100 protein-coding genes, 4 pseudogenes and 1 riboswitch (1 of these 105 only partly in view) are annotated in these 109,623 nt (G+C 71.1%); of the genes and pseudogenes, 70 read left to right on the top strand and 34 right to left on the bottom strand.

What is annotated here, in order from left to right; genetic code table 11:
• Positions 1-144, top strand: a pseudogene (locus tag FL583_RS18885) (IS256 family transposase); the annotation flags it as partial.
• 226 nt (positions 145-370) lie between these two features.
• Here FL583_RS18885 and FL583_RS18880 read toward each other — a convergent pair.
• The 4 genes from FL583_RS18880 to FL583_RS18870 all read right to left on the bottom strand — a co-directional run bounded on the left by FL583_RS18880 (position 371) and on the right by FL583_RS18870 (position 4,141).
• Positions 371-964: a hypothetical protein gene (locus tag FL583_RS18880; protein ID WP_142705995.1), complete on the bottom strand. Its 594-nt coding sequence runs from the start codon at positions 962-964 to the stop codon at positions 371-373.
• 381 nt (positions 965-1,345) lie between these two features.
• Positions 1,346-2,287 carry an IS110 family transposase gene (locus FL583_RS18875; RefSeq protein WP_142705994.1) on the bottom strand — a complete coding sequence of 314 codons (942 nt, stop codon included), beginning with the start codon at positions 2,285-2,287 and terminating at the stop codon, positions 1,346-1,348.
• 179 nt (positions 2,288-2,466) lie between these two features.
• Positions 2,467-2,601, bottom strand: coding sequence for a hypothetical protein (locus FL583_RS42460; RefSeq protein ID WP_276611559.1), 135 nt, complete (start codon positions 2,599-2,601; stop codon positions 2,467-2,469).
• A gap of 1,081 nt (positions 2,602-3,682) precedes the next feature.
• On the bottom strand, positions 3,683-4,141 hold the full coding sequence (locus FL583_RS18870) for a MarR family winged helix-turn-helix transcriptional regulator (protein ID WP_142705993.1): 459 nt from the start codon (positions 4,139-4,141) through the stop codon (positions 3,683-3,685).
• Positions 4,142-4,201: 60 nt separating this feature from the next.
• Here FL583_RS18870 and FL583_RS18865 point away from each other — a divergent pair, with 60 nt between their 5' ends.
• On the top strand, positions 4,202-6,334 hold the full coding sequence (locus FL583_RS18865) for an MMPL family transporter (RefSeq protein WP_142705992.1): 2,133 nt from the start codon (positions 4,202-4,204) through the stop codon (positions 6,332-6,334).
• A gap of 290 nt (positions 6,335-6,624) precedes the next feature.
• On the opposite strand, the gene FL583_RS18860 is transcribed toward FL583_RS18865, so the two are convergent.
• The gene (locus FL583_RS18860; RefSeq protein ID WP_142705991.1) at positions 6,625-7,074 is read right to left on the bottom strand and encodes a nitroreductase/quinone reductase family protein; all 450 of its coding nucleotides are present in this window, start codon (positions 7,072-7,074) and stop codon (positions 6,625-6,627) included.
• Between the two features lie 59 nt (positions 7,075-7,133).
• Entirely contained in the window at positions 7,134-8,012 is an 879-nt protein-coding gene (locus tag FL583_RS18855; RefSeq protein ID WP_142705990.1) for a pyridoxamine 5'-phosphate oxidase family protein, read from the bottom strand.
• A 67-nt stretch (positions 8,013-8,079) separates the two neighbouring features.
• Between FL583_RS18855 and FL583_RS18850 the strand changes: the two genes are divergently transcribed.
• Positions 8,080-8,595: a CGNR zinc finger domain-containing protein gene (locus FL583_RS18850; protein ID WP_142705989.1), complete on the top strand. Its 516-nt coding sequence runs from the start codon at positions 8,080-8,082 to the stop codon at positions 8,593-8,595.
• Here the strand turns inward: FL583_RS18850 and FL583_RS18845 are convergent.
• From FL583_RS18845 to FL583_RS18835, 3 genes are all read right to left on the bottom strand, one after another.
• A complete protein-coding gene (locus FL583_RS18845) occupies positions 8,589-10,037 on the bottom strand; it encodes a flavin-containing monooxygenase (protein WP_142705988.1) in 1,449 nt (482 codons plus the stop codon). The two genes, FL583_RS18850 and FL583_RS18845, sit on opposite strands and share 7 nt — an antisense overlap.
• Complete coding sequence (locus FL583_RS18840) at positions 10,034-10,492, bottom strand: cupin domain-containing protein (RefSeq protein WP_205752256.1); 459 nt, start codon at positions 10,490-10,492, stop codon at positions 10,034-10,036. Before FL583_RS18840 ends, FL583_RS18845 begins: the two co-directional genes overlap by 4 nt.
• A gap of 76 nt (positions 10,493-10,568) precedes the next feature.
• Positions 10,569-11,333 carry an IclR family transcriptional regulator gene (locus tag FL583_RS18835; protein WP_170323735.1) on the bottom strand — a complete coding sequence of 255 codons (765 nt, stop codon included), beginning with the start codon at positions 11,331-11,333 and terminating at the stop codon, positions 10,569-10,571.
• Positions 11,334-11,373: 40 nt separating this feature from the next.
• On the opposite strand from FL583_RS18835, the gene FL583_RS18830 reads away from it, so the two are divergent.
• The 4 genes from FL583_RS18830 to FL583_RS18815 are packed head-to-tail and all read left to right on the top strand — an operon-like array spanning position 11,374 to position 14,370.
• On the top strand, positions 11,374-12,114 hold the full coding sequence (locus tag FL583_RS18830; RefSeq protein WP_142705986.1) for an SDR family oxidoreductase: 741 nt from the start codon (positions 11,374-11,376) through the stop codon (positions 12,112-12,114).
• Positions 12,111-12,602: a cupin domain-containing protein gene (locus FL583_RS18825; RefSeq protein WP_205752255.1), complete on the top strand. Its 492-nt coding sequence runs from the start codon at positions 12,111-12,113 to the stop codon at positions 12,600-12,602. Before FL583_RS18830 ends, FL583_RS18825 begins: the two co-directional genes overlap by 4 nt.
• Entirely contained in the window at positions 12,599-13,438 is an 840-nt protein-coding gene (locus FL583_RS18820) for an alpha/beta fold hydrolase (protein ID WP_142705985.1), read from the top strand. Before FL583_RS18825 ends, FL583_RS18820 begins: the two co-directional genes overlap by 4 nt.
• A complete protein-coding gene (locus tag FL583_RS18815) occupies positions 13,435-14,370 on the top strand; it encodes a DODA-type extradiol aromatic ring-opening family dioxygenase (protein WP_142705984.1) in 936 nt (311 codons plus the stop codon). The genes FL583_RS18820 and FL583_RS18815 overlap by 4 nt, the downstream gene beginning before the upstream one ends.
• Here FL583_RS18815 and FL583_RS18810 read toward each other — a convergent pair.
• Positions 14,367-16,265 (bottom strand): DNA/RNA helicase domain-containing protein, encoded by a 1,899-nt coding sequence (locus FL583_RS18810; RefSeq protein ID WP_142705983.1) that lies wholly within the window; start codon positions 16,263-16,265, stop codon positions 14,367-14,369. The two genes, FL583_RS18815 and FL583_RS18810, sit on opposite strands and share 4 nt — an antisense overlap.
• A 150-nt stretch (positions 16,266-16,415) precedes the next feature.
• Between FL583_RS18810 and FL583_RS18805 the strand changes: the two genes are divergently transcribed.
• The 4 genes from FL583_RS18805 to FL583_RS40205 all read left to right on the top strand — a co-directional run bounded on the left by FL583_RS18805 (position 16,416) and on the right by FL583_RS40205 (position 18,578).
• Entirely contained in the window at positions 16,416-16,970 is a 555-nt protein-coding gene (locus FL583_RS18805; protein ID WP_142705982.1) for a VldE C-terminal domain-containing protein, read from the top strand.
• A gap of 26 nt (positions 16,971-16,996) precedes the next feature.
• On the top strand, positions 16,997-17,332 hold the full coding sequence (locus FL583_RS18800; protein ID WP_142705981.1) for a winged helix-turn-helix transcriptional regulator: 336 nt from the start codon (positions 16,997-16,999) through the stop codon (positions 17,330-17,332).
• Between the two features lie 48 nt (positions 17,333-17,380).
• On the top strand, positions 17,381-18,025 hold the full coding sequence (locus tag FL583_RS18795) for an NADPH-dependent F420 reductase (RefSeq protein ID WP_142705980.1): 645 nt from the start codon (positions 17,381-17,383) through the stop codon (positions 18,023-18,025).
• Positions 18,026-18,242: 217 nt separating this feature from the next.
• The gene (locus FL583_RS40205; protein ID WP_170323734.1) at positions 18,243-18,578 is read left to right on the top strand and encodes a hypothetical protein; all 336 of its coding nucleotides are present in this window, start codon (positions 18,243-18,245) and stop codon (positions 18,576-18,578) included.
• Positions 18,579-18,612: 34 nt separating this feature from the next.
• Here FL583_RS40205 and FL583_RS18785 read toward each other — a convergent pair whose 3' ends face one another.
• From FL583_RS18785 to FL583_RS18770, 4 genes are all read right to left on the bottom strand, one after another.
• Positions 18,613-19,977 (bottom strand): amidohydrolase family protein, encoded by a 1,365-nt coding sequence (locus FL583_RS18785; protein WP_142705979.1) that lies wholly within the window; start codon positions 19,975-19,977, stop codon positions 18,613-18,615.
• Between the two features lie 19 nt (positions 19,978-19,996).
• Positions 19,997-20,617, bottom strand: a complete 621-nt coding sequence (locus FL583_RS18780) for a maleylpyruvate isomerase family mycothiol-dependent enzyme (RefSeq protein WP_142705978.1) — start codon at positions 20,615-20,617, stop codon at positions 19,997-19,999.
• Positions 20,614-21,168, bottom strand: coding sequence for a TetR/AcrR family transcriptional regulator (locus tag FL583_RS18775; RefSeq protein WP_142705977.1), 555 nt, complete (start codon positions 21,166-21,168; stop codon positions 20,614-20,616). Before FL583_RS18775 ends, FL583_RS18780 begins: the two co-directional genes overlap by 4 nt.
• 73 nt (positions 21,169-21,241) lie before the next feature.
• On the bottom strand, positions 21,242-22,312 hold the full coding sequence (locus FL583_RS18770) for an FAD-dependent monooxygenase (protein WP_142705976.1): 1,071 nt from the start codon (positions 22,310-22,312) through the stop codon (positions 21,242-21,244).
• A 72-nt stretch (positions 22,313-22,384) separates the two neighbouring features.
• Here FL583_RS18770 and FL583_RS18765 point away from each other — a divergent pair, with 72 nt between their 5' ends.
• The 10 genes from FL583_RS18765 (at position 22,385) to FL583_RS18720 (ending at position 32,526) form a co-directional block, all read left to right on the top strand.
• Entirely contained in the window at positions 22,385-22,993 is a 609-nt protein-coding gene (locus FL583_RS18765) for a TetR/AcrR family transcriptional regulator (RefSeq protein WP_142705975.1), read from the top strand.
• Positions 22,994-23,072: 79 nt separating this feature from the next.
• Entirely contained in the window at positions 23,073-24,743 is a 1,671-nt protein-coding gene (locus tag FL583_RS18760) for an L-lactate permease (protein WP_142705974.1), read from the top strand.
• A gap of 36 nt (positions 24,744-24,779) precedes the next feature.
• On the top strand, positions 24,780-25,100 hold the full coding sequence (locus FL583_RS18755; protein ID WP_142705973.1) for a PadR family transcriptional regulator: 321 nt from the start codon (positions 24,780-24,782) through the stop codon (positions 25,098-25,100).
• A gap of 20 nt (positions 25,101-25,120) precedes the next feature.
• Positions 25,121-26,092, top strand: coding sequence for a hypothetical protein (locus tag FL583_RS18750; protein ID WP_142705972.1), 972 nt, complete (start codon positions 25,121-25,123; stop codon positions 26,090-26,092).
• 93 nt (positions 26,093-26,185) lie between these two features.
• Entirely contained in the window at positions 26,186-27,427 is a 1,242-nt protein-coding gene (locus tag FL583_RS18745; protein WP_170323733.1) for an ROK family transcriptional regulator, read from the top strand.
• A 142-nt stretch (positions 27,428-27,569) separates the two neighbouring features.
• The gene (locus tag FL583_RS18740) at positions 27,570-28,850 is read left to right on the top strand and encodes an extracellular solute-binding protein (RefSeq protein WP_142705970.1); all 1,281 of its coding nucleotides are present in this window, start codon (positions 27,570-27,572) and stop codon (positions 28,848-28,850) included.
• Positions 28,851-29,014: 164 nt separating this feature from the next.
• A complete protein-coding gene (locus FL583_RS18735; protein WP_205752254.1) occupies positions 29,015-29,848 on the top strand; it encodes a carbohydrate ABC transporter permease in 834 nt (277 codons plus the stop codon).
• Complete coding sequence (locus FL583_RS18730) at positions 29,845-30,702, top strand: carbohydrate ABC transporter permease (RefSeq protein WP_142705968.1); 858 nt, start codon at positions 29,845-29,847, stop codon at positions 30,700-30,702. Before FL583_RS18735 ends, FL583_RS18730 begins: the two co-directional genes overlap by 4 nt.
• Positions 30,699-31,631 carry an ROK family protein gene (locus FL583_RS18725; protein WP_142705967.1) on the top strand — a complete coding sequence of 311 codons (933 nt, stop codon included), beginning with the start codon at positions 30,699-30,701 and terminating at the stop codon, positions 31,629-31,631. Before FL583_RS18730 ends, FL583_RS18725 begins: the two co-directional genes overlap by 4 nt.
• Positions 31,632-31,647: 16 nt before the next feature.
• Positions 31,648-32,526, top strand: a complete 879-nt coding sequence (locus FL583_RS18720; protein ID WP_240746737.1) for an amidohydrolase family protein — start codon at positions 31,648-31,650, stop codon at positions 32,524-32,526.
• On the opposite strand, the gene FL583_RS18715 is transcribed toward FL583_RS18720, so the two are convergent.
• The gene (locus FL583_RS18715) at positions 32,498-33,037 is read right to left on the bottom strand and encodes a DUF1697 domain-containing protein (RefSeq protein WP_170323732.1); all 540 of its coding nucleotides are present in this window, start codon (positions 33,035-33,037) and stop codon (positions 32,498-32,500) included. The two genes, FL583_RS18720 and FL583_RS18715, sit on opposite strands and share 29 nt — an antisense overlap.
• Positions 33,038-33,717: 680 nt before the next feature.
• Between FL583_RS18715 and FL583_RS18710 the strand changes: the two genes are divergently transcribed.
• The 4 genes from FL583_RS18710 to FL583_RS42990 all read left to right on the top strand — a co-directional run bounded on the left by FL583_RS18710 (position 33,718) and on the right by FL583_RS42990 (position 36,664).
• Entirely contained in the window at positions 33,718-34,149 is a 432-nt protein-coding gene (locus tag FL583_RS18710) for a hypothetical protein (protein ID WP_142705965.1), read from the top strand.
• On the top strand, positions 34,146-35,489 hold the full coding sequence (locus FL583_RS18705) for a DUF4388 domain-containing protein (protein ID WP_142705964.1): 1,344 nt from the start codon (positions 34,146-34,148) through the stop codon (positions 35,487-35,489). The genes FL583_RS18710 and FL583_RS18705 overlap by 4 nt, the downstream gene beginning before the upstream one ends.
• Before the next feature lie 45 nt (positions 35,490-35,534).
• Positions 35,535-35,933, top strand: a complete 399-nt coding sequence (locus tag FL583_RS18700) for a roadblock/LC7 domain-containing protein (RefSeq protein ID WP_142705963.1) — start codon at positions 35,535-35,537, stop codon at positions 35,931-35,933.
• A 362-nt stretch (positions 35,934-36,295) separates the two neighbouring features.
• Positions 36,296-36,664: a hypothetical protein gene (locus tag FL583_RS42990; protein ID WP_142706007.1), complete on the top strand. Its 369-nt coding sequence runs from the start codon at positions 36,296-36,298 to the stop codon at positions 36,662-36,664.
• A 131-nt stretch (positions 36,665-36,795) separates the two neighbouring features.
• Here FL583_RS42990 and FL583_RS18690 read toward each other — a convergent pair whose 3' ends face one another.
• Genes FL583_RS18690 through FL583_RS18680 form a run of 3 tightly spaced genes read right to left on the bottom strand, consistent with a single transcriptional unit; the run spans position 36,796 to position 38,636 of the window.
• On the bottom strand, positions 36,796-37,290 hold the full coding sequence (locus FL583_RS18690; protein ID WP_142705962.1) for a VOC family protein: 495 nt from the start codon (positions 37,288-37,290) through the stop codon (positions 36,796-36,798).
• Positions 37,291-37,300: 10 nt separating this feature from the next.
• Positions 37,301-38,041 (bottom strand): pirin family protein, encoded by a 741-nt coding sequence (locus FL583_RS18685; RefSeq protein ID WP_142705961.1) that lies wholly within the window; start codon positions 38,039-38,041, stop codon positions 37,301-37,303.
• Between the two features lie 34 nt (positions 38,042-38,075).
• Entirely contained in the window at positions 38,076-38,636 is a 561-nt protein-coding gene (locus FL583_RS18680) for a YceI family protein (protein WP_142705960.1), read from the bottom strand.
• 91 nt (positions 38,637-38,727) lie between these two features.
• Here FL583_RS18680 and FL583_RS18675 point away from each other — a divergent pair, with 91 nt between their 5' ends.
• The 7 genes from FL583_RS18675 (at position 38,728) to FL583_RS41740 (ending at position 53,901) form a co-directional block, all read left to right on the top strand.
• Complete coding sequence (locus FL583_RS18675; RefSeq protein WP_142705959.1) at positions 38,728-39,198, top strand: MarR family winged helix-turn-helix transcriptional regulator; 471 nt, start codon at positions 38,728-38,730, stop codon at positions 39,196-39,198.
• A gap of 33 nt (positions 39,199-39,231) precedes the next feature.
• The gene (fgd, locus tag FL583_RS18670) at positions 39,232-40,230 is read left to right on the top strand and encodes a glucose-6-phosphate dehydrogenase (coenzyme-F420) (RefSeq protein ID WP_142705958.1); all 999 of its coding nucleotides are present in this window, start codon (positions 39,232-39,234) and stop codon (positions 40,228-40,230) included.
• 161 nt (positions 40,231-40,391) lie between these two features.
• Positions 40,392-42,629: an FxSxx-COOH system tetratricopeptide repeat protein gene (gene fxsT / locus FL583_RS18665; protein WP_170323731.1), complete on the top strand. Its 2,238-nt coding sequence runs from the start codon at positions 40,392-40,394 to the stop codon at positions 42,627-42,629.
• 611 nt (positions 42,630-43,240) lie between these two features.
• Positions 43,241-44,926, top strand: coding sequence for a fatty acyl-AMP ligase (locus FL583_RS18660; RefSeq protein ID WP_142705956.1), 1,686 nt, complete (start codon positions 43,241-43,243; stop codon positions 44,924-44,926).
• Positions 44,913-51,371, top strand: a complete 6,459-nt coding sequence (locus tag FL583_RS18655) for a type I polyketide synthase (protein WP_142705955.1) — start codon at positions 44,913-44,915, stop codon at positions 51,369-51,371. The genes FL583_RS18660 and FL583_RS18655 overlap by 14 nt, the downstream gene beginning before the upstream one ends.
• The gene (locus FL583_RS18650) at positions 51,368-52,939 is read left to right on the top strand and encodes an acyl-CoA carboxylase subunit beta (protein WP_142705954.1); all 1,572 of its coding nucleotides are present in this window, start codon (positions 51,368-51,370) and stop codon (positions 52,937-52,939) included. The genes FL583_RS18655 and FL583_RS18650 overlap by 4 nt, the downstream gene beginning before the upstream one ends.
• Complete coding sequence (locus FL583_RS41740) at positions 52,936-53,901, top strand: alpha/beta hydrolase (protein WP_142705953.1); 966 nt, start codon at positions 52,936-52,938, stop codon at positions 53,899-53,901. The genes FL583_RS18650 and FL583_RS41740 overlap by 4 nt, the downstream gene beginning before the upstream one ends.
• A gap of 157 nt (positions 53,902-54,058) precedes the next feature.
• Here FL583_RS41740 and FL583_RS18640 read toward each other — a convergent pair.
• Positions 54,059-55,273 (bottom strand): annotated as a pseudogene (locus FL583_RS18640) (MFS transporter); the annotation flags it as partial.
• 270 nt (positions 55,274-55,543) lie between these two features.
• On the opposite strand from FL583_RS18640, the gene FL583_RS18635 reads away from it, so the two are divergent.
• Positions 55,544-56,770, top strand: coding sequence for a PucR family transcriptional regulator (locus tag FL583_RS18635; RefSeq protein ID WP_142705952.1), 1,227 nt, complete (start codon positions 55,544-55,546; stop codon positions 56,768-56,770).
• Here FL583_RS18635 and FL583_RS18630 read toward each other — a convergent pair.
• The 4 genes from FL583_RS18630 to FL583_RS18615 form a co-directional block, all read right to left on the bottom strand.
• Positions 56,740-57,237: a DUF779 domain-containing protein gene (locus FL583_RS18630; RefSeq protein ID WP_142705951.1), complete on the bottom strand. Its 498-nt coding sequence runs from the start codon at positions 57,235-57,237 to the stop codon at positions 56,740-56,742. The genes FL583_RS18635 and FL583_RS18630 overlap by 31 nt on opposite strands.
• 4 nt (positions 57,238-57,241) lie before the next feature.
• Positions 57,242-58,765, bottom strand: a complete 1,524-nt coding sequence (gene adh / locus FL583_RS18625; protein WP_142705950.1) for an aldehyde dehydrogenase — start codon at positions 58,763-58,765, stop codon at positions 57,242-57,244.
• Between the two features lie 88 nt (positions 58,766-58,853).
• Positions 58,854-60,122, bottom strand: a complete 1,269-nt coding sequence (locus FL583_RS42455) for a GAF domain-containing protein (protein ID WP_142705949.1) — start codon at positions 60,120-60,122, stop codon at positions 58,854-58,856.
• 32 nt (positions 60,123-60,154) lie between these two features.
• The gene (locus tag FL583_RS18615) at positions 60,155-62,395 is read right to left on the bottom strand and encodes a PAS domain-containing hybrid sensor histidine kinase/response regulator (protein WP_205752252.1); all 2,241 of its coding nucleotides are present in this window, start codon (positions 62,393-62,395) and stop codon (positions 60,155-60,157) included.
• Between the two features lie 77 nt (positions 62,396-62,472).
• Here FL583_RS18615 and FL583_RS18610 point away from each other — a divergent pair, with 77 nt between their 5' ends.
• The 3 genes from FL583_RS18610 to serB all read left to right on the top strand — a co-directional run bounded on the left by FL583_RS18610 (position 62,473) and on the right by serB (position 67,419).
• The gene (locus FL583_RS18610) at positions 62,473-64,116 is read left to right on the top strand and encodes a bis-aminopropyl spermidine synthase family protein (protein ID WP_142705947.1); all 1,644 of its coding nucleotides are present in this window, start codon (positions 62,473-62,475) and stop codon (positions 64,114-64,116) included.
• Between the two features lie 132 nt (positions 64,117-64,248).
• Positions 64,249-65,949, top strand: coding sequence for an aa3-type cytochrome oxidase subunit I (gene ctaD / locus FL583_RS18605; protein WP_476728726.1), 1,701 nt, complete (start codon positions 64,249-64,251; stop codon positions 65,947-65,949).
• Between the two features lie 285 nt (positions 65,950-66,234).
• Complete coding sequence (gene serB, locus FL583_RS18600; RefSeq protein ID WP_142705946.1) at positions 66,235-67,419, top strand: phosphoserine phosphatase SerB; 1,185 nt, start codon at positions 66,235-66,237, stop codon at positions 67,417-67,419.
• On the opposite strand, the gene FL583_RS18595 is transcribed toward serB, so the two are convergent.
• The gene (locus tag FL583_RS18595; protein WP_142705945.1) at positions 67,416-68,048 is read right to left on the bottom strand and encodes a response regulator; all 633 of its coding nucleotides are present in this window, start codon (positions 68,046-68,048) and stop codon (positions 67,416-67,418) included. The genes serB and FL583_RS18595 overlap by 4 nt on opposite strands.
• On the bottom strand, positions 68,045-69,172 hold the full coding sequence (locus FL583_RS18590; protein WP_142705944.1) for a sensor histidine kinase: 1,128 nt from the start codon (positions 69,170-69,172) through the stop codon (positions 68,045-68,047). Before FL583_RS18590 ends, FL583_RS18595 begins: the two co-directional genes overlap by 4 nt.
• 177 nt (positions 69,173-69,349) lie before the next feature.
• Between FL583_RS18590 and FL583_RS18585 the strand changes: the two genes are divergently transcribed.
• A complete protein-coding gene (locus FL583_RS18585; RefSeq protein WP_142705943.1) occupies positions 69,350-69,895 on the top strand; it encodes a hypothetical protein in 546 nt (181 codons plus the stop codon).
• Here FL583_RS18585 and FL583_RS18580 read toward each other — a convergent pair.
• Positions 69,864-70,439, bottom strand: coding sequence for an isochorismatase family protein (locus tag FL583_RS18580; RefSeq protein ID WP_142705942.1), 576 nt, complete (start codon positions 70,437-70,439; stop codon positions 69,864-69,866). The two genes, FL583_RS18585 and FL583_RS18580, sit on opposite strands and share 32 nt — an antisense overlap.
• Positions 70,440-70,448: 9 nt before the next feature.
• The gene (locus FL583_RS18575) at positions 70,449-71,720 is read right to left on the bottom strand and encodes a nicotinate phosphoribosyltransferase (protein WP_142705941.1); all 1,272 of its coding nucleotides are present in this window, start codon (positions 71,718-71,720) and stop codon (positions 70,449-70,451) included.
• Positions 71,721-71,837: 117 nt separating this feature from the next.
• Between FL583_RS18575 and clpS the strand changes: the two genes are divergently transcribed.
• The 5 genes from clpS to FL583_RS18550 all read left to right on the top strand — a co-directional run bounded on the left by clpS (position 71,838) and on the right by FL583_RS18550 (position 74,663).
• Positions 71,838-72,128 (top strand): ATP-dependent Clp protease adapter ClpS, encoded by a 291-nt coding sequence (gene clpS, locus FL583_RS18570; protein WP_142705940.1) that lies wholly within the window; start codon positions 71,838-71,840, stop codon positions 72,126-72,128.
• A gap of 1 nt (position 72,129) precedes the next feature.
• Positions 72,130-72,780, top strand: a complete 651-nt coding sequence (locus FL583_RS18565) for a DUF2017 family protein (protein ID WP_142705939.1) — start codon at positions 72,130-72,132, stop codon at positions 72,778-72,780.
• Between the two features lie 45 nt (positions 72,781-72,825).
• On the top strand, positions 72,826-73,230 hold the full coding sequence (locus FL583_RS18560; RefSeq protein WP_142705938.1) for a M67 family metallopeptidase: 405 nt from the start codon (positions 72,826-72,828) through the stop codon (positions 73,228-73,230).
• 187 nt (positions 73,231-73,417) lie between these two features.
• Positions 73,418-73,693: a MoaD family protein gene (locus FL583_RS18555; RefSeq protein WP_142705937.1), complete on the top strand. Its 276-nt coding sequence runs from the start codon at positions 73,418-73,420 to the stop codon at positions 73,691-73,693.
• Between the two features lie 19 nt (positions 73,694-73,712).
• A complete protein-coding gene (locus FL583_RS18550) occupies positions 73,713-74,663 on the top strand; it encodes a PLP-dependent cysteine synthase family protein (protein ID WP_142705936.1) in 951 nt (316 codons plus the stop codon).
• 572 nt (positions 74,664-75,235) lie between these two features.
• Here FL583_RS18550 and FL583_RS18545 read toward each other — a convergent pair.
• Entirely contained in the window at positions 75,236-75,991 is a 756-nt protein-coding gene (locus FL583_RS18545; protein WP_142705935.1) for a YqjF family protein, read from the bottom strand.
• Between the two features lie 45 nt (positions 75,992-76,036).
• On the opposite strand from FL583_RS18545, the gene FL583_RS18540 reads away from it, so the two are divergent.
• The 7 genes from FL583_RS18540 to thiE all read left to right on the top strand — a co-directional run bounded on the left by FL583_RS18540 (position 76,037) and on the right by thiE (position 82,540).
• Positions 76,037-77,227 (top strand): MFS transporter, encoded by a 1,191-nt coding sequence (locus FL583_RS18540; protein ID WP_205752251.1) that lies wholly within the window; start codon positions 76,037-76,039, stop codon positions 77,225-77,227.
• A gap of 49 nt (positions 77,228-77,276) precedes the next feature.
• Positions 77,277-77,401, top strand: a riboswitch (TPP riboswitch).
• Positions 77,393-78,985: a phosphomethylpyrimidine synthase ThiC gene (gene thiC, locus FL583_RS18535; RefSeq protein WP_142705933.1), complete on the top strand. Its 1,593-nt coding sequence runs from the start codon at positions 77,393-77,395 to the stop codon at positions 78,983-78,985. (Overlaps the previous riboswitch by 9 nt.)
• Positions 78,982-79,797, top strand: coding sequence for a bifunctional hydroxymethylpyrimidine kinase/phosphomethylpyrimidine kinase (gene thiD, locus FL583_RS18530; protein WP_142705932.1), 816 nt, complete (start codon positions 78,982-78,984; stop codon positions 79,795-79,797). Before thiC ends, thiD begins: the two co-directional genes overlap by 4 nt.
• On the top strand, positions 79,794-80,858 hold the full coding sequence (thiO, locus tag FL583_RS18525; protein WP_142705931.1) for a glycine oxidase ThiO: 1,065 nt from the start codon (positions 79,794-79,796) through the stop codon (positions 80,856-80,858). The genes thiD and thiO overlap by 4 nt, the downstream gene beginning before the upstream one ends.
• Before the next feature lie 29 nt (positions 80,859-80,887).
• Complete coding sequence (gene thiS, locus FL583_RS18520) at positions 80,888-81,100, top strand: sulfur carrier protein ThiS (RefSeq protein WP_170323730.1); 213 nt, start codon at positions 80,888-80,890, stop codon at positions 81,098-81,100.
• Between the two features lie 55 nt (positions 81,101-81,155).
• Complete coding sequence (gene thiG, locus FL583_RS18515; protein ID WP_142706005.1) at positions 81,156-81,866, top strand: thiazole synthase; 711 nt, start codon at positions 81,156-81,158, stop codon at positions 81,864-81,866.
• Positions 81,866-82,540 carry a thiamine phosphate synthase gene (gene thiE / locus FL583_RS18510; protein ID WP_142705929.1) on the top strand — a complete coding sequence of 225 codons (675 nt, stop codon included), beginning with the start codon at positions 81,866-81,868 and terminating at the stop codon, positions 82,538-82,540. Before thiG ends, thiE begins: the two co-directional genes overlap by 1 nt.
• Positions 82,541-82,577: 37 nt before the next feature.
• Here thiE and FL583_RS18505 read toward each other — a convergent pair whose 3' ends face one another.
• Positions 82,578-83,225 (bottom strand): response regulator, encoded by a 648-nt coding sequence (locus FL583_RS18505; RefSeq protein WP_142705928.1) that lies wholly within the window; start codon positions 83,223-83,225, stop codon positions 82,578-82,580.
• Complete coding sequence (locus tag FL583_RS18500) at positions 83,222-84,463, bottom strand: sensor histidine kinase (RefSeq protein WP_142705927.1); 1,242 nt, start codon at positions 84,461-84,463, stop codon at positions 83,222-83,224. The genes FL583_RS18505 and FL583_RS18500 overlap by 4 nt, the downstream gene beginning before the upstream one ends.
• A 127-nt stretch (positions 84,464-84,590) precedes the next feature.
• On the opposite strand from FL583_RS18500, the gene FL583_RS18495 reads away from it, so the two are divergent.
• The 3 genes and pseudogenes from FL583_RS18495 to FL583_RS42985 form a co-directional block, all read left to right on the top strand.
• Positions 84,591-85,484, top strand: coding sequence for an ABC transporter ATP-binding protein (locus FL583_RS18495; protein ID WP_142705926.1), 894 nt, complete (start codon positions 84,591-84,593; stop codon positions 85,482-85,484).
• Entirely contained in the window at positions 85,481-86,233 is a 753-nt protein-coding gene (locus FL583_RS18490) for an ABC transporter permease subunit (protein ID WP_142705925.1), read from the top strand. Before FL583_RS18495 ends, FL583_RS18490 begins: the two co-directional genes overlap by 4 nt.
• 224 nt (positions 86,234-86,457) lie before the next feature.
• Positions 86,458-86,631: pseudogene (locus FL583_RS42985) on the top strand (DUF397 domain-containing protein); the annotation flags it as partial.
• A gap of 54 nt (positions 86,632-86,685) precedes the next feature.
• Here FL583_RS42985 and FL583_RS41730 read toward each other — a convergent pair.
• Together FL583_RS41730 and FL583_RS18475 are read right to left on the bottom strand one after the other, a co-directional pair.
• Complete coding sequence (locus FL583_RS41730) at positions 86,686-87,555, bottom strand: helix-turn-helix domain-containing protein (RefSeq protein ID WP_142705924.1); 870 nt, start codon at positions 87,553-87,555, stop codon at positions 86,686-86,688.
• 681 nt (positions 87,556-88,236) lie between these two features.
• Positions 88,237-89,871 carry a substrate-binding and VWA domain-containing protein gene (locus tag FL583_RS18475; RefSeq protein ID WP_170323729.1) on the bottom strand — a complete coding sequence of 545 codons (1,635 nt, stop codon included), beginning with the start codon at positions 89,869-89,871 and terminating at the stop codon, positions 88,237-88,239.
• A 472-nt stretch (positions 89,872-90,343) separates the two neighbouring features.
• Here FL583_RS18475 and egtA point away from each other — a divergent pair, with 472 nt between their 5' ends.
• From egtA to FL583_RS18445, 6 genes are all read left to right on the top strand, one after another.
• Complete coding sequence (gene egtA / locus FL583_RS18470) at positions 90,344-91,729, top strand: ergothioneine biosynthesis glutamate--cysteine ligase EgtA (RefSeq protein ID WP_142705922.1); 1,386 nt, start codon at positions 90,344-90,346, stop codon at positions 91,727-91,729.
• Positions 91,726-93,030, top strand: coding sequence for an ergothioneine biosynthesis protein EgtB (gene egtB / locus FL583_RS18465; protein ID WP_142705921.1), 1,305 nt, complete (start codon positions 91,726-91,728; stop codon positions 93,028-93,030). Before egtA ends, egtB begins: the two co-directional genes overlap by 4 nt.
• Positions 93,023-93,784 (top strand): ergothioneine biosynthesis protein EgtC, encoded by a 762-nt coding sequence (gene egtC, locus FL583_RS18460; RefSeq protein WP_142705920.1) that lies wholly within the window; start codon positions 93,023-93,025, stop codon positions 93,782-93,784. The genes egtB and egtC overlap by 8 nt, the downstream gene beginning before the upstream one ends.
• Positions 93,784-94,761, top strand: a complete 978-nt coding sequence (egtD, locus tag FL583_RS18455) for an L-histidine N(alpha)-methyltransferase (RefSeq protein ID WP_142705919.1) — start codon at positions 93,784-93,786, stop codon at positions 94,759-94,761. The genes egtC and egtD overlap by 1 nt, the downstream gene beginning before the upstream one ends.
• Positions 94,762-94,873: 112 nt before the next feature.
• A complete protein-coding gene (gene murI / locus FL583_RS18450) occupies positions 94,874-95,698 on the top strand; it encodes a glutamate racemase (RefSeq protein WP_142705918.1) in 825 nt (274 codons plus the stop codon).
• Positions 95,695-96,450: an MBL fold metallo-hydrolase gene (locus FL583_RS18445; protein WP_142705917.1), complete on the top strand. Its 756-nt coding sequence runs from the start codon at positions 95,695-95,697 to the stop codon at positions 96,448-96,450. Before murI ends, FL583_RS18445 begins: the two co-directional genes overlap by 4 nt.
• A gap of 20 nt (positions 96,451-96,470) precedes the next feature.
• Here FL583_RS18445 and FL583_RS18440 read toward each other — a convergent pair whose 3' ends face one another.
• Positions 96,471-97,265, bottom strand: a complete 795-nt coding sequence (locus FL583_RS18440) for an MBL fold metallo-hydrolase (protein ID WP_170323728.1) — start codon at positions 97,263-97,265, stop codon at positions 96,471-96,473.
• A 220-nt stretch (positions 97,266-97,485) separates the two neighbouring features.
• Here FL583_RS18440 and FL583_RS18435 point away from each other — a divergent pair, with 220 nt between their 5' ends.
• The 7 genes from FL583_RS18435 (at position 97,486) to FL583_RS18405 (ending at position 103,693) form a co-directional block, all read left to right on the top strand.
• Positions 97,486-98,607, top strand: a complete 1,122-nt coding sequence (locus FL583_RS18435; RefSeq protein WP_142705915.1) for a glycosyltransferase family 4 protein — start codon at positions 97,486-97,488, stop codon at positions 98,605-98,607.
• A 35-nt stretch (positions 98,608-98,642) separates the two neighbouring features.
• Positions 98,643-99,806, top strand: a complete 1,164-nt coding sequence (locus tag FL583_RS18430; RefSeq protein ID WP_240746733.1) for a glycosyltransferase — start codon at positions 98,643-98,645, stop codon at positions 99,804-99,806.
• Entirely contained in the window at positions 99,764-100,681 is a 918-nt protein-coding gene (locus FL583_RS18425) for an SGNH/GDSL hydrolase family protein (protein ID WP_170323727.1), read from the top strand. Before FL583_RS18430 ends, FL583_RS18425 begins: the two co-directional genes overlap by 43 nt.
• A gap of 10 nt (positions 100,682-100,691) precedes the next feature.
• Complete coding sequence (gene rph, locus FL583_RS18420) at positions 100,692-101,447, top strand: ribonuclease PH (protein WP_142705912.1); 756 nt, start codon at positions 100,692-100,694, stop codon at positions 101,445-101,447.
• Positions 101,444-102,058, top strand: coding sequence for an RdgB/HAM1 family non-canonical purine NTP pyrophosphatase (gene rdgB / locus FL583_RS18415; protein ID WP_142705911.1), 615 nt, complete (start codon positions 101,444-101,446; stop codon positions 102,056-102,058). Before rph ends, rdgB begins: the two co-directional genes overlap by 4 nt.
• Before the next feature lie 63 nt (positions 102,059-102,121).
• Complete coding sequence (locus tag FL583_RS18410; protein WP_205752250.1) at positions 102,122-103,453, top strand: mechanosensitive ion channel family protein; 1,332 nt, start codon at positions 102,122-102,124, stop codon at positions 103,451-103,453.
• A 24-nt stretch (positions 103,454-103,477) separates the two neighbouring features.
• On the top strand, positions 103,478-103,693 hold the full coding sequence (locus tag FL583_RS18405; protein WP_142705910.1) for a hypothetical protein: 216 nt from the start codon (positions 103,478-103,480) through the stop codon (positions 103,691-103,693).
• Positions 103,694-103,700: 7 nt separating this feature from the next.
• Here the strand turns inward: FL583_RS18405 and dnaN are convergent, their stop codons facing one another.
• A complete protein-coding gene (gene dnaN / locus FL583_RS18400) occupies positions 103,701-104,996 on the bottom strand; it encodes a DNA polymerase III subunit beta (protein WP_142705909.1) in 1,296 nt (431 codons plus the stop codon).
• A 725-nt stretch (positions 104,997-105,721) separates the two neighbouring features.
• On the opposite strand from dnaN, the gene FL583_RS18395 reads away from it, so the two are divergent.
• From FL583_RS18395 to FL583_RS42980, 5 genes and pseudogenes are all read left to right on the top strand, one after another.
• Positions 105,722-106,939 (top strand): MFS transporter, encoded by a 1,218-nt coding sequence (locus FL583_RS18395; protein ID WP_142705908.1) that lies wholly within the window; start codon positions 105,722-105,724, stop codon positions 106,937-106,939.
• 62 nt (positions 106,940-107,001) lie between these two features.
• The gene (locus tag FL583_RS18390; protein WP_142705907.1) at positions 107,002-107,295 is read left to right on the top strand and encodes a WXG100 family type VII secretion target; all 294 of its coding nucleotides are present in this window, start codon (positions 107,002-107,004) and stop codon (positions 107,293-107,295) included.
• A gap of 3 nt (positions 107,296-107,298) precedes the next feature.
• A complete protein-coding gene (locus FL583_RS18385; protein WP_142705906.1) occupies positions 107,299-109,017 on the top strand; it encodes an alpha/beta hydrolase in 1,719 nt (572 codons plus the stop codon).
• Entirely contained in the window at positions 109,014-109,505 is a 492-nt protein-coding gene (locus FL583_RS18380; RefSeq protein WP_142705905.1) for a hypothetical protein, read from the top strand. Before FL583_RS18385 ends, FL583_RS18380 begins: the two co-directional genes overlap by 4 nt.
• A gap of 73 nt (positions 109,506-109,578) precedes the next feature.
• Positions 109,579-109,623 (top strand): annotated as a pseudogene (locus FL583_RS42980) (transposase family protein) (it continues 726 nt past the right edge of the window).

Here is a 109,623-nt window from a genome sequence, read left to right as displayed (position 1 = left end):
GCGTTAAAGTGCCTCTACCTGGTCACCCGATCCCTGGACCCGACCGGGACCGGCAGGACCAGGTGGGCGATGCGCTGGAAACCGGTGTTGAACGCCTTCGCTATCACCTTCGGTGACCGATTCCCGGCCGCCGAGACCTACTGACCAACCCGCCGGAAACACCGTTGTCGAGACAGTCCCCCTACATGGCCTCCGGAACTTAGCGCCCGGGCACGCCCGGGCCGACGAGCGAAAGTTCTGCCCAGAGCGGAGTGCGATCCGCCGAACTACGAGGTGGAATCAGGCTCACCGCGCTGGCCCGGCCGTATGCGCTGACCAAGCGAATCACCGATGACACCCGTCCTCCGCTGAAGCCCATTCTCGCCGAGTACTAGACCGTCCATTCCGACAGATAAAGGGGAACGCCGTTGGCCCCTGCTTCGTGAATACCGACCTTGTCTGCCGTGTACTGAAAGGTGCGACCGAAGCAAACCGAGTACGAGTTGGCCCCTACGCCGGAATCTGGGCACACCCATCGGATATCGAAGGTGCCGGAGTGCAGGGTGTCCATCATGAAAGCGACCTGTACGCCGACGAGCGTCGGCCTCGAATTACGGATGACGATGGCCCCTTGGACGGACTGGCCGTTCGCCGACCTGATTCCGCATTTCCTTGCCTGCACAGAGGCGCCGATGTCGCTCCATCCTGCATCACATTTATGCGTTCCCCCCCAGGAATTCGCCGGATCCTGGCTACCCACAGCACGCCACGTGCCGTTTTCGACGGTCAGCGCGGCAGCAGGGTCAGCGACGACCATCGTCAACCCGGCTGCCAGAGTGACGACGGCCGCCGAGCCCGCGACGACCCGTGCGATCTGCCTGCCGAGTCCTCGCGGGGCGAGCGCGGCGGCGGACCTGGCAAACTTCCGGCGGACCGGCCCGGTAGCTGCTGCTGCCGGTGATTGTGCGCGCGGGAGTTTCAGCATGAATCAGTCCTCGGGTCCGTAGGGCGGTAGATCGGTACCTTGCCCAGGTCGATCGCTCGCGTCGCGAATCCCATACGAACCCGGACGCCGCGATGTCGTGCAGCCGTCTACGAAGTCGGCGGTTTGCTGGGAACGGCGACCTTGGGAGCGAGGCGACGCTCCGTCGTATACCTGTCTGCGGCGGTATTCGACGCGTACCGGCGTCGAGACACTTCAGCACACGCACCGCCCGAATCGGTTACCGCTCACTCGAAGACGGCTGCGGTGCCTGATTCAGCAGGCAGCGGCGCGGTCGATTTCCTCACACCAGTGAGCAAGTAATGGTGGCTCACTGCTCTCGAAATTTGCTGGTCACCCCGGCATTCGTGTTGCGTGGATCCTTTACGATCCCGGACGGTTGCGGGAGGTGGGGAGGCATGGAGTGCCCGATCCGGGCGAGGCCGGCACGTTGGCGGAGGTGATCGCGTGCTTTCGGGAGTTGGGATCAGCCCGACCCGCTCGATTGCCCCGGGCCGGTGGGCGAGGACCCCGGACGTGTCGACCAGCGCGGCGAACAAACAGCCGGGCGATCCGCAGACAGGGCCGGGTGCGGCCGCGGCGGACGACTTCCCGGCGGATCGCGGTCTCCCACCGCACCAGACCGAGGCGGCGTGTCCGGGCTAGGTCGGCATGGTCGCGGTCGAGCAGGACGGTGAGCGCCGCGGTCCAGGTCGCCGACTTGAACGGCTGCCGTGCGGTCTGCAGCGCCGCGGGCCAGACGCACTCGAGCAGCGCGCGGATCTGCTGGATCTGCCGTCCGGACTCGGTCAGCAGTTCGGTCCGCCGCGCTCCGAGATGGCGCAGCCGGCCCCACTCCTCGTCGACCGATTCGGGGACATAGCAGCGCAGTTGCGCGGTGAGCCGGGCGATGAGGACCGCGTCTTTCTCGTCGGTCTTGTCCCAGGTCAGATCCTCGCTGCGCCGCGTCCACGAGGTCACGACCGGCTGGACACAGACGAACGGCATACCCCGGTCGGCGGCCAGCTGACCCACTACCCGCCAGCGGTGACCCGTCGGCTCGCAGGACACCGTCGCCCCCGCGAAGCCGGCCGCGGTGGCCTGCTTGGCCGCCCAGTCCAAAGCAGCGCCGAGTTTCCACGCCGCGCAGCGGAACGTTCTTCGCGCCAGCACCCGCGAATCGTGGTCGCAGACCACCACCATCTGTTTCGCGTTGGCCAGATCGATCCCGACGATCGCGTTCGAGACAGGGACCAGGGCTCTTAACCGCGCCAGCCGACCGTTCCGGTTCCGATCCCCGCGAGAAATGCCGCTACCGTTGCCCACTGAACGTCCTCCTCCTGCGATGGGACACCAAGTCCAACAAGCGCATTAGGAGGACGTTCCCAACGCCCTAAACGACACGCACAACGTCTTTGTATGCCGCGGATCGCTGGTTTCCTCGGTCCAGACGTGGAGCGGCCCGGAGCGCGGTGTCGCGTTCCGGGCCGGTGGTGCTGGGTTGTTCAGTTGCAGTAGCTGTAGTCCCAGCAGTCGTTGTGGTGGCGGCGCTTGTGGTGGCGGCGACGGGGGCGGCAGTCGTAGTCGTACGAGTAGTTGTCGTTGCAGTAGTCGTACGAGTTATCGTAGCAGCCGCTCATGTCGTCCAGCCTCCGGAGAGTTTTGCGGGGAAGGTGTTTCCCCGTCGTGGAATCAGCTTCGCGTGGAACGGCGCACCGTTCGGTCGGCGGCGTGACGCCGGGAATGTTCGGCTCACAACAGTCGACCTGCTTGTCTCGGGCGGCCGCACGACGTGCCGACGTCCGCTCTTGCCGCCGAGCCGTTCTTCATCCCGCTCGTGCCGCGCAGCGGGCATCGATGCTCAGTCGTGAGTCGCCTCGTCGTCGGTGTCGTCAGCGGCGAAATCGACGGTCGACACCGCCATCGAGGACCGGTGGTAGCGAGGGTTCTGAGTGTTCTTCGGTTCGCACGTGCGGTTCCGGATCGCCCTCAACTCGTCGGCGATCTGCCGCGGGGGGCAGTGTCGGGGTCGGTTGTGCGGCGAGCCTGGCGAAGGGCCTCGAGCTGCGGCGACGCCCTCGAGTAGCCGCGATCTGTGCAGGCGGCGCGGGGCGCTTAGCGCGCTCTCGTGGTCGGTGTGGTCTACGGCTGTGGGGTGGGCCTTGTCCCTGGCGGGGCGGTGTGGTTGGGGTGTTGGGCGTACGGTCGGTGGTTTCTGTCGGTTGGGGGTGCGGGGGAGGTGTTGGCGATGGTGGAGAGGTGTCGGAGAGCGGAGCCGTCGCGGGTGGTGGTGCCGCGGTTGACTGCGCCGAAGGTGGTGCCGATGACGGAGAAGGAGTAGCGGCAGGCGGTGGACTTACTGGCGTCGATCATTCTGGATGCGGCTGTGTCTGCCCGGCTGGCTGATCGATCTGGGGATGTTGCAAGCGAGGACAGCGGGAAGCCCGGGCGGTCGTAGGGGAAGCGTCGGTCTTTAAGCTCCAGTGCGCCGGTCAGGATGTACGGCGTTCTCTGGTGGCAGGAAGACGGAGGTTAGGGCCGGTAACGAGGGTTATTGGGGTGTTCTTATGCCGTAACCTCAGCTCCACCCGAGGTTGACGCTCGCGAACACCGCGCGAGCTCGCGCAATTCGCCCCGGCCAGGGTTACTGGCCGGGGCTTCATTGCTTTCTGTGACCATTCCCGTGGCTCGGACGCGCAAATTATCTCGTCGAAGGGCGGCCTAGTTCTGGCGCGCCAGTGCGCGCAGCATCGTGTGGAGTTCCGCGTTGATCCGGTCGTTGGACTCCTGATCCAGGCCGAGAGCCTGCGGGCTGAAGGCGGCGAGTACGTGCGGGGTCACCTCGTCCAGCAGCGCCCTGCCCGCCGGGGTGACGTAGACCGCGGATGGACGCCCCCGCCCGGTCGGCGGTTTGCGCTCGACCCGGCCCTGCTTCTCCATCTGACGCAGCAGCTCGCCCACCGACTGCGGGGTCGCCAGCACGACCCGCGCCAGGTCGGCCTGACTGCAGCCGGGGTTCTCGACCAGGTTCATGAGCACGCTGAATTGGGGCGCGGGCAGGTCGAAAGGCGCTAGCGCGGCGACGAAGGTCCTGCGCATCGCGAGGGCGGTGCGGGTCAGGGTCATCGCCATGAAGGCGTCGGGGTCTCCACCGCTCCAGCCGAATGGCGAGGTCTCCATGCCTCAAGTATAAGTTAGCTGATACCTATCAGGTTCCTTATACCTCGACGGAAGAGCACCGTGAAACGACTCACCGACCTGGTACTGCGGCACCGGCTGCTCGTCGCCCTCGTCTGGCTGGTGGTAGCGGTCGCGGGCGCCTCCACGGCGGCCACCACCGTCGACCGCCTCTCCCTGGAATTCCGACTGCCGGGCCAGCCGGCCTACGAGGCCAACCAGCAGATCCTCGACCGGTTCGGCAACGGCGGGCTCAACGATCCGCTGCTGCTCGTCGTGAAGGGTGACGGGGCGACGGCCGCGGCGAACGAGGTGGCCGTCGCCGCCCGGAAAGCAGTGCCCGGAACCCGGACGGTCGCGCCCGCCGACCCGGGCGCGGAGGTCCTGGCCGCCGGTCCGGACAGCGCGGTGGCCGTCGTGTACCCGCCGATCACGCCGGGTCCCGATTCGTACGCCGCTGCGACACCGGCCCTGGAGCAGGTCGCCGAACGCGCGTCCGGTGACGGCGTCGAGGTGACCGTCACCGGCTTCAGCCTTCTCGAGGAAGGCGGTGGGAACGACCGCGGTCTGATCGTCGAGGTGCTGCTGGGCGGGGTCGGTGCGCTGGTCGTGCTGGCTCTGGTGTTCGGCTCCCTGCTGGCCGGGCTACCGCTGGTAGTGGCCGCCGTCTCCATCCTCGGAACGTTCGTGGCCCTGCTCGGCCTGACCTACCTGACCGATGTCTCGGCCGTCGTGGAATACCTGATCGCGCTCATCGGGCTCGGTGTTGCCATCGACTACTCGCTGCTGGTGGTGACCCGCTGGCGCGAGGAAACCGCCAGGGGTGCCAGCAACGACGACGCGGTCCGGACGGCCATGGCCACGGCTGGTCGGTCGGTGGTGTTCAGCGGCGTGACCGTCGCGGTGTCCTTGGCGGCGCTCGTCCTGGTGCCGCTGCCGTTTCTGCGCAGCATCGGGCTCGGCGGGCTGCTGATTCCCCTGTTCAGCGTCGCCGTGTCGCTGACCTTGGTGCCGGCCTTGCTCAGCGCGGTCGGCCCGAGACTGAACTGGCCGCGTCGTAAGCCGGCCGTGACCCGCAGCCGGATGTGGGCCGCCATCGCCGCCGGGGTGCTGCGCCGACGCTGGCTGACCGCAGTGGGTTCGGTCGTCGTGCTGCTGGCGCTGGCCGCGCCGGTGCTGACGCTGACCCTGGGCACGGCCCAATTGAGTGGGATCGCGTCCGAATCACCCGCGTCGCAGGCGCTGACCAGCGCGGTCGCCGCCGGCCTGCCACCGGGCGTGGCCCGCCCCACCGAGGTCCTGATCGGCGAGAAGTACACCGATCGGGCTCTCGACCGCCTCCGCACGATGGACGGCGTCGCGGCCGCCGTCGCTCCCGATACCGACGGCTGGCGCGCCGACGGCCGGACTCTCCTCCAGGTCTGGACCGACGACGATCCCGCCGGCGACGCCGGCCGCGCCACCGTGAAAGACATCCGGACGACGCTGGACGGCGCTGAGTTCGGTGACGCGATGGTGGGCGGCACCCCGGCCGAAGACGCCGACTTCATTTCGGCTGTCTACGGCAACGCCGGATGGGTCGTACTGGCCGTGGCCGTCGTCACGTTCCTGCTGCTGGCCCGGGCACTGCGATCGCCGTGGTTGCCGATCAAGGCGCTGGCCCTGAACACGCTCTCGATCGGTGCGGCCTACGGCGTCACCGTTCTGATCTGGCAGAAGGGCTATGGCTCGGACCTGCTGTTCAACCAGTCCGCCTCCGGCGCGGTGACCATCTGGGTGCCGATCGCGGCCTTCGCGTTCCTGTTCGGCCTCTCGATGGACTACGAGGTCTTCATCCTCTCCCGGATGCGGGAGGAGTACGACTCCCTCACCACGCCGGGTGCGGACGAGCGCACGGCGACCGACAAGGCCGTCGTGGAAGGCATCGCCAACACTGGCCGGCTGGTCACCTCGGCCGCCCTGATCCTGTTCTTCGCCTTCATCGCGTTGTCCACCGTTCCTGCGCTGGAGGTCAAGGTCCTCGCGACAGCGCTGGCACTCGGCATCGCGATCGACGCGGTGATCGTGCGTGGGCTACTGGCCCCGGCGTTGGTCGGAGTACTCGGGCGAGCCAACTGGACGACGCCCCGGTGGCTGCAACGGGGCCTGCGCCTCCCGTCCACACCGAACTCCGCGACACGACCCGGGGAACGCTGAAACGGTGGCCCGCTGATCGGCCGGCGCGCGGTCGCCGCGTCGGCCGCGACCACGAACATCTTCGAGGGGGATACACCCCCGGTTGAGGCAGGCTCCGCCGAAGCGGGACGTCGGCGAGGTGATGGCTCGCGCACTGACCGATCCGGACTTCCCGTCGATCCTCCGAACGTTTGCCGGACCGGCCTCGATCAGCGGTCAGCAGGCCGCCGACCTCTGGGCCCGCGCGCTCGGCCGGCCGGTGGAGTACCAAGGAAACGAGGACCAGTGGCTACCCGCGCTGAGCCGCGGCCTCAGCGGCCAGAGCGCACGGCCGCCGAATCGACTTCGGGAACGAGCCGGAAGATGCCGAACACCCGGTGGGGCGCCCGCTCCACATAGAGCGCGTAGCCCGGCCACTGGTCCAGCAGCAGGTGCCACAGCCGCTCGTGCTCGGCCCCCGAGACTTCCTGCGCCAGCACCGGAAGCGTGCGACCGCCGAGCGCGATGGCTGCCCGGTGATCGGCGCGCAGGTTGTGCACCCAGCCCGGCGTCGCATCGCGACCCCAGTTGGAGCCGACGACGACATAGGCGTCGCCGTCCCGGGCGTACTGCAGCGGGTTGCGCCGGTGCTCGCCGCTGCGACGGCCGGTCGTGGTCAGCAGGAGTGACGGCGCCATCCCGACCGCGACCACGCGGCCCTTACTGACCCGGCTCAGCCATCGGTCCACCACGATCAGCCGACTGGCGATCGGAGCGAACATCCGCGTTCGTCCGACCGCTCGCCACAACCCGTGCCACACGGCGGGAACCGTAGCAGCCGTCAGCGAGGGTTGAAGCGGGAGAACTCGGGGCCGCTCCAGCGCAGTGGTGAGCCTCCCTCGACCCGCACCACCCGCTCCACCGTGAACTCGACCAGACGCTGCGCGCCGGGCACGGCCGCCGCGTGGCCGGGATCCCAGTCGACGACCGCGGTGCCGGTCAGGTGGATCAGCGTGCCGGTCGTCCAGTCCGGTAACAGCAGGCCGGCTCTCGGGTTGACCTCCAGGTTGCCGAGCGTGTTGAACATCGAGTTGCCGACGTAATCGGGCCACCTCAGCCGTCGAGGGCTCACCGCCCGGAGGAACCCGGGGTTGCCGCCGCGGTGCGAGGCGTCGGCGTTGCCGTCCAGGTCGGTCGTCGCGACGAAGAAAGTGTCGGTCGTGCCGGCGAACTCCATCTGCTCGCCGGTGAGCGCGACGCCTGAGACCGGGGCTCCGGCCAGGGTCGACGACCGCGTCGGCACCCGCTTCTGGATGTACTTCGGGCAGTTCGCGTAGACCTGCTCGAGCTCGACCCGCAACCCACCGGCCACCGGGTGGGCCGTGCCGTTCATGCGGATCCGGCGCCGCGTACCGGGCTCGATAGCGATCAAGCCCACCTTCGTCGGTTCCTCGAGAACCAACGGTTCTCCGGGCGAAGCGCCGATCACGATCGTCGACGGACCCACGACCGAGAGAAACCCCGGCTCGCCGGTCAGCAGGGTGGCCCAGACGTCGCCCCGAGCGTCGGCCGCGCCGAGCACGATCATCGGCTGCTCGGCCAGGAACGGACGCGCCCCGCGGGGGATCACCGGGCTGATCATCGCGGAGACGTGTGCAGCCTCGCGCAGCAGACCGGCCCGCTTCTGTGCCGCCAACTCGCCGTGGTGGAACGGTGTCATGCCCAGAGTCTAACCACTAAAATCTGGATTAGCGGTTAGAGGCCGACCCGGTTAGGCTTCACGACAAATGACCACCGACCCCCGCCCCCTCATCGGCGAGCCCCTGCCGCTCGACCTGATGAACACCCGCTGGACCGACGACGACGGCCCGCACGACCTGCTCGAACTCCCGGGCGGCCTCGGAGCCTGGCTGACCTCGGCCGGCCTCACCGGCACCGTCCCGGATTCCCCGGAGACCCTCGACGCCCTGCGGCAAACCCGAGCAGCCCTGACCAGCGCCGATCCCGAAGCGCTCAACGAGACCCTGCGCCACGGCCGCCTCCGGCGTCAGCTCGGCGCGAACGGACCCGAGACCGTCGTCGAGACCGACACGCCGGCCTGGTTGGCCGCCTGGCGAGCGGCCGAGCACTACCTGCGGCTCCTCGAGGAGAACCCGTCCCGGATCCGCACGTGCGCCAACCCCGACTGCTCGCTGCGCTTCTACGACGTGTCCAAATCCGGCGCCCGCCGCTGGTGCTCGATGTCAGCCTGCGGCAACCGCGCCAAGTCGCGCACCCACTACACCCGCCACCGCGGTCACTGACGGAATCGCTCTTCGAAGCGCGCCGTCACCCGTCGGTACGACCGCGGATCCACCGGCCCCAGCCACTGCTGGAACCGCACCCGCCGGGGCACGTCCAGACCCACGTCGCCGAGGATCTCGTCGATGTTGTGCATCGAGAACGGGATGACCTTGGTCCCGTGGCAATGGTGCCCGGACGTCGCCGAATCCATGAACTCGATCCGTCCGTCGACCTGCGCCCGCATTTCCTCCGCCGGCGGCAACGCCACCTCACCCGCCAATAGAGCGGCGATCCACAGCGCCCCCATCTCGGCCGACAACGGGCTGAAGAACGACGAGTTGTACCCCGCGAACGACAGCCGGGGCACGTCCACCGGATGGATCTGCCGGTACAGCCGGTAGTTGCCCCGCCCGTCCACCAGTAGGGACCGCACCGACGAGGGTAAGAACGGGATCTCCTGTCGGTACCCGGTGGCGCACACGACCGTGTCGGCCCGCAGCACGGTCCCGTCGCTGAGTTCGGCGTGCGGAGCGCCGTCCTTCTCCAGCAGCCGCTTGATCACGCGGTCGCGCCGCACCGTGATGCGCCCGTCCGCGACCTGCTCGTAGAACCCGTCGGTGACCAGCCCGATCGCCCCGCGCACGATGTTCTCGATGCCGCCGTCCGGCACGAGGTCCAGCTCACGCAGCCGGTACTGCTTGACCGTGACGTTCTCGACCGACCCGAGCATCCGGCGACGGATCGGCGCCCCCCGTCCGTGCAGGAACCTCTCGACGCCACGCAGGTGCTGCCACTCGAACAACGCCTCGCCCAGCCTCGTCAGCAGGAGGTACTTGAAGTTGACGACGCCGCCGATCCGGCGGGGGACCTTCCACAGGACCTGCCGGGCGACGACGTCGGTCGACACCGCGAAGCGGCTGACCTCCACGGCAACGTCGCACGAGGACTTCCCGTAGCCGACGACGAGCACGTGCTGGCCGGCGACCGACCGGGCGTCGTGGAAGTCGGACGCCGCACACAGCCGTCCGCCGGCCGCGGAGAAGTCGGCGAACCCCTCGTAGACCGGCAGCGCGGGCGCCGAGAACACGCCGTTCGCCACCACCAGGTGGTCGAACTCCGAACCGTCCACCGACCAGCCGTCGGCCGTCGGCTCGGCCCGCGTGACCGGTGTGTTCAGCCGCAGCAGCGGCGCCAGCCCGAAGTGCGACACGTACCCGGCCAGGTACTCCTGCACCTGCGCGCCGGTCGGCCACTCCGGTAACGACGGCGGCATCGGGAAGTCCGAGAATGCGTACGTGTCCCGCGGGCTCTGCGTGGTCACTCCCGGGTAGCGCCGGGTCTCGCTCCACACCCCGCCGACGTCCGGCGTCCGGTCGAAGACGACCACCGAATGCCCGACGCGGCTCAGCACCTTCGCGGTGACCAGCCCGGCGACGCCGGCTCCGACGATCGCGACTCTCATGACGGCGGGAGCTGCAGCTCGAGGCCGAAGTCGGCCATGATCGCCTTCATCTTGCCGATGTCCCGCGGACCGGGCGGCAGCGCGGCCAGCGCCGCGTAGTACTCCTCGAGCCCGGCCGGCGACACCACCGAGATCACCCGGGCCTCGTCCTCGAACGGGTTGTTGAACGTGTGCGGCACGTCCCGGGGCAGCAGCAGGTAGTCGCCGTGCACCAACTCGAACTTCCGGTCGCCGAGCGTCACCTCCAGACGTCCGGAGAGACAGACGAACGACTCGTCCTCCCGGGTGTGGACGTGTAGCGGCGGCCCGCTGACCCCGGCCGGGACCGCGTACTCGAACAGCGAGTACGCGCCGCGGGTCGAGTCGCCGTCGGTCTTCATCGTGATGCCGACGCCGATCGCGCCGAGCGACTTGCCTTCGCCGGATGGGAGCAGGTACCCGCCGCCGAGCGTCATGGACGCCTCCTTCACCGATGTGCCGGGGGTCACAGCGTCAGCGCGCGCCCTCGAAACCGAAAGACCGGTGTCCCACTCAGCGGGACTGCTTGGAGAATGCCCGTGAGGCCGCCGCCGCCACCAGCCGCACCGCCGGGCCGGCCCGGTCCGGTCGCACCAGCCCGGTCGGCCCGGTGATCGACACCGCTGCGGCCACCGTCCCGTCGGGCCCGAAGATCGGGGCGGCGACGCAGGTCACGCCGATGTTGCCCTCTTCGCGCTCGACCGCCCAGCCGCGGTCGGGCATCGCCGCCAGCTCGCGCCGGATGGCCGCCGGGTTGGTCAGCGTCCGCGGGGTGCGCGCGGGCAGGTCGCCGGCCAGCACCGCATCGACGACCGACCGCGGCGAGTACGCCAGCAGCGCCCTCCCCAGCGCCGAGCAGAACGTCGGCACCGTGCCGCCGACCTGGCTGAGCATCGGCATCGGCCGGTGCCCGGCGATCTTCTCGACGATCAGCACCTGCGATCCGTCCAGCACGCCGAGCTGCACGGTCGTCCGCACGGTGTTGTAGAGGTCCTGCATGAACGGCAGCACGGACTCGCGTAACTCGGTGCGGATCGGCGCCAGGCCCGACAGCTCGAACAGCCGGTTGCCGATCCGGTAGCGGTCGTGCGGCTTGTCCAGCCAGCCCAGCGCGAGCATGCGATCGGCCAGCCGATGCGTGGTGGACCGGGGTAATCCGGACCGCCGGACCAGCGCGGCGAGCGTCAGTTCGCGGTGCGCGGGGTCGAACGCGTCGAGGATCGCGGCCGCCCGCTCCAGCCCGCCGCTCGCGGTGGTGTCCCGCTCACTGAGACTCACGTCTGGTGACCGTACTCCCCTCGGAGGCACCCTCGGGGTCATGAGAACCGCATTGGTCGGTGGGGGCGCGTCCGGCATCGGCCGGGCCACCGCCGAAGAACTGCTCCGGGCGGGCCTCCGCGTGACGCTCTTCGGCCGCGACGAGCTCCGTCTCAAGACGGCGGCCGACGAGCTGGGAGCCGCGTACGTCGCCGGCGACCTCGCCGACCCGGTGTGCACGCCCCTTGCGGACGCCGCCCGGCGCGCCGACGTCGTCGTTCTGAACGCGGGCGGTCCGAAACCCGGGCGGGTGCTGGACGTCCAGGACCCCGACTGGGCCCGGGGAACCGAGCTACTGCTGCTCGGGCCGCTGAGGCTGGCGCGGGCCGCACTGCCGGCGATGGCGGACCGGGGCTTCGGGCGGCTGGTCGTCGTGACGTCCACCGCGGTGCGTCGCCCGGAGCCCGACCTGGCCGTGTCGGTCGTGCTGCGCTCGGCGATGACCGCGGCGGCGAAGCTGCTGGCCGCGGAGTACGCCGAGTACGGCGTCACGGTGAACTGCGTGGCGCCGGGCGCGACCGACACCGCGCGACGTCGGGAAGTGCTGATCGCGCGGGCGCGCTCGTCGCGCTCGTCGGAGGCCGACCTGATCGCGGCCGAGGTCGACACGATCCCGGCGGGACGCGCAGCGGACCCGGCGGAGATCGCGGCCGCGATCGGGTTCCTCGCGTCGGAGGCGGCCGGTTACATCAACGGCACGGTGCTCACCGTGGACGGCGGACGGACGGAGGCGATCTGGTGACGGGTTTCGATCTCAGCGGGTTTCTGGCGGGCATCTCGGACACCGTGCGGCCGGTGGCGGCGAGCCCGCTGGTGGTGCACGCGGCCGACCTCGTGCCGCTGCCGGCCGATCAGGTGCACAACCCGTCGAAGCTCGCGATCGCCGGTGGGCTGCCGACCACCACGTTCGAGCTGTTCCGGCAGCTCATCCCGGCCGGGCTGAGCACCGACATGCAGCGCCACCACCACGAGACCGTCCACTTCGTCATCGCCGGCGACGGCCACAGCGAGATCGAGGACGAGACCGTGAGCTGGGCGACCGGCGACTACGTCTACACACCGCCGTGGACCTGGCACCGGCACTACAACGACTCGCCGTCCGAGCCGGTGGAGTTCCTGACGATCGAGAGCTCGCGGCTGCTCGGGTTGCTGGGCGTGGGGCGTCGGCAGAGTGCCGGGCTGGTGACGGTCGCGGAGGCGCGGGCCCGGTTCAAGGAGGAGTCAGAGTGAGCATCTGGGAAGACCTGGGCACGGTTCCGCACGCGCTCTCCTACGTCAACGTAGGTGGCGTACGGACGCGGGTGTTGCAGGCGGGAAGCGGTCCGGACCTGGTCTTGCTCCATGGGACCGGCGGTCACCTGGAGGCGTACGCGCGGAACGTCGGCGGGCTGGCCGAGTCGTTCCGGGTGACCGCGTACGACATGGTCGGGCACGGGTGGTCGTCGCTGCCGGACCACCCTTACACGATCGACGTGTTGTCGGCGCACCTGGTCGGCCTGATGGATGCCCTGGGCATCGCGCGGGCCCACCTCTCGGGGGAGTCGCTCGGCGGGTGGGTCGCGGCCTGGACCGCGGCGCACTCCCCGGCCCGGGTGGACCGGCTGGTCCTGAACACGCCGGGCAACATCGCGAACAAGCCCGAGGTGATGGAACGGCTCACCGCCAGCACGCTGGCCGCGGTGACCGACCCCAGCGACGAGACCGTGCGCCGCCGGGTGGAGTGGCTGTTCCACGACAAGTCCCTGGTCACCGACGAGCTGGTGCGGCTGCGCCAGGCCGTCTACACGCGGCCGGGGTACCTCGAGGCCGTCCGCAACGTCCTCGTGCTGCAGAACCCGGAGACGCGGGCGCGGTTCAGCTGGGACCCGTCGTGGGTGGGGCGCGTGAGCGCGCCGACCCTCCTGCTGTGGACCGACCACGACCCGACCGGAGGCCTCGACGAGGCGAAGATGCTCCTCGGGTGGCTGCCGAATGCCGAGCTGACCGTCATCAGCGGGGCCGGGCACTGGCCGCAGTGGGAGAAGCCGGCCGAGTTCCTGGCCGAGCACCGGCGGTTCCTGCGATGAGTTCGCTGCTGGGCCTGGTGGCGCTGTCGCACTCGCCGTTCGCGGCGCTGTTGCCGCCGTCGTCGCCGTCGGATCCGGGCGCGGAGTTCCTCGGCTTCGTTGCGCGGTTGCGCGCCGCGGTGGCGAGGCTGGCGCCGGACGCGGTGGTCGTTCTCGGCCCGGATCACTTCCACGCCAACTTCTACGACGTGATGCCTCCGTTCCTGCTCGGCGTCGAGAACGTCGTCGGGTTCGGTGACTACGGGAGCACCCCCGGGCCTCTGCCGGTCGAGCGGTCGCTGGCCTGGGCCCTGCACGGCGCGCTGGCCGACGCGGGTTTCGACCTGTCGCTCTCGTACTCGCTGACCGTCGACCACGGCACCGTGCAGAGCTACGAGATGGTGACCGGGTCACTCGGCGTTCCGCTCGTGCCGCTGGTCGTCAATACCGCGGCTCCGCCGCTGCCGTCCCTGGCCCGCTGCGTCGCGCTGGGCCAGGCGTTGGGGGACGCCATCCGAGCCGCGGATTTCGACGGGCGGGTGCTGCTGGTGGCCAGTGGGGGCCTGTCGCACTGGCTGCCGTCCAACGATCCGCGCGATCCGGCCGTGGTCGGCGCGAGGCGCGAGGCGCTCATCCACGGACGAGCCGATGCGGTCGCGTTCGCGGCCGCGCGGGAGCCGAAGGTGCGGGCGATGGGCGGCAACCCGACCGCGAGGGTGAACGCGGACTGGGACCGGTGGTTCCTGAAGCAGCTGTCGACGCCGGAGCTGGGGCCGGTGGTGGAGCTCGGGACGGAGGGGTTGGAAAAGGTGGCCGGGAGTGGGGGGCAGGAGATCCGGACGTGGTTGATCGGCCATGCGGCGTGCGGGGAGGGGTTGGCGTGGGCGGGCTATGAGCCGGTTCCGGAGTGGATAACGGGCATGGCCTGCGCCGCGACGTTTGTGCCGGCCTAGGCGGTCACCCGTCGTAGCCAGTCCTGGGTCTCCGGGTCGGTGCTGTAGACGGCGACGCCACGCAGGCCGCGGGTCAGCAGCACCTTGTAGGTGTTCCGGATCAGCGCGCCGAAGTGCGCGTCGTCCGCGCGCTTGACCGCCGGATCGTGGCTGTGCGTGCGCCGGGCGGCCCACCGGCCGTCCCGGCGGACGAAGTCCGGACCCAGGATCACCCCGGACCAGTCGTACTCGAACCCCTGGGCGGTGTAGATGCAGCCCACCTGGCCGAAGCCGCGGTCGTCGCTGGCCCAGAAGTACGACTCCGGAGCGTCGGGAACGCGCTTGTCCGGCTTCGCGTTCCACGGCCGTTTCCAGTCCCCGATCACGACGTCGTCGATCAGCGTCGGGACGTCGTCGATGCGCTGGGGGTCGCTCCACTTCCAGCAATAGCCGGCGGAGATTCGGCCGGTCCCGCCGGACTCCTCCATCCGGGCTCGGAGCCATGCCTCCAAGCCGGCCGGGGATTCGCAGCTCCGCACGAGGTACTGCTCGTCGCTGTCGCCGACCGCCGCGGACCAGCTGGTCGGCTGCTCGGCGGTCAGCCCGAGCAGCTGGACCACCCAGCTGTCGAACGTGTCCGAGCCGCCGCAGCGGTACTGCCCCTGCAGCCGCTTGACCACGACGTCGCACTCGTTGCGCTCGGCCGCCGCGGTGATCTCGTCCAGCGAACCCATTTCGCCGGGACGCACGACCTGGTTCTCGTCGAGCAGGAACACCGGGACGCGGGCGGCCGCGATCAGCTCGTCGATCTGCGGCCGGGCGTTCGCGCGCAGCGCGGCCCGGGTGTAGCGCTTGACGCTGGTCTCGCGGACGCGGTGCGCCTCGTCGCAGATCAGCACGTCGAGCCGGTTCTGCGGCGCCTCCATGAAGTCGTTGAAGTACTTGAACATCTGCTGGACGCGCGGCGCCCGCCGACCGGCGACCTTGCGCATCGTCCGGGTGAACGCGCTGGAGCCGGTGGCGTGCAGCACGCGGTAGTCCTGGCGGGAGAGTTCGCCGAGCAGGCTCAGCGCGATGACGCTCTTGCCCGAGCCGGGGCCGCCGACGACGATCACCACGCGCTTGCGGTTCTGCTGCCCGGACGCGCGGACCGCGTCGCGGACCAGCGAGAACGCTTCTTGCTGCTCGTCGAGGAGCACGAACTGCTCGCGGTCCTGGATCTCGCGGGCGGCGATCGAGAGCAGCGGCTTCGCCGGCGCCTCGGGTGCGGTGAGCAGTTCGTCGGCGGCCCGGCCGGACTGCCGGGCGACGGCTTCGTCCCCGGTCGGCATCAGGCGGCGGCCGAGGAAGTCGAGAAACTCGCGACGACGGTTCTTGGTGAACAGGTGCCCCGATCGGGTGACCTGATACTCGTGCAGGGACCAGCCGGTTCCCTCGACGGCGTTGTGCAGGTAGGCGACCGCCGAGACGGATTCCGGCCGTTCGGCCAGCATCGGCGTGAAGTCGATCAGTTGCTGCCGGTACCGCTCCACCTGCTCGATCGGGTGCAGCACGGGTTCGGAGTAGCCGGGCACCGTCACGAGATCGTCCGAGTAGTACAGCGCGTGCGTCCACTGCTTCAGCTCGACCAGGACGTAGGCCGCGGTGCCGGATCGCGGATCCACTCCGCACAGCACGACGTCGATGCGCTTCGGGCTGTACGGGAGCCGGTACTCGATCAGCACCTCGACGCCGCCGAGCCCGGCCTCGACCAGGTCGGTGAGCAGCACCGGCAGGCTGCGATCCCACGACCGCAGTTCGGAGGCGCCGACTCCGGACCGGAGTTGGTGCAGCGCCTGCTCGGCCAGGAGCTTCGACAAGTTGCCGGACTTCGCGTCGTCGAGGAGAGCCGCCGCGGAGCGTCGGACGAGGACCACTGATCCCCCACCAGGGCACGCCGATAGGACGTGCGGGTGGGGGCATCACGTGAGGCCGGCGCCCGTCGGGCCGCGTCAGGAGAGTAGCCGACCGATCACGCAACACGCGCCGCGGCTGATTCGGTAGTTCCTGTACCTATTGTGTGTTGCATGTCGACCCGGGCAGGGGTGCTCGTCGTGCTTTCGGTGGCGGTGTGCGGGCTGGCGGCGCTGGGAGGTGACCGGATCGTGCCGGCCGGGCCGCCGCGTTCGACGTCGCTGGCTCCGCCGGAGGCGTTCGTGGGGAAGGGGAGCGGGTGCCGGATTCCGGATCCGTCCGGGACCGGGGGGTGCGTGACGCCGGCCATGGCGTGGACGATCGCGCAGGTCGCGAGTACGACCGGGGATCGGCCGGGTGCGTGTTGGGATCGGCATGCGTGGAACCCGCGGAGTGACCATCCGGCCGGCCGGGCGTGTGACTACACGATCGGGAAGATCGGGCGCTTTCCCGGGCCGCGGATGGTGGCGCGCGGGTGGGAATTGGCGGTGTGGTTGAGGGCCAACAAGGACGCGCTGCACGTGAACTACGTGATCTTTCAGGGGCGGATCTGGTCGCGGGAGCATGACGCCGAGGGGTGGCGGGCGTATCAGGGGGCCGGGGTCTACAACGTCCTCGACGTGACCGGCGGCCACTGGGACCACCTGCACGTCTCGACGGTGGATTAGCGGTCGCGTACCTACACTCCGTTCGTGTGAGTGACTATGACGTTTTCCTGGCCGACTGCCCCGCGCGCACGACGCTGGATCTGGTGGCCGACACGTGGTCGGTCGTCGTGGTGTACGGCTTGGGGTCCGGCCCGCGGCGCTACAGCGATCTGCACGATCGGATCGGTGGCATCAGCAAGAAAATGCTCACTCAGACGTTGAGAAAGCTGGAGCGAAACAGCCTGGTGGAGCGTCGAATTCTTCCGACGGCGCCGGCGGGCACGGAGTATCGGCTGACCCAGCTCGGCCAGAGCCTCCTCGGGCCGGTGTCGGTACTCGCCCGGTGGGCCGAGGAACACGCCGACGACCTGGCCGGCGACTGAACAGGTAGGGAACCGGATGGTGCCCCACGCGCTCGTAGCGTCGGCGCCATGAGAATCGGAATTCTTGGCGCGGGCACGATGGCCGACACCCTCGGCACGCGGTGGGCCGCTGCCGGTCACGAGTTGATGGTCGCCGGTCGGACGGCGAGTAAGGCCGAGGCGCTGGCTGATAAATGGGGTGGTCGCGCTGGATCCTTCGACGAAGTCGCGAGGTTCGGTGAAATAGCGCTGATCGCGGTTCTCTATCAAGGGATGCCGGCCGCGTTGTCGGAAATCGGCGATGCGCTGCGAGGTAAGCCGATCGTCGATTGCAACAACCCGGTCGAGACCGAACACTTCACGCTCGTGTCGGAGCCGGGCCGGTCGATGGCTCAGGATATCGAGCGGGCGACCGGCGGGCATGTGGTGAAGGCTTTCAATCTGTGCGAGGCCGGCGTCTGGCGGATGGACCCGCCGATCTTTGATCATCGTCGTCTGGTCGTGCCCTACTGCGGGAGCGATTCGGTCGCGATGGATCTGACGCGGAGTCTCATCGCGGACGTCGGGGCGGAGCCGCTGGCGGTCGGGGATGTGAGGCATGCGCTTCACCTCGAAGCCATGGCGGCCGTGGTGATCTCGCTGCTCTTCGGTGGACGCGACCCGCACACGGTCTTCAATCTCACCGACCAATCGGCCGCGGATGTCAGGAGGTAGGGGAACGCCTGCCACGATCGGTCGAGTTCGTTTCAAACCTCGAGGGATCGGCGCTGGCTGTAGTCGTGTGTACGTTGGGGCGAGTAGATGACCACCCGGGCATTACCTGGAAGGCTGCACGATGACTGAACCGGCTGGCGCGCCTGGCGGGGCCTTGGAGCGTCGCGTTAGCGCATTAGAGAAGGGTGCCGAGTTGGAGAGGGGATTCCGGCGCGCGATGGCGCGGGATCTGGGTGACGTCAAGCTTCGGCAGGACGCCGACAGCAAGCTCATCCAGGCCCTGCACCTGAGCCAGAACGAACAGACCGACCTTCTGCGCGCTCACAGCAAGATCCTGCTGGAGCACGGCATCAAGATCGACGCTCTGCAGGTCAGCGTCGACAACGTCCGAGCCAGCGTCAACGAGCTCGACGCCCGCGTAGAAGACCGCTTCGACCGCATGGACCAGCGCTTCGACCGCATGGACCAGCGCTTCGACCGCATGGACGAGCGCATGGACCGCATGGAGGGAATGCTCAAGACGTTGGTCGCTCGGGGATCCGGGACGAGCTGACCACCGAAACCCGCGGGGCCGGGCCCGCGGGTCCCTACAGCACCGGCCAGTCGTACACGTACGGCAACCCCGACCTCCGCATCACCGCATCCGCCGCACTCTGGGCGTCAGCCAGCACCTTCTCCTCGTCCATCACCGTGCAGACGTAGTCGTCCACCAGGCGCCGCCCATCGACCCAGACGCTGTGCACCCCTCGGCCGTCCGCCGACCACACCAGCTGGTTGACGTAGTTGTTCAGCGGTCGCCACTCGGGGCGGTCGAGATCGTGCAGCACCAGGTCGGCCTTCATGCCTACCGCCAGGCTGCCGATCGAATCCGCCATTCCCAGCGCCCGGGCCGCATTCACGGTGGCCATCTCCAAGACCCTCGACGCCGGGAAGAGCGACGTGTCCCGGCGGGCGTCCTTGAACAGGCCGGCCATCAGGTTCATCGGCTTCATCATGTCGGCGATGTCGGACCCGTCGGTGCCGAGCATCATGTTCACGCCGGCGGCGGCCATCTCCGGGAACTTCCCGACCGCGGTCGAGCCGTACCCACCCTTCAACGCCGACGCCGGGCAGTGCGTGACGTTCGTTCCCGAGGACGCCAGCAGCCGCACCTCCGCGTCGTCCACATGCACCATGTGCACCAGGTTGACGTTGGGCCCGAGCACCCCCAGCGACGCCAGATGCTCCACCGGCCGCCGCCCGAACTCGGCGAGATACCAGTCGCTGTCGTCCTGTGCCGGGCTCAGGTGCGCCGAAATGCCGGCCCCGTGGGCGTCCGCCATGGCCTTGGCGGCGCGCCACAATTCGTCGGTATTGGTGTTGTGGCCGACCAGCATCGGCCAGGCGGCCAACCGCTGGCCGTCACCACCCGGATAACGGTCGAGTTCTTCCTCCATCGCGCGTAGCGCGGCGTCGGTCGTGTCGAGCGAGCCGTCCGGTCCGAACTGACGGTCCTGCAGCCACCGGCCGAAACGGCCGCGCAGGCCGGTCGGCTCGACCGCCTCGATGACCTCGTCGATGGCCACGGTCGTGCCGGCGTCGAGGAACGTCGTGGTGCCGGTCCGCAGCATGCTCAGCGCGGAGAGCCGCGCCGCGACCTGCTGCTCCTCGGCCGTGTGCGCCTCGTAGAGCGGCATGACCCAGGTGAAGAGCGACTCGTCGAACGGCAGGGCCTCGGGCATGAAGCCCTTCAGCAACGCTTCGGTCAGATGGACGTGACCGTTGATCAGACCGGGGGTGACGAGGAAGCGCCGGCCGTCGATGGTGGTCTTCGCCTCCACGCGGACGTCGGCGGTCTTGCCCACGGCGACGATCCGGTCGCCGGCCAGCGCGATCGATCCGTCGGTGATGATCCGGCGGTCGGCGTCCATGGTGACGATCGTGGTGTTACGGATGAGCGTGTCGACGTCCATTGGTGCAGGCTAACGCTGCTCATTTCAGCCGCGCGGTCAGCTCGTCGACGTCCGCATGGGGTAACTGAGCGATCGCGGACGGGCGGCCGGTCGACAGCAGGAGCAGCGCGGCGATCGGGCCTTCGACCAGGGGGCCGTCGCCGACGGACCAGTCGACGTCGGTGGCCCGCAGCCGCAGGCCGCGCAACGCGCGGACGGCCGGGAACGGCGGCGGCCAGCGCGTGGTCCAGACCCGGGTCGCGGCCGTCGCGGCCGCCTGGACCGGCATCGCGTGCGACCGGCCGAGCGCGAGCGCGATGTCCTGGGTGTGGACGAGCAGGTCGATCAGCGTCTCGAGCGGGGTGACGCCGAAGTTGGGGCGCCGGGAACCGGCGCGGATGACGTCGGGGATGCGCTCCGGGCCGAGCGCCGCGGCCCGACGCCGGGCGGCGGCGGAGGTCGCGCGGTCGAGGTTGCCGCCGCCGCGGGCCACCGTCGCGATCACCGCGCCGAGGCCGAGGTCCTGCAGGGTCAGGTGGGCGGCGACGTCGTGGACGGTCCACCCCGCGCAGAGCGAAGGGGAGGCCCATTCGGTGGGGGAGAGGTCGTCGAGCAGGTCGGCCAGGCGGTGTCGTTCGGCGTCGATGATTTCCCAGGTCATGGCAGTAGCGCCTCCACGATCGTGGTGATCTGCTCGGACGGGTCGAAGGCTGGGTCGGGCACCGCGAGCTGGTGCAGGACGATGCCGGTCCAGTGGTTCATCAGCACCGGCGTGTGCCGCTCGGGGTCGCTCGAGCCGGCCAGGCGCACCCAGTGGGTGAACCAGCCGTCGACCCGGGCGCCGGTCTGGCTCAGCTGGGCGCGGAGGGTCGGCTGGATGGCCGCTTCGACGAGGATCGCGTAGCGGGCCAGGGTCAGCGTGCGATTCGGGCCGGTGGCGTCGTGGGCGAAGAGCGTGAGGGTGTGCGCGAGCTGCTTCGGGTCGGTCGGTGCGGTGCGCGTCGCGAGGTCGTCCCAGTTCGCGCGCTCGCGCGCGGCGAAGCGCTCGACCACCGCGTCGAGCAGCGCGTCGCGCGTGCTGAACAGGTTCGCGGTCGATCCCTTGGGGAGGCCTGCGGCCTCGTCGGTGGTGCGGTGCGTGAGGCCGTGGATCCCGTTGTGCCCGAGGACGTCGATCGCTGCGTCGAGGATCGCCTCGCGTCGGCTGGCCATGGGGACGAGACTACTATCGTTGTTGGGTTCACAACAATGGTTGTTTTCCGGGCCATCGAGGCCGGGTACGGGCTCAGAACAGGAACGGGGCGGCGGCGTTTCGGGTGGCTATTCCCCACGCCGTCTTCGGCACCAGCAGACCCGCCCCGATCCGCACCCGCCGCTGCTTGGGGCCGGTCAACTTCTGGTGCTCCGCCTGGTAGGCCGCGAACCCACCCCCCGACCCCAACGCCTGGGCCAGCGCAAACGCCCCCGCCATGGCCAGGCTCGACCCGTCCCCGAGCAACGACACGCACGACGCCGCATCGCCCACCAGACCGATCCGTCCCCTCGACCACCTCGGCACCACCACCCGGCTCACCGCGTCGAAATACAGGTCCTCGGCCGCCTCGACCCGGGCCAGGAACTCCGGCACCCGCCACCCGACCCCGCGGTAGACCGTCCTCACGATCCGCTTCTGCTGGGCGAGCGACCGGTAGGCCGAGGCCGGCTGGGCCGGCCCGCGGAAGATGAACGCGACCCCGGCCTCGCCCCGCGCCGGGTGCAACGCCACCAGTCGCCGCGGCACGTTGTAGAGCAGCACGTCGGTCGACGACGTGCGCTCGCCCAATGGCAGCGTCGCGATGTACAGCCCCACGTGACGCACGAACTCGTCCTCCGGGCCGAACGCCAGTCGGCGCACCGTCGAGTGCAGACCGTCCGCGCCGATCACGTAGTCGAACCGCCGCGGTGCGCCCCGCTCGAACGTGACGTCCACGCCGAGCGAGTCGCCCACCAGCGAAGAAGCCGAGTCGTCGAACACGAACTCGGCGTCGTTGCGGGCCGCCTGGTACAGCGCCGCGGCCAGGTCGGTGCGCGCGATCTCGACCTCGCCGGGAGCGCCCATCGCGGCCCGCGCCCGCACCGAACCGGACGCGTCCAGCACCGCCGTCCCGGTCGCCTGCGTCGCCAGTTTCCGCAGCTCGGGCATTACGCCCATCGCTTCCGCGACCGGTAACGCCGGGCCTCGGACGTCGACCGGGTTCCCACTGGACCGCAAGCCGGAAGACCGTTCCACGACGGTCGGCGTGAACCCGTTCCGGGCCAGCCAGTACGCGAGTGTCGAGCCGGCCACGCCGGCTCCGGAGATCAGCACGGTTGTCATGCGTTCACCATAACTGCACTCAGTGCGAGTTTGCAATGAGTGCCGATTGGCATTCGCTGTAGGGTGCAAGCCATGAACCTCCGCGACCGCAAACGCGCCCGCACCCGGCAGGTGCTCGTCGAGGCGGCGGCCGACCTGTTCGAGCGCAACGGCTTCGAGCAGACGACCGTCGCCGACATCGCGGCCGCGGCCGAGATCGGCACCCGCACGTTCTTCAGCTACTTCCCGACCAAGGAAGACCTGCTGTTCCCGGAGACCGACGCCCGCCTCCGGGCCGCGACCGACGCGATCGCCCAGCGCTCCCCGGCCGACGGCCCGGTCGAGGTCCTGCTCGCCTCGCTGCGCATCGTCGGCGAGGACGGTGACGACCTCAGCGGCCGGCTCGCCGCGCTCCGGATGCACTTCGTGCGCACGGTTCCGTCCGTGCGCGGCCGAGGTCTCCAGATCCAGATGGACGTCACCCAGCAGATCGCCCGCCGGCTGGCCGAGGCGTTTCCCGACGACCTCGACGAGGTCACCGCGGCCGCGATGGTCGGCGCGTTCGTCGGCGCGGTGACCGCCGCGTTGTACGTCCTGCTCGACGATCTGGACGCCCTACCCGAACCGGACGCCGTCCAAGAAGCAGTCGAACAGGCGACGAACGTCGCACTCCGTGCGTGGCAGGGGCATTCCACTGAGTGATGACGGTTTCGTTCCGCTACCGACTGATTAGCGCCATCATCAGACGTGTCCAACGGGGGGCCGGCACGGAGGTGGTCGCGTGTACCAACAGGTCCTCGATCCCGTCGCCCACTCGCTCGCCTGGAGTTCGCTCGTCGCGGCGATCCCTCTTCTCGTCCTGTTCGTCCTGCTCGGCGTGTTCCGGTTACGGGCCTGGGTCGCGTCGCTGATCGCGCTGGTGGTGGCGCTCGTCGTCGCGATCGGCGTCTACTCGATGCCGGTCGGGCAGGCGCTGCTGGCGACCACCGAGGGCGCCGCGTTCGGGTTCTTCCCGATCCTCTGGATCGTCATCAACGCGATCTGGGTCTACAACATGACCGTCGAGACCGGACACTTCGACGTGCTGCGCCGCAGCTTCACCAGCGTCAGCGACGACCGGCGGATCCAGGCGATCATCATCGCGTTCTCGTTCGGTGCGCTGATCGAGGCGCTGGCCGGGTTCGGTACGCCGGTCGCGGTCACGTCCGTGATGCTGATGGCGCTCGGCTTCTCGCCGTTGAAATCCGCGGTGCTGGCCCTCACCGCCAACACCGCGCCGGTCGCCTTCGGCGCGATGGCGACGCCCATCCTGACGCTCGGCACGGTGACGGGTATCGACAGCGACACGCTCGGCGCGATGGTCGGGCGGCAGACGCCGATTTTGGCCGTGTTCGTGCCGCTGGTGCTGGTGTTCATCGTGGACGGGGCGCGCGGGCTGCGCGAGACCTGGGTGTTCGCGATCGTGTGCGGGCTCACGTTCGGTGTCGCCCAGTACGTGACGTCGAACTTCATCTCGGTGCCGCTGGCCGACGTGGTGGCTTCGCTGCTGTCGGTCGCGGCCCTGGTGGCGATCGTCCGCGTCTGGCGCCCGATCACGTCCCCGGTCACCGCCGCCGCCCTGGCCGCCGAGGACCCGGCCGACGGCGCGCCCCGCGCCGCTGTGCCCGAGCCCGAGCCCGAGGCGCCCCGCGCCGGGGCGGCGCCGGCCGACCCGCGGGGCGAGATCGCCAAGGCGTACGCGCCCTACGCGATCATCATCGCGGTCTTCGTCGTCTGCCAGATCGGTCCGATCAAGACCTGGCTCGACGGCGCGACCCAAACCGTGAACTGGCCCGGCCTGCACCTCGAGAGCGCCTCCGGCAAACCCCTCTCCTCGGTCGCCTTCAAGCTCAACTGGTTCACGACCCCCGGCACCCAGATGCTGGTCGCCGGCCTGATCACGATGTTCGTCCTCCGAGTGGGCCTCGGCCGCGCCCTCCGCGCCTACGGCGCCACGCTGAACCAGCTCAAGTGGGCGATCCTCACCGTGATGGCGGTCCTCGGCCTGGCGTTCGTTCTGAACGCGTCCGGCCAGACCGTCACGCTCGGCACCTGGATGGCCGGCGCCGGCGGCCTGTTCGCGCTGATCTCGCCGATCCTCGGCTGGCTCGGCGTCGCGGTCACCGGCTCCGACACCTCGTCGAACTCGCTGTTCGGCGCGCTGCAGGTCACCGCGGCCGGCCAGGCCGACCTCAACGCGACGCTGATGGCCGCCTCGAACAGCTCCGGCGGCGTCCTCGGGAAGATGATCTCGCCGCAGAACCTGGCGATCGCCGCGGCCGCGGTCGGCCTCGACAACCACGAGGGCGACATCTTCCGCCGGGTGATCGGCTGGAGCGCGCTCTTCCTGGCCGGAATCTGCCTGCTCAGCTGGCTGCAGTCGACCGGCGTCCTGTCCTGGATGGTGCCCTGAGGCACCCCTATGTAGAGAAGCGTTATAGTAGATGGCATGCGCCTCACCGTCTCTACGGCCCGAGTGCTGGCGGCATTCCTCGCCGACGCCGGCGCCGACCATTACGGGTTGGAACTCATGCAGTCGGCCGGCCTGGCCAGCGGCACGCTCTACCCGATCCTGCGCCGCCTGACCAGCGCCGGCTGGCTCAGCGCGAGCTGGGAGGCGGTCGATCCGGCCGAGGCCGGACGTCCCGCCCGGCGGTACTACCGGCTCACCGCCGACGGCGTGGTCGAGGCGCGTCAGGCGCTGGCCGAACTGCGGGCGCAGACCGCACCGCCGGACCCGGCGACCGGCGCCGCGAGCGCCGCATGGTGACCACGCGCCTAGCCCGGACAATGATCGGGCTCGCTGTCCGGCGATCGCCCGCGGTCGACCGGGACGACAACCGCCGCGAGTGGGATGCCGAACTCGCCGTCCTCACGACCGCGGGACGCGGACGGGAAGCGCTTCGGTACGCGGCCGGCCTCGCGGTGGCCAGGCAGCCCGGCGGGCTCACCGCACAGAGAATCGCCCGCGCCGGCCGGCTGGTCGTGGTCGCCCCGGTGCTGGCCCTCGTCCTCGTCTTCATGGGCCTGGTGCTGACCCGGTCGATGGCCATGGCGATCGGCCGGATCATGGGCCACGACGTCCAAAGTGCCCTTCTGGCGCTGTTCGCGGTCGGGCTGGCCGTCGGTGTGGGGCTGCTCGGCCGGCACTGGACCGTCCGGACCGGTGCGGGGCCGCGGATCCTCGCCGTCACCGTGCCGGGGTTCGCGCTCGGGGTGCTGCTCAACGCCTGGGCCGGGTCGTCCACCGACGCGATCCGGGTGCACGCACCGGCGTTCGCGATCTTCTTCGCCGGACTCGCCGCCGGGCTGGTGGCCGCGGTGCGGCTGGCCGGCCGCGGCCGGGTCCGGCTGGCGTGGCTCGTCGGCCTGACTTGCACGCTGCTGGCGGCGGACGTGGCGACGGTGGGCATGATGGCGCTCGACGGCGCGACGTGGGGGAGCCGGTACGACAGCCCGCTCGACTACGCGTACGCGCCGCTCTGGCTCCTCGCCTCGCTGAGCGGCCTCGGCGTCGGCGGGATGCCGTCGGCCGACGCGTTCCTGGTGTGGGACGTCACCGGGCTCGACTCGTACCTGTACGTGGTGTTCACCGGCCTCGCGTTCGGCGCGGTGCTCGGCGGGCGGCGGAATCCGGTGACCCCACCCGCACCGGATTCCGCGGCGCTCGCGCGCCCGATCGTCGTCCCCGGGTCCGCGTCCGGCATCCGTGCTGCCACTGCTTTCGATCCGGACGTCGACCCGCCGCCCAAGTCGGGGTAGCCACGGCGATGATCTCTTCACGGCGGTCCTCACCAGCCTGCGGTACGCGCAGGTTACGTTGAGGTGTCCGCGCACGGCAGAGAAGAGGGAACGGTGCAGCCGCACGAGTCCGCACGGGGCCCGCACGTACTGCGGCAGATCAATTTCGGCGCCGTGCTCCGGGCCGTGCGCGAGCACTCGCCGGCCCGGGTCGCCGACCTGATGCAGGCGACCGGCCTGTCCCGGCCGGCCGTCACCCGGGCGGTGGCCGAGCTGCGTGACGCCGGCCTGGTGGCCGACGTGGACGAGACGGCTCAGGTCTCGATGGGCCGGCCCGCGCAGTGGATCCGCTTCCGGGCCGAGGCCGGTCACGTCGTCGGGGTGGACGTCGGGTCGCACAAGGTCATCGCGATGGTCGCCGATCTGGCCGGCAAGGTCGTGGCCGCGCGCCAGGTCACGGTGGGCGAGGGCACGGACGGTGCGCGGCTGCTGCAGTCGGTGCGCGACGTGATCGCCGAGGCGCTCGCGAAGGCCGACCTGACCGGCGCGGACGTCTGGGCGATCGTCGTCGGGACGCCCGGCATCGTCGAGGAGAGCAGCGGCGAGGTGCTGCTCGCGCCCGGTATCCCCGGCCTCGCGCACCTGCCGGTCCTGGCCGAGTTGCGCACGATCACGCCGTCGCCGGTGCTGATCGAGAACGACATCAACCTGGCCGTGGCCGCGGAACGCTGGTGCGGCGCCGCGGTCGGCAGCGACAGCCTGGTGTTCGTCCACTGGGGCGTCCGAATAGGCGCGGGGATCATCATCGACGGGAAGCCTTACCGCGGCGCGCACGGCGCGGCCGGGGAGCTCGGCTTCACCGACGTGTTCTCGCCGCCGGAGGCGCCGGATCCTTCGCCGATGCTCGGCGCGGTCAGCGCGGCGAGCGAGCAGGGGCCGTTCGAACGGATGGTCGGCACCCAGGCGATCGCCGAACTGGCGGACGCGGCCGACGCCCTCGCCGCCCGCAACGGAGACGTGCTGGTCCAGCCGGATGCCGTGGCCGCGGTATTCGCGGCCGCCACGGAGGGGGACGCGACCGCGCTCGCGGTGGTGGACCGGATCGCCGCCCGGTTCGCGCGCGGGCTCGCCGCGCTGCTGCTGGTGCTGGATCCGGAGGAAGTGATCATCGGAGGCGGGCTCTCGCGCGCGGGGGAGACCCTGCTCGACGCGATCGAACGCCACCTGCGTCCCCGCATCCTGACCTCGCCCCGCCTGAAGCTGTCCGACCTGGGCGGAGACGCGGTCGCGCTGGGCGCGGTGCGCCGTGGACTCGACCACGTCGAGGCCCGACTTCTCGCTCATCCAGAGGCGTAATCCGCCGGTAACGGACCCCATAACGACTCGGTCACGTACGCCGAGACCGATTGACGCGCGTCACAGCCGCGCGATACTAACGATCCATTCGTTAGTAACCCCGGAGTTCTCCGATACCCCCGTTATTCAGGAGGAACATCGCATGGGTGCAATAGGCAAGGCGCGCTGGTTCGCGCGTCTGGCCGGTGTGACCGCGCTGGCACTCGGTCTGGCCGCGTGCGGCGGCGGCACCGGTGCCGACGATGCCGACAACTCCGGAGGCGGCGACAGCGCCAAGGAGATCAAGGTCGTCATCGCCGAGTACAGCAAGGACCACACGGCGACGTTCTGGAACGCGTTCAAGAAGACGTACGAGGACAAGACCGGCGTCAAGCTGAACCTGCAGATCATCAGCTGGAACGACATCGACCAGCAGGCCAGCACGATGGTTCAGAACGGCAACCCGCCGGACATCCTGAACCTGAACGCGTACGCCAGCTACGCCAAGGACGGGCTGCTCTACAGCTCCGACGACGTGCTGACCGACAGCGTCAAGTCGGACCTGATCCCGGCGTTCGTGAAGAGCGGCACGTACCAGAGCAAGATGTACGGGTTCCCCGACCTTTCGTCGGCCCGGGCGCTGTTCTACAACAAGGACCTGTTCGCCCAGGCCAAGATCGCCAGCCCGCCGAAGACCTGGGACGAGTTCGTCGCCGACGCCAAGAAGGTGCAGGCGCTGGGCGGCGGCAAGATCGGCTACGCGCAGCCGCTCGGCCCGGAAGAGGCCCAGGCCGAGTACTCGATCTGGATGTTCAACAACGGCGGCGACTGGAAGACCGACGGCAAGTGGACGATCAACTCCGCGAAGAACGTCGAGACGCTGCAGTTCCTGAAGGACCTGTCGACCAAGGACAAGGTCACCCAGAACAACCCTGGGAAGACCAACCGCACCGACGGCGCCTTCCCGCTGTTCACCTCGGGTAAGGCCGGCATGATCGTCGGGTTCGGACCGCTCCAGGGCGACCTCGACACGAAGTACAAGAACGTGAAGTACGGCATCGCTCCGATGCCGACGAAGGACGGCAGCGCGCCGCAGACCTACGGCGTGACCGACTACCTGATGGCCTTCAAGAAGAAGGGCAACCAGGACGCGATCAAGAAGTTCTACGAGCTCTACTACGCCAAGGACCAGGTCAACACCTGGATCAAGTCCGAGGGCTTCCTCCCGGTGACGCAGTCCGGCCTGCAGGAGTTCTCGAGCGAGGCGTCGCTCAAGGTCTACCTGGACACGCTGCCGAACATCCACCTGACCCCGACCGACGACCCGGCCTGGGACAAGATCAAGCTCGCCGTCCAGCAGAACCTGGGCACGGCGGTGTCCCCGTCGGGCAACCCGCAGTCGGTGCTCGACGACCTGCAGAAGACCGCGGAAGCCGGCGGCTGATGTCGTCCCGGGCTGACTCCCAGCCCGGCGCGGTTGCAACCGAGAGCCCGGCGCCCGTCCCCCCGCCAGGGGACGGTGCGTCGGGCACCGCGCCGGCACGTCGACGCCGAACGCGTGGCCGCGCGCCGTTCTGGGTCGCGCTGATCTGGCTCGGACCCGCGCTGGTGCTGATCTTCGGCGTCGTGATCTACCCGGCGATCGAGCTCGTCCGGGCGTCCACCGGCGAGTACTCGATCACCGGCCTGCGCCGCGGGTCGAACGGCGTCGAGAACTACGCCAACGTGCTCAGCCACCCCGCGCTGGGCACGGTGCTGGTCAACACGCTGATCTGGGTCGTCGCGGTCGTGGCGATCACGATCCTGCTGAGCCTCGGCCTGGCCCAGTTCCTGTCCAAGGACTTCTGGGGACGCCGGGCCGTCCGGTGGGCCGTGCTGGTGCCGTGGGCGGCGTCGCTGGTGATCACGTCGCGGCTGTTCACGCTGATCTTCGACTACTACCACGGCATCCTGAACGTGCTGCTGACCAAGCTGCACATCATCTCCGAGCCGGTCGACTGGCTCGGCGACGACACCTGGACCATGCCGTCGATGATCCTGGTCGGCGTCCTGGTGTCGATCCCGTTCACCGCGTACGTGCTGCTGGCCGGCCTGAACGCGATCCCTGGCGAGGTGCACGAGGCCGCCCGGATCGACGGGGCGGGCCCGTGGCAGGCCTGGCGCCGGGTGACGCTGCCGCTGTTGCGTCCGGCCCTGCTGGTCAGCGCCGTGCTCAACATGATCTACGTGTTCAACTCGTTCCCGATCATCTGGACGCTCAACGACCGGAACCCGGGCTACACGCACGACACGACGATCACGTTCATGTACAAGCTCGCGTTCAAGAGCGCCGACCGGGACGTCGGTATGTCGGCGGCCGCGGGCGTGTTCAACGTCCTGCTGATCCTGGTCGCGGTCGTGCTCTACCTGCGGCTGGTGAAGTGGCGAGAGGAAGACGCATGAGCACGGTCATCGCTCGTCCGCAGGCCGGGGGCTGGCGGCGCGCCCGCCGGTTCGTGCTGCCGGTCGCCGGGCTGCTGGTCGCGATCGTCTTCCTGGCGCCCTACGTCGTCATGCTGCTGGACTCGCTGCGGCCGGGCAGCGAAGCGCTGCAGTCGCCGCCGAGCTTCCTGCCGCACCACTGGACGCTCGGCGCCTACGGCGACATCCTCGGCGACAGCCGCTTCCAGAACTGGCTGAAGACCTCGCTGCTGGTCGCGTTCGCGTCGACCGCGATCGTCATCCTGGTCGCGATCCCGGCCGCGTACTTCACCGCCCGGTTCAAGTTTCCGGGCCGTACCGCTTTCCTGTTCCTGGTGCTGGTGACCCAGATGTTCGCACCGACCTCGCTGGTGGTGGGCATCTACCGCGAGTTCTTCGAACTGAGCATGGTCAACACCTACGGGGCACTGATCCTCACGAACTCGGCGTTCAACCTCGCGTTCGCGGTCTGGATCATGCACGGGTTCTTCGCCGCGCTGCCCAAGGAGCTGGAGGAAGCGGCCGAGCTGGACGGCAACGGCCGGGTCGGCACGATGATGCGCGTCATGCTGCCGCTGACGCTCCCGGGCGTCGTCACCGCGACGATCTTCACGTTCATCGCGGTCTGGAACGAGTACGTCGTCGCGCTCACGCTGATGCAGGACGACGACAAGAAGCCGCTGACCGTCGGCATCAACTCCTACGTCACCGGCTACGAGCAGAACTGGGACCAGTTGTTCGCTGCCTCGATCGTCGCGATCGTCCCCGTCGTCATTCTGTTCGCCGTCATCGAGAAGCACCTCGTCGGCGGCCTGACCGCCGGATCGGTCAAATGACCGCCACCGTCGTCACCGTCGACATCGGAGGGACGACGATCAAGGGTGCGCTGGTCGGCGCGGACGGGCGGGAGCTCAACCGGGTCGACCGGGACACCGGAGCGGCGGCCGGGGCGGACGAGGTCGTCGCCCGCGTGCGCGCGGTGGCGCGGGAGCTGGCCGACGCCGGGACCGTCGCGGTCGGGCTGTCGGTACCGGGCCTGGTCGACACCGCGGCCGGGATCGCCCGGCACGCGGTGAACCTCGGTTTCCGGGACACGCCGCTGGCCGCGCTGGTCGCCGAGGAGGTCGGCGTGCCGGTGGTGATCGAGCAGGACTCCCGGGCCGCAGCGGTGGCCGAGAGCTCGATCGGTCTCGGGCGGGACGCCCAGGACCTGATGGTCGTCGTCCTCGGCACCGGTATCGCGGCCGGTCTGATCGTGGACGGCAAGCCGTTGCCGGGGGCCGGCGGGAGCGCGGGGGAGCTCGGGCACCTGCCGGTCTACCCGGACGGCGAGGACTGCGCGTGCGGGCAGCGCGGGTGCCTGGAGGTCTACGCGTCGGCGTCCGGGATCGCGCGCCGCTACGCGGCGGCCGGTGGGTCGCCGGGCGCGTCCGCCGCCGACATCGCCGGGATGCTCGACGACGACGCTCTGGCCGCACGGATCTGGGACGAGGCGACCACCGCGCTCGGGCTGGCGCTGGCGACCGGAACGCTGCTGCTCGACCCGGCGCTGATCGTGCTGGCCGGCGGCCTGACCGGGGCCGGTGAGGCGCTGCTGCGCCCGGTCCGGACGCACCTGCAGGCCGCGCTGGCCTGGCGAGCGGCGCCGCCGGTGGCGAACAGCCCGCTCGGCGGGTCGGCCGGTCGCCTCGGTGCGGCGATCCTGGCCTGGCGGGCGGCCGGTTACGAGGACGTCGTTCCCGGAGAGCTCCGCGACGCGGTCTGAGTGGCACAGTGGGGTCGTGCGCGACTCCGAGCTCCAGGATTTCTGCCGGCAACTCGGGATCCCGGGGTTCGCGGACGTCCACGTGCACTTCATGCCCGAGCGTGTGCTGCGCAAGGTGTGGGCGTACTTCGACGCGCTGCCGTCGCCGAGGTGGCCGATCGAGTACCGGCTCGATCAGGCCGCCCGGCTGGAACTCCTCGCCGACCTCGGCGTGATCCGGCACACCGCGCTGCTCTACCCGCACAAGGCGGCGATGGCCGAGTGGCTGAACTCGTGGGGTCTCGCGTTCGCGCGCGAGGTGCCGAACTGCGTCCCGACCGGCACGTTCTTCCCCGAGCCGGGGGCGGCCGGCTACGTCCGCGCCGGCCTCGCGGCCGGGCTGCGGGCCTTCAAGGCCCATGTCCAGGTGGGTGCCTACGACCCGCGGGATCCTTTGCTGGACGACGTGTGGGGAGCGCTGGCCGAGGCCGGCGTCCCGGTCGTCTGCCACTGTGGCAGCGGGCCGATGCCGGGCCGGTTCACCGGCCCCGGACCGATCGGCGAGGTGCTGGCCCGCCACCCGTCGCTGACGCTGGTCGTCGCGCACCTGGGGCAGCCGGAGTACGCCGAGTTCCTCGCGCTGGCCGAGACGTACCCGAACGTGCACCTCGACACGACGATGACGTTCACCGACTTCACCGAGAAGCTCGCACCGTTCCCGGTCGCGCTGCGCCCGCGGCTGCGCGACCAGGCCGATCGCATCGTGCTCGGCACCGACTACCCGAACATCCCGTACCCGTACGCGCACCAGATCGAGAGCCTGGTGCGGCTGGACCTCGGGGACGACTGGCTGCGTCGGGTGCTCCACGAGAACGGGGCCCGGCTGCTCAGCCCAGCATCGACGCCAGCTTCGTGAGCGTGTTCCAGTTTCGTGCGGTGGCGGCCGCGCCGGGGTGACGCTTCTCGAAGAACGGCGGGTTCAGCTTCGCCTTGCGGACGCCGTCCGGGTACCAGACGTGGATCTCGCGCTCGCCGACCGCCATCACCTCGGGCACGTACGTCGCCGGGTCGATCGTCTCGAGCGCGGCGGCGTCCGGCGGCACGGAGAGGAACGTCACCAGCAGCTTGGACGGGTCGGTCGCGACGTCGGCCAGGGGATTGGCGTCGAGCACGCGGTGCAGGTCGGCCGCCTCCCGGACCAGGACACGGACGGTGAGCCCCAACTCCTTGCGGATCGCGTCCTCGATCTGCGTCGCCAACGTGTCGGGACTTTTCGCGCGGCTGGAGAACAGCGCATTGCCGCTCTGCAGGTAGGTGCTGACGTCGTCGTGGCCCAGACCGGTCAATAGCGACCGGAGGTCGGCCATCGCGATGCGTTGGTTACGGCTGACGTTGATGCCGCGGAGGAGCGCGAGGTAGGCAGGCACCTGCACATCCTCGCTCACGCCGGGTGCCGGCGTCGCGCGGTGGTGTCCGTCAGTGAGGGGTGACGTGTTCTCTCGGCGCGGAATTGCGACGCCGGGAATTGGTGATTGCTCCGGGCCGTCTCAAACGAATTGTTTGATGAATTCAATGCGCCGGAATGGGGCGCCGACGGGTCGTGTCGGTCGGCCGAGACGGTCACTCTCCGTCCATCGGAAACGGGATTCAATTAAGGTTCCGATGGTCGTTTCCTCTGGAAACGGGTTCCGCGGTCGGCGGGCCGCAAAGAGGGAGCTGGGTTACTCGTCGGGTGTCGGGTGTCTTCTCCGGGCGCGCCGTGTCGTCGCAGGTGGCCGACCTGCTCAGGCGCGATGCTGAGCGCAACTGTCGAGACCGGACGGCCGATCGGGATGGTCTATTCCGGCGAGTCGCGAGGTCGTCTATTCAGGCGAAGTGATGCGTCGAAGGAATCTCCGAGTAGCCGTATAGCGACCGTTGGTAACGGCGCTCCGGGTGACGCAACGCAAGATCTCAGGAAGAATTATGGAGGAGTGGAAACGGCGTTAAATGGGCGCTAGTGTGGCTCGATGTGGCCGCTGGTGGCGTTGAGTACACCGGCATGAGCCGAATAGCCGTTTACCTCGGGCCGGTGAATGGTGTCACCGCTCAGGGAAGGTAGTGCGCGATGCCGGGTATCGACGAGAGCCTCCAGCGCGCGATGGCCATCACCGGAGCGCGTGGGGCGAACCTCGTCGACTTCACCAGCGGTCTCGTCGTCGGCACCGTCGGTGAGTGGCCCTACGGCGGGGCGGACGCCGCCGCGGCCGGCGCGACCGAGATGGTGCGGGCGGCCCGGGACAATGCGGCGTTCGTCGGGCCCGAGCGGTCCCCGGCCCTCGATCGATCCCCGGACGCGGACGGCGACGGGCTCGGGAAGGGCGACGTCTGGGAAGACATCGTCCTCACCGCCGGCGATCGCTACCACCTGCTGCGTTTCGTCGAGCTCGGGTTCGATGCCCGGTTCTTCCTGCACGTGTGGCTCGATCGCGAACAGAGCAACCTGGCGATGGCGCGGCTCGAACTGCGCCGGCTCACTGACGAGTTGGTGCTGAGATGACCGCGGTCAAAGCTTTGCGCGAACTGGCCGCGCTGAAGGCCACCGGCGCGCTGCACGTCGAGGGCGCGCCCGCGTCGGTCGTGTACCTCCGCGAGGGCCAGGTCTGCCACGTGGACGCCGAGGCCGCGCCCGGCGTCGGTCAGGTGCTCACCGCGTCGGGCCGGTTGTCGGACGACGTGTGGCAGTCGGTGCTCACGGTCGGGGCGCCGGCCGGGCGGGTGGCCGCGCTGCTGGTCGAGCAGGGATATCTCAGCCAGGGCGAGCTCGAGTTGTGCGCGAACGGGGCGCTGTTCGACGCGGCGTTCTTCGCGCTCGGCTCGGAGCCGGCGTCGGTGCGGTTCGCGTCCGGGCAGGCGTCCTGGTTCGGCGGGGCGCTGTCGGTCGACGTCGAACGTCTGATCCGGGAGACCGGGCGGCGCCGGGAGCTGCTCTCGGCGGCGTTGCCGACGTCGGTGTTCGACGGGGCGCCGGTGGTGCCGGTGGCGCGGATGCCGCGTGACCAGGTCGTGCTGGACGGGTTGCGCTGGGAGCTGCTGGTGCACGCGGACGGGCGGCGGACACCGACCGAGATCGCGGCCCTGCTCGGGCGCGGCGCGTACGCGTCGCTGCTGGAGGTGCGGCGGCTCGCGGCGATCGGGCTCCTGCAGCCGCCGCCCGAGGCCGCGCCGGTGCCGATCCCGACCGTGACCGCGTACCGGCCGGCCGTCTCCGGCTCCCGCCTGGCCGGCCCCCGCCTCCCCGCCGACGCACCGGCGACTCGGCCCGCGGCTGCTTCGGCTGCGTCGCCGTCGTCGACCCCGCGTCCGTATGTGACGAGGCCGAACACGACCAAGACGCCGGAGGCGCCGCCGGTGGGATCCGCGGCGGTGCCGCGGACAGGCTCGGCGGCGTCGCGGCCGAGCGGGACGTTCTCGGTGACGCCGGCGCAGCCGGACGCGCCGCGGCCGAACGCGACCTCCACCTCGCCCTCGTCGAGCCTGGCGTCCGCCCTGAGCCCGACCCGCCCCCTGAACCCCCAGCCCGTCCCGGAAGTAGGCACAGGCCAGCCCGCCGACGCCCCGACGGCGCCGTCGGCCGGCCCACCGCCCCCGCTGCCGAAGCGGGATACCGGCGGCCTGCCGCCGCTCCCGAAGCGCGGAGCATCCGGAGAACTCCCGCCACTGCCTCGGCGGGTCACCGGCAGCCGAGTCGTCCGCCCGAGTCAGGGCGGCCGGACGGACGGCGCCGACGGGGACGACCCCGGCGGGCGCTGGCCGTCGCCCCCACCCGAGGTGCGTGCGGAGGCACCTTCACTCGCCTCGTTGACCAGGGTCAGAGACGCTCTCCAAGAGTTCTCCTGACCGTCCGAAACGCCGTAGCGGCCAGCTAGACCGGAAAGGAGACGGGTGGACAACGTCGAGCACGAGGTGCTTGCCGAGATCCGGGGTCTGCGCGACCGGGTCCGGCACGTGTCAGGCAGCCTCGTCTCCCGAGCGGACGGCTTGTTGATCGCCCACGACACCCACGGTGTCCAGCCGGAGGGGATGGCCGCCCTCTCCGCCACGACGCTCGGTCTGAGCGAACGGATCGCGATCGAGGCCGGACACGGACGATTCCAGGAGGCGCTGGTGCGCGGGACCTACGGGTACGTCGTCACCTACGCAGCCGGCACCTACGCGGTGCTGACCGTTCTCGCAGCCGCCGAGACGAACCTCGGACGTCTGCACCTCGAAGCTCGGGCACTCGCCGACCGCGTCGGCTCGCTGGTGGACGCCGCGGAGAGCGCCGGAGGTGGCTGGCTTTGAACAGCGACCGCTGGTGGTCGCGGGCGAGGGGGCGTCACCGCCGACGCACCTCGACGCCGGACCACGAATTACCCCAGGACGCGGCGGTGGCCGAGGCGACCGGCGCCGGCAGTTACCCGGTGCCGATCGACGGCGCCTACCCGGTGCAGTACGTCGGCGGATACCCGGTGTTCGCCGCCGCGCCGGTCGATGAGGACTACGCCGCCCGCATCGAGGCGGCGGTCAGTCCCCTTCCGACGGGACCGCCCGTCGAGGGGCCACTGCCGGAGCCGCCGGTGTTGACCCCACCCGCAGTACCCGCCGCCGTCCCCGACGGCGGTACCGACCCCGCACTGCAATCACATCGCAAGGGAGTAGTTGTCATGAACCTGGAAGCTTCGCTCAAGGAAGCCATGAACATCGAGGGCGCGATGGGCATCGCGGTCATCGACTACAACAGCGGCATGCCGCTGGGCACGCTGACCTCGGTGAACGACCTCGACCTGGACGTCGTCGCGGCCGGTACGACCGACTTCGTGCGGGCCAAGATGCGGACGCTCGAGCTCATGCGTCTCGACGAGCCGATCGAGGACATCCTGGTGACGCTGGTTTCCCAGTACCACCTGATCCGCCCGCTGACCTCGCGCAACGGCAAGGGCCTGTTCCTCTACCTGATGCTCGACAAGGCCCGCGGCAACCTCGCCCTGGCCCGCCACCGCCTCACCCGCATCGAGCGCGAGATCGAGGTGTAGTGGGCGGCCCGCCCAGAACGACGCTGACAGCCGCGCCGCACTCCTCGAGTATTTCCGTATACGCGGCGTCGAGCGGCGCGGATGTCAGCGTCGCCCTGGGCGGGCTCCAGGTCAAAACAAGAGCGCGCTACTCACAGCACGTGTTGGCCGTACATCTCGCCGAGGGGGTCGGCGATCAGCTCGATCCGGGCCCCGTCGGGGTCGCGGAAGTACACCGACACCCCGCTGTGCACGGCGTGCTCCACGCCGGAGTCGGTGAGCTTACGGACCAGGTACTCCCACTTCTCCGGCTCCACCGAGATCGCGACGTGGTGCAACCCACCGAGCACCTCGGCGTACGGCCCGACGTCCAGGCCCGGGAAGTCGAAGAACGCCAGCAGGTTGCCGTTCCCGATGTCGAAGAAGAAGTGCGACGAGCCCGGGTAGTCCCGGTTCTCGATCAGCTCGGTCAGCGGGAACTCCAGCAGGTCCTGGTAGAACCAGATCGTCCGCTCGACGCTGCTGCTGATCAGCGCGGTGTGGTGCAGCCCCCGCGCCGACGACGCCGGCCGGATGCCTTCCGGCTGCAGGTACGTGTCCCGGAGCAGCCCGCGCTGCTTCTCGATGGCGGCGAGATCGACGGTCATCGTGGCCTCCTCATGAAGCGATCGTCGCGTGCATTTCCCACACCAGCATCTCGGCGTCCGCGTCGGCGGTCACCCGGGCTCCGCCCACGGCGGTCAGCCGGGCCGCGTCGCCCTCAGCCAGGGGGCCGGGCCCCTCCAGGGTCACCGCGCCGCGAGCGACGAAGACGTGCAGGTACGGCGCGTCCGGCAGTTGCACGGACGACCCCGCGGCCAGCCGGGCCACGTGCAGGGCCGCGTACCTGTTCCGGATCCGGATCGCCGAGTCGTGTTCCGCCATCCCGGACGCGACCGGCACCAGCCCGCCCCGCAGCAGCTCGTCCTCGATCTCCAGCTGCTGGTAGCCGGGGTCGATCCCGGCCTCGTCGGGCAGCACCCACATCTGGACGAAGTGCACGGGCTCGGTGACGCCGACCGTGTCGTTCTTCTCCGAGTGCAGGATCCCGCGCCCGGCGCTCATCCGCTGGGCCAGCCCCGGATAGATGACGCCCGAATGCCCGGACGAGTCCTGGTGCACCAGCGACCCCTGCAGGACCCACGTCACGATCTCCATGTCGCGGTGCGGGTGCGTCTCGAAGCCGGCCCCGGGCCGCACGATGTCGTCGTTGTTGACCAGCAGCAACCCGTGATGGGTGTTGGCCGGGTCGTAGTGCGGCCCGAACGAGAACGAGTGCTTCGAGTCGAGCCAGTCGATCTTCGTCCGGACACGCGAAGCGGAGGGGCGGACGTCGACCGAAGATTTCATGTCGACCATCCTCCCCTCCGCTGCGGAAGCCGGGAAGTACGGCTCAGGCGTTCTTGATCGCCGAGACCTCGAACTCCAGCGTGATCTTGTCGCTGACCAGCACGCCGCCGGTCTCGAGCGCGGCGTTCCAGGTGATGCCGAAGTCCTGACGGTTGATCGTCACGGAGCCCTCGAAGCCGATCCGGACGTTGCCGAACGGGTCCTTCGCGGCGCCCTCGAACGCGAACGGGATCGTGATCGACTTGGTCACGCCCTTGATCGTCAGGTCGCCGGTCACCTCGTAGTTGTCGGCGTCGACGGCCTTGACCGAGGTGGAGGCCCAGGTGATCTCCGGGTACTCGGCCGGGTTGATGAAGTCGTTGCTGCGGAGGTGACCGTCGCGCTGCTCGTTGCGGGTGTCGATGCTGGCGGTCTTGATGACGACCTTGGCCGACGACTTCTCCGGGTTCTCGCCGTCGACGACGGCCGAGCCCTCGAACTCGTTGAACGAGCCACGGACCTTGGTGACCATCGCGTGACGGGCCACGAAACCGATGCGGGTGTGGCTCGGGTCGAGCGTGTACTCGCCGGTGAGGTCCGAGAGAGTGAAGGCGGGCGCGGTCATATCTTGCTCCTTGGGGAGAACTGGTTGATGCTTCAAGTACGCTAGACCGAACTTGGATGACGTGTCAACTATTCCCCGGTACAGTGGGGGTATGACAGACACCCGGTGGCTCGACGCCGACGAGCAGCGGGCGTGGCGCCGGTACCTGCGGATGCAGTCCGAGCTCACGGCCCATCTGGCCCGGCAGCTACAGACTGAATCGGAACTCTCGCTCGCCGACTTCGAAGTTCTCGTCAATTTGACCGATGTTCCCGAGGGCCGGCTGCGGGTGACCGAGCTGGCCAAGGCCCTCCAGTGGGAGAAGAGCCGGCTCTCGCACCACTTCGCGCGGATGGAGAAGCGCGGTCTCGTCGTCCGGGAAGACTGCCCCAGCGACGCCCGCGGCGCGTTCGTCGTGCTCACGCCGGCCGGCCGTTCGGCGATCGAGGCCGCCGCGCCCGGGCACGTCGAGACCGTGCGGCGGCTGATGTTCGACGGGCTCACCCACGAGCAGGTCGAGGCGCTCACGACGATCGCCGACGTGGTACTCGCCCGGATCGAAGGCCAAACCAACGGGGCATGATGGGTTGAGAGATCGCGACGAGGGGAGCACCCGGTGCTGAAGTTCGGCTACAAGGCATCCGCGGAGCAGTTCGGGCCACGGGAACTGCTCGACTACGGAATCCAGGCCGAGCAGAACGGCTTCGACTCGGTCTGGGTGTCCGACCACCTGCAACCCTGGCGCCACGACGGCGGCCACGCGCCGAACGCGATCGCCTGGCTCGGCGCCCTCGGCGCCAGCACCGAGCGCGTCCAGCTCGGCACCAGCGTGCTGACCCCGACCTTCCGCTACCACCCGGGCCTGGTGGCCCAGGTCTTCGCCACGCTCGGCCTGCTCAACCCCGATCGGATGATCCTCGGCGTCGGCTCGGGCGAGTCGATGAACGAGGTTCCGCTCGGCGTCGAGTGGCCCGAGGGCAAGGAACGGTTCGCCCGCCTCAAAGAGGCGATCGAGATCATCAAGCTTCTCTGGAGCGAGGACCGCGTCGACTACAACGGCCAATTCTGGACGTTGGACAAGGCGACGATCTACGACAAGCCGGAGAAGCCCGTCCCGCTGTACGTGGCCGGCAGTGGCCCGTCGGCGACCCGGATGGCCGGCCGCGTGGGCGACGGCTACATCACGACGTCCGGCAAGGCGCCCGAGCTGTACACCGACAAGCTGATGCCGGCGCTGAACGAGGGCGCCGAGAAGGCCGGGCGGACGATCAAGGACCTCGACCTGATGATGGAGGTCAAGGTCTCGTTCGACCCCGACCGGGAGAAGGCGCTCGAGGCCACCCGGTACTGGGGCGCGCTCGCGCTCAAGCCGGAAGAGAAGAGCGACGTCGACGACCCGATCGAGATGCAGCGGCTGGCCGACGCGCTGCCCACCGAGCGCACCGCGTCCCGGTTCATCGTCTCGACCGACCCCGAGGAGCACGTCACCGCGATCAAGCGGTACATCGACCTCGGCTTCACCCACCTCGTCTTCCACGCCCCGGGGCCCGATCAGTCCCGGTTCCTGAAGCTCTACGGCGAGCAGATCCTGCCGCTCCTGCGCAAGCTCGGCTGAGCCGGGTCCACAGTGTCCGGCGCCCGGCGATGCCGGCCGCCGGACACTGTCACCACTTCATGCGCAGTCCTCACGTGTGAATGCGGGTCTGGCGGTTACATTCAGACGTCAGAGTGGCACTCAATGTGGCCCCTGGGTTGCATCTGATCGAGGTGAGGGGCGTGAGCGGGGTTCGTCGGCGTTTCGTGATCTCGCACGTCGGCCGGGATCGGCCGTGGGCGGAGTGGATCGCGGCCCGGCTCGCTGACGCCGGTGAGACCGACACCCTCGACGTGCAGCTGGTCAGCTGGCGCTGGGACACCGGAGTTCCGCTGGTCACGGCCCTCGAGCAGGCGATGTTCGAGGCCGAGAACGGCGTCGACCGCATCGTCGTCGTCTTCTCCGAGGCGCTGCTCGAGGCTCACGCGTACGTCGCCGAACAGCGCGGGGAGCTGCGTCCGGATCTGGCGCTGCTCGGGAAGGTCGTCCCGGTCCGGGTCGAGGCGGTCCGGTTGCCGGAACCGTGGTCGGGCGCGTCCGGGCCGGCGTTGCACGACACCCCGCCGATCGAGGCGGCCGACCGGCTGGTGACCGCGGTGCTCGGGGGAGTGGCCGCATCCCGGGCCGCCGGGCGCCTGGCCCGCACCGAGACCGGCGGTCCGGCGCTGGTGGCGCCCCGGCCGCGGTTGCCCGGCCATCGTCCGGACCACTGGAACGCCCCGGCCCGGGACGACGTCTTCGTCGGCCGGGACGAGTCGCTGATCGCCCTGCGCACCGCGCTGTCGAACGGCGGCCGGGTCGCGGTCGAGGGTCGCTACGGCATGGGCGGGGTCGGCAAGACCCGGCTCGCGCTGGAGTACGTGCACCGGTTCGGGTCCGACTACGACCTGGTCTGGTGGATCCCGGCCGATCGCCCGGTGCTGATCGGCGACCAGTTCGCCGCGCTGGCCGTGCGGCTCGGGCTGGTCGGGCCGGAGACCGACACCGGCACCGCGGCCACCGTCGCCCGCACCTACCTGCGCCGGCACGCGAACTGGCTGATCGTGTTCGACAACGCCGAGTCGTCCGAGGCCCTGACGCCCTGGCTCCCCGGCGGCGACGGGCACACGATCGTCACCTCCCGGACGTCCGGCTGGGCCGCGGTGGCCGCCCGGCTCGAGGTCGACCTGCTCAGCCGGGCCGAGTCGATCCTGCTGCTCCGGCGTCGGGACCCGACGCTGACCGTCGTCGAGGCCGGGCGGCTCGCGGCGGTGCTCGGTGACCTGCCGCTCTCGGTCGTGCTCGCGGTCGGGTTCCTGGCCGAGACCGGCACCCGGGCCGAGGACTACCTCACCGAGCTGGCCCAGCACGTCACCGACGTGCTCGACGAGCACCGCTCGGTCAACTACCCCCACGCGCTGGCCGGTGCGATCGCCACCGCGACCAGCTGGCTCGCGACGCGCGACCCGGTCGCGCTGGCGGTGGCCAGGGTCTGCGCGTTCCTCGCGCCGGCGCCGATCCCGGTCGGCATGCTCGGTCTGCTCGACCCCGACCTGCCCGAGCCGGTCGACCGCCGCCGCGGTGTGCATCCCCTGGCCGCGCTCGAGGGCATCTCGGACGGCACCGCGCTGCTCCAGCGGGCGATCGGGCGGTTGCAGCGGCTGGGGATCGTCCAGGTCGAGCGGGCGAGCCGGTTCGGCGTCCGGGTGGGGGATCCGCTCAACGGCAGCAACGGGGTCGTGAGCCTGCACCGGCTCGTCGCGGCGATCTTCCGCGACCAGCTGGGCCTGCGCGGCCAGCCCGACTCCGAGCGTCAGGACGCGGTCCGCGCCCACGTCGACGCGCTGATCGCGGCGGCCGACCCCGGCGATCCGGCCGACCCCGACCGGTGGGCCAGCTGGACGCTGCTCCTGCCGCACGTCTACGCGGCCGAGCCCACGATGTCGGACAGCGCGCCGCTGCGCGCGACCGCGGTCTCCGCGGCCCGCCTGCTGCTCGCCCGCGGCGACGTCCGGTCGGCCCGCGACCTCGCCGACCAGCTGCACCGCCGTTGGCTCGACCGGCTCGGCCCGGATTCCGAGGACACCCTCCGTGCGGCCCGCTGTCTCGCTCAGACCATGCGGACGCTCGGCCGCTTCGACGCCGCCCAGGAGCTGGACGCCGACCTGCTGAAGCGTCGTCGGGAGAAGCTCGGTGACGACCACACCGACAGCCTGGCCGCCGCCGCCGACCTGGCCGACGACGCCTACGCGCTCGGTGACGTCCGGATGGCCCGCGCGCTCGACGAGGACGTGCTGGCCCGGCGTCAGCGCGTCTTCGGCGAGTCGCACCCGGACGCGCTCAACTCGGCGCTACGCCTGGCCCGGGACCTGGCCGCTCTGGGCGACGCCAAACGAGCCGCCGAACTACGCCGCTGGGTAGAAGACCGAGACGTGAGCTGATCCCGACTGACGCCGGCGCCCCGGCCCGGGCCGGCCAGTGCCCGGCGCAACGGTCGCCTCCTGCCCGATGGAGCGCGCGGTCCCGGGCGCGCGCCTGGCGGGCTTGGGTGATGCGCCGGATCGCTGTTCTGCACCCCGGGCCACGCCAAGACCGACGCCCGCGATGCCCAAGTCCTCACGGACGCGGCCCACACCGTGGCCCAGATGTTGCTCGGCTTCAACGACAACCTGGCCTGCTCACCCGGATCCAGCCCGCCGCAGACCCGGCGGTCCTCGAGCTGCTGTCCCGCTTCGGCGGACCGGCCGGCCTCCGCCCGGCCTACTACGACCGCGAACGCGCCAAAGGCAAGCGCCACAACGCCGCTCTCATCGTGCGAGTGCCCAACGGGGTAAGGCCCCGATAAGGCACGTGCGGACGTATTCTTCCGCACATTCTTCTGCGACGGATTAGCAATTGTCCCGCACACCCCGGAACCCGCAATTGTGCCGCCCATGACAAGGTTGACAGTGTCCGATGGCGAAATTACTGTGACCGCACTCCACGGGCCGAATGATCTCCCCGAATTCGCATTGCCACCGGCGTGGAGTTTCTCGAGTTACAGGGAGCCCCGATGCCACCCGCCGCTCTCGACCGGATGTCACCGCTACCCCACCACCTCACCCACTGGGCCGGCCTCACCCCCGACGACACCGCGCTGACGTTCCTCGACTACGGCACCGACCCCGGCGGCCTCGCCCGCACGCTGACGTGGGCCCAACTCGACCGGCGGGTCACCGCCGCCGCCGCCCGGTTCCAGCGGACCGCGCGACGCGGCGACCGGGTCGCACTCCTGGCCCCGCCGGGCCTCGACTACGTCGTCGGCTTCCTGGGCGCGCTGCGAGCGGGGATCATCGCGGTTCCGCTGTTCAGCCCGGACCTGCCCGGCCACGGTGACCGCCTGGCCGCGGTGCTGACCGACTGCGAGCCCGCCACGGTGGCGACGGTTTCCGGCTCCCGGGCGGTGGCGGACGCTTTCCTTTCCGACGTCGGTGGTTCGCCGCACATCGTCGATCTGGACGACCTGGCGGAAGACGCGGTCGGGCCGGTGGACCTCGACCCGGAAGAGGTCGCCTACCTGCAGTACACGTCCGGGTCGACGCGGACGCCGTCCGGCGTGATGATCAGCCACCGGAACGTCGTGGCGAACGCGCACCAGGGCGCGGTGCTCTACGGCGCGGAGTACGGACGTTCCACATTGGTGAGCTGGTTACCGCTGTTCCACGACATGGGCCTGGTGCTGACCGCGGCCGGCGGAATCGTTTATGGACTCCCGGCCGTCTTTACCGATCCGGTCGCGTTCCTGATGCGTCCGGTGCGCTGGCTGGAGATGCTCTCGCACTTCCCGGGCGGAATTACCGCGGCGCCGAATTTCGCATTCGACTACTGCGCGAAACGAATTCCGGCCGCCGAGCGGGCCGGGCTGCGGCTGGAGAACGCCGACCTGATCATCAACGCGGCCGAGCCGGTGCAGGCCGGCACCCTCGATCGGTTCGTGGAGACGTTCGCCCCGCACGGCCTGCGTCCGGAGGCGCTGTCGGCGGCCTACGGGCTGGCCGAGGCGACCGTGCTCGTCACCTGCTCGCCCTACGACGAGCCGTACCGGTCGCGCGAGCTCTCCGGGCTCTCCGAGGGCCTGGCGGTGCCCGGGAGCGGCCCGCGGATGGTGGCCTGCGGCGGCGCGGCCAACCCGGAGGCGGCGTCGCTGACCGTGGTCGACGCAACCGGGCGGCCGTGCCCCGACGGGCAGGTCGGGGAGATCTGGGTGGCCGGGCCGAACGTCGCGGCCGGGTACTGGAAGCGGCCGGAGGAGTCGGCCGAGACGTTCCGGCCCGACGGCCGGCTCCGCACCGGAGACCTCGGCGTGCTCGTCGACGGCGAACTGTTCGTGACCGGCCGGATCAAGGACCTGATCATCGTCGACGGCCGGAACCACTACCCGCACGACGTCGAGGCGACGGTCGAGGACGCGCACGGGATCGTCGGGCGGCACCGCAGCGCCGCGTTCTCGGTTCCGGCCGAGGACGGCGAGGTGTTGGTGGTGGTGGCCGAGGTCTCGCGGCACGCGTCGCCCTCGTCCGACGACCTGGACGCGGCCCGGACGGCCGTGCGGCGAGCCGTCACGGCCCGGCACGGGGTGCCGGTGCACGACGTCGTGCTGGTGGCGCCGAACGACGTGCCGCGGACGTCGAGCGGCAAGATCGCGCGGCTGGCGACCCGCGCCCGGTACCTCGAAGGGTCGCTCGATGTCCGAGGCTGAGTTACGGGAGTGGCTCGTCCGACGCCTCGGCGCCGACGACCCCTCGCTCGCGTTCGTCGACATCGGACTCTCGTCACGGGACGCGGTGGCGCTGGTCGGTGAGCTGGAGCGCGAAATAGGACGGTCGCTGCCGCCCACGCTCCCCTGGGAGTTCCCGACGATCGCGCAGCTGGCCGGGAAACTCGCCGAGCTCGTGAACGATGACCTGACCGCGTCCGTCAGTAAGGGAGCGAGCCCGTCGGCCCGTGAAGCTGTCGACTCGCCGGTTCGTGGAGCCACCGGCGAGTCGGCCGGCAGTTCGGACGCCTCGCCAGCGTCCGGAGCTGCCTCGGCCGACGGGCTTGTTGCCGTCGTGGGGCTCGGGTGCCGGTTCCCCGGGGCGTCGGGGCCGGCGGAGTTCTGGCAGCTTCTGGAGTCGGGGCGCAGCGCCGTCCGGGAGGTGCCGGCCGACCGGTGGGAGCAGTTCACCGACGGCTCGGCCGCGGACTCGGCGGTGCTGGCCTCGCTGAACCGCTGGGGCGGGTTCCTGGACGACATCAGCGGCTTCGACGCCGAGTTCTTCGGGATCAGCCCGCGCGAAGCCGACCTGATGGACCCGCAGCAACGGCTGGTGCTGGAGGTCGCGTGGGAGGCGATCACCCAGGCCGGCCTCGACCTGGCCGGAACCGCGACCGGCGTGTTCGTCGGGGCGTCCGGCACCGAGTACGGGCACCTGACCGGTGCGTCGCTGTCGTCGATCGACGCCTGGACCGCGACCGGATCGGCGCTGTCGATCGTCAGCAACCGCCTGTCGTACGCGCTCGACCTGCTCGGGCCGAGCGTCACGCTCGACACCGCGTGCTCGTCGTCGCTGGTCGCGGTGCACCAGGCGTGCGCGAGCCTGCGCGCCGGGGAGTGCGACACCGCGCTGGCCGGGGGAGTCAACCTCCTGCTCTCGCCGTCGGTGACGGCGACGTTCGACCGGGCCGGCGTGCTGTCGGCCGACGGGACCGGCAAGGCGTTCGACGCGGCCGCGGACGGGATCGCGCGCGGCGAGGGGTGCGGGATCGTCGTGCTCAAGCGCCTGGCCGACGCCCGGCGCGACGGCGACCGGGTGCTGGCGGTGATCCGCGGCTCGGGCGTCAACCAGGACGGCCGGTCGAACGGGCTGACCGCGCCCAACCCGGCGGCCCAGTCTTTGCTTCTCGAACGGGTGTATTCGCAGGCCGGCGTGTCGCCGACCTCGGTGGACTACGTCGAGGCGCACGGCACCGGCACGCTGCTCGGCGACCCGATCGAGGCCCGGGCGCTCGGTACCGCGCTGGGCGCCGGACGCGAGGCGGATCGGCCGCTCCTGATCGGGTCGGTGAAGACGAACCTCGGGCATCTGGAGGCGGCGGCCGGCGTCGCCGGGCTGATCAAGGTCGTGCTGGCGATGGCGCACCGGCGGATCCCGGCGTCGCTGTACTACACGACCCCGAACCCGCACATCCCGTTCGACGAGGCGCGGCTCTCGGTCGCGGCGGCGGCCCGGCCGTGGCCCCGGTACGCCGGGGTGGCGCGGGCCGGGGTGTCGGCGTTCGGGTTCGGCGGGACGAACGCGCACGTCGTCCTGGAGGAGTACGTGACGACGCCGCCGCGCCGGAAACCGCGGTCGACCGGACCGGCCACGACGCTGCTGCTCTCGGCGCCGAGCGCGGAGCGGGTACGGGCGCTGGCCGGAGCTCTCTCCCGCTGCGGGGCGCGGCCGGAAGACCTGGCGTCAACGCTGGCCCACCGGCGCGTTCGGAGCCGCACCCGCGCGGCCGTGGTCGTCCGGCCGGGGGACGAGGTGGTGGCGCTGGAACGGCTGGCCGCGGGAGAAGAGTGGCCGGGCGTCGTCGTCGGGCCCGAGCGGGTGTCGGCTCCGCCCACCGGGCCGGTGTGGGTGTTCTCGGGGTACGGGTCGCACTGGGCCGGGATGGGCCAGCGGCTGTTCGCCGAGGAGCCGCTGTTCGCGGACGCCGTCCGGCGGCTCGACGCGTACCTCCCCGGCTTCGCGGAGTCGATCGCGACCGGGACGAAGCCGCCGGACCTGGCGGCGATCCAGGTCGCGACGTTCGGGATCCAGCTCGCGCTGGCCGCGCTCTGGCGGGCGCACGGCGTTACGCCGTCGGCGGTGATCGGGCACTCGATGGGCGAGATCGCCGCCGCGGTCGTCGCCGGGGCGCTGTCCGAGGAGGACGGCGCCCGGGTGATCACGCTGCGGTCGCGTCTGCTGGTCGAGGCCGGGCGGCGGATCCTGGCCGCCGGTGGGGACCTGGGCGGCACGGCGGTCGTGGACCTGACCGCGGACGAGGTCGACGCGCTGGCGCCCCGGTTCCCGGGAGTGGGCGTGGCCGTGTACGGGTCGCCGACGCAGTGCACGGTGGCCGGTGACCGGACCCAGCTGAACGAGCTGGTCGCGCACGTCGAGTCGCTGGGCCGGGCGGCCCGGGTCGTGGACGTGAAAGGGGCCGCGCACTCGCCGATCATCGACGTGATCCTGCCCGACTTCCGGGCCGGGCTCGCCGGGCTGGTTCCGCGCCGGCCCGACGTGCCGGTGTACGGGACCGTGCTGACCGACCCGCGGGAGGTGCCGACGTTCGACCCGGAGTACTGGGCCGCGAACGTGCGCAGGCCGGTGCGGTTCACGCAGGCGGTGGCGGCCGCCGCCGCGGACGGGCACACGGTGTTCGTCGAGATCTCGCCGCATCCGATCGCGACGGTCCCGGTCGGGCAGACGCTCGCCGCGTGCGGGGTGCCCGACCCGGTGCTGGCCTGGACGCTGCGCCGCAACGCCGACGACCCGGTGACGTTCGCCTCCAACGTGGCGACGCTGCACGTCAACGGGGTGCCGGTGGACGTCCGGGTGCCGCGGGCGGGGTTCGTCGAGTTGCCGATCGCGCCGTGGCGTCATCGTCGGCACTGGGTCGCGTCGCGGCCTCGCGGGGGTGTGCCGGGTGTACATCCGCTGCTCGGGGTGCAGGTGTCGGCGCCGGGGCGGGAGACGTTCCGGGGATCGGTCGGTACCGGGGCGGTGCCGTGGCTCGCGGATCACCGGGTGCACGGCGTGGTCGTGCTGCCCGGGGCGGCGTTCGTGGAGCTCGTGCTGGCGGCCGGGGCGGCGGCGTTCGGGGTTCCGGCGGCGCGGGTCGCGGTGGCTGACCTGGAGCTGGAAGCGGTCTTGCCGCTGGAGGTGGGCACCGAGGTCACGACGATGGTGACCGGGGGGAAGGTGGAGGTCTGGTCGCGGTCCGCGACGGCCGGCTGGACCCGCTATGCGACGGCGACGGTGCGGGTGGCTGATCCGTCGCCGCCCGCGGGCGGCCGGGGCGAGCGACCGCCCGCGGGCGGCCGGGGCGAGCGACCGGCCGGGGGCGAGCGGGTGGACCTGTACGCGCGGGTGCCGCTCGCGGCGCAGGCGTACGGGCCGGCGTTTCGCGGGGTCGCCGAGGCCACGCTCGTCCGCGCGGCCTCGGCCGAGCGTGGTGCCGTCGCCGCGGCGCGGGTGGTTCGCCCCGAAGCAGCGGGGACGGCGGGTGGGTGGCATCTGCACCCCGCTCAGCTCGACTCCGTGCTGCAGGTGCTGGCGGTGGCCGCGCTCGGCGTCGACCTCCCGGCCGACAGCGTGTTCCTGCCGGCCGGGATCGAGTCGGTGCGCGTCTACGGCCCGCTGCCGGCCGAGGTCCTCGTCGAGGCGACCCTCTCACCGGCCGGCGAGAACGCCGGGCTCGGCGACGTCGTGGTGCGGGCGCCCGGCGGCGAGACGCTGGCCGAGCTCACCGGCGTCTACCTCCGGCGCGCCGACCGGTCCGCGATCCCGGTGCCGCTCGGCGACACGCTGTTCGAGGCGGTCTGGGAACCCGCCGAGGTGGTTCCGTCGTCGGAGACCCGGGGACGGTGGCTCGTGCTCGGGTCCGGCGACCTCGCCGACCGGGCCGCCCACCTTCTGGCGGACGCCGGCCAGCAGCTGACCCGGGCCGACGCCGACGCCACCGACGTCCTGGTGATTCCCGACGAGCCCGGCGAACCGCTCGTCCTCGCGGTGGCCGGCGTCGCCCGGATGCTCAGCGACCGGGCGTCCGCGGGCCGCTTGTGGGTGGCCACCACCGGAGCCGCCGCGGTCGGCGACGGCGAGGTACCGGATCCCGGGGTCGCCGCGGTGCGCGCGCTGATCCGGGTCCTGGGCCTGGAGCACCCCGAGCTCACCGCGACCCTGGTCGACGCCGACGACGCCGAATCGCTGGTCAGCGAGCTGCTGGCCCGTGCCCTGGACACCGAGATCGCCCGTCGCGGCCCCCGGCGCTGGGTGGCCCGCCTCGGCCGGGTGAGCCTTCCCGTGGCCGGGGCGCTGGTTCGGCCGGGTGCCTACGTGATCTCTGGGGGGCTCGGCGGGCTCGGGCTGCTGCTCGCCGAGTGGCTGACCGAGCGCGGGGCGGCCCGCGTCGTCCTGAACAGCCGGCGCGGGACGACCCGCCCGGCCGTGCTCGAGCGGCTCCGGGCCCGGGGCACCGAGATCGAGGTCGTGACCGGCGACATCGCCGACCCGGGCGTCGCCGAGGCACTCGTCGCGGCCGCGACCTCCGGCGGGATGCCGCTCGCCGGCCTGGCCCACGCGGCCGGAACCCTCGCCGATCAGGCCGTCCAGACGCTCGACGCCGAGTCGCTGCACCGGGTCTGGCGGCCCAAGGTCACCGGCGCGCAGCGCCTGCACGAGGCCACCCGGGGCCTGACCCTCGACTGGTTCCTGCTGTACTCGTCGGCCGCCGGGCTGCTCGGCTCACCCGGTCAGGCGAGCTACGCGACCGCCAACGCCTGGTTGGACGCGTTCGCCGAGTGGCGCCGGTCGCAGGGCCTGCCGGCGACGAGCATCCAGTGGGGAGCGTGGGCCGAGGTCGGTGGCGCCCGGGACTCGACGAACGTCCTGCTGGAGCCGATCAGCCCGGCCGAGGGCATGGACGCGCTGGCCGCGGTGCTCGGGTCGGGCCGGGCGGTGACCGGCGTGACCCGGCTCAACGCGGCCCAGGTGCTGGCGCTGTTCCCGCGGGTCGCGCGGATCCCGTACTACGGTCCGGTTCTGCCCGCGCTCGAACCGACGTCCGGCTGGGCCGGGCTCGACGGGCTGGATCCGGCCGAGGCCTGGACGCGGTTGATCGACCGGCTGAACTCGCGGGTGGGCGGGATCATGGGCTTCGCTCCGGACGACCTCGACCCGGACGCGCCGCTCACCGAACTGGGCCTCGACTCGCTGATGGCGGTGCGGGCCAAGAACGCGGTGGAGGCCGACTTCGGCGTCCAGCTACCCGTCCGCCTGCTGCTGCAGGGCGCGAGCCTGACCGACTTCATCGACCACATCGGACGCGAGTTGGACCTGCCACCGCGCGGCGGGCGCGGTGGCGCCGGGCGGAAGGCGCTCGGCGGGCGGGATCACACCGAGCGGCTGATCGAGGGGGCGCTGGGCCGGCCCGGGCTCGGCGTCGACGACTGGCTCGACCTCGATAAGGCGACGGCCGAGCGGCTTCACGAACGCCTGCTGGCCCGCGCGCCCGGACTGCCCCACGACCCGGCGACGCTGTTCGCGACCCCGACGATCGCGGCGATCGCCGACCTCGTCCGGCCGTTCTACGAGGAATCCGCGACGCCGCTCCGGGCCCTCCGCGCGACCGGGAGCCGGCGCCCGCTGTTCCTGGCCCACCCGGCCGGCGGCCCGACCAGCGTCTACCAGGAACTGGCCGACCTGCTGCACCCCGACCAGCCGGTCTACGGCCTGGAACGCCTCGACGAGCTGTTGACGATCGAGGCCAAGGCCACGCGCTACCTGGAGCTGGTCAGGAGCGTCCAGCCCCGGGGCCCCTACCGGCTCGGCGGCTGGTCGCTCGGCGGCTGCCTCGCCTACGAGATGGCCCAGCAGTTCGCCGCGGCCGGCGACGACGTCGAGTTCGTCGCGGTCATCGACACGATCGTCCCGCTGCCACCCGACCCGGCGAAGACCGAGCGGCAACGGATCACCGACCGTCTGATCGTGTTCCTGGACTACCTCCGCGACACGTACGGCGTCACGGTCGACGTCCCCTACGACGACCTGTTCGGCCTGGACGACGTCGGCCAGACCGACCTGCTGATGAAGCTGATGGCCGACGCCGGCCTCGGGATGAGCAAGGGCGTCCTGCAGCACCAGCGCGACTCCTACCTGGACGCCCGGATCGCCGAACGCTACGAGATCCAGCCCTACGACGGGCGGGTGATCCTCTACCGCGCTACCGAGGTGACCGACGTGATCGCGGCCCAGGATCCGCGCTACGTCCGCACCGACGAGGCCCTCGGCTTCGACCAGTGGTGCTCGGACCTGGAGATCGTGCCGCTGCCGGGCGACCACCTCTCGCTGATCGACCGCCCGAACCTGGACGTGCTGGCGAACCACCTGGACGGGGTGCTGAGACGATGACGACTACTCAGGTTCGGGGCGTCCGGACCACGGCGGCCAAGATCGCCGAGCTGGCCCGCCGCCGGGAGGTGTCCCGCCAGGGCACGCTCGCGGCCGTCGACAAGCAGCACGCCAAGGGCAAGCTGACGGCCCGGGAACGCATCGACGCGTTCCTCGACCCGGGCACGTTCGTGGAGGTCGACGCGCTGGCCCGGCACGGCGCAGGCAACTACGGCGACGACGCCCGCGAGGCGTACGGCGACGGCATCGTCACCGGGTACGGGCTGGTCGACGGACGTCCGGTCGGCGTCTACGCGCAGGACTTCACGGTGTTCGGCGGCAGCGTCGGCGAACGCGTCGGGCAGAAGATCGTCAAGGTGATGCAGCGGGCGATCGAGGTCGGCTGCCCGATCGTCGGCCTCAACGACTCCGGCGGTGCGCGGATCCAGGAGGGCGTGGCGTCGCTGGCCGCGTACGGCGAGATCGGGTACCACATCGCGCAGGCGTCCGGCGTCGTGCCGCAGATCTCGCTGATCCTCGGGCCGTGCGCCGGGGGAGCGGTCTACGGCCCGGCCGCGACCGACGTCGTCGTGATGGTGGCCGGGACGTCGCACCAGTTCGTCACCGGGCCGGACGTCGTGAAGGCGGTGACCGGGGAGTCGGTGACGTTCGAGGAGCTCGGCGGGCCGGCCGCGAACGCGGCCGCGGGCAACGTCCACTACGTCGCCGCGGACGAGCAGGACGCGCTCGACTGGGTGCAGACGCTGCTGTCGTACCTGCCGTCGAACAATCTGGACGAGCCGCCGGAGTACCCGGTCGAGATCCGGGCCGTGGCCGACGACCTGGCCCTGAACGACGTGATCCCGGACGAGCCGAACCGGCTGTACGACATGCGGTCGGTGATCGGGCACCTCGTCGACGACGGCGAGTTCCTCGAGCTGCAGGCCGCGTTCGCGCCGAACCTGCTCTGCGGGTTCGCCCGGCTCGAGGGCCGCACGGTGGGGATCGTGGCCAACCAGCCGCTGCACCTGTCCGGGGCGCTGGACATCGACGCGTCGGAGAAGGGCGCGCGGTTCATCCAGTTCTGCGACGCGTTCAACGTCCCGATCGTGACGCTGGTCGACGTGCCGGGGTATTTCCCGGGGCTGGCGCAGGAGCGGGGCGGGATCATCCGGCGCGGGGTGAAGCTGTCGTTCGCGTACGCGACGGCGACCGTGCCGATGGTGACCGTGATCGTGCGGAAGGCCTACGGCGGCGGGTACGCGTCGATGGGGTGCAAGCACTACCGGGTCGACGCGAACCTGGCCTGGCCGACCGCGGAGATCGCGGTGATGGGCGGGGAGGCCGCGGTGAGCGTGCTGTTCCGGCGGCAGTTGCAGGAGGCGGGCGACTCCGAGGAGGTGCGGGAGGCGCTGGTCGCGGCGTATCGCGAGGAGATGTGCACACCGTACGAGGCGGCGGAGCGGGGTTACGTGGACGCGGTGATCGCTCCGTCCGAGACCCGGATGGAAGTCGCGAAGGCGCTGCGGATGCTGCGCACGAAACGGAAGAGTGGACCGGCCCGCAAACACCCGAACCTCCCGCTGTGACGACCCGCAGAGCGTTCCTGGCCGGAGCGGTCGGCCTGTCGGTGGCCGGCTTCGGAGGGACCGCACGCGCGGCGGTCGGTGGGCCGGTGCGGGCCGACGACGGGGCGTACGTCCTCTCGGAGACGACCATCGACGCTCGGACCGTCGATCTGACGATCGCCTCGCCCGCGCTCGGCGGCCCCGCGTCGGCCCGCTTGCTGCTCCCGCGCGACTGGGCGAGCGCGCCGGCCGCCACCTGGCCGACGCTCTGGCTGCTGCACGGCGCGGGCGAACCGCAGGACTACCGCTCCTGGACCCACTTCACCGACGTCCAGTCGTTCCTGGCCGATCAGAACGTCCTGGTCGTCCTGCCCAGCGACGGCCTGGCCGGCTTCTACACCGACTGGCTGTTCGCGAAGAACAAACGCTGGGCGACGTTCCACATGGTCGAGCTGTTCCAGCTCCTCGAACGCGGCTACCGGGCCGGGCCGAACCGCGCGATCGCCGGGCTCTCGCTGGGCGGCTACGGAGCGCTGACCTACGCGTTCCAGTACCCGGGCCGGTTCCGGTCGGCCGCGTCCTACAGCGGTCTGGTCGACACGCTGTTCCCGGGTGCACCGGTGCTCGTCGACTCGATGGTGCTGCGGGCCGGGGAGAACCCGTTGCTGATGTGGGGTTCCCCGGTCCTCAACGTCCTCGGCTGGACCGCCCGTAACCCCACGTCGAACTTCTCGAAGCTGCGCGGGACGCAGCTCTTCCTGTCCTGCGGCAACGGCCGGAGCACCACGGGGGACGCTCCGCTCGACGCCTCGGTGCTGGAGAGCGTCGCCGCCCCGGCGAACCAGGTGCTGGCGTCGAAGCTCAGAGCGGCCGGTATCCCGGTGACGACGGATCTGGGGAACGCCGGGGTGCACGCCTGGCCGTACTGGGAACAGAAGTTCCACCAGTCCTGGCCGGTCCTGGCCGCGGGCCTGGGAGTGTGAGCGCCGCCCCCCGACGCCGGCCGGGGAGCGTGAGCAGCGCGATCGCCCCACCGGCCACCATCAGCCCGGCCGCGCACCACAGCCCGGCCGCGTAGCCGGCCGCGAACGAGCCCCGGGTGGTCACCACCGCCCCGATCAGCGCGATCCCCAGCACCCCGGACACCTCCCGGGACGCGCTGACCACCGCCGCCGCGACCCCGGCCTTCGCCGTCGGCACGACGTCCAGCACCGCCGACGTCAACGGCGTGGTCAGCGCCGAGCCGACGCCTATCAGCACCAGCCCCGGCACCAGCAGCCCGGCCCGCCCGGCGAACGACACCTCGACCAGCCCCACCGCGACGAGCCCGAGCCCGAGCGCCACCGCCCGGCCCACCCCGAGCCGCCGAGCCACCCCCGGCGACCACGGCACGCTCACCACCAGCGCGACCGCCAACGGCACGAACATCGCCCCGGCCACCGTCGGCGACAGCGCCAGGACGTCCTGCAGGTACAGCGACGTGAAGAAGAAGACCCCGTTGATCCCGAGACCCCAGAGCACCTGAGCCGCCGTCCCGCCGCTGAACACCCGGTTCGCGAACAGCGAGACGTCCACCATCGGCGCCTCGGCCCCGCGCTCGACCAGCACGAACGCGATCGCGCCGACGGCGGCCACCGATCCCGCGACCAGGATGCCCGGGCTTCCGAAGCCGTGCTCGGTGCCCTCGATCAGCGCGTACGTCAGCCCGGTCATCGTCGCGGTGGACGTGAGCAGCCCGGCGACGTCCACCCGGGCCCCGGACGCGCCCGACCGGCCGATCGTCGTCGCTCCGAGCACCATCGTGACCAGCCCGAACGGCACGTTGAGGTAGAAGATCCAACTCCAGTGCCAGTACTCGCTCACCGCGCCACCGACCACCGGCCCGAGGGCCAGCGAGCCCGCGATCGCCGCCGTGAAGATCCCCGCCCCCAGGTGCCGCGAGGACTCCGGGACGTCGGTGGCCAGCACGGCCAGCGCGGACGGCAGCACCAGCGCCGCGCCGATCCCCTGCAGCACCCGCGCCCCGATCAGCACCTCCCCGGAGGTCGCGAGCCCGGCCAGGACCGAGGCGGCGGCGAAGAGCCCGAGCCCGGCCAGGAACAGCCGCCTCCGCCCGTAGAGATCGGTCAGCCGCCCGCCCGCCAACAGCAGCCCGGAGAACGCGAGGATATAGCTCGTGGATATCCATTGGAGGCCACCCACGGTCAGCCCGAGATCCCGTTGCAGCGACGGCAGGGCCACATTGACGACCGTGTTGTCGAGCGACGTGATAAATGCGGCCAGCGCAATTGGCACGAGCACGACACGAGAGGAGTTCGTCACGCGTACCCCTTTCCGCACCGCTGGTTGCGTCATTTTGCCTGGACGATCCGCGCGAAGCGGGCTTTTGCCCAAATATGGCTCGGGAAGCTAATTTCTCCGAGCAGAGCTGTTGACCGGATCGATAAAGCGCTCACCGACCGTATTTGTCGGTGGCGTCGCAAGCTTTGGAAATTCGGAGTACCAACGGTTACCGGCAAACGCCCGGAGTTCTTCGTCGGTTGACAATCGCAACACCTGGTCAATATTCTCAGCCGGTTAGTTATGCATTACTGCCGGTTGTTCCGGGTGGCTGGAGGTACTGCGATGTCGCAGTTGGCCGTACGCCCGGGTTCTTTCGAACCCTGGGGTGGTCTACCGCCCGAACTGGCGGAGCTGATCAAGCCGGAATTCGGCACGCTCGCCGAAGAGATCGTCGAGGCGATCCGGGAGAGCATCCCCGAGTTCGGGCGCTCGATGGGCGAGACGTACGAGTACGTGATCCGGGTTGGCGTCGAGCGGGCGCTCACGCAGTTCGCCGACAAGGTCGGCGACACCAACCTCACCGTCGACGACTGGGACGCCGTCCACCGCAAGCTCGGCTACGGCGAATACCAGCAGGGCCGCAGCCTGGACGCACTGCAGGCGGCCTACCGGCTGGGCGCCCGGGTCGCCTGGCGCCGGCTGGCCGACGCCGGTCTGCGGCTCGACATCCCGGCTCCGGTGCTGTTCACGCTGGGCGAGGCGGTCATCGCCTACGTCGACCAGCTGGCCGCGCTCTCGGTCGAGGGCTACGCCGAGGCCCAGGCGCACGCCGCCGGGGCCCGCGAACGCCGTCGCCGTCAGCTGATGCAGATGCTGCTGGCCGACCCGCCCCCATCGGCCGCGGCCGTGCGTGACCTGGCCAAGTCGGCCCGCTGGACGGTGCCCGACCGGCTGACCGCGGTGGCGCTGGAGCCGCGCGGCGACGATCGCGACCTGACGCTGCCCGACCTGGGCCCGGCCGTGCTGGTCGACCTGGAGGGCGCGGAACCGTGCCTGCTCGTCCCCGAGTCGCAGCTGGAGCGCACCGAGGGCGCGCTGCGCACGGTGCTGCACTCGTCCCGGGCCGCGGTCGGCCTTCCGGTGTCGGTCCCGGACGCCCGCCGGTCGCTGCGCTGGGCCCGGCGCGCGCTGTCGCTGCTGCGCCGCGGCGCGCTCAGCCCGGCCCACGTCGTCCGGTGCGCCGATCATTTGTCGACGTTGATGCTGCTGGCCGACGAGCCCCTCGTCGAAATGTTCGCGGAGCGGCGGCTGGCGCCGTTGCGTCAGCTCACGGTCAAGCAGCAGGTCCGGCTGAGCGAGACGCTGCTGGCCTGGCTGGAGACGCGCGGAGGCGCGCCGGAGGTCGCGTCCCGGCTGCAGGTGCACCCGCAGACCGTGCGGTACCGCCTCCGGCAGCTCGAGGCGCTGTTCGGCGAGCAACTGCACGACCCGGATGCGCGGTTCGAACTCGAATCCGCGCTCCGGGCCGTCGCCAGGCTTCACACGGTCGGGACGCAGACCTCGGCGTAGTCCTCGTCGCTGATCAGCGTCGGGTGCAGCGGGGCGGGCAGGGCCCCGGCGGCTTCGACGTCGGCGCCGGTCAGCGGAGGAGTCTCCGCCAGCGACGCCAGTTCGTCCGACGTGTAGACCCGCCCCCGGGTCAGGAACCGGAGTCCCTCGGGCGACTCCAGGCTGAACCCGGACCCGCGGCCCGGCACCACGTCCAGCACCAGCTGGGTGTGGCGCCAGGCCGCGAACTGGCTGGCCGAGATCCACACCGGGATCGCCCGCGGCTCGCCGCCGGCCGCCTCGGACGGATCCAGGACGCCGAGCAGCACGTCCCGGTCGCCGACGATGAACTCGCCGTCCGGGTAGCACATCGGCGCGGAGCCGTCGCAGCAGCCGCCGGACTGGTGGAACATGACCGGCCCGTGCGCGGACTCGAGCTTGGTGATCAGCTCGGCCGCGCCGGCCGACAGCAGCACTCGGGAGACCATCGGCTCAGAAGAACCCGAGGGCCTTGGGCGAGTACGACACCAGCAGGTTCTTCGTCTGCTGGTAGTGGTCGAGCATCATCCGGTGGTTCTCCCGTCCGACGCCGGACTGCTTGTACCCGCCGAACGCGGCGTGCGCCGGGTACTGGTGGTAGCAGTTCGTCCACACCCGACCGGCCTGGATGTCCCGGCCGGCCCGGTACGCGGTGTTGCCGTTGCGGCTCCACACGCCCGCGCCCAGCCCGTACAGGGTGTCGTTGGCGATCTTGATCGCGTCGTCGTAGCCGTCGAACGACGTCACCGACACGACCGGACCGAAGATCTCCTCCTGGAAGATCCGCATGTCGTTGCGGCCCTCGAAGATCGTCGGCTGGACGTAGTAGCCACCGTTGAGGTCGCCGCCGAGCTCGGCGCGCTCGCCCCCGGTGACGACGCGGGCGCCCTCGCCCTTGCCGATCTGGATGTAGGAGAGGATCTTCTCCAGCTGGTCGTTGCTGGCCTGCGCGCCGACCATCGTCTCGGTGTCGAGCGGGTTGCCCTGCCGGACGGCCTTGGTGCGGATCGCCGCCGCGGACAGGAACTCATCGTAGATCGGCCGCTCGATCAGCGCGCGCGACGGGCAGGTGCAGACTTCGCCCTGGTTGAGCGCGAACATCGTGAAGCCCTCGAGCGCCTTGTCCTGAAAGTCGTCGTTCTCGGCCAGGACGTCGGAGAAGAAGATGTTCGGGCTCTTGCCACCGAGCTCCAGCGTCACCGGGATCAGGTTCTGCGACGCGTACTGCATGATCAGCCGGCCGGTGGTGGTCTCACCGGTGAACGCGATCTTCCGGATCCGCGGGTTGGACGCCAGCGGTTTGCCCGCCTCGGTGCCGAACCCGTTGACGATGTTGACGACGCCCGGCGGGATCAGGTCGGCCAGCAGCTCGGCCAGCACCATGATCGAGGCGGGGGTCTGCTCGGCCGGCTTGATCACGACCGCGTTCCCAGCCGCGAGCGCCGGAGCGAGCTTCCAGACCGCCATCAGGATCGGGAAGTTCCACGGGATGATCTGCCCGACGACGCCCAGCGGCTCGTGGAAGTGGTACGCGACCGTGTCGTCGTCGATCTCCGACAGCGAGCCCTCCTGGGCCCGGATCGCGCCGGCGAAGTACCGGAAGTGGTCGACCGCGAGCGGCAGGTCGGCGGCCAGCGTCTCCCGCACCGGCTTGCCGTTGTCCCAGGTCTCGGCCACCGCGAGCAGCTCGAGGTTGGACTCGATCCGGTCGGCGATCCGGTTGAGCAGCAGCGCACGGTCGGCGACCGACGTCTTGCCCCAGGCCGGAGCGGCCGCGTGGGCGGCGTCCAGTGCCTTCTCGATGTCGTCCGCGGTGCCCCGGGCGATCTCGGTGAACGGCTGGCCGGTCACCGGCGTCGGGTTCTCGAAGTACTGGCCGGACGCGGGCGCGACCCACTCGCCGCCGATGAAGTGTTCGTACCGGGATTTGTAGCTGACGGGACTGCCCTCTTGTCCCGGAGCGGCGTAGACGGCCATCTATGGTCCTCCTCGCAACGGCGTGACGAGCGCCACACCGCGCCCGCCTGCCGCCGACGCTAGGACCGCCGACGTTGCAACGACGTTGCTAGCTCATCCGGCGCTCGAGGCGCTCCAGGTGGGCGAGGATCCGGGCCCGGCGGGGGGAGCCGATCGGCAGGCCCAGCAGGCAGGCCGCCCAGACCTCGACGTCGTCCTGTCCCTCGGCCGTCTCGGCGTACTGGAGTAGCACGTCGACGCCCGCGTGCCGGAGCAGCGCGTGCCGGACCCGCAGCCGCGTCTCCTCCCGGGCCGCGATCACGAACGGCGCGTCCGAGCGGGGCAGGACCGGACCGCGGTAGTGGGCGAGCGCCTGCCGGTGCGCCCCGCGGCGGAGCAGCCGGACGAGCTCGTCCAGGTCGGTCTGGACCGGCGTCGTCAACCGGTACGGACGCGAGGCCAGCACGCCCGGGCCGAGCAGCCGGCGCAGCCGGGACATCTCTGCCCGGATCGTGACCAGCGCCGACTCCCCGTCGGAGAGCGCGACCGCGAGCTGCTCGCCGGTGAGGCCGGCCGGGTTCTGGGCCAGCGCCAGCAGCAGCTCGGTGTGGCGCAGGCTGAGCCGGTGCTCGGTGCCGTTGACCCGGAACCGTCCGCCGTTCGCCTCGCCCAGCACCCGCAGCCGGGCCGGACCGGCCACGGTCATCGTCGGCCGGCGGCGCCGGTCTTCGAGCTGCTGCAGCCGGAGCTGGGCCTCGGCCGCGGCGGCCGCCGCGCGGACGAGCGTCAGGGCCTGGGGTGCGGCGACGTGGTGCCCGCCGGTGACGTCGAGGACGCCCAGCACGCGCCCGGTCGCCGGGTCGTGCACCGGGGCGGCCGAGCAGCTCCAGGCCTGGACCGGCTGGCTGAAGTGCTCGGCGGCGAAGATCTGCACCGGGTGGTCGAGCGCGAGCGCGGTGCCGGGCGCGTTCGTGCCCACGCGCTCCTCGCTCCAGACGCTGCCCTCCACGAACGACATCTCGGCCGCCCGCGCCCGCAGCCCCGGTTCGCCTTCGACCCAGAGCAGCTGCCCGCCGTCGTCGGCCACCGCGACCAGCAGGTCGGCCTCGGCGGCGTCGCTGACCAGCAGTTCGCGAACGACCGGCATCACCGCGGCGAGCGGGTGCTGCTCCCGGTAGGCCAGGACGTCCCGCGGCGGAGCCGCGGCCGGGTCGGAGGGGTCGACGCCGCTGCGCACCGACCGGCGCCAGGACTCCAGGACGACGGGGCGGACCTGCGCGTCTCCGGTGCTGAGGAACGACTCATGGGCGGCGTGCAACTTCCGGCGTAACGCGGACGGGTCCGCGCCGCTGGGCCAGGCGAGCCAGGGGGAGGACATGCACGCACACCTCCGTTGGTGTTCTCCCGACTCTAGGCTGGTGCCAGCACTTCCGCGACCTTCGCGAGAAGACTGCGACGGGTGAACGGTTTCTCGACCAGCGTCACGTCGGCCTCGATCGTGCCCTTCGACGTCAGCAGCGGCTGGGCGAAGCCCGACATGTACAGGACGCGCATCCCCGGCCGCGTCGCCCGCAGCCGTTTCGCCACCTCGTGACCGGACAGGCCGGGCATCGTGACGTCGGTCAGCAGCAGGTCGATCGTCCCCTCGTAGGCGCCGGCCAGCTGGGCCGCCTCGTCGCCGGAGCCGGCCGTGAGCACCGCGTAGCCACCGCGGCCGAGGATGATCTCGATCGACTTCCGCAGGTCGGGCTCGTCGTCGACGACGAGCACGGTCCGGTCCGACCGCTTCTCGACCGCGGCCGCCCTGGGCACCTCGGGCCGGGCCAGCGGGGCCCCGTCGGACGCCGGCAGCAGGATCGTCACCGACGTGCCCCAGCCCGGCCGCGACCGCAGGTACACGGTGCCGGCTGCCTGGGAGACGATCCCGTACACCGACGCCAGCCCCAGCCCGGTGCCCTGACCTTCGGGTTTCGTCGTGTAGAACGGCTCGAACGCGCGCTCGGCGACCTCCGGCGGCATGCCGGTGCCGGTGTCGGTCACCCGCAGCTGCACGTACCGGCCGTCGGTCAGCCCGTACCGCGCGGCCTGGGCCGAGTCGAGCGCCAGGTTCACCGCGTCGATCTGCAGCGTGCCGCCCTTGGGCATCGCGTCCCGGGCGTTCATCGCCAGGTTGACCAGCACCTGCTCGATCCGGCCGGGGTCGGCGGTCACCGGCCACAGCTCGGGATCGCTGGTCGTCGACGTGCGGACATCGGTACCCAGCGTCCCCGACAGCAGCCGGATGACGTCGGCCATGACGTCGTCGAGCCGGAAGACCTGGGGCCGCACCACCTCGCGCCGGCCGAACGCGAGCAGTTGCTTGGTGAGGCGGGAACCGCGCTCGGCGGCCTGCTGCATCTGCTCGACGGCGCGCCGAGCGCCGGCCAGCCGGCCCTCGTCGTCGCCGGTCAGCCGGCCGTTCTGCCGGCCGACCTCGAGTCCGGCCAGGTCTTCCTCGGCGATCGACGCGTGGCTGAGGATGATCGCGAGCACGTTGTTGAAGTCGTGGGCGACGCCGCCGGCCAGCTGGCCGAGGCTGTCGAGGCGCTGCGAGCGCTGCAGCTCGTTCTCCAGCCGGGCGCGTTCGGCCTCGCTCTCCAGCCGCGCGGTGATGTCGTTGACCGTGACCGCGACCAGCAGTCCGTCGTCGGTGAGCAGCGACGACAGCAGGATCTCGGCCGGGAACTCGGAGCCGTCCCGGCGTCGGCCGGTGGCCCGGGTTCCGTCGGGCTCGGCGGCCGCGTGCCGTCCGGTGCCTCCGGTGCCCGACTCGGCCAGCACGGCCGGGCGGGCGTCCGGGAGCACGACCTCGATCGGCCGGCCGACGAGTTCGTCGGCCGGGTAGCCGAACGCGCGCTCGGCCCCGGTGTTCGCCATCCGGATCGCGCCGTCCGCGTCGACGCCGATGATCGCCAGCAGGGTCGCGTTCAGCAGCCAGCGGAACTGGGCCTCGGCCCGCTCGCGGTCGGTCAGGTCGCGGGCCGCGTAGGCGATGCCGACGACCGCGCCGGTCGGCCCGACGATCGGCGACGCGGTGACGCTGACCGCGACCCGTCGTCCGTCGGACCGGACGATCTGCCCCTCGGGGAGGTGGACGGTCTCGCCGTCGGTCACCCGGGCCAGCGCGTCCGCGTGCACCGGCTCGACGACGCTGCCGATCGGGCGTCCGATCATGTCGGCCGCGGTCCAGCCGTAGACGCGCTCGGCCGCGGTGTTCCAGGACGTGACCGTGCCGTCCAGCGACGCGCTGACGATCGGCGTGTGGGCGTGCTCGACGATCGCCGAGAGCCAGCGGAGCCGCTCGACCGCCCGGTTGCGCTGGCCCAGGTCGCGGAACGCCACCGAGACGAGCTGACCGTCGGCGGTGTCCATCGAGGTGACCGAGAGCTCGGCGTGAAACTCCGAGCCGTCCTTGCGGCGGCAGGCCAGCTCACCGGCCAGCTCGCCGAGCTCGGTCGGGTCGCGCAGGAGGTCGTCGAGCGGACGCTGGGCGAGCTCGTCCCACGTGTAGCCGAACAGGTCCTCGGCGCCGGAGTTCGCCAGGGCGATCCGGCCGTGCGGGTCGATCGCCAGGATCGCCTCGGGTAGCTCGGGGACCAGCTGTTCGACCACGCTGACCTCATTCATGCTCGTTTAAGGCAATTGTAGCTTTTTGCCGCGCTGAGCGTAGCTGTGCGAGCCTGACGCGCGTGAGTGCGGACGCGGTGGGGGAGCTGGTTTCGGAGTACGGCGTTCGCGGTCGGGTGATTCGTGAGGTCGTGGTCGCGCTGGCTTCGGGCTCGTGGACGCTCGAGACGTTGGTGCGCGAGTTCGCCGTACCGCGCCGGACGATCGAGGAGGTCCTGGCCGCCGTCGGCGACGATCTGGCGGACGGCTCGTCGCTCCGGGTCCGGTCGGAGGTCTCCGCGGGCTACCGGGAGCGGTTCGGTGCGGCTCAGCTGCGGGCGACCGCGCTCGCCGACCCGCTCGGGCCCGCGCTCGCGTCGGCCGGCGACCTGCTGGCCGCGGTCACCCGGTGGCGCGCGGCCGCGCCGCCGCCCCGGCGCGCGCTCGACCACGTGGCCGCGACCCCGGAGACCGCGGTCCGGCGTGCGCTCTGGCTCGACGCCTCGTTCGACCTCGACGGCGCCCACCTGCTCTGCGTCGGCGACCACGACCTCACCGCGCTGACCACCTGCCTGCTGCGTCCGTCGTCGACGGCGACGGTCGTCGACGTGGACGAGCGGCTGCTCGCGTTCATCGACGGGGCGGCGGAGGCGTCCGGGCTCGCGGTGCGCTGCGTGTTCGGGGACCTGCGGTTCGGGCTGCCGTCGTCGGCGACCGGAGTGGCCGGGCTGGCGTTCACCGACCCGCCGTACACGCCGGACGGGGTGCGGCTGTTCCTCGAACGGGCGATCGAGGGTCTGGACGGTCCGGGCCGGATCCTGCTCGCGTACGGGTTCTCCGAGCGGACGCCGGCCCTCGGGCTCGCCGTCCAGCAGACGTTCGGCGAGCTCGAACTGGTGGTCGAGGCGCAGCTACCGGCGTTCTCGCGGTATCTGGGCGCGCAGGCCGTCGGTAGTGCGTCGGACCTGTACGTCCTGCAACCGACGGCCAAGGCGCGCCGGAGGGGCGCGCGGAGCCGCCCGACGATCTACACGCACGGTGAGCAGTCGGCCGAGGGCGCGGCCGGGGCCGCCCCGGAGGTGGTGGCCGCGCTGATCGCGGCCGCGGCCGGCCCGGAGGGCCTCCCCGTCCTCGGAGTAGCCCCCGACCCGACCGCCTTCGCCACCGCAGCCGGCGGGGGTGGTCCGGTCGGCGGGGGTGGCCCGGGCGGGACCGGCGCGGGGGTGCCGGTCGGGCAGCGGGCTCTCGCGGCCGTCTGGGGCGGAGGGATTCCCGGGCCGGCCCGGAACGGCGCGGTGGCGGTCGACGCGACCGCCGACCCCGGCGCCTGGCTGCTGCGCATCCTCCTCGCGGTGGACGCCCGCCGACTGGCCGTCGCGGTCCCCAACAACCACCCCGACCTGGCCGACGCCGCCGGCCAGCGCGCGCTCGCCGACCTGGTCGCCCCGAAGTGGGCCCTCACGTTCCGGCGCAGCACCCCGAACTCCACGTCCGCGCTGGTCGAAGCGGTGCGGGTGGACGACAACTCGCTCGTCCGCTACCTGCTCGACCGCGCCCACGGCAAGGTCGCCAACGTCTGGCGGGACGGCCTGGCCACGCTCACCGGCCGCCCCCGGCAACCGGTCGCCGAGGCCCCGGCCGGCACCCTGCTCGAGCTCCCGCGCCACCGTCTCGAACCCCTGTTCACCGCGATGACGGAGTCCATGGTCGCGAAGGGGATTAATTAGACACGACGACGCGAGGTAGGCCCCCGCCGTTTCGAACCGGGGAGACGGACTATTCTGCTCGCGAGGCTTGCCAGCCGCGGGCCACCAACAGGCCCAGCGACGCCGATCTGCCAGGAGGGTCCGGCTGTGACCATCGAAGCCGAACGCATCGAACCCGAACCGATCGTGAGCCGGCCCTGGCCGGTCCGCGAGTCGGTCAAGGGCAACGCGTTGGCCCGGATCATCCGGACGACCGACGCGAAGCAAATCGGCATCATGTACCTCATCACGTCGTTCTTTTTCTTCGCCGCGGCCGGCATCATGGCGCTGCTCATGCGCGCCGAGCTCGCCCGCCCCGGTCTGCAGTTCCTGAGCAACGAGCAGTACAACCAGCTCTTCACCATGCACGGCTCGGTGATGCTGCTGCTGTTCGGTACGCCGCTCGGCTTCGCGTTCGCGAACTTCCTGGTCCCGCTGCAGATCGGCGCGCCGGACGTGAGCTTCCCGCGGCTGAACGCGTTCGCCTACTGGGCGTTCGCGTTCGGTGGCCTGATGGTGCTCTCCGGCTTCCTGACGCCGGGCGGAGCGGCCGACTTCGGCTGGTTCGCCTACGCGCCGCTGAACTCCGAGATCAACTCGCCGGGCGCCGGTGCCGACCTCTGGATCGTCGGCTTCGCGCTCTCCGGCCTGGGCACGATCCTCGGTGCGGTCAACATCATCACGACGATCCTGACCATGCGCGCGCCCGGCATGACGATGTTCCGGATGCCGATCTTCACCTGGAACATGCTGGTCACCAGCCTCCTGGTGCTGATGGTCTTCCCGATCCTCACCGCGGCGTTCTTCGGCCTGCTGGCCGACCGGCATCTCGGGGCGCACGTCTACGACGCCGATACCGGCGGGCCGATCCTCTGGCAGCACCTGTTCTGGTTCTTCGGCCATCCAGAGGTCTATATCCTCGCTCTACCCTTCTTCGGCATCATCACCGAGATCATCCCGGTGTTCAGCCGGAAGCCGCTGTTCGGCTACAAGGGCCTGGTGGGCGCGACGGTCGCGATCGCGGCGCTGTCGATGACCGTGTGGGCGCACCACATGTTCGTCACCGGCGCGGTGCTGCTGCCGTTCTTCAGCTTCCTGAGCTACCTGATCGCGGTGCCGACCGGCATGAAGTTCTTCAACTGGATCGGCACGATGTGGCGCGGCCAGCTGACGTTCGAGACGCCGATGCTGTTCGCGGTCGGCTTCCTGGTGACGTTCCTCTTCGGCGGCCTCACCGGTGTTCTGCTGGCCAGCCCGCCGGTGGACTTCCACGTCTCGGACAGCTACTTCGTCGTCGCGCACTTCCACTACGTGCTGTTCGGCACGATCGTGTTCGCCGCGTTCGGCGGGATCTACTTCTGGTTCCCGAAGATGACCGGCCGGATGCTCGACGAGCGCCTCGGCAAGCTGCACTTCTGGCTGACGTTCATCGGGTTCCACACGACGTTCCTGGTGCAGCACTGGCTCGGTAACGAGGGCATGCCCCGCCGGTACGCCGACTACCTGCCGACCGACGGCTTCACGACGCTGAACACGATCTCGACGATCGGTGCGTTCATCCTCGGCATCTCCACGCTGCCGATCCTGTGGAACATCTGGAAGTCGTACAAGCTCGGCCGGGTCGTGAACGTCGACGACCCGTGGGGGTACGGCGGGTCGCTGGAGTGGGCCACGTCCTGCCCGCCGCCCCGGCACAACTTCCTCGAGCTGCCCCGGATCCGCTCCGAGCGCCCGGCCTTCGACGTCAAGTTCCCCCACCTGGCCCCCTGGGCCACCGAGGTCGAACAGAACAAGCAGCCGTCCATCTCGTCCTGACGCACCGCGCGCCAGCGACGCACCGCGCGGGAGCGGCCGCCTCCATCCGGAGGCGGCCGCTCCCGCGTTGTACGGCCGCTTCCTTTTCGGACGCTTCCCGACCAGCAACAAATCGTAGTTTCCAGGCCCTCGAAACTACAATTTGTTGCTGGCCGCAGGTCGTCCGAAAGGGCGCACGGGGACGCGGCCGGAGCGGTGCCGTGGGTCACACGCGAGGCACCGGGTACCCGGCCTCGGGCGTCGGCGTCCTACCGTGAGTGAACGCCAGCGATCGGAACCGGAGCGATGACCGAAAGCACTCGTGCCCTGCTCACCGTCACCGGGACCGACCGGCCCGGCGTCACGGCCGCTCTCTTCTCCTCGCTGGCGACGCTCGACCTCGAGGTCCGGGACGTCGAACAGGTCGTGATCCGCGGGCAGCTCCTGCTCGGCGTCAGCGTCGAACTCCCGAGCCCCGACGATCTCGCGAAGGTCCGGGAGAAGGTCTCGAACCTCGGCCGCGCACTCGGCGTCTGGATCGAGGTCGCCCTCGCCCCGGGCGGCGACCAGGCGATGACCCGCCGCGGCGAGAAGCCCCACCACGTCACGGTGCTCGGCCGCCCGCTCACCGCCGAAGCCGTCGCCGCGGTCGCGAAAGCCGTCAGCGACCTCGGCGGCAACATCGACGCGATCACCCGGCTCTCGAAGTACCCGGTCACCAGCCTCGAGCTGCGCGTCTCCGGCGTCGAGAGCGACCCGCTCCGCACGACGCTCTCGGCCCTCGCCACCGGCCACCGCATCGACGTCGCGGTCGAGCGCAGCGGGCTGGCCCGGCGGGCCAAGCGTCTCGTCGTGTTCGACGTCGACTCCACGCTGATCACCGGCGAGGTCATCGAGATGCTCGCCGCCCACGCCGGGCGCGAGGCGGAGGTCGCCGCCGTGACCGCCGCCGCCATGCGCGGCGAACTGGACTTCGCCGACTCGCTACGCCACCGGGTGGCCGCGCTCGAGGGCCTGGACGCGGTCGTCTTCGAGAAGGTCCGGGCCGAGGTCACGCTGACGCCCGGGGCCCGCACGCTGGTCCGGACGCTCAAACGCATGGGCTACCGCTGCGGCATCGTCTCCGGCGGCTTCACGCAGATCACCGACCATCTCGTCGATCTGCTCGGGCTCGACTTCGCCGCCGCCAACACGCTCGAGGTCGTCGACGGCGTCCTGACCGGGCGGGTGATCGGCGACATCGTCGACCGGCCGGGCAAGGCCGTCGCGCTCCGGCGGTTCGCCGAGGCGGCCGGGATCCCGATGGCCCAGACCGTCGCGGTCGGCGACGGCGCCAACGACATCGACATGATCAGCGCGGCCGGCCTGGGCATCGCGTTCAACGCCAAGCCCGCGCTCCGCGAGGTCGCCGACACCGCGCTCAACCAGCCCTACCTCGACGCGATCCTGTTCTTCCTCGGCGTCCCCAGCGAAGAGGTCGAGGAAGCCTAGAGCTGCCTGGCCAGCACCGCGGCCTGCACTCGGCTGCGCAGGCCGAGCTTGGCCAGGATGCGGCTGACGTGCGTCTTCGTGGTCGCCTCGGCCATCCGCAGGCGGGCCGAGATCTCCGCGTTCGACAGCCCCTCGCCCAGGCAGTCGAGCACCTCCCGCTCCCGCGGGGTCAGCTTGTCGAGCTCCGGCGGCGCGGCCGTCGGTACCGGTCCGCGCGCGAACGCGTCGATGAGCCGCCGGGTGACCCGCGGCGCCACCATCCCTTCCCCCGCGGCCACCAGCCGCACCGCCGCGATCAGCTCGGCCGCCTCCGCGTCCTTGAGCAGGAAGCCGGCTGCGCCGGCCCGCAGCGCCCCGAAGACGTACTCGTCCAGGTCGAACGTGGTGAGCACCAGGACGTCGGCGATCCCTTCGGCGGTGAGCTGCGCCGTCGCCGCTATCCCGTCCACCTTCGGCATCCGGACGTCCATCAGGACGACGTCCGGCCGCAGGTCGCGGGCGAGCTGAACGGCCGCGGCGCCGTCCCCGGCCTCTCCCACGACCTCGATCCCGGACGCCGACCCGAGGATCAGCACCAGCCCGGTACGCACCGCGGCCTGATCGTCGGCCACCAGCACCCGGATCGTCACAGCGGTATCTCCGCGTGCACGCGCCAGCGGCCGTCGCGCGGCCCGGCGTCGAGGGCGCCACCCACCAGCGTGGCCCGTTCGGTCATCCCGAGCACTCCGGCTCCTCCGGTCAGCGGGAACGCCGCCGTGGACGCCGGCAGCGGGTTGTCGACGATGAGCGTGAGGGCGTCCGGCCGGTAGCGCAGCGTCGCCTCGACCGGCTGCCCGGACGCGTGCTTCCCGGCGTTGGCCAGCGCCTCCTGGAGGATCCGGTACCCGGCCAGCTCCACGGCCGGCGACAGCGTCCGCACGTCCCCGTCGACGCGCAGCGTGGCCTCGGTGCCGGCTTCCCGGACCCGCTCGATCAGCGCGTCGACCTGGTCGAGCCGGGCCTCGGCGGGGGAGCCGACCCCCTCGCCGGCCCGCAGCACGTCGATCAGGTGCCGCATCTCGGCCAGGCCGCTGACGCTGTGCTTCCGGATCACCTCGAGCGACTGCCGGGTCGTGTCGTCGGACCCCGGGCGGGCCAGGGCGGCAGTCGAGTGCAGCGCGATCACGCTCAGGTCGTTGGCGACCAGATCGTGCAGATCCCGGGCCACCCGGGTCCGCTCGGCGGCGACCGCGGCCCGCTGGTCGAGCTCGGCCAGCCGGGCCGTCTGCTCGGCCCGCTCCCGTTCGACGGTGGCCCGTTCCCGTTCGACGACGGCGGTCTGCCGGTGCCGTCGGACGGTCAGCGCGGTGTCGACCGGCAGCACGGTGAACAGCGCGGCCTGGACGCCCAGCAGCACCCCGGCCAGGCCGTCCTGGGTCACCAGCCCCACCGCGGTGAAGATCAGCGACGCCCCGACCGCGCCGATCATCAGCGCGCGGCCGACCCGGGCCGAGCCCTTCTCGGCCCGGTCGTAGAGCGCGTTGGCCAGGATGAAGATCGACACCAGGTTCGGCCCGACGATCCAGTCGGCGGTCAGCGCCACCGCGGCGATCGTCAGGCTGACCCACGGATACCGGCGCAGGACCAGCAGCGACGCCGCCGACGCCCCGAGCGTGACCACCCCGGTCCACGAGTCCAGGGGGTAGCCCAGCGCGAACAGCACGAGCCCGATGGCGAACGCGCCCACCGCCGCCCCGACATCGCGCCACCGCATGGTCCGATTCGACCACGCCCACCGGCCCGGCGCCTCGTCCCCACCGACGGCTCGCGCCCGCGTAGCGTCCGCCTGAAGATGTAGGAACCGGACCGGGGAACGTCGGCCGGACGGCGGACCGGCAGTTCCTCACGCGGGCCGACGCCGCCGGGCGGGCCGGGCGGAACCCTGGGAACCATGGTTGCCGTCATCGTCGCGTGCGAGATCGGGTTCTGGATCCTGCTGGGGGCCGGGCTGGCCACGAGATACCTGCTGGGGCGGCCGAAGGCCGGCGCGGCGCTGCTGATCGGGACCGCGCTCGTCGACGTGCTGACGCTGATCGCCGCGGTGATCGATCTGCGCCGCGGAGCGACCGCGGACTGGTCGCACGGGCTGGCCGCGCTCTACCTCGGGTTCTCGGTGGCGTTCGGGCCGACGCTGGTGCGCTGGGCCGACGAGCGGTTCGCGCACCGCTTCGCCGGCGGACCGCCGCCGACGAAGCCGCCGAAGTACGGCGCGGCCCGGGCGCGCTACGAGTGGATCCTCTGGCTGCGTGCGGTGGTGGCCTGCGCGATCGCCGGTGCGCTGCTGTTCGGCGCGATCGAGCTGGTCGGTGACGCCGAGCGCACGGCCGCGCTCGGCGGGACGCTGGGTGCGCTGCCCCGGATCGTGGTGATCTGGGGGATCGTCGCCGCCACCTACACGGTCTGGCCTAATTCACCACGGGCTCGCCGACCAGGGTGACGCCGGCCTGCTCCAGCTCCAGCAGCGCGCGCTGGGTGGTCGGGGCAGCGACGCCCGCGGTCAGGTCGAGCAACACGGTGGTCGTGAACCCGTTGCGGGCCGCGTCGAGCGCGGTGGCCCGGACGCAGTGGTCGGTCGCGATGCCGACGACGTCCACTTCGGTCACGTCGTGGTCGCGCAGCCAGTCGGCCAGGCCTTCGCCGTCCTTCGACTTCCCTTCGAACCCGGAGTACGCGGCCTGGTACTCACCCTTGTCGAAGATGGCCTCGAACCGGCCGGTCTCCAGGTTCGGGTGGAACTCGACGCCGCCGGTGCCGACGACCGTGTGCGGCGGCCAGGTGTCGACGAAGTCGGGCTGCTCGGAGAAGTGGTGACCCGGGTCGATGTGGTGGTCACGGGTGGCGACGACGTGGTCCCAGCTGCGGGCGTCGGCGGCCAGCGCGGCCGAGATGCCGGTCGCGACGCCGGCGCCACCGGTCACGGCGAGCGAACCGCCCTCACAGAAGTCGTTCTGGGTGTCGACGACGATCAACGCGCGGGCCATGGTTTCCCCTCAGCTGGCGAACACGACAGGGATGGCCGGCTCGCCGGCCGAGAGCTTCAGACCGTCCCACGGTATCGACACCAGGGCCTTCTCCAGGTGGTCGCGGGATTTGGGCAGGGTCGGCACGTCGTCGGCCTTCACGCCGCTGCGTACGAGCGGGATCTGCAGCAGCCGGTCGTGCTCGCCGTACTCGGGCGTGCCGGTGTAGATGACTTCCTCGATCGCGGTGCCGGTCGACTTGTGCCGCCGGACCGCGGTCTTGCGCCCGCCCCGGGAGGCCTTGTTCTCGCTGCGCTTGGCGACCGGCCGGCCCTCGACCTCGACCAGCTTGTAGACCATGCCCGCGGTCGGGGCGCCGGATCCGGTGACGACCGCGGTGCCGGCCCCGTAGACGTCGACCGGGGCGACCGCGAGCGCGGCGATCGCGAACTCGTCGAGGTCGCCGGAGACGACGATCCGGGTGTTCCGGGCGCCGAGCGAGTCCAGCTGCTGACGGGCCTGCACCGCGAGGACGCCGAGGTCGCCGGAGTCGATGCGGATCGCGCCCAGCTCCGGGCCGGCGACCTCGATCGCGGTACGGATCCCGGCCGTGATGTCGTAGGTGTCGACGAGCATCGTGGTGCCGGGGCCGAGCGCGGCGAGCTGGCCCGAGAACGCGTCCTTCTCGGTGTCGTGCAGCAGCGTGAACGCGTGCGCGCTGGTGCCGGTGGTCGGGATGCCGTAGCGGCGGCCGGCCTCGAGGTTCGACGTCGCGGTGAACCCGGCCAGGTAGGCCGCGCGCGCCGACGCCACCGCCGCCTGCTCGTGCGTGCGCCGCCCGCCCATCTCGATCAGCGGCCGGTCGCTGGCCGCGACGACCATCCGCGCCGCCGCGGTGGCGATCGCCGAGTCGTGGTTGAGGATCGAGAGCGCGAGCGTCTCGAGCAGCACGGCCTCGGCGAACGTGCCCCGCACGGTGAGGATCGGGGAGCCGGGGAAGTACAGCTCGCCCTCGGCGTAGCCGTCGATGTCGCCGCTGAAGCGGTAGTTCTTCAGCCACTCGGCGGTGTCGTCGTCCACCGCACCGGCGCTGCGCAGGAACTCGAGGTCGTCCTCGGCGAAGCGGAACTCGGTGAGCGCGTCGAGCAGACGGCCGGTGCCCGCGACGACGCCGTAGCGGCGCTCCTTGGGCAACCGCCGGGCGAAGACCTCGAACACGCACTCGCGGTGGGCCGACCCGTCGCGCAGCGCGGAGGCCAGCATCGTGAGCTCGTAGTGATCGGTCAGCAGTGCTGTGCCCATGTCGTCAGCCTACGAGCCCGGGCCGGGCGGCGTTCATCGTGGCTGCTCCACCCCGGGGTGGAGAACCGTGTTGCCGGGGGTTGTTGCGCGAACCTCAGGCGATGGCACGATGGATGTATGACCGCTCCCCTGGTCGCTCCGGCGGAGGCCCCGAGCACCTTCGAAAGGCCCGAGCAGCAGAAGCCGTGGGTCACCGTCGTCTGGGACGACCCGGTCAACCTCATGTCGTACGTGACGTACGTGTTCCAGAAGCTCTTCGGGTACGACAAGCCCAAAGCGACGCAGTTGATGTTGGACGTCCACCACAAGGGCCGCGCCGTGGTGTCGAGCGGTACGCGCGAACGGATGGAGCACGACGTCGCGCGCCTGCACTCCCACGGCCTCTGGGCCACCCTGCAGCAGGACTGAGATGACCTACGGCTTCACACGTTCGAAGAACGCTTTCACGCTCCGGCTCTCCGCCGAGGAGGCGCAGGCCGTCGGGCTCGTCGTCGCCCAGGTCGCGGGCCTGATCCAGGCCGGCGATCGGCGCGGGGTCATGAGCCTGGACCTGGGGCCGTCGTCGCTCGGCCGGGCCGAGCCCCTCGGCCGGGATCCGTTCGACGTCGGCGGCCGGGTCCCGCGGGAGGCCGGCGACGTCTTCGACGATTTCGACGCCCCGGAGCCGGACGACGGCGAGAGCGACCCGGTGCTGGCCCGCCTCTTCCCGGACGGCTATCGCGACGACCCGGAGGCGGCGGCCGAACTGCGCAGCCTCACCGAGTCGTCGTTGCGGGAGCAGAAGATCGGCAACGCGAGCGTCATCCTCGACGATCTGCCGTTCGAGGGTGGCGAGATCCGGTTGGAGCCCGAGCGCGCCGAGGCCTGGCTGCTGGCGCTGAACGACGCCCGGCTGATGCTGGGGACCGCGCTGGAGATCGAGGCCGAGACCGATCCGCTGGCCGAGCTGGAGGCCGCTGCTGGGGCCGACCCGACCGGTGCGCGGGTTTTGGGGCTTTCGCTCTACCAGTTCCTCACCGGTCTCCAGGCCAGCCTGGTGGATGCCATAGACCCGGAGTGATGCACGTCCTGTCTGGGGCGGAACTTCGTAGGTACGCTGGTCGCCGTGTTGACTCTGGACCGGGCTCTGTATGACGCCATCGTGGCGCATGCTCGTCGTGACCACCCCGACGAGGCATGTGGTGTGATCGCGGGCCCGGCCGGCACGGACAAGCCCGACCGGTTCATCCCGATGCTGAACGCGGCCCGCTCGCCCACGTTCTACGAGTTCGACTCCACCGACCTGCTCAAGCTGTACCGGGAGATGGACGACCGGGACGAAGAGCCGGTCGTCATCTACCACTCACACACCGCCACCGAGGCGTACCCGTCCCGCACGGACATCTCGTACGCCAACGAGCCGGGTGCGCACTACGTCCTGGTCTCTACCCGGGACGACGTGGACGTCGAGTTCCGGTCGTACCGGATCGTCGACGGCGTAGTGACCGAAGAGCCGGTGGAGATCGCATGACGCCGACTCAGTCGTATCTGTTCGCGCATACTCCGGTCGAAGTCGTCTACGACTGTCGTCGCGCCTGAGATCAACCCGTGCCGGCGGCCAGGTGTGCCGTCCGGCACGCGGGGAATCACCACCCGTTCCCCGGGTTGTGTCTGCCGGGCCCCCGCCGGCTGCCATCCAGTCACTTCCAGGAGATTCAATGGCGATCGAAGTTCGAATTCCGACGATCCTGCGCACCTACACCGGTGGCGAGAAGACCGTTCAGGGCGACGGTGAAACGCTTCAGGCGCTCATCGCCGACCTCGACGGCAAGTACCCGGGTCTGCGCGGACGCCTGGTGACCGACACCGGCACGCTGCACCGCTTCGTGAACGTCTACGTCAACGACGAGGACGTCCGGTTCACCGGGGCGCTCGACACCGGGCTGAAGGACGGCGACTCGGTGACCGTGCTGCCCGCGGTCGCCGGCGGCTGATTCGACGAGGGAGACAACCGTGGCTAGGTACGACTCGCTGCTCGACGCCCTGGGCGACACGCCGCTCGTCGGCCTACCACGGTTGTCGCCCAGCGACGACGTCCGTCTCTGGGCCAAGCTCGAAGACCGGAACCCGACCGGGTCGGTCAAGGACCGCCCGGCGCTGTTCATGATCAACGAGGCCGAGCAGCAGGGGCGGCTCCGTCCCGGTGACACGATCCTCGAGCCGACCAGTGGCAACACCGGTATCTCGCTGGCCATGGCCGCGAAGCTCAAGGGGTACCGGCTGATCTGCGTCATGCCGGAGAACACGTCGATCGAGCGCAAGCAGTTGCTCGGCATGTACGGGGCCGAGATCATCGCGTCGCCGGCCGCCGGCGGGTCGAACCAGGCCGTGGCGATGGCCAAGCAGCTGGCCGAGGAGCACCCCGACTGGAAGATGCTCTACCAGTACGGAAACCCGGCGAACGCGCGGGCGCACTACGAGACGACCGGGCCGGAGATCCTGCGTGACTGCCCGTCGATCACGCACTTCGTCGCCGGGCTGGGGACGACCGGAACGCTGATGGGAACCGGGCGGTACCTGCGTGAGAAGGTGCCGGACGTACAGGTCATCGCGGCCGAGCCGCGGTACGGCGAGCTGGTGTACGGGCTGCGGAACATCGACGAGGGGTTCGTGCCCGAGCTGTACGACGCCAGCGTGCTGACGACCCGGTTCTCGGTCGGCCCGCGCGACGCGTTGCTGCGGACCAGGCAGCTGATCGAGGTCGAGGGGATCTTCGCCGGGATCTCGACCGGGGCGATCCTGCATGCGGCGTTGGCGACCGCGCACAAGGCGGTGAAGGCCGAGCAGCGGGCGGACATTGTCTTCATCGTGGCCGATGGGGGTTGGAAGTATCTTTCTACCGGTGCTTATGCCGGTACTTTGGCGGAGGCTGAGGCCGCTTTGGAGGGCCAGCTCTGGGCGTAGGCCCGGTTTGGTCCGTGATAGCTGATCCGGTCGGCCGGCTCCGAAATCGCGACGCGGATCCCATAGGTCCGATGTTGCCGACGCGCATTGGGTGGGTTGGCCTGCTCGACCTGATGGACCCCGAATTCGGCCGGCCGGGTCGGACGTTCCTCGCGGACGAGGGCTGCCGAGGTCGCGAGTTCGAGCACCAGCTCACTCGCCGCCGCGGAGCGCCGCTGGTCACCGGGCCGGCTGCCCGGCATGATCGCGGCCTTCGCGCCTCGGGGCACAACAAAACACGCGCACGCCACCGCGAATCGGCCGACTCTGCATCGAGCTACGGTGCCTCTCACGAGCCGTCCGCCGCTCGGAGTTGGTCGCCGGGGGCACCAACTGGCCGGGCCAGGCGACCCTCGCGACGAGGGCTATCAGCGCCGCAAATTCGAGCACCAGCTCGCCCACCGCGGCATCCGGGGGGCTGATTCCGGCCCACCATGCCAACTCGGCATCGAGGAGCACGGCGCGCGGACCGTGACCGGCGTCTGTGGCCGCTGTCGCGGATCCGGCGGCTGATGCGGTTGGCTGGGTTCGGACTAGCGGCGCGAAGTCCACGTCTGCGCAGGTGGGCCCGGATGGCGTGCAGGAAGCGGGGAACCGAATTTCACGGGGACGCCCTCGCTGAAGAGGACCGACGGGGGCGGGCCCTCTATCGGGAGGCCGGCGGCTTCCAGCACGGTTTCATCGAGGTCGACCAGCGTTGCGGTGCGTAGGGGCCAGGCCGGATGTTCGTTCGGCAGGTAGAGGGTCTTGCCGTGCCAGGTCGTGTGCAGACCCCACCGCGCCGTCAAGAAATCGTTGAGCGGATCCTCCGGCGCCACACCCCCCGGACGCACGGTGAACGCGGCCCGCGGCCCAGGATCGGGCCAGCGACGGACGCTGCGATACGTGAACGCCCCGCCCTCGGAGCGCGAGATCGACATCCGCGACCACACGTAGTTCAACCCGAGCGAAACCCGCCCGATCATTACCGGCAGTAGCCGCTCGGCGTCCAGAGACCGGAACACCACCCCGCGCCGGCCGGCGCCGTCCACCGAGTAGAGCCGCACGTTCGTCTCGGCGAACCGTCCGAAGTACGGGACGCCCAGCCCGAGACCGACGCGGTCCATGCGGAACCCGATCAGCCCGACGTAGGTCACGCCGTCGAGCGTGTCCGGCCGCGTGCCGCGGGGCAGCAGCGGCGCCACGCGATCCGGGTCGACCGGCCAGTGTAGGAACGACAGATCGCGCCACCACTGCGTCAGCACCGCCCGGCGGATCGGCCGCGGGGCAGTGCGGGTCACCGGCTCCACGACCCCAGCCTACTATCCTACATAATGAGACGCTATTCTCGAAATATGGAATCACGGCGGCGTTGGGTGGTGTTGGCGGCGGGCGTGGCCGGAATGACGGCCGGGTGCGCGTTCCTCTACGGACTGCCGTACCTCCTCCCGCGCCTCCGCGCCGACGGACTCTCGCTCACCGAGGCCGCCGTCCTGGTCGCCTGCCCGACGTTCGGCCTGCTGGCGACGCTGGTGCTGTGGGGAGCCCTGGCCGACCGCTACGGCGAGCGCGGGGTGATCGCGCTGGGGCTGGGCGGCGCCGGGCTCGTCCTGCTGGCCTTGCTGGCCGCGCACGGACCGGTCGCGCTGGGCGTCGGACTGGTCGTCGCCGGGGCGTTCGCCGGGTCGGTCAACGCGGCCAGCGGACGCCTGATCCTGGGCTGGTTCGGCCCGGCCGAGCGCGGGCTGGCGATGGGCATCCGGCAGATGGCCCAGCCGCTCGGCGTCGCCGTGGCCGCGGTGGCGGTGCCGGTGCTGAGCGACTCGGGACGGAACCCGGCGCTGGCCTTCCTGGCGGTGAGTTGCCTGGTGACAGCCGTGCTGATCGCGGTCGTGGTGCGCGACCCGGCCCGGACCGCCGGTGCCTCGGCCGGGACGAACGGGAACCCGTACCGCACTCCGGTGCTCTGGCGGCTGCACGGCGCCGGTGCGCTGCTGGTGTTCCCGCAGTTCGCGGTGGCGACGTTCGGGCTGGTGTTCCTCGTCGACTCGGAGCACTGGGGTGCGGCGCAAGCCGGTCGGCTGCTCGCGGTCGGTTCGTTCGGGGGAGCGGCGGCGCGGCTCTTCGCCGGGTGGTGGTCGGACCGGGCCGGCAGCCGCACCGGCCCGATGCGGATCCTGGCCGCCATCACCGCCGGGGTACTGGCAATCCTCGCGGCCGGCGCGGCCGGCGCCCCCGACCCGGCCGGCGCCGCCGAAGCCGCCCGGGGAGGCCTGGCCGGCCTCGCGGTCGCCGCGCTGGTCGCCGCCGCGGTGGTGTCGGTCTCGACCAACGGCCTCTCGTTCACCGCCGTCGCCGAGTACGCCGGACCAGGCTGGGCCGGTCGCGCGCTCGGGATCCACAACACGGGCCAGAACGGCGTCGCGGCCGCGACCGCGCCGGTCCTCGGCGCCGTCGTCACCCACGCCGGCTACCCGGTCGCGTTCACCGCGGCGGCCTGCGCCGCCGCGCTCGCCGTCGTCACGGTGCCGACGCTCCGTAACTGAGGTGACGCGGACGGTTCCGTTCCCGACGAGTCGGGGTTATGGTGGCCCGGTCCTTGTACGCGGGAGCTCGCGCCGAAAGCGGGCTGAGAGGGTGGCTGTCCGAACTGGACGGTGCCACCGACCGCTCGAACCTGACCGGGTAATGCCGGCGTAGGGAGCGCTCAGATGAGCCGTGCTGTAACCGTTGGTCCGTTGCCGGGCAGCCGCAAGGCCTACCGCGGCGACCTGCGGACGCCCGTCCGCGAGATCGAACTGACCACCGGCCAGGTGGTCGAACGCTACGACACGTCCGGCCCGTATACCCAGACCGACTACGTCCCCGACCTGCAGAAAGGCCTGCCCAGGCGCGGCCGGACCCGCAACCACCCCACCCAGTTGCTGGCCGCCCGGGCCGGCGAGGTCACCGCCGAGATGGCCTACGTCGCCGCCCGCGAGCACCTCCCGGCCGAGCTCGTCCGGGACGAGGTCGCGGCCGGGCGGGCGGTCATCCCGGCCAACGTCAACCACCCCGAAGCCGAGCCGATGATCATCGGCAAGCGGTTCCTGGTGAAGGTCAACGCGAACATCGGGACGTCGGCGGTCACGTCGTCCCCGGCCGAAGAGGTCGAGAAGATGGTGTGGGCGACCCGGTGGGGCGCCGACACGGTCATGGACCTGAGCACCGGCCCGCGCATCCACGAGACCCGCGAGTGGATCCTCCGCAACTCCCCGGTGCCGATCGGAACCGTGCCGATCTACCAGGCCCTCGAACGCGTCGGCGGCGACCCCACCGCGCTGACCTGGGACGTCTACCGGGACGTCGTCATCGAGCAGTGCGAGCAGGGCGTCGACTACCTGACCGTGCACGCGGGCGTCCGCATGGAGTACGTACCGCTGACCGTCGGTCGGAAGACCGGCATCGTGTCCCGCGGCGGGTCGATCCTCGCCGCCTGGTGCCTGGCCCACCACCGGGAGAACTTCCTCTACACCCACTTCGCCGAGCTCTGCGAGGTCCTGCGGACCTACGACGTCACGTTCTCCCTGGGCGACGGGCTGCGGCCCGGTTCGGTGTACGACGCCAACGACGACGCCCAGCTGGCCGAGCTGCGCACGCTGGGCGAACTCACGCGGGTGGCCAAACAGCACGGCGTCCAGACGATGATCGAAGGCCCCGGGCACGTGCCGATGGACAAGATCGCGGAGAACGTCCGGTTGCAGCAGGAGTGGTGCGACGAGGCGCCGTTCTACACGCTCGGTCCGCTGGCGACCGACGTCGCGCCGGGCTACGACCACATCACGTCGGCGATCGGCGCGGCGATGATCGCCTGGCACGGCACCGCGATGCTCTGTTACGTCACCCCGAAGGAGCACCTCGGGCTGCCGGACCGCGACGACGTCAAGGCCGGGGTGATCGCGTACAAGATCGCCGCGCACGCGGCCGACGTGGCCAAGGGCCACCCCGGCGCGCAGGCGCAGGACGATCAGCTCTCCGACGCGCGGTTCGAGTTCCGCTGGGCCGACCAGTTCGCGCTGGCCCTCGACCCGGAGACCGCGCAGGCGTTCCACGACGAGACGCTGCCGGCTGCGCCGGCCAAGACCGCGCACTTCTGTTCGATGTGCGGCCCGAAGTTCTGCTCGATGCGCATCAGCCACGATCTGCGCGCGAACGCGGAAGCGCGCACGGCGGAAGCGGGCATGGCGGAAGCGGGCATGGCAGCGAAGTCGGCAGAATTCCGGGCTGGAGGCGCGCAGATCTATTTACCGGTGGTGAACCAGTGAGCCCAGTAGTTGCGCTGACGGTGGCCGGATCCGACTCGGGCGGCGGGGCCGGCCTCCAGGCCGACCTGCACACGTTCGCCGCGTTCGGCGTCCACGGCACGACCGCGGTGACGGCGGTGACCGTGCAGAACACGGTCGCGGTGAGCGCGGTGCACGAGATACCGCCGCACCTCGTGGGCGAGCAGATCCGGGTGGTGATGGAGGATCTCCGCCCGGGCGCGGTGAAGACCGGGATGCTGGCCTCGGCGCCGATCATCCAGGCGATCTCCGACGCGTTCCGGCGGCACGGGATCGGCCGGGGCGGGACGATCCCGCTGGTGCTGGACCCGGTGTGCGCGTCGATGCACGGCAACCCGCTGCTGCGTCCGGACGCGCTGGCCGAGCTGAAGGCGATGTTCGCGCTGGCGACCGTCGTCACGCCGAACCTCGACGAGACCCAGCTGCTCGTCGGGACGCGTGACCAGCGGGCCGCCGCGCGGGCGCTGCTCGAGCTGGGCCCGCAGTACGCGCTGGTGAAGGGCGGCCACGACAGCGGGCCGCGGAGCCGCGACCTGCTCACCGACGGGTCGACCGAGCTCTGGCTGGACGCGGCCCGGATCGACACCGGCAACACCCACGGCAGCGGGGACACGCTGGGGGCCGCGATCACCGCCCGGCTGGCCGGTGGAGACACGCTCGCGGAGGCGGCCGCCGTCGCCAAGCGGTACGTCACCACGGCGGTCGCGACGAGCTACTCGGTCGGCGCCGGTCACGGCCCGGTCGGTCACCCACCGGCCGCGGAGCCGGTGGTCCGCGTCGAAGTACCGTCGTGACCCGGGTCCTGGTGGTCGGGGCCGGGGTCATCGGGCTGTCGAGTGCCTGGGCGCTGACCCGAGCCGGGGCGGCGGTGACCGTCGTCGACCCCGATCCCGAGCGGGGTGCCAGCCCGATCGCGGCCGGGATGCTGGCGCCGATCGCCGAGGCCCACCCGACCGAACCCGCGCTGCTGGCGGCCGGCCGCCGGGCCGTCGAGGCCTGGCCCGATTTCGCGTCCGCGCTGGCCGCGACCGGCGTCGACCCGGGGTACCGCACGACCGGCACGCTCGTCGTCGGCTACACCGCGAGCGACCTGGCCGCGCTCGACGACCTGGCCGCCCGCCTGGCCGGGCTCGGCGTCGACGTCGAACGCCTGACCGGGACGGCCTGCCGCCGAGCCGAGCCGGCCCTCGCGCCGGGCGTCCGCGGGGGTCTGGACGTGCCCACCGACCACAGTGTCGACAACCGGGCGTTGCTCCGAGCCTTACGCACGGCGCTCGGCGCCGCAGGCGTCGAAATGATCGCGGAGGCCCCGGCCGAGGCCGACGTCACGGTGATCGCGGCCGGGGCGTGGACTCCGGAGCTCGAGCCGTCGCTGGACGGCCTCGTCCGGCCGGTGCGGGGCGAAATCGTACGGCTGCGCGCCGGGCGACGGACACCTGTGCTCTCCCGGACGGTCCGGGCGTTGGTCGACGGTCGGGGCGTCTACCTGGTGCCCCGCGCCACCGGCGAGCTCGTGGTGGGCGCCACCCAGGACGAGGTCGGCTTCGACCGCACGGTCACCGCGGGTGGCGTCCATCGCCTGCTCACCGACGCTCGCCGGGTACTGCCGGCCGTCGACGAGTACGCGCTCGTCGAGACGTCGGCCGGGCTGCGGCCGGTGAGCGCGGACGGCGCTCCGATCGTCGGCGCGGTCGGACCGGGCCGGGTCGTCGCGACCGGGCACGGCCGCAACGGGATCCTGTTCGCTCCGCTCACCGCGACCCTGGTCGCGGATCTGGTCACCGGCACGGCGCCGGACCCGCTGGTGGCCGCGGCGTTCGCACCCGGACGATTCACCCCAGCGAGGATTCGATGATCCAGAGTGGACCGAACGGGGTACAGCCGATGACGACGTTACGGGTGAACGGCCGAGAGGTCGAAGTGAACGACCCGACCGTCGCGGCGGTCGTCCAGCACGTGACGCAGCGCCCGGCGGGGTTCGCCCAGGGCGTCGCAGTGGCGGTCAACGGCGAGGTGGTGCCGCGCGGCGGCTGGGCCCTGGTCCGGCTGGCCGACGGCGACCACGTGGAGGTAATCATGGCGGTGCAGGGTGGTTAAAGGCATCACGGACGCGCTGGTCATCGCCGGGAAGCCGCTGGCGTCCCGGCTCATCATGGGCACCGGAGGCGGTTCGATCAGCCTGTCGACGCTCGGCGAGGCGTTACGCGCCTCGGGCACGGTGCTCACCACGGTCTCGATGCGCCGGGTCGACCCGGCGTCCGGAATGGGGGTGTTCCCGGTGCTCCGGGAGTACGGCATCGAGCCGCTCCCGAACACGGCGGGCTGCCGCACGGCGGCCGAGGCCCTGCTCACCGCCCAGCTGGGGCGCGACGCGCTGGAGACCGACTGGGTGAAGCTCGAGGTCGTCGCCGACGACCGGACGCTGCTCCCGGACCCGGTCGAGCTGCTCACCGCGGCCGAGCAGCTCGTCGCGGACGGGTTCACCGTGCTCCCGTACACCAACGACGACCCGGTCCTGGCCCGGCGGCTGGCCGAGGTGGGCTGCGCGGCGGTGATGCCGCTGGGGTCGCCGATCGGGACCGGGCTGGGCATCCGCAACCCCGACAACATCGCGATGATCGTCGAGGAGGCGACGGTTCCGGTCATCCTCGACGCCGGGATCGGCACGGCCAGCGACGCGTCCGAGGCGATGGAGCTGGGCTGCGACGGCGTCCTGCTCGCGAGCGCGGTCACCGGCGCGCGTGACCCGGTCGCGATGGCGACCGCGATGCGTCTGGCCGTCGAGGCCGGTCGCCTGGCCTTCCGGGCCGGCCGGGCTCCCCGCCGCTGGTACGCCCAGGCCTCGTCGCCACCGGTGGTGTGATGGCCCGGTCCGTGGCCGCGCCCGGCCGCCGCGCCGCTCCCGCCGATCGGCGGGAGCGGCTCGCCGCGGCGCGCCTCTACCTCTGCGTCCCCGACCGCCCCGATCTGGACGCCTTCGCCGACGCTGCGCTGGCCGGCGGCGTCGACGTCGTCCAGCTGCGCGAGAAGGGCATCGAGGCGCGTACCGAGCTGGCGCGGCTCGCCGTGCTGCGCGAGGCCTGCGACCGGCACGGCGCGCTGCTCGCCGTCAACGACCGGGCCGACGTGGCCCTGGCCGCCGGCGCCGACGTCCTCCACCTCGGCCAGGACGACCTGCCGGTTGCCTGGGCCCGGCGGATCGTCGGCGACGACGTCCTGATCGGACGCTCGACCCACTCGGCCGGGCAGGCCCGGGCGGCCGCCGACGAGCCCGGCGTCGACTACTTCTGCACCGGCCCGTGCTGGGAGACGCCGACGAAGCAGGGTCGCCCGGCCGCCGGGCTGGGGCTGGTGCGGGAGGTGGCGGCGGCCGCGCCGGACCGCCCGTGGTTCGCGATCGGCGGCATCGACGAGGCCCGCGTCGCCGAGGTGCGCGCGGCCGGCGCGTCGCGGATCGTCGTGGTGCGGGCGATCACCGACGCTGAGGATCCGCAGACCGCCGCGCGGCGCCTTCGTGCCGCGCTGGGCGACGGATGAAAGCGGATTCGGCCTGCGATAGCGAGCCCGATCCGCGTCAGCCCCCGGCGTCGTGAGCCAGTAACGCCAGCTGTACGCGGTTGTTCAGGCCCAGCCGGGTCAGGATCCGCGACACGTGCGCCTTCACCGTCGCCACGCTCATGAACAGCTCGGTGCCGATCTCCGCGTTCGACGCGCCTCGCCCGACCGCCGCGGCAACCTCCCGCTCGCGTGGGCTGAGCTGGGCCAACGCCCGGACCGCCGCCGCCTTCCGGGCGTCGACGCCGGTCTCGGCGACGTGCGCGATCAGCTGACGGGTGACGGTGGGGGAGAGCATCGGCTCGCCGGCCGCGACCGCCCGGATCGCCCGCACGATCTCGGCCGGTGCGGTGTCTTTCAGCAGGAAACCGCCGGCTCCGCAGCGCAACGCGCGCAGCACGTACTCGTCCGCGTCGAACGTCGTCAGGACGATGACCTCGGGTGCGTCGGGGGCGCGGCGGAGTGCCTCGGTCGCGGCCAGGCCGTCCTGCTGGGGCATCCGGATGTCCATCAGGACGACGTCCGGATGGACGGTCCGGACCGCGGCCGGAACCTCGACGCCGTCGGAGGCCTCGCCGACGACCTGCAGATCGTCGGTGCCGGCCAGGATCATCGTGAGCCCGGCCCGCACCAGCGGATCGTCGTCGACGATCAGGATTCGAGTCATGTCGGTGCGCTCCAGGGCAGCCAGGCGGTCAGGCGGAAGTCTCCGGCCGTCGACGGGCCGTGCTCGAGCCGCCCACCGACCAGCCCGATGCGTTCGCCCAGCCCGACGATGCCGGTTCCGGCGCCGGGAATCGTCGTCTCGGGGATCCGTAGCGGTAGCCAGTTCCGCACCTCGACGGTGAGGCCGTCGGACCGGTCGCCGCTGACCGTGACCCGCACCGCGGCCCCGTTCGCGTGCTTGCGGGCGTTCGTCAGGCCCTCCTGAATCACGCGGTACGCGGTTCGGCCGGTCACCGCCGGTACCGCGTCGGGGTCGTCCACCCGGACGTCGAGATCGATCGTGGCGCCGGCCCGCCGGGCCTCGGTCACCAGACCGGGGACGTCGCCGAGCGTCGGCTGAGGCCGGTCGCGTTCGACCTCGCCGGTGCCCTCCCGGAGGACCCCGATGACGTCCCGGAGCTCCTGCAGGGCCTGGTGGGCGCTGGAGCGGATCACGCCGGCGGCCTTGGCGATCTCGTCGGGCGGGGCGTCCGGGCGGAACTCCAGGGCCCCGGCGTGCAGGCTGAGCAGGGAGATGCGGTGGGCGAGGACGTCGTGCATCTCCCGGGCGATCCGGGTCCGCTCGAGCTGCCGCGCCTGCTCGACCCGGCGTTGCTGCTCGTCTTCGGCCCGCTGAGCCCGATCGCGCAGCGAGTCGATCAACGCCCGCCGGGCCCGGATGAAGCTGCCCCAGGCCACGATGCCGCCGGTGAGTAGCGCGATGAACATCAGCGAGACCCAGTACGGCAGGTCGGGCGTCGGCCGGACGACGACGTAGACGGATCCGGTGACCGCCCAGACCGTGGCCGCGAACGCCGTCGCGCGCGGTCGGCAGTGGATCGCGACGGTCAGCAGCGCGATGCCCTGCGCGACGCTCGCGTACTCCGAGACGACGCTGACCACCGACAGCAGAACCGAGATCTGCACCGGCCAGCGGCGTCGCCACCAGATCAGCGGGGTGAAGAGCGTCGCCAGAGCCAGGTCGATCCAGTGGACCGTGTCGGAGAACGGGCGGTGACCGAGCGCGAGCGCCACCCAGTAGCCGAACGGGATCGCGACCGACGCCAACAGGCACGTCAGGTCGACGGCGAACTGCCGCCTCGGGGAGCGTCCGGAGGGGCGATCGGCGGCCAGCGTCATCAGCATCGCCGCGGCGCCGTGCGGGTCGGCGTCCGCATTCCGATCCGTTGCCGACGCCATAGGGCCAGGCTACGGCGGCCGCAGGCCGGCGGATACCGACCAAAGTTCACGGTGGACGCTACTTCGGCCATCGGCCGTAGCCTTCCGGGCGACGCCTCCGGACGTCGCGGAACGCGACGCTCTCGGCATGATCACGGTGGACGGACTGACCAAGACGTACGGATCGTTCCGAGCGGTGGACGACATCTCGTTCCGTTGCGAGCCCGGGAGCGTCACGGGTTTCCTGGGGCCCAACGGGGCCGGCAAGTCGACGACGCTGCGCATGCTCTGCGGCCTCACCCCACCCACGTCGGGGACCTCGACGATCGGCGGGGTGCCGTACCGGGACCTGCCGAACCCCGGCCGCGAGGTCGGGGTCCTCCTCGACGCCGCCGCGCAGCACGCCGGCCGCAGCGGCCACGAGGCGCTGGCGGTGTCGGCGCAGGTCCTCGGCGTGGACCGTTCCCGGGTGGGTGAGCTGCTCGTAAAGGTCGGGCTACCGCCGGTGGCCGCGAAACGGCGGGTGGGGGCGTACTCGCTGGGGATGCGGCAGCGGCTCGGGCTGGCGAACGCGCTGCTGGGCGACCCGACCGTGCTGATCCTCGACGAGCCGGCCAACGGGCTGGACCCGGAGGGCATCCACTGGATGCGCGGGCTACTGCGCGAGTTCGCCGATCGAGGCGGGACAGTGCTGCTGTCGTCGCACCTGCTGCACGAGGTCGAGGTCGTCGCGGATCACCTGGTCGTCATCGGTGGCGGCCGGATCGTCGCCCAGGGGAGCAAGGCCGACCTGCTCCAGGTGGCCGGGGTCCGGGTGCGGGCCACCGACGTGGACGTGCTGCGCACGTCCCTGGCCGCGTTCGCGGTCACCGAGCACCCCGACGGGAGCTTCGACGTGGACGCCGACACCGAGGCGGTCGGGCGGGCGGCCTACGCGGGCGGAGCCGTGCTGACCGAGCTCCGGCCGGTCGACGGAAACGGTCTGGAGGAGATGTTCCTGCAGCTCACCGCTGCGTCGAACCGAGAAGGGGTGGCAGCATGACGGTCGTGACGGAGAGGATGCCGTCGCTGGGGCGGCTGACGCTGGTGGAGCTGCGCAAGATGGCCGACACGCGGGCCGGCCGGTGGCTGCTGGCCAGCGTCGGGCTGATCACGATGGGCCTGGTGCTGGTGCGGCTGTTCGCCGGCCCCTCGGACACCAGGACGGCCGACGAGTTCTTCGCGTTCGCGCTGGCCGGGTCGGGCCTGCTGCTGCCGGTGCTGGGCATTCTCGCGGTGACGAGCGAATGGAGCCAACGGACGTCGCTGGTGACGTTCACGCTGGTGCCCAGGCGCGCCCGCGTCGTGGGGGCGAAGGTGCTGGCCGCGGCGGCGATCGCGCTGGCCTCGGTGGGCGTGGCCGTCGTGGTGGCCGTGCTGGGGAACGTGGCCGCCGACCTGATGGGGCGGGGTGGAGGCTGGGATCTCGGAGTGGCCGAGGTGGCCTACGGAATCGTCTTCCAGACGATCAACATGCTGATGGGGATCGCGTTCGGGGCGTTGCTGCTGGCTTCCGGGTTGGCCATCGTGCTGTATTTCGTGATCCCGACGGCGTGGTCGGTGCTGGGGGAGTCGGTCGCGGCGCTGGGGGACGCGGCGAGGTGGCTGGACCTGGGCCGGACGACCGAACCGTTGCTGATGGGGTCGGTGAGCGGAGGGGAGTGGGGGAGGTTGGCGAGTTCCGTGGGCCTGTGGGTACTGCTGCCGTTGGCGGCGGGGTTGGTGCGGGTACTGCGACACGAGGTGAAGTGACCGGTCGGTTAAGGCCTGCTGTGCCTTGATTCGTTACTTAAGAGACATTATTGACTAATTTGTCCGATACGACGTATCCTCCGCTAGAGCGGCACGCTGCTCATCGACACGACGAGCCGTATAGGCGGCTGGGTGAGAGCCTGTCGTCTAGTGGAAAGAAGGACCCGGATACGCCACTGCCGTCGTTGTTCTGCCCGGCCGCACGACCAGCTGGGAGAGCAACTGTGGCACGGCATCTGGCACTGCAGTCGTGGTCCGGGTGGCGCAAATCGCGACACTCCATCACGACCAATTGCGTGCAGGTCCAACTGTTCGGAGGAATGGTTCTCCTCGGAGACACGAAGCATCCGACCGGAGTCTTCCTCCGGATCCGGCCTCGTCTCTGGGCAACGTTTCTCGCCGATCTCCGAGCTCACCGATTCGACTTGGACGCTCTTCGTTCGGCCGCGAAGTCAACCGACGGTGAAGAATTCCATCGGAATCGCGAAGCGCTCGACGTCCTCGAAAATTCTCAGGCACCGGGCTGGGGAGATATGGCGCGGATCTGGGCTCGATTCGCTCCCCGCTTCGCGAAAGATCAGCTCGCCCAGTGGGTACTCGACGTGGAGGATGTCCCCGTCCGCGGGGTCGGTGAACTGGAAGATGATGTAACCGGTGTGACACATCGGGTAGAAGCCGCTCCGGTACGGAACGACATGCACCGTGACGTTGGGCCGACCGGCGATTTCCCTAATCCGTCGAGTTTGCCGCGACATCACGGCCTTGCTCCCGACGATTCGATGCAACACGGATTCGTCCAAGAGGAAATGCATCTCGGGGGCGTCGGACCGGTCGAACATTTCCTGACGTTCCATTCGAAGATCGATCAGCGCATCGATCTTGTTCTGCTCCGCTCGATCGCCTTCCTGCACCGCGATGATGGACCGGGCGTAGTCTTCCGTTTGCAGAAGCCCGGGAACCACGACCGGTTCGAAGTCGCGAATGATCGCCGCCGAGGACTCGTAGCCGAGCATAGCGATCAGTTGTGTGGATGCCACGCTCCGGTGACCATCCCACCAGGACCGGCGGCGCGCGTTTCGCGCTAGGGCGACCAGGCGGCTGATCTCGCGGTCGTCCGCGACCCCATATAGGTTCAGCAATGCCCGCAGGTCGTTGATCGAGATGCGCACGGTGCCGGTCTCGATGCGTGCGAGCTTGGACGGATGCCAATCCATGGCCGACGCGACATCCTTCTGGGTCAGTCCCGACGTCCCCCGCACTCTGCGCAGTTCCCCGCGAAGGCGCCGTCTCAGTACGTTGGGATCAGTGAAACTCGAAGGCATTTCTGCTCCTTCCGTCCCGACCGCGAACGCAGTCACCGGTGAAGCCGGCCCATGAGAGAGCTGCTGCGGCGGGGGGAAGCGCACACATCTAGCCCAACCATTCGGGCAGGCCAGGTCGTCCAGTCCTGGCCTGCCCGCGTTGACTGACTAGCGTCGATCTCGGCTGGCCAACCATTGTACAGTCCATTCTCCGACCACTGCGAGAAGTTGCGGAGCGATGACCCATAGGGGTGAATGTTCGATCACGCAACAACCGGCGACAGCACTCACGGTGATCGATCGGGCATAAAGTAGAGCCCGCCGAACTCTCGTCCGGAGACCCGTTCGGCCGCTCCTGCCGCAATCGGCACAGTACGAAGAGGCAGGCGTGAATTGATTCACTCCCATTATTCGCTCCCGCGATCAGCGTTGTTCTGACCGACAAAAGGGTAGGCGCGAGCCGGATCGCTGGGCAGGGACTCGCATTTGTCGTCTGCGTCCGCGACGTGATGGCGCCGACTGCATTATGCATTTCGTAGTGCAGCCTGGCGGCGGGCAGTTGCCAACCGCAGAATTCGCCGGTTCGGAGCGTGGATGGCGATCGCCGATGGCAGTTGCCAAGCAGGTGTGAGTCAGGTCGCCCCGGAAACGACGAGTGCCCCCGCGCAACGCGCGAGGGCACTCGACCAGCAGAGGGAAGACCTAGCTCTGGCCGCCGATCAGCGTCGCGAGGAACACCTTCTCGATGTCCGCTCCCGTCTTCGCCGGATAAGCGTTCCCACCAACCGCCTGCGTGATCGTCTTCAGCTCGTTCAGGTCCGCATCCGGTCCGTACCCGATGATCACCACCTGCACAGGCTTGTCCGGGTCGGCGGTGGCCTTCAGCTGCTTGATCAGATCCTCCTGCGAGATGCCGCCCGGGTCCTCGTTCTTCCCGTCGGTCATCATCACGACCATGTTGAGCCGGTTGTCGCCCAACCAGTGCGCCTGCATGAACTTGTACGCGGCCAGCATGGTGTCGTACAGCCCGGTCGAGCCCTCGGGCACCAGGTCGTTGTAGATCGTCGCGTCCAGGGCCTTGCGGCGCGAGGTGCCGTCGGGGAGGTTCCCGCCGACCGGGCCGATCGGCACCATCTCCTGGTAGTCCTTGTCGCCGTCGAGCTTGGTGGAGAACCGCCAGCTGCCGACGTGCGTGTCGGGGTTGAAGAGCGCGTCGGCGCGGAGGCAGGCCTGCTGCACCACCTGGATCCGCTTGCCCTGACCGTCCGGCGCGGCCTCGTCCATCGAGCCCGAGCTGTCGATGACCGCGAGCACGTTGGCCTTGCGCTGGAGCGCGGTCCAGAACCCGACCGTCTGGTCGACCGACTTGATGTCGGGCAACTGCCTGGCCTCGGACGTCGACTGGCTGCCCATGCCCAGGTCGGTGTCGAGCCCGACCGCGTACTGGGTGGAGTTCTGCGGGTCACGGAACCCGGCCTGGCCGTACGCCCTCTGCGCTTCCTCGCCCTGCAGGTAGCTCAGGAACTGCTGCGCGATCTTCTTGCGCACCGAGTCGACCCAGTCCGCCTTCAGCACCAGGTACTGGTACTCGGCGTAGACCGTGCCCTCGTCCGGGTTGATCGCGACCAGGGGCACCTTGGGCTTGGCGTTGTCGTATGCGGCCACCTGGGCCTCGGTCGCCGGGAACGGCCCGGAGCCGGCCAGGCCGGCCTCGGTGTTCGTCACCTTCTTCATGTTCGCGAAGAACGCGTCGCTGGTGACTGCCTCGACGGTCGACGCGCGGGCGAGCAGCAGCGCGTTGCCGAGTTCGGTCTCGGTGACCGAGTTGTCGCCGTCGGCGTCCGCGACCGAGAGCAGCGTGCCCAGCGCCGGGAACGACGCCCGCGGGTCGCCGATGCCCATCTTGATCGGGCCCCAGACCGAGTGCTGGTACTTCGCCCAGGTGGTGCCGGCCACCCGGCCCTGCGCCAGCTCGGCCCAGGAGAGCGTCTTGTCGGGCCAGCCCAGCGCCTCGGCCATCGGCCGCGGCAGCGTCATGACGACGGGCGAGGTCGCGATGAGCGACGGCTCGCCGGAGACCATCTGGGCGACGTCAGGGCGGGCGCCGGTGCGCTCGATCCACACCTGCGAGTCCGGCATCCAGACGTCGACCCGCGGTTCGCCCGAATCTTCCTTCCAGTTCGGCGTCAGCGAGCTCGCCACCTCGGCGGACTGGACGGCCCGCACCGCGATCTGGGCGCAGCGGCCGTCGACCTCCGGGGCGTCCTTCTGCCACTTGTCGGCGAGGGACTGCACCACCGGAGCTTGGTCGGGGGAGGCGGCGATCGACAGCTGCACCGAGCTCCCGCTACAACCGCCCGTCACCCATAAGTAGCCGAAAGTAGTTCCGCTGACTACGGTGGCCAAGACGATCGCCACGACCACCCAGGGGGCGATCGCCCGCTTGCGCCGGGTGGCACCGGATGCGCCGACCCGGTCGGCTGCTGATCGTCGGCTGACTTGCAAACTGCGGTGTCGACCGCGAGCCATCACTGCTCCGCGTTAGGCGTTGACACCCGTCAGTGTCAACAACGTCCATCACTTCCGTCACGTACGGCGGAGCATACGCAGCGCAGGGGTCGCGCCGCGGGCCGCCGACGGAACCTACGGAATTCCACCTTTTTGTCGAATCCCATGGGGGCCGAACGGCCCGCCCCGCTCATTCTTTTGTCACTAACTGTGCGTCTGCACGACACGGCCGCCCGCGTGCGGGTCGGCCGAAACCGAGGCAGCATGGCCCGAGGCAATACGGTGACTCGGAGGTGGCCACATGTCCGAAACGACGGTAACGCCGGCTCGCCCGGCGAACGATCCGCTCGCCGAGCCGATCCGGACCCGGGCCGACGCAGAGGCGTTCATCGCGAAGATCTGTTTCAAGATCGGCCCACCCCGGCTGGCCGGAATCGAGCTGGAACGCCTGATCCACGACGCCACCGACCCGACCAGGACCCTCACGTCAGAACGGCTCGCGTCCGCGTTGGGACGCTGGAGCCCACCGATCCTCACCACCCCGTCCGCCGATCCCACGGCGCTCGGCCGGCCGCTGCCGGCCGGTTCGACGGTCACCGTCGAACCCGGCGGCCAGGTCGAACTCTCGACCCGGGCCTGGGGAACGTTCGCCGATTGCCTGGCGGCTGCCGGTACCGATGCGGACGCCGTCCGCGCCGCGCTCGCCCGTTCCGGGCTCGCCGTCGGCCGTTCCGGTATCGACGCCCACCGCCCGGCCGGCCGCCTCGTCGAGAAGGCGCGCTACGCGGCCATGGAGCGGTACTTCGATCGCGACGGGAACGACGCCGGCCGGCTGATGATGGGCTCGACGGCGTCCGTGCAACTCTCGGTCGACGCCGGCACCGAGACCGGTGAGCACGCCTTCGCCGAGCGCTGGCGGACGTTGCACGCGGTCGGGCCCGCGCTGGTCGCCGCGTTCGCGAACTCGCCGATCTACGCCGGGGCGCCGACGGGCTGGTACTCCACCCGCCAGCGGGTCTGGATCGAGCTCGACCCGGGCCGCACGTCCGCCGCCACCGCCGGCGACAACGACCCCCGGGAGGCGTACGCCAGGGCCGCGCTCGACGCGCGGCTCCTCTGCCTGCCGAACGACTCCGACCTCTGGGACGCCCCGGCCGGCGTGACGTTCGCCGACTGGCTCGACGGGGCCCTGGAGCGCCCGGCCACTTACGCCGACCTCGACTACCACCTGAGCACGCTGTTCCCGCCGGTCCGGGCCAAGGGCTTCCTCGAGGTCCGCTACCTCGACGCCCAGGCGGGCGACGACTGGCGGGTGCCGCCGTCGGTGCTCTGGACGCTGCTGGCCTCGCCGGGCACCCGCGACGCCGCACTGGCCGCCGTCGAGCCGCTCGGGCCGCCGACCTGGCCCGGCGCCTGGGCGCGGGCGGCTCGCACGGGCCTCACCGACGAAGCCCTGGCCCGGGCCGCGTCCGCGCTGCTCACGCTCGCGATCGAGAACGCCGACGCGGCCGGGCTGCCCCGCGCGGTCACCCGGCAGATCACCGCGTTCGCCGAGCGCTACACGTTCCGCCGCCGCACCCCGGCCGACGACCAGCTCGCCGCCGCAAAAGACGCCTCCCGAACCCACGCCTCCGAAAACCACGCCTCCGAAAACCACGCCGAAGACCACCCGGAGGAGAACCGATGACGATCGACGCGCTCCGCCACTCGCCCGAGCAGCTCCGCGCCCGCATCGCGGCCGAGCTCGAACGGGCCCGCAACCGCAGCACCGGCCTCACCGACGCCGTCGACGGCGACGACCTGGTCCGCCAGCACTCCCCGCTGATGTCGCCGCTGGTCTGGGACTACGCCCACATCGGCAGCCAGGAGGAGCTCTGGCTCGTCCGGGACGTCGGCGGCCGGGAGCCGGTGCGGCCGGACATCGACAACATCTACGACGCGTTCCAGACCAAGCGCGCCGACCGCCCGTCGCTGCCGATGCTCAACCCGGACGAGGCCCGCGTCTACGTCAGCACGGTCCGCGACAAGGCCCTCGACGTGCTCGAACACACGCCGCTGGAGGGTCGACGGCTGGTCGAGGCCGGGTTCGCGTTCGGCATGATCGTCCAGCACGAGCAGCAGCACGTGGAGACGATGCTGGCCACCCACCAGCTCCGCCAGGGCCCAGCGGTGCTCGACGCACCGGCCCCGCCGCCCGGCGCTCCGGCCGCCGAGACCGAGGTCTACGTCCCCGGCGGCATGTTCCTGATGGGCACCGACCTCGACCCCTGGGCCCTGGACAACGAGCGCCCGGCCCACGCGGTCGGCGTCGAGCCCTACTGGATCGACACCGACCCGGTGACCAACGCGCAGTACGCCCAGTTCATCGCCGACGGCGGCTACGCCGACCGACGCTGGTGGACCCCCGAGGGCTGGGCCCACCGGAGCAACGCGGAACTGACCGCCCCCCAGTTCTGGCACGACGACGGCACCCGCACCCGCTTCGGCCACGTCGAGCCGATCCCGCCGGACGAGCCCGTCCAGCACGTCTGCTGGTACGAGGCCGACGCCTACGCCCGCTGGGCCGGCAAGCGCCTCCCCACCGAGGCCGAGTGGGAGATGGCCGCCCGCTACGACCCCGAATCGGGCCGCAGCCTGCGCTACCCCTGGGGCGACGAGGACCCGACCGACGAGCACGCCAACCTCGGCGGCAGGTACCTTCAGCCCGCTCCGGTCGGCGCGTTCCCGAAGGGCACCTCCCCGCTCGGGGTGCGAGGCCTGGTCGGCGACGTCTGGGAGTGGACCTCGTCCGATTTCACCCCGTACCCGGGCTTCGCGATGTTCCCCTACCCGGAGTACTCCGAGGTCTTCTTCGGCCCCGACTACAAGATCCTCCGCGGCGGCTCCTGGGCCGCCGACCCGGCCGCTGTTCGGGCCACGTTCCGCAACTGGGACTACCCGATCCGCCGCCAGATCTTCAGCGGCTTCCGGTGCGCCCGCGATGTGTAGGCATCTGGCGTACCTGGGTCCGGCCCTCACCCTGCACGAACTGCTGATCGAGCCGGAACACGGCCTGTACCGGCAGTCCTGGCAACCCCGGCGGCAACAGCACGGCACGGTCAACGCCGACGGTTTCGGCGTCGGCTGGTACGCGCCGGGCGACCCGGTGCCCGCCCGCTACCGCCGTGACCGGCCGATCTGGGGCGATCCCAACCTCCTCGACCTGGCCCGGGTGATCCGCTCCGGTGCGGTCCTCGCCGCCGTGCGCTCCGGCACCGACGGCATGGGCTTCGCGGAGGCGGCGGCGGCTCCCTTCACGTCCGGAAAGTGGCTCTTCAGCCACAACGGCGCGGTACCCGGCTGGCCGGGGTCGTTGCACCGGTTGTCGGCGGCGCTGCCGCCGGAGGACCTGACCCGGCTGGAGGCGCCGACCGACTCGGCCCTGCTCTGGGCTTACGCCCAACACCGGCTGGCGGCCGGCGTACCGCTCCCGCTCGCCGTGGCCGAGACCGTGTCGAACGCTCTTTCGGACGCTCCGGGAGCGCGGTTGAACCTGCTGGCGACCGACGGCACGACGATCGTGGCGACGGTCAGAGGCGACACGCTCAGCTGGAAACGGGCGTCCCCGGCCGGTGTGCTCGTCGCCTCCGAACCCACCGACGACGGTCGGGGCTGGCACGACGTCCCGGACGACTCGCTGCTCGTAGCCACCGCCGACGGAGTCACCGTCACCGCTCTCGAACTCGCCGTGGAGGTCGTCTGATGGTCGCCGCCACTCTCACCGTCGAGAACCACCTGCCCGCCGACTTCACCGCCCGCACGCTGCGCGAGGACGTCCTCGCCGGCCTGACCGCACCGGACAAGTGGCTGCCGCCCCGCTGGTTCTACGACGACCGGGGCAGCGAGCTGTTCGACGAGATCACCCGGCTGCCCGAGTACTACCCGACCCGGGCCGAACGCTCGATCCTGCAGGCCAGGGCGGCCGAGATCGCCGCGGTCTCGGCGGCGACCAGCCTGGTCGAGCTGGGCGCCGGCTCGGCCGAGAAGACCCACCTCCTGATCGACGCCTTCCGCGCGACCGGCAGCTTCCGTACGTACATCCCGGTCGACGTCTCGGACGCGGCCCTGCGTACCGCCTCGGCCGGGCTGCTGTGGGAGTACCCGGGGCTGGCCGTCCACGCGGTCGTGGCCGACTTCGAGCGGCACCTCGACCGGCTGCCGACGACCGGCCACCGGATGGTGGCGCTGCTCGGTGGCACGATCGGCAACCTCGTGCCGGAGACCCGGGCCCGGTTCCTGAAGAACGTGCGGTCCGCGCTCCGGCCGGGCGAGACGCTGCTGCTCGGCACCGACCTGGTCAAGTCGCCGGACGTCCTGATCCCGGCCTACGACGACGCGGCCGGCGTCACCGCGGAGTTCAACCGGAACGTGCTGAACGTCCTCAACCGCGAGCTCGGCGCGGACTTCGAGACCGACGCGTTCACGCACGTCGCGGCCTGGGACGCCGAGCACGAGTGGATCGAGATGCGGCTGCGGGCCGGGCACGCGATGCGGGTCCGCATCCCGGCCGTCGACCTGAGCGTGGGCCTGGAGCGCGGCGAGACGATCCGCACCGAGATCTCGGCGAAGTTTCGCCGGGAGGGCGTGGCGGCCGAACTGTCGGCCGCGGGATTCGGACTCACCCGCTGGTGGACCGACGAGGAGGGGCGTTTCGGTCTCGGGCTGGCGACCGCCGGCTGAGGTTTGGTTACCCGTGACCGCCATCGCCCTATTGGGGTGACGGTCATGACACTGCTCGTCGAGTTAGCTTCCGGACAGACAGACCACTACCCGTGCCGCGTACGCTCGCGGCGTGATGGACGCGCCAATCGGCATTTTCGACTCCGGAGTCGGCGGGCTCACGGTGGCGCGTGCGGTGCTCGACCAGCTGCCGAACGAGCGGCTGATCTACGTCGGGGACACCGCGCACGTGCCGTACGGGCCGCGTCCGATCGCCCAGGTGCGCCGGTTCGCGCTCCAGGTGCTCGACCACTTGGTCGAGCAGGACGTGAAGATGCTGGTCATCGCCTGTAACAGCGCGTCCGCGGCCTGCCTGCGCGATGCCCGCGAGCGCTACGACGTGCCGGTCGTCGAGGTCGTCCTGCCGGCCGTGCGGCGGGCGGCCGCGGCGACCCGCAACGGCCGGGTCGGGGTGATCGGCACCCGGGCGACGATCACCAGCGGCGCCTACGAGGACATGTTCGCGGCCGTGCCCGACGTCACCGTGACCGGCGTGGCCTGCCCGGAGTTCGTCCCGTTCGTCGAGCGCGGGGTCACCAGCGGGCGTCAGCTGCTCGGGCTGGCCCAGGCGTATCTGGAGCCGCTGCAGCGCGCCGAGGTCGACACGCTCGTGCTGGGCTGCACACACTATCCCCTGCTGGCCGGGGTGATCAGCCTGGTGATGGGGGACGGTGTCACGCTGGTGTCGAGCGCGGACGAGACCGCCAAGGACGTGTACCGGTCGCTGACCGCGCGCGACCTGCTTCGCGGAGACGACCTGGACCCGCCCGATCACCGGTTCCTCGCCACCGGTGATCCGGAGCCGTTCGCGCGCCTCGGACGCCGCTTTCTCGGCCCGGAGGCCGCCGTGGTGGGTTCCCTTACTCTGCCTAGAACCACGCAGGTGGAGGTGGCATGAAGCTTTCCGTACTGGGTTGTGCCGGCAGTTTTCCCGGCCCCGACTCCCCCTGCTCCTCGTACCTGCTCGAGGCGGAGGGCTTCCGGTTGCTGATGGACTTCGGCAACGGAGCGATGGGGGCCCTCCAGCGGCACCCGGCCGGGCTGCAGGGCATCGATGCGATCGTGCTCTCCCACCTGCACTGCGACCACGTCGTGGACGCGTGCGTGTACATGGTGGTTCGCCGGTACGACCCGGCCGGTAAGCACCCGCCGATGCCGCTGTACGGCCCGGCCGGTGCGGGCGAGCGGCTCGCGCAGATCTACGGCCCCGAGGAGGGGGTGCGCGGGGTCGAGGACGTGTACGACGTCAAGACGCTGCAGCCGGGGCGGTTCGCGATCGGCCCGTTCACGGTCGAGGCGGCCCGGGTCAACCACCCGGTGGAGACGTACGGCCTGCGGATCGAGCACGGCGACTCGGCGATCGCGTACTCGGCCGACACCGGTCGGAGCGAGGCCCTGGTCGGGCTGGCGCGCGACGTCGACCTGTTCCTCTGCGAAGCGTCCTATTTAGAAGACAAGCCGCACCCGCCGGACCTGCACCTGACCGGCCGGGAGGCCGGGGAGTACGCGACCCGGGCGGGAGCCCGCAGCCTGGTGCTCACCCACCTGGTGCAGGCGTGGGGCGACCCGCGCAAGACGCTGGCCGAAGCGGTCGGGTCGTACGACGGCCCGGTCTCGCTGGCCTACGCGGGCGCGGAGTACGACATCTGACTCCGCGCCCGTAGGGCGCGCTAGGCGACGGTGTTCGGGCAGCGGGCCATCGCGGTCGTGCGGAACGAGTCCTCGCTGGCGCTCTCGACCAGCACGACGCCCTCGTCGAGATGGCACGGCGCCAGCAGCACCCCGCGCTCGGCCGCGACCGACAGCAGACGACGACGGGTCTTGGCCGCGTCCTCGGTGCCTTCTTCGTACCGGTACGCGAGCCCGGCGCTGGTCATCTGGCCGCGGTGCACGAACGCGTCCCCGGTGATCAGCAGCGGCCGGTCGGGCGCGTCGACCAGCAGGCACTGGTGGCCGGGCGTGTGGCCGGGCGCCAGCACCAGGTCGAGCCGCTCGTCGAGCGTCGCCGCGCCGGTGACCTCGACCAGCAACTGGGCGTCCATCAGCGGCTTGATGTGGGACTCGTAGAGCTCCTCGTACTCCTCGCCGGAGTCACGCAGCCACTTCAGCTCCGCGTTCTGCACCACGTGCCGCGCGTTGGCGAAGTACGGCTTGGGGGCGTCCTCGTCGGCCACCACCCAGCCGATGTGATCCGGGTGCAGGTGGGTGAGGATCACGTCGGTGATCTCCGAGGGGTCCACGCCGAGCGCGGCCAGCTCCTCGGGCAGCCGCCCGGGCCGCCCGAACCACTCGCCGGCCGGCGCCCACTCGGGCCCGACGCCGGCGTCCACCAGCACTGTCCTGGTCGGCGTCCGGACGAGATGGCAATGCACGTGCATGGGCCACCGGCCGGTGTTACCGGCGTCGGGGAACGCATCCTCGAGGGGTTCGGGGAACGAACCGGCGGCGTCACACAGGGTTGTCACCGTCAGGTCGGCACCCAACCTGAGCGTGTCGGTTGGCACGTCACCTCCGCTAGCCGGGTGATCACAGTGATGACCCGGTGGGGCCATCCTGCCTCGTTGCCGGTCGCGGCGCACAGAAGGTAGCGGAGTTCGCCCGGTGCGGACACCATTGGCCGGTCGTTCCCCTTCCGGCCATCCGGTAGTGACCAGGGGAAAAGCCGCGATCGCGACTCTGACTGGCATGCGTGTCGCGATCATCACGGAGTCGTACTCGCCGGACGTCAACGGGGTGGCCCACTCGGTGCTGCGCACCGTGGAGCATCTGCTCGCCCGCGGGCACGAGCCGATGGTGGTGGCACCGGAGTCGACAGCGGTGCCTCGCGCCTCGCTGCCGGACATTCCGGTGGTTCGGGTGCCCAGCGTCGGGCTGCCGGGTTACGCGAGCTTCCGGGTCGGGCTGCCGACCCGCCGCGTGGCCGCGGCACTGCGCCGGTTCCGGCCGGACGTCGTCCATCTCGCCTCGCCGTTCGCGCTGGCGGCCCAGGGCGCGTTCGTCGCCGCCCGGCTGAAGCTGCCCGCGGTGGCGATCTACCAGACCGACGTCCCGGGTTTCGCGGGCTTCTACAAGCTCGGGGCCGGGCGGGCGGCGGCCTGGCGATGGCTCCGCCGGGTGCACGGGGTGACCGCGCGGACGCTGGCGCCGTCGAGCGCGACCGCGACCGAGCTGTCGGCGCACGGCATCGGGCCGGTGCACCTGTGGCCGCGCGGGGTGGACGCGGTGCGCTTCGATCCGTCGAAGCGGTCGGACGAGTTCCGCGCGCGGATCGGCGACGGGGTGCTCGTCGGTTACGTGGGCCGCCTCGCGCCGGAGAAGCGCGTGGACCTGCTCGCGCCGGCCAGCCGGTTGCCCGGGGTGAAGGTCGTGATCATCGGCGACGGTCCGGCGCGGCCCTCGCTGGAACGGCTGATGCCCGGGGCGACGTTCCTCGGCGAGGTCGTGGGTGACGACCTGGCGACGGCATTCGCCAGCCTGGACGTGTTCGTCCACACCGGCGCGCACGAGACGTTCTGCCAGACTGTGCAGGAGGCGATGGCGTCCGGCCTGCCGGTCGTCGCGCCGGCCGCCGGTGGACCGGTGGACCTCGTGCGGACCGGCCGGACCGGCTACCTGGTGACGCCGGAGGACGCCTCGGCGGTCACCGTCGCGGTCCAGGCGCTGGCCGCGGATCCGGCGCTGCGGCAGGAGTTCGGGATCGCGGGGCGGGCGGCCGTGGCCGGACGCAGCTGGGCCGCGATCGGCGACGCGCTGATCGGCCACTACCAGGCCGTGATCGGGCCGGTTCCGCTGGAGAAGGCCGCGTGACCGATCCGGGGTCTGGACCGGCCACCATCGTTCGGTTGGCGAATTTCGTCGGGCCACGCTCCGGCGGCCTGCGTACCGCGTTGCACGAGCTGGGCCGGGGATACCTGGCGGCCGGGCACTGCCCGGTGCTGATCGTGCCCGGCCCGCACTTCAAGGACGAGGAGACACCGCAGGGCCGGGTGATCACGCTGCCGGGCCCGACCGTTCCGTGGATGGGCGGCTACCGGGTGGTGCTCGGCCGGCGACGGCTGACGTCGCTGCTCGATTCGCTGAACCCGGACCGGCTGGAGGTCTCCGACCGGACGACGCTGCGCTGGACCGGCTCCTGGGCCCGGCGCCACGGGGTGCCGTCGATCATGGTGTCGCACGAGAACGTCACCGCGCTGCTGAAGATGGCGCTGCCCCGCTGGGCCCCGGCCCGGCGGATCGCCGACGGGCTCAACCAGCGGACCGCCGGGCGGTACGACCAGATCGTCGCCACCACCGAGTTCGCGGCCGCCGAGTTCCGCCGGCTCGGGGCCACCGGGCTGGTCAAGGTGCCGCTGGGCGTCGATCTGGAGCGGTTCAATCCGTCGCTGCACGATTCGGCGTTGCGGGCGGAGCTGGCCCGGCCCGGCGAATTACTGCTGGTCCACTGTGGGCGGCTCTCGCCCGAGAAGCGGGTCGAGCGGTCGGTGGACGCGCTGGCGGCGCTGCGCGCCCGGGGCGTCCCGGCCGTCCTCGTCGTCGTGGGTGACGGGCCGCGGAGGCCCGCACTCGAGCGGCGGGCCCGCGGATTGCCGGTGCAGTTCCTCGGGTTCGTGCCCGACCGGGTGCACGTGGCCCGGCTGCTGGCGACCGCGGACGCGGTGCTGGCGCCCGGACCGGCGGAGACGTTCGGCCTGGCCGCGCTGGAGGCGATGGCGTGCGGGACGCCGGTCGTGGCGGCCGGGGACGGTGCACTCGGCGAGGTCGTCGGCGACGCCGGGGTCGCGGTGTCGGGTGGGGTCGGGGCCCGGTTCGCCGAGGCGGTGCTGGAACTGGCGGCCCGGCCCGAGGCCGACCGGCGGGCGGCCGCCCGCCTGCGAGCTCAGCGTTACGACTGGCCGACCGCGGTGAACGGCATGCTCGCCGCGCACGGCCTGGACCCGTTGCAGACGTTCGAGGAGGTGGCGTCGTGGCCGAGGGTCTCCGCTTTGCGGCGCTCGGTGACTCGGTAACGGAGGGGCTCGGCGACCCGCTGCCCGGCGGCGGATGGCGGGGCTGGGCCGCGCTGCTCGCCGGAAGCCTCCCGGATGCGTCGTTCGTGAATCTCGCGACCAGCGGTGCGACGACGCTGCGGGTCCTCGACGAGCAGTTACCGTCGGCTCTGCGGTTCGCGCCGACGATGGCGAGCGTCGTGGTGGGCGTCAACGACGTGCTGCGGCCCGGGTTCGACCCGCGGGCGATCGAGGACCGGCTGGACTCGGTGGTGGGCACGCTGTGCGCGTCCGGGGCCGTCGTGCTGACCGCGCGGATGCCCGACGCCGGGGGCATGCTGCGGCTGCCGGGGGCGCTCCGGCGTCCGCTGAGCCGGCGGACCGACGCGCTGAACGAGGCCGTCCTCGCGGTGGCCCAGCGGCACCGGACGGTGCACGTCGACCTGGCCGATCACCCCGCGGTGGCCGACCGGGCGGCCTGGCACGTCGACCGGCTGCACCCGAACGAGCGGGGGCACCGGGTGGTGGCCCGGGAGTTCGCGGGGGCGCTGGCCGTGCGCGGGGTGCCGATCCTGCGGATGCCGTCGGCCGAGCCGCACGGCGGGGCCAAGACGCGCCCGTTCGAGCACGCGTGGTGGCTGGCTACCAAGGGCACCGGGTGGATGATCGACCGGGGGACCGACCTGGTGCCGTACCTGATGGGGCTGGCGGCCCGGGAGATCTGGACGGCGATCAGCCCGCGCCGCCGGATGCGTAGGCGGGTGGCGTCCGGGGGCGGCCCCGGCTGGGCGTCCGGGAGGAGCCCTGGCGGGGCGTCCGGGGGGCCGGCTGGGGAGAGGCCCGGCGGGGCGTTCGGGGCGGATCCGGGCGCACGGGCGGGCTCCCGCGAGGGATAGGCTGCGCGCCATGACGGACTCCTCCACCGTGCTCTCGATCGGCCATCGCCCCGACGGCCGTCAGGCCGACGCTCTCCGCCCCGTCTCGTTCGAACGTGGCTGGTCGGACCACGCCGAGGGCTCGGTGCTCGTCGAGTTCGGCCGCACCCGCGTGCTCTGCACCGCGAGCGTCGTCGAGGGCGTGCCGCGCTGGCGCAAGGGCAGCGGCCTGGGCTGGGTCACGGCCGAGTACGCGATGCTCCCGCGGGCCACCCACACCCGCGGCGACCGCGAGTCGGTCAAGGGCCGCATCGGCGGCCGCACCCACGAGATCTCCCGCCTGATCGGGCGCAGCCTCCGGGCCTGCCTCGACCTCAAGGCGCTCGGCGAGAACACGATCACGCTCGACTGCGACGTGCTGCAGGCCGACGGCGGTACCCGCACCGCGGCGATCACCGGCTCCTACGTCGCCCTGGCCGACGCCGTGCAGTGGCTGGCCTCGCGGCACGCGCTCGCCGCGTCCCCCAAGAAGGCGCTGAAGAACTCGGTCGCCGCGGTCAGCGTCGGCGTCATCGACGGCGAGCCCCGGCTCGACCTCAACTACGACGAGGACGTCAAGGCCGGCGTCGACATGAACGTGGTCTGCACCGGGAACGGCGAGTTCGTCGAGGTGCAGGGCACCGGAGAGGCGATCACGTTCGGGCGTTCGACGCTGGACGCGCTGCTCGACCTGGCCGTCGCGGGGTGCGCTTCGCTGACTGACTTGCAGCGTTCGGCGCTCGCGTGAGCCTCACCCGGGTAGTGCTGGCGAGCCGCAACGCCAAGAAGATCGCCGAGCTGCGGCGGATCCTGGCGGTGGCGGTGCCGCAGATCGAGGTCGTGGGCCTCGACGAGGTGCCGCCGTACCCGGAGACCGTGGAAGACGGGGCCACGTTCGCGGAGAACGCGTTGTTGAAGGCGCGCGAGGCGGCTGACGTCTCGGGGCTGCCGGCGATCGCCGACGACTCGGGGATCGCGGTGGACGCGCTGAACGGGATGCCGGGCGTGCTCTCGGCCCGCTGGGCCGGGCCGCCCAAGGACGACGAGCGCAACCTGCGGCTGGTGCTCGCGCAGGTCGCCGACGTGCCCGACACCCGGCTCGGAGCGGCGTTCGTGTGTGCGGCCGCTCTCGTGCTGCCATCCGGCGCGACGCACGTCGTCGAAGGGCGCATGGAGGGCTCGTTGGTACGGGAGCCGCGAGGAACGAACGGCTTCGGGTACGACCCGATCTTCGTCCCGTCCGGGTCGGCGCTGACCTCGGCCGAGATGTCCGCGGCCGACAAGGACGCGATCAGCCACCGGGGCAAGGCGTTCCGGGCGCTGGCCGGTGTGTTGGCGACCACGTTCACCACTGCGTAAGGCCTCTCGTCACGGGTTATCCCAGGGGTTGCAGCCGTCCCCGACCTCGTGAGGAGTCCGTTCGTGTTCGACGAGCTGCCCGATGTCGTCAAGACGCTGGCGACAGCGGCCGTGGGCGCGATCGTCGCGCTCGTCGTCGTGCAGATCCTGCACGTCGTGGTGCGCCGTATCGGCCGGCGCGCGCCGCTGTTCGACCAGCTGGCCACCCGTCTGCACCGACCGCTCCAGGCTCTGGCCGTGGTGCTGGCGGTGCAGGGGGCTCTGCACGCGACTACCGCCACCGGTAGCTGGCGAGGTCCCTTACTGCACGCGGTGATGGTGCTGGTGATCTTCGCCACCGCGTGGATCATCGGCGCGGTGTTGCTGGTGCTGGAAGACGGGGCGCTGTCCCGATTCCGCACCGACGTCGAGAACAACAAGCGCAACCGTCGGGTGCACACCCAGATCATGGTCGTGCGCCGGGTCACGGTGGCGGTGGTGGTCGTCGTCGCGGTGGGGGCGGCGCTGGTGACGTTCCCGACCGCGCGGGCCGCCGGGGCGTCGCTGCTGGCCTCGGCCGGGATCGCCGGTGTGGTCGCGGCCCTGGCCGCGCAGTCGCTGCTGAGCAACATGTTCGCCGGGATCCAGCTGGCGTTCAGCGACGAGCTGCGGCTCGACGACGTCGTCGTGGTCGAGGAGGAGTGGGGCCGGGTCGAGGACATCACGCTGAGCTACGTCGTGCTGCACCTCTGGGACGACCGCCGGCTGACGCTCCCGACGTCGTACTTCACCACGAAGCCGTTCCAGAACTGGACCAGGAACGAGTCGGCGCTGCTCGGGGCGGTGGAGATCGACGTCGACTGGGCGGTGCCGACCGAGGAGATGCGGCGCGAGTTGCGGCACATCTGCGAGGGCACCGATCTGTGGGACGGCCGGGCGTGTGTCTTTCAGGTGATCGACGCGGTGGGCGGGGTCGTACGGGTGCGGGCGCTGGTGACCGCGAAGGACGCGCCGACGCTGTTCGATCTGCGGTGCCATGTGCGGGAGCGGCTGGTGCAGTGGCTGCGGGAGAACTATCCGCAGGCGTTGCCGCGGGCGCGGGCTGATGTGACGGGGCTGCGGATCGAGGGGCTGAACGGGCATTCGGGTTTTTCTCCGGGGTCCGGGTCCGGGTCCGGGTCCGGGTCCGGGTCCGGGTCCGGGTCCGGGTCCGGGTCCCGGGCGGAGGCCGGGGCTGGCGTGGCTGGACGTGCGGTCGGGGCTGGGGACGTTCCGGACGCGGAGCGGGACGCGCGCGTCTTCAGTGGTTCGGCCGACGGCCGGGAGCGGAACGCGCATTTCGCCGGGCCGTCCGAGGACGCGAATACGGACGGACGGGGCTGGCGCTGGGCGGGTGGCGCGGAGCGGACAGAATGACACCCGCCTGCGAAGGAGGAGCGGATGTCGGACGGCCTGCGGACCGCGCTGTATTGGCTGGGTACCGGGCTCGGTGTGGTCGGGGTGTTGTTGCTGCTGGTGTCGCTGGTGCAGAGCGGGTTGCGCAAGCGTCTGCAGGAGACGACGCCGATGCGCACGCTCGCGATAGCCATCGTTCTGCTGGCCGGGGCCGCGATCGTGGCGGCCATCGCCTATATCTGGCCGCACCCGCCGGAGTGAGTGGGCGTCACCGGACGCGGACCGGCTGCAGCACGTAGTCGGCCCCGGCGGGCTCGCCGGCGGGGGTGAGCATGACCGGTTTGAGCGGGTCGTCGAACGACAGCGTGACGCGGGGGGAGCCGACCGAGCGGAGCCCGTCGAGTAGATAGGTCTCGTTGAAGGCCAGTGTCACGTCTTGGCCGGTGAAGTCGGCCTCGATCGCTTCGCTGGCCTCGGCGTCCCGAGCCCCACGAGCCTCGACCGTCGCCGAGCCCCCGGCGCGAGGCCCGACGGGGCCGGGCGCTGGGCCGGGTCCGACGGAGGCGGGTGTTGCCTCGGGTCCGGCGGAGGCGGGTGCTGCATCGGGTCCGGCGGAGGCGGGTGCTGCGGCGGTCCCGGCGGAGCCGGTGGGCGGGGCAGGTGCTGAGGGGTTGGGCGGGATGGGCGTGAGGCGGATCGATACCGGGGTGGTGCGGTCGGCGAAGAGCGCAACCCGCTTCACGACCTCGGTCAGCGCGCCTACCGACACCGTCGCCGTTGTCGGCCGAGGCACCTCGAAGAGCCGGCCCACCGCCGGAAACGTGCCCTCGAGCAGCCGGGTGCTCAGCTGGCGCCCAGCCGCCGTGAACCCGATCGTGCCGCCCTCGAACACGTCCTCGTCGACCACGACCGTCAACGTCTCGGGCACCTGAGCGAACGCCCTGGCCGCATCGAGCAGCGCCCGGGCCGGCACGAGGAACTCACCCTCCCGCTTCGGATCGACCGGCTCCCACGCCAGCTCCCGCCGGGCGGCCCGATACCGGTCGGACGCCAGCAACGACATCCGCCCGCCCGCGACCGCCAGCCGCACGCTGGTCAGGATCGGCAGCGACTCCTCCCGAGACGCCGCCACCGCCACCTGAGCCACCGCGGTGCCGAACAGGGCGGCGTCGACCGTGCCGGTAGGGGCCGACAACACGGGCGGCCGCGGGTAGTCCTCGACCGGCATCGTCGGCAGCCCGAACCGCCCGCCGCCGCAACGCAGCCGCAGCACCCCGTCGGCGAGCTCGACGTCGATGGCCTGATCGGGCAGCGCCTTGGTGATCTCGACCAGCAACCGGGCGGACACCAGCGCGGACCCGTCGGGACCGTCGTCCTCCGCGGTCTCGACCGCGACGCCCATGCGGGCGGACGACTCACCGTCGAAGCTCGTGATCGTGAGCTCGCCGGAGGCGAGCTCCAGCAGAGCCCCGCCGAGCGCAGGGTTGGTCGGGTGCGTCGCCGCGCACCGGGTGCCCCACGTGACGGCTTCCGCGAGCGACTCGCGCTTGACCCAGAACCTCATAGCTGCCCGCCTCCCTACTGCTTGGAGAACATTGTGTAGGGAGGGTCAGACAGTTCTCGCCGAGGACCCCGCTCGCCCGGACGCCTCATCCCACCGGCCGGCGCTGAACTGGGTGTCGTGGAGACTGTGGACTCGACCGCCGCGGGGGCCAGCCGGCCTCGTGATGAGCACCGACGAGCAGAACGAGGACGCGGGCGGCATCAGAGCCGGAACGCGACAGCGCGTCCTCAGTGCCTGCGGAATATCGGCGAGGCTTTCGATGACGGTCGAGACTGCCTCGGCCTCCTTGGAATCGACCTCCGCCCGCTGAATGTCCAATGCTTGAGTTCAAGTGCGCATTCGACTTTGATCAGCCGGTCGCCCACTTCGCGCGATGTGACGCCACGGCGTAGAGCAGCCTTGACTCGCCACCAGAGCGAGCCTCTGTACACCGTCTCAGGGAAGCGATCAGGGTCGTATCGATGGTCTCGGCCAGGCGCCGGACCGCGGCGAGGAGACGATCGGTCGCGTGGTCGTCCGTCCCGGAGGCGTAGACCTCGACAGACGGCGGAGTGAATTCCTCGAGCTCCGTGTCGTAGCCGCGTGCTCGAAAAAACAGCCGGTAGTAGGTCGGGAGGTTCAGCCAACTCAGGTCGTCCTGCAGCCTCGCGGCACCGGACGGCGTACCGGGCGGTTGGTGAGCCGCGTCCCGAAGGCGTGACGGCCGGCGCGCTAGGCTCGGCGCGATGTCTGCGCGCCGCCTTCTGCCCCTCTGGGCGGGCCGCACCACCGCTCTCCTCGGCATCCTTCTCGTCGCCTTCACGTTGCGCCAGGCGGTCGCGGCCGTCTCGCCGATTCTGGGGGCCATCCGGCACGACATTCCGATCTCCACGATCGGCGTCGGGCTGCTCGGTACGTTGCCGCCGATTCTGCTGGCCGCCTCCGGGTTCGTCGCGCCGCGTATTGCGCGCCTGGTCGGCCTCGACGGTGGCATCGTGCTCGCCCTTCTGCTCATGACTGTCGGCCACCTCGTGCGGGCGCTCGCGCCCGGGTTCGGGGTGCTGCTCGCCGGGAGTGTCGTCGCTCTGGCCGGGACCGGTGTCGGCAACGTGTTGTTGCCACCGATCGTGCGGCGTTACTTTCCCGATCGGGTCGCGCTGCTGACCGCCGTCTACGTGTGCGTCGTGGGCGTGAGCACGGCCGTTCCGGCCGCGCTCGCGGCTCCGATCGCCGAGCAGGCCGGATGGCGGTTCTCGCTCGGCATCTGGTCGGCGACCTCGGTCGTCGCGCTCGTTCCCTGGCTCCTGGTCGTCACTCGGAAGCGACCCTCGGAGGAGATGTCCACGCCCGAGGCGCCCGTCACCCGGCTGTGGCGGTCCCGCTCGGCTCGGGCGATCACGGTCGTCTTCTCGGCCAGCACGATCTGCACCTACGCGGTCTTCGCCTGGCTGCCCTCGATCCTCGGCGACCTCGCCGGCTCGACGCCGACCGAGGCCGGCGTGCTGCTCGCGGTCACCGGCCTGGTCAGTTTGCCCGGCGCGCTCGTCGCTCCGCTGCTCGTCGCCCGGTTGCGCAACGTCGGGTGGCTGATCGCGGCCGGGGTCGGGAGTTTCGTGGCCGGCTACCTCGGCCTGTTGCTCGCGCCCGCTTCACTCACGCTGCTCTGGGTGCTGCTGATCGGCTCGGGGTCGATCCTGTTCCCGGTCTGCCTCGTGCTCATCAACGTCCGGACCCGCACCCGCGGCGGCACGGTCGCGCTGAGCGGATTCTCGCAGGGGATCGCGTACGCGCTCGGCGCGCTCGGCCCGCTGCTCGTCGGGGTGTTGCACGACGTGAGCGACGGGTGGACCCTGCCGCTGCTGTTCCTCACCGCGGTCGCGCTCGTGGCGATGGTCCCGGCGATCACGCTGGCCAGACCCACTTTCGTCGAAGATGAACCCGCCGTGGTTCCGGACCGTGACTGACGTATACGTCACGAAGCGCTTCGGCGAGAGTGCGGAGCGTCGCGGACACGGGGGAGGCGTCGATGGCGATCCGGGTTGACCCAGCCGCCTTGCTCCGGGCGTCGGGCGCCGCCGACCGCCTGGCGGACGGCGTCCGGAAGGACGCCTCGGACATCGAGGCGGAGACCGACGTCGCTGTCCGGGCGCTCTCGGGCTTCCGCACGGGCGACGTCCTGGACCGGCTCCGGTCCGGTTGGACCGACGCTCTGGGACGCCACCGTGACTACCTCGATCGACTCAGCGGCGCGCTGGCCGATGCGGCCCGGGGCTATCGACGGTCGGACGCCGAGACGGCCGCCGAGTTGGATCGGTTCTGACCGATGGTCGAACTGGATGCCCTGCGTGACGCCCGTCTTTCGGACGTCGAGTCGACCGGCGGCGCCTGGCGCCGGCTGGCCGGCCGCTTCGCGGCCTCGGGCGAGGACGCGGTCAGCGACCTGGTGGGTCCGGTCCACGCCTCCAACTGGGACGGCGACGCGGCCGGAGCGGCTTTCCGGCACATCGACGGGTTGGACGACGGATTCGGTCTCCTCGCCGAGCAGGCGCGGGCAGTTGGCGTTCTGGTCGACGCCGTCGCAACGCGTTTTCGAGGTCTCCAGCGGCAGCTGAGCGACATCGAGCGGGAGGCCCACGCCGCCGGAGCACGCGTCCGGGTGGACGGCAGCGTCGAACCCCCGTACCTGACCGCTTCGGAGTCGGTGGACGACCTCACCGCGGCTCGGAGGAACAACGAAACGGCGCGAGTCTTCGCCGATCGCATCGCCGACGTCCTGGCCGAGGCGACGCGGCTGGACGAGCAGTACGCCGCCGCGCTCACCCGTTACCTCCACCCGCCGAGCGGCGTGATGAGCCCGTCCGAAGTGCTCGACGCGGCCCAGGACGCGAAGGACAACGCCCCGCTGCTCGGCGCCGACAAGTCCAGGATCCCGACCGGCAAGTCCGCCTGGACGGTCGACGAATGGTGGAAGGGCCTCACCGCCGACCAGCAGCAGGCCTACCTCACCGCCTACCCGGACGAGATCGGCGCCCTCAACGGCATCCCGGCGGTCGCCAGGGACCAGGCGAACCGGAAACGGCTCACCCACTACCTGGCCGCGATGGAGATCAACGCCGAGCGCCTCTACGGCCGGCCCGGCGGCAGGGTGTTCGACGAGAGCTACGAGCCGGCGAGGAAGCTCTACGCCAAGCTCGAATCGTCCGAGTACGGCCCCGAGAGCCACCGGCTCTATCTCCTCGGCTTCAACCCGGACTTCGGGCAGGTGCACCAGGGCCGGGCCATCGTCGCGGTCGGAGATCCGGACACCGCGAAGAACGTCGCCACGATGGTGCCCGGGTTGAACACGGAGTTGGAGGACGCCTCGACGCTGTCCCTGCACCGGGCGGAGAACCTGGTCGACGCTGCGGACGCCCGGACGTTCGGCCCGGACGGGGACACGTCGGTGATCGCCTGGCTGGACTACGACGCGCCCGAGGGCTACCCCGACGACCCGAACCTCAGCGTCGCGACGACCGGGCGCGCCGAGCAGGGCGCGGCCCGGCTGGACGCGTTCGTGAACGGGCTGCACGCCACTCACCAGGGCCAGGGGCACTACACGGCGATCGGCCACTCGTACGGTTCGACGACGGTCGGCTACGCGGCGGCCCAGAACGACGGCCTGGCCGTGGACGACGTCATCGTCGCCGGGTCGCCCGGGACGACCGTCGGCTCGGCGTCCGACCTGCACATCGACCGGCACCACGTGTGGGCCGGGCAGGCGGCCGACGACCCGATCAAGTACGCCTCGGGCCTCACGCTCGGCAAGGACCCGACCGACCTCGACTTCGGCGCCAACCAGTTCCACGTCGACACCCACGGGCACGGCGACTACTGGGAAGCCGACACGAGGAGCGTCACCGCTCAGGCGGCCATCGTGGTCGGGGACTACGACTACTTCCGGGACGATCCGGGGACGCTCGATCACACCTCGGACCAAGGCGTCGACGCGCGCCACCACACCGACCGCTACCACCAGCGCGGACCCTACGGAGCGCCCCGATGACCACCCGGACGCTGCCCCTGCTGTGCGCCCTGCTCGTCCTCCTGGTCGGCGCCGGATGCAGCGGCAAGGACTCCCCGGGAGAGAAGGAGAGCACGGTGCCCGTCCGATCTCCCGAGGTGGTGCAGAACGCGGTCGCCGCGTTGGCCGAGACGCTTCCCGCCGCGCTCGGCTCGACCGGACCGCTGAGCGGCAACGCTCCGCGCGTGACGCCCTGCGCCGATACCGAGAGCGGGCCGTTCTACGTCCAGGGTGCCTATCAGGTCGTGCTGCCGGAGGAGCGGCACCGCCCGGCGCTGACCCGGCTTCGTGACCGGTGGATCGCGGCGGGCTGGACGAAGGTCGCCTACCGGCCGTTCGGCGCCGCCGGCACCCGAGCCGAGCTGTCCGGCATCAGCCCGGACGAGCACTTCGACGTCCGGATCACGTCCGGGACGCCTCCCCGGGGCTTCGCCGTCATCGTCATCAGCCCGTGCTTCTCCGCGGGTTAAATGATTGATTCCTGACGGCGTGGCGGCGCGGTTGACGCCGTGACATGCGACGGAGGGTGCCGTTGGTCTGCGTGTGACCCCAGACCTCGACACCCTCCTGACCGCACTCTCCGTAGGG

Source organism: Cryptosporangium phraense (assembly GCF_006912135.1).
Lineage (GTDB): Bacteria > Actinomycetota > Actinomycetes > Mycobacteriales > Cryptosporangiaceae > Cryptosporangium > Cryptosporangium phraense.
Note: the sequence above shows the minus strand (reverse complement) of the source record. Positions and strands in the feature narration are given on the sequence as shown.

Coding starts and splice junctions, on each gene's coding strand:
- FL583_RS18880 (WP_142705995.1), bottom strand. CDS start 964: ATGCTGAAACTCCCGCGCGCACAATCACCGGCAGCAGCAGCTACCGGG.
- FL583_RS42460 (WP_276611559.1), bottom strand. CDS start 2,601: ATGAGCGGCTGCTACGATAACTCGTACGACTACTGCAACGACAACTAC.
- FL583_RS18870 (WP_142705993.1), bottom strand. CDS start 4,141: ATGGAGACCTCGCCATTCGGCTGGAGCGGTGGAGACCCCGACGCCTTC.
- FL583_RS18860 (WP_142705991.1), bottom strand. CDS start 7,074: ATGTTCGCTCCGATCGCCAGTCGGCTGATCGTGGTGGACCGATGGCTG.
- FL583_RS18855 (WP_142705990.1), bottom strand. CDS start 8,012: ATGACACCGTTCCACCACGGCGAGTTGGCGGCACAGAAGCGGGCCGGT.
- FL583_RS18850 (WP_142705989.1), top strand. CDS start 8,080: ATGACCACCGACCCCCGCCCCCTCATCGGCGAGCCCCTGCCGCTCGAC.
- FL583_RS18845 (WP_142705988.1), bottom strand. CDS start 10,037: ATGAGAGTCGCGATCGTCGGAGCCGGCGTCGCCGGGCTGGTCACCGCG.
- FL583_RS18840 (WP_205752256.1), bottom strand. CDS start 10,492: ATGACGCTCGGCGGCGGGTACCTGCTCCCATCCGGCGAAGGCAAGTCG.
- FL583_RS18830 (WP_142705986.1), top strand. CDS start 11,374: ATGAGAACCGCATTGGTCGGTGGGGGCGCGTCCGGCATCGGCCGGGCC.
- FL583_RS18815 (WP_142705984.1), top strand. CDS start 13,435: ATGAGTTCGCTGCTGGGCCTGGTGGCGCTGTCGCACTCGCCGTTCGCG.
- FL583_RS18805 (WP_142705982.1), top strand. CDS start 16,416: ATGTCGACCCGGGCAGGGGTGCTCGTCGTGCTTTCGGTGGCGGTGTGC.
- FL583_RS18795 (WP_142705980.1), top strand. CDS start 17,381: ATGAGAATCGGAATTCTTGGCGCGGGCACGATGGCCGACACCCTCGGC.
- FL583_RS40205 (WP_170323734.1), top strand. CDS start 18,243: ATGGCGCGGGATCTGGGTGACGTCAAGCTTCGGCAGGACGCCGACAGC.
- FL583_RS18785 (WP_142705979.1), bottom strand. CDS start 19,977: ATGGACGTCGACACGCTCATCCGTAACACCACGATCGTCACCATGGAC.
- FL583_RS18780 (WP_142705978.1), bottom strand. CDS start 20,617: ATGACCTGGGAAATCATCGACGCCGAACGACACCGCCTGGCCGACCTG.
- FL583_RS18775 (WP_142705977.1), bottom strand. CDS start 21,168: ATGGCCAGCCGACGCGAGGCGATCCTCGACGCAGCGATCGACGTCCTC.
- FL583_RS18770 (WP_142705976.1), bottom strand. CDS start 22,312: ATGACAACCGTGCTGATCTCCGGAGCCGGCGTGGCCGGCTCGACACTC.
- FL583_RS18765 (WP_142705975.1), top strand. CDS start 22,385: ATGAACCTCCGCGACCGCAAACGCGCCCGCACCCGGCAGGTGCTCGTC.
- FL583_RS18755 (WP_142705973.1), top strand. CDS start 24,780: ATGCGCCTCACCGTCTCTACGGCCCGAGTGCTGGCGGCATTCCTCGCC.
- FL583_RS18750 (WP_142705972.1), top strand. CDS start 25,121: ATGATCGGGCTCGCTGTCCGGCGATCGCCCGCGGTCGACCGGGACGAC.
- FL583_RS18740 (WP_142705970.1), top strand. CDS start 27,570: ATGGGTGCAATAGGCAAGGCGCGCTGGTTCGCGCGTCTGGCCGGTGTG.
- FL583_RS18730 (WP_142705968.1), top strand. CDS start 29,845: ATGAGCACGGTCATCGCTCGTCCGCAGGCCGGGGGCTGGCGGCGCGCC.
- FL583_RS18725 (WP_142705967.1), top strand. CDS start 30,699: ATGACCGCCACCGTCGTCACCGTCGACATCGGAGGGACGACGATCAAG.
- FL583_RS18710 (WP_142705965.1), top strand. CDS start 33,718: ATGCCGGGTATCGACGAGAGCCTCCAGCGCGCGATGGCCATCACCGGA.
- FL583_RS18705 (WP_142705964.1), top strand. CDS start 34,146: ATGACCGCGGTCAAAGCTTTGCGCGAACTGGCCGCGCTGAAGGCCACC.
- FL583_RS42990 (WP_142706007.1), top strand. CDS start 36,296: ATGAACCTGGAAGCTTCGCTCAAGGAAGCCATGAACATCGAGGGCGCG.
- FL583_RS18690 (WP_142705962.1), bottom strand. CDS start 37,290: ATGACCGTCGATCTCGCCGCCATCGAGAAGCAGCGCGGGCTGCTCCGG.
- FL583_RS18685 (WP_142705961.1), bottom strand. CDS start 38,041: ATGGTCGACATGAAATCTTCGGTCGACGTCCGCCCCTCCGCTTCGCGT.
- FL583_RS18680 (WP_142705960.1), bottom strand. CDS start 38,636: ATGACCGCGCCCGCCTTCACTCTCTCGGACCTCACCGGCGAGTACACG.
- FL583_RS18675 (WP_142705959.1), top strand. CDS start 38,728: ATGACAGACACCCGGTGGCTCGACGCCGACGAGCAGCGGGCGTGGCGC.
- FL583_RS18660 (WP_142705956.1), top strand. CDS start 43,241: ATGCCACCCGCCGCTCTCGACCGGATGTCACCGCTACCCCACCACCTC.
- FL583_RS18655 (WP_142705955.1), top strand. CDS start 44,913: ATGTCCGAGGCTGAGTTACGGGAGTGGCTCGTCCGACGCCTCGGCGCC.
- FL583_RS18650 (WP_142705954.1), top strand. CDS start 51,368: ATGACGACTACTCAGGTTCGGGGCGTCCGGACCACGGCGGCCAAGATC.
- FL583_RS18635 (WP_142705952.1), top strand. CDS start 55,544: ATGTCGCAGTTGGCCGTACGCCCGGGTTCTTTCGAACCCTGGGGTGGT.
- FL583_RS18630 (WP_142705951.1), bottom strand. CDS start 57,237: ATGGTCTCCCGAGTGCTGCTGTCGGCCGGCGCGGCCGAGCTGATCACC.
- adh (WP_142705950.1), bottom strand. CDS start 58,765: ATGGCCGTCTACGCCGCTCCGGGACAAGAGGGCAGTCCCGTCAGCTAC.
- FL583_RS42455 (WP_142705949.1), bottom strand. CDS start 60,122: ATGTCCTCCCCCTGGCTCGCCTGGCCCAGCGGCGCGGACCCGTCCGCG.
- serB (WP_142705946.1), top strand. CDS start 66,235: ATGACCGAAAGCACTCGTGCCCTGCTCACCGTCACCGGGACCGACCGG.
- FL583_RS18590 (WP_142705944.1), bottom strand. CDS start 69,172: ATGCGGTGGCGCGATGTCGGGGCGGCGGTGGGCGCGTTCGCCATCGGG.
- FL583_RS18585 (WP_142705943.1), top strand. CDS start 69,350: ATGGTTGCCGTCATCGTCGCGTGCGAGATCGGGTTCTGGATCCTGCTG.
- FL583_RS18580 (WP_142705942.1), bottom strand. CDS start 70,439: ATGGCCCGCGCGTTGATCGTCGTCGACACCCAGAACGACTTCTGTGAG.
- FL583_RS18575 (WP_142705941.1), bottom strand. CDS start 71,720: ATGGGCACAGCACTGCTGACCGATCACTACGAGCTCACGATGCTGGCC.
- clpS (WP_142705940.1), top strand. CDS start 71,838: ATGACCGCTCCCCTGGTCGCTCCGGCGGAGGCCCCGAGCACCTTCGAA.
- FL583_RS18565 (WP_142705939.1), top strand. CDS start 72,130: ATGACCTACGGCTTCACACGTTCGAAGAACGCTTTCACGCTCCGGCTC.
- FL583_RS18555 (WP_142705937.1), top strand. CDS start 73,418: ATGGCGATCGAAGTTCGAATTCCGACGATCCTGCGCACCTACACCGGT.
- FL583_RS18540 (WP_205752251.1), top strand. CDS start 76,037: ATGGAATCACGGCGGCGTTGGGTGGTGTTGGCGGCGGGCGTGGCCGGA.
- thiC (WP_142705933.1), top strand. CDS start 77,393: ATGAGCCGTGCTGTAACCGTTGGTCCGTTGCCGGGCAGCCGCAAGGCC.
- thiS (WP_170323730.1), top strand. CDS start 80,888: ATGACGACGTTACGGGTGAACGGCCGAGAGGTCGAAGTGAACGACCCG.
- thiG (WP_142706005.1), top strand. CDS start 81,156: ATGGGCACCGGAGGCGGTTCGATCAGCCTGTCGACGCTCGGCGAGGCG.
- thiE (WP_142705929.1), top strand. CDS start 81,866: ATGGCCCGGTCCGTGGCCGCGCCCGGCCGCCGCGCCGCTCCCGCCGAT.
- FL583_RS18505 (WP_142705928.1), bottom strand. CDS start 83,225: ATGACTCGAATCCTGATCGTCGACGACGATCCGCTGGTGCGGGCCGGG.
- FL583_RS18500 (WP_142705927.1), bottom strand. CDS start 84,463: ATGGCGTCGGCAACGGATCGGAATGCGGACGCCGACCCGCACGGCGCC.
- FL583_RS18495 (WP_142705926.1), top strand. CDS start 84,591: ATGATCACGGTGGACGGACTGACCAAGACGTACGGATCGTTCCGAGCG.
- FL583_RS18490 (WP_142705925.1), top strand. CDS start 85,481: ATGACGGTCGTGACGGAGAGGATGCCGTCGCTGGGGCGGCTGACGCTG.
- FL583_RS41730 (WP_142705924.1), bottom strand. CDS start 87,555: ATGCCTTCGAGTTTCACTGATCCCAACGTACTGAGACGGCGCCTTCGC.
- egtA (WP_142705922.1), top strand. CDS start 90,344: ATGTCCGAAACGACGGTAACGCCGGCTCGCCCGGCGAACGATCCGCTC.
- egtB (WP_142705921.1), top strand. CDS start 91,726: ATGACGATCGACGCGCTCCGCCACTCGCCCGAGCAGCTCCGCGCCCGC.
- egtC (WP_142705920.1), top strand. CDS start 93,023: ATGTGTAGGCATCTGGCGTACCTGGGTCCGGCCCTCACCCTGCACGAA.
- egtD (WP_142705919.1), top strand. CDS start 93,784: ATGGTCGCCGCCACTCTCACCGTCGAGAACCACCTGCCCGCCGACTTC.
- FL583_RS18445 (WP_142705917.1), top strand. CDS start 95,695: ATGAAGCTTTCCGTACTGGGTTGTGCCGGCAGTTTTCCCGGCCCCGAC.
- FL583_RS18435 (WP_142705915.1), top strand. CDS start 97,486: ATGCGTGTCGCGATCATCACGGAGTCGTACTCGCCGGACGTCAACGGG.
- rph (WP_142705912.1), top strand. CDS start 100,692: ATGACGGACTCCTCCACCGTGCTCTCGATCGGCCATCGCCCCGACGGC.
- FL583_RS18405 (WP_142705910.1), top strand. CDS start 103,478: ATGTCGGACGGCCTGCGGACCGCGCTGTATTGGCTGGGTACCGGGCTC.
- dnaN (WP_142705909.1), bottom strand. CDS start 104,996: ATGAGGTTCTGGGTCAAGCGCGAGTCGCTCGCGGAAGCCGTCACGTGG.
- FL583_RS18395 (WP_142705908.1), top strand. CDS start 105,722: ATGTCTGCGCGCCGCCTTCTGCCCCTCTGGGCGGGCCGCACCACCGCT.
- FL583_RS18390 (WP_142705907.1), top strand. CDS start 107,002: ATGGCGATCCGGGTTGACCCAGCCGCCTTGCTCCGGGCGTCGGGCGCC.
- FL583_RS18385 (WP_142705906.1), top strand. CDS start 107,299: ATGGTCGAACTGGATGCCCTGCGTGACGCCCGTCTTTCGGACGTCGAG.
- FL583_RS18380 (WP_142705905.1), top strand. CDS start 109,014: ATGACCACCCGGACGCTGCCCCTGCTGTGCGCCCTGCTCGTCCTCCTG.